The following is a 115,343-nucleotide window of genomic DNA, read 5'->3' on the forward strand; positions in this document are numbered from 1 at the left end:
GGGGTCCGCTACGACTTCACCGGAGACCCCGGCGACCCCGCGGCGTTCCGCCGCGTCCTGCCGGAGAGGGCGGAGGGCACCGCTCAGGAATGAGCGGGACCGCCCCGGTGGTTGTCATGGACGCCCCCGTATCCACCGCCCCGGGGTGATCGGGGTGGTCCGTCTGCTGGATAGGCTCGCTACATGAGATCGTGGTCTGCGCCGAAGGTTCCTCGGCTCCCTGGTGCTGGTGCTCCGTTGCGGCTGTTCGACACCGCCGCAGGAGAGGTCGTCCCCACACAGCCGGGACCCACCGCGCGGATGTACGTCTGCGGGATCACGCCCTACGACGCCACCCACCTGGGCCATGCCAACACCTACCTCGCCTTCGACCTGGTCAACCGCGCCTGGCGGGACGCCGGTCACGAGGTGCACTTCACCCAGAACACCACCGACGTCGACGATCCGCTCCTGGAGCGCGCCGCGCAGACCGGGCAGGACTGGCGGGAGCTCGCCGAGCGCGAGATCGAGCTGTTCCGGACCGACATGGAGGCGCTGCGCATCCTCCCGCCCCGCGAGTACGTCGGCGTCACCGAGTCGATCGACCTGGTCGCCGAGCTGATCGCGGGCCTGCGCGACAAGGGCGCCACCTACGAGCTCGACGGGGACGTCTACTTCGACGTGGCCGCCGCCCCCAAGTTCGGCGCGGTCTCCGGCTACTCCGAGGAGCGGATGCTGGAGCTGTCGGGCGAGCGCGGCGGCGACCCGGGGCGGGCCGGGAAGAAGCACCCGCTCGACTGGCTGCTGTGGCGCGCCGAGCGGCCGGGCGAGCCGTCCTGGCCCTCGCCGTTCGGCCCGGGGCGCCCCGGCTGGCACATCGAGTGCACCGCGATCGCGCTGGCCAACCTCGGCAGCGGCTTCGACGTCGCGGGCGGCGGCTCCGACCTGATCTTCCCGCACCACGAGTGCGGCGCGCACGAGGGCCACGTGGCCACCGGCGAGTGGCCCTTCGCCAGGGCGTACGTGCACGCAGGCATGATCGCCCTCGATGGCGAGAAGATGTCGAAGTCCCGCGGCAACCTGGTCTTCGTCTCCCGGCTCCGCCGGGAGAGCGACCCCATGGCCATCCGGCTGGCCCTGCTCGCGCACCACTACCGCACCGACTGGGAGTGGACCGCCGACCAGCTGGCCTCCGCCGAGGTACGGCTGGCCCGCTGGCGCTCGGCGGCCGGCATGGAGGCGGGGCCCGAGGCCGGCCGGGTGCTCGACGGGGTCCGCGCCCGGATCTCCGACGACCTGGACGCGCCCGGGGCGCTGGCCGTCATCGACGCCTGGGCCGAGCAGGCGCTGTCCGAGGGCGGCACCGACCCGCAGGCGCCCGCGCTCGTCAGGGACGTCGCGGACGCGCTGCTCGGCGTCACGCTCTGACGGTTCCGGGTTCGCAAGGCGCAGGCGCGCCGCGGCACGGTGCGCCTGCGCGCGAAGGGCGCGCGGGCCGGGCCCGGGAAAGCATGGAGAAGAGCCGGGCCCGGGAAGGTCTGGAAAAGGGCCGGGCCCGGGAAAGCATGGAAAAGGGCCGGGCCCGCACCGCCTGAGGCGGTGCGGGCCCGGAAGGCTCTGAACGCGTCAGAGAGGCTGGACCTGGTCGGCCTGCGGGCCCTTCTGGCCCTGGGTGGTGACGAAGCTGACCCGCTGGTTCTCCTCCAGGCTGCGGTAGCCGCTGGAGTTGATCGCCGAGAAGTGCACGAACACGTCGGCGCTGCCGTCATCCGGAGCGATGAATCCGAAGCCCTTTTCGGCGTTGAACCACTTGACGGTGCCTTCAGACAAGACTGTTTTCTCCTTGTTGGGAGCCTCACCGGACCGCCGGGTCGGCGGTGCGGGGCTGCACTGCGGACACTGCCATGCATCCGCGGAGACCATCCGGAGAAAGCTGGAACGCCCGCTGTCGACGGACTTCCGAGCACTTGAGATGACAAGCTCACTGAAAACTGCGACGGCAACTTCTTCAAGTTACTTGAAATCCAGATGGATGGCAAGAGCCCTGGTGGACCCGCCCCGCCGGTCCACCGGTCAGGACGGGACGCGCCGCAGGAAGCGCTCCCGCTCCGCCTCGGTGAGGCGGTCGGGCAGCAGCACGCCGTCGAGGTGGTCGGCCTCGTGCTGCAGGACGCGGGCGAGCGTGCCGAGCGCGCGGACGGTGACGGGCTTGCCGAACATGTCGCGCCCCCGGGCGGTCACCATGTAGGAGCGCTCCAGCGGCCACCACAGGCCGGGCGCCGACAGGCAGGCCTCCTCGGCGGTGACCTTCCGCTCGGACGGCTCCAGCCGCGGGTTGACGAGATGGCCGGCCCGCCCGTCGGCCGCGTAGACGAGCACCCGGAGCGGGACGCCGATCTGCGGGGCGGCCAGTCCGGCGCGGTCCGCGCCCGCGCGCAGGGTGGCCTGGAGGGACTTGACCAGACCGCGCAGCTCGCGGTCGAAGGTCGTCACCGGCTCGGCCACGGTGCGTAGCACGGGATCGCTGAACGGTCGGATCGGCTGGACGGCCACGCGCACTCCCCGAAGCGGCGGATCTGACAGGCGTAACGATTCCCCGCGCCGTCGAATCCCAACCCCGGCTGGGAATCCGGTCATGTTTCCACCGCGTTGCGGACGTGCGGCGTGTGCATCGCGTATTTCAGCGGTTAGACACACGTAACGGTGCACCATCACAGAACGTGAATGTGCGTAACGCCCTCCTCCTAGGTTTCCGTACCGAATCCCCCCGGAAACCGCAGCAGGAGGAAGAATGACGGCCACGCGCTGGATCACCGAATGGCGGCCCGACGACCCCGCCTTCTGGGAGAGCCGGGGGAGGAAGGTCGCCCGGCGCAACCTGGTCTTCTCCATCTTCGCCGAGCACCTCGGCTTCACGCTCTGGACGGTGTGGAGCATCGTGGCCGTCAAGCTCGGCGACTACCGGTTCTCGACCGACCAGCTCTTCTGGATCGTCTCCGTGCCGAACCTGGTCGGCTCGGCGCTGCGCATCCCCTACACCTTCGGGCCGGCGAAGTTCGGCGGCCGGAACTTCACGGTGGTCAGCGCCCTGCTCCTGCTCGTCCCCGCCGTGTCGCTGGCCGTGGCGGTGAGCGATCCCGCCACGCCGTACTGGGTCTTCCTGGTGATCGCGGCCACCGCGGGCCTGGGCGGCGGGAACTTCGCCTCCAGCATGGCCAACATCACCTACTTCTACCCGCAGAGCAAGCAGGGCTCGGCGCTCGGCCTCAACGCCGCGGGCGGCAACATCGGCGTCAGCTCCGTCCAGCTCGTCATGCCGCTGATCATCGGCGCGTTCGGGCTGGCCGCCGCCGGGCTGTTCTGGGTCCCCTTCATCCTGGCCGCCGCGCTCGGCGCCTTCTTCTTCATGGACAACCTGACCACGGCCAAGGCCGAGCCGAAGGAGCAGCTGAAGATCGCCGGGAGGGCGCAGACCTGGATCATGTCGGTGCTCTACATCGGCACCTTCGGCTCGTTCATCGGCTACTCCACCGCCTTCCCGCTCCTGATCAACAGCCAGTTCCCCGAGGCGGCCTCCCTGGTCTCGCTGGCCTTCCTCGGCCCGCTGGTGGGCTCGCTGGTCCGCCCGGCCGGCGGCTGGCTCGCGGACAGGATCGGCGGGGCCCGGGTGACGCTCGTCAACTTCGGTGCGATGGCCGGCGCGGTGGCGCTGGTCTGGCAGGGGCTGGCCCAGCACTCCTTCGCGCTGTTCTTCGGCGCCTACATGCTCCTGATCGCCACCACCGGGGTCGGCAACGGCTCGACCTACCGGATGATCCCGGCGATCTTCCGGGCCAAGGCCACCGCCGGGGTGCCGGCCGGGACCCCGGCCTACGAGGCCGCGCTCGCCGCCGGCAAGCGCGACGCCTCGGCAGCGGTCGGCATCATCTCCGCCGTCGGCGCCTTCGGCGGCTTCTTCATCAACCGCGGGTTCGGCAGCTCCATCGCCGCGACGGGCGGCGCGGGGGCCGCGCTGGCCGCCTTCGCCGGGTTCTACGCGATCTGCGCGGCCGTGACGTGGGCGTGCTACCTGCGGACCGCGGGCTCGGTCCCGAGCCTGGCGGCCGCCCGCGTCTGAGCGGCCCTCCGCCCGTGCCCGGAACCTCACGGCCGGGTCGAGGCGGGCGTGAACGCGGTTAGCGGCTTGTAGCACAGCGGTAACAGGAGGGACCCAGCGGTGAAACCGCCCGAAAGCACCATCGGACCCATGCCGATCTCACTTCCCACCCTGGATCCTGTGAAGGCGCCGGTGGCGACCCACTGCCCGTACTGCGCCCTGCAGTGCGGCATGAACGTCGCCGGGGGAGCCGCGGGAGCCGGCGGAGCCGGTGGGACCGGCACGGTGGAGATCACCCCGCGGACGGACATCCCGGCCAACTCCGGGGGGCTCTGCCAGAAGGGCTGGACCGCCGGAGAGCTCCTGGCCGGCGGTGCGCGGCTCACCACCCCGCTCCTGCACGGCGAGCCGGTCGGCTGGGACGAGGCGCTGGACTTCGTCGCGGACCGGATCCGCGCGCTGCAGGCGGAACACGGCCCCGACGGCGTGGCCGTGTTCGGCGGGGGCGGCCTCACCAACGAGAAGGCCTACCTGCTGGGCAAGTTCGCCCGGGTGGTGCTGCGGACCAGCCAGATCGACTACAACGGCCGGTTCTGCATGTCGTCGGCGGCCGCGGCGTCGAACCGCGCCTTCGGCATGGACCGCGGGCTGCCCTTCCCGATCACCGACCTGGCCGGGGCCGGCGCGGTGCTGCTGGCGGGCGGCAACATGGCCGAGACCATGCCGCCGTTCGTCCGCCACCTGGCCGCGATGCGGGAGCGGGGCGGCCGCCTGGTCGTCGCCGACCCCCGCCGCACCGCCACCGCCCGCCTGGCCGACCTCCACCTGCAGCCGGCCCCCGGCACGGACCTGGCGCTCGCACTCGGCCTGCTCCACCTGGCGATCACCGAGGGCCACGTGGACGGCGCGTACGTGGCCGAGCGGACCAACGGCTTCGAGGCGGTCGCCACCTCGGTGGCGGCCTGGTGGCCCGAGCGGGTCGAGCGCGTCACCGGGGTGCCGGTCGCGCAGCTGCGCCTGGCCGTGGAGATCCTCGGCACGGTGGACCGCGCGGTGATCCTCACCGGGCGCGGCGCCGAGCAGCACGCCAAGGGCACCGACACCGTGACCGCCTTCATCAACCTGGCCCTCGCCCTGGGGCTGCCCGGCCGGCCGGGCTCCGGCTACGGCTGCGTGACCGGCCAGGGCAACGGGCAGGGCGGCCGCGAGCACGGGCAGAAGGCCGACCAGCTCCCCGGCTACCGGAGGATCGACGACCCGGCCGCGCGCGAGCACGTGGCGGAGGTCTGGGGGATCGACCCCGCCGAGATCCCGGGCCCCGGACGCTCGGCCTACGAGCTGCTCGACGCCCTCGGCACGCCGGCCGGGCCGCGCGCGCTGCTGCTGTTCGGCTCCAACCCGGTGATCTCCGCCCCGCGCGCGGGGCACGTCGCCGACCGGCTGAGGTCCCTGGACCTGCTGGTGGTCTCCGACCTCGTGCTGTCGGAGACCGCCGCCCTGGCCGACGTCGTGCTCCCCACCGCCCAGTGGGCCGAGGAGGAGGGCACCATGACCAACCTGGAGGGCCGGGTCCTGCTCCGCCGCAGGGCGCTGGACCCGCCGCCGGGGGTCCGCACCGACCTGGAGATCATCCAGGGCCTGGCCGTACGGCTGGGCGGGCCCGCCGACGGGCCGAGGGGGGCCGCGGGCTTCCCCGCGGACCCGCGCGCGGTCTTCGACGAGCTCCGCCGCGCCAGCGCCGGCGGGATCGCCGACTACTCCGGCATCACCTACGAGCGGGTCGCCGCCGAGACCGGCGTCTTCTGGCCCTGCCCGGGCACCGGCCACCCCGGCACGCCCCGCCCCTTCCTGGACCGCTTCGCCACCCCCGACGGGCGCGCCCGCTTCGTGCCGGTCGAGCACCGTCCCCCGGGTGAGGACGTCGACGCCGACTACCCGCTGTACCTGACGACCGGCCGGGTGCTGGCCCACTACCAGAGCGGCGCCCAGACCCGCCGGATCGCCGCCCTCAACGCGGTCGTCTCCGGGACGTTCGTGGAGATCCACCCCGACCTGGCCGAGCGCCTCGGCGTCTCGGCGGGCCAGAGGCTGAGAGTGGTCAGCCGCAGAGGGGAGACCGAGGGCGTGGCCCGGGTGAACCCGGCGATCCGGTCCGACACGGTGTTCATGCCGTTCCACTGGGCCGGAGCCAACCTGCTGACCAATCCCGCACTCGATCCGGTGTCCCGGATGCCGGAGTTCAAGCTGTGCGCCGTGAGACTGGAGCGTGTCGGATGACCCGGCTTGTCGTCGTGGGCAACGGGATGGCGGGCGCCCGCCTGGTGAGCGAGGTCCGCGCCCGTGACAAGGACATCAGGGTGACCGTCTTCGGCGCCGAGGACCGGCAGCCGTACAACCGGGTGCTGCTGTCGAACGTGGTGGCCGGGACCATGCTGCCGGACCAGATCCGGCTGCTGGACCCCGCCTGGTACGCCGACCACGCGGTGACGGCGGTGCCGGGCGCCCGTGTCACCGCGATCGACCGGGAGACGCAGGCCGTGGTCACCGCCGACGGCGCGCGGGAGCCGTACGACGTGCTGGTGCTGGCGACCGGGAGCGAGGCCGTGGTGCCGCCGGTGCCCGGCGCGGAGCGGGCCGTCGCGTTCCGGACCCTGGACGACTGCCAGGCGATCCTCGCCGCGGCGCGGACGGCGCGCGGCGCGGTGGTCGTCGGCGGCGGGCTGCTCGGCGTCGAGGCGGCGCGCGGGCTGGCCGGGCGCGGCCTGCCGGTGACGCTGCTCCATCTGGCCGGGCACCTGATGGAGCGCCAGCTCGACCCCGAGGCGGGGCTGGTGCTGGAGGAGACCCTGACGGAGCTGGGCGTGCGCACCCGCACCGGCGTCGTGGTCGAGGAGATCGGCGAGCACGGCGTACGGCTGGCCGGCGGCGAGGAGGTCGGCGGCGACCTGGTGGTGCTCGCCTGCGGGGTCCGCCCGGTGACCGGCCTGGCCGCGGCGGCGGGCCTGGAGGTGGAGCGCGGGATCGTCGTGGACGACGAGTTGCGCACCGACGACCCGTCGATCTTCGCGATCGGAGAGTGCGCCCAGCACCGGGGCACGGTCTACGGGCTGGTCGCCCCGGCCTGGGAGCAGGCGGCCGTGGTCGCGGACCTGGTCACCGGCGCCGACAAGACCGCGCGTTACCGCGGGTCGCGGCTGGTGACCCGGCTGAAGGCCAGGAGCGTCGAGCTGGCCGCGATGGGGGAGACCCATCTGACGGAGGAGGACGCCGAGGTGGTCCGGTTCAGCCACCGGGCCCGCGGCACCTACCGCAAGCTCGTCATCCGCGACGGACGCCTGGTCGGGGCGATCCTGCTCGGCGAGACGGCGGCGGTGGGCACCGTCACCCAGCTGTTCGACCGGGGCGCGCCGGTGCCCGGCGACCGGGCGGGCCTGCTCTTCCCCGGCCTGGCCGGGGCGGCGGTGGCCGACAGCCCGGTCCGGATGCCGGACGCGGCGAAGGTGTGCCAGTGCAACAACGTGACGAAGGGCCAGATCAGGGCGTGCTGGGAGTCCGGCGCCCGCGACGTGGAGGCCGTGGCCGCCGCCACGCGCGCCATGACCGGTTGCGGCGGCTGCCGCGACGCGGTCGAGGGCATCGTCGGCTGGTTGTGCGAGCAGGAGGGGGTCTCCGCGTGAGCGAGCGAGCCGGGAAGCGCGGCGGGGCCGGCGGAGGAGGCCGCGGCCGCGGGCGGACCGGAACGGACGGGGAGAACGGGATCGTGGAGGCGGAGGCGACCATGCGAAGGCTTGTCGTGGTGGGGTACGGGCCGACGGCGTACCGGCTGGTCGAGACGCTGACCGGGCGCGGGTTCGACGGGCGGATCACGGTGCTGGGGGAGGAGCCCCGGCCCGCCTACGACCGGGTGGCGCTCACCTCCTATCTGGCGGGCAGGAGCGCCGAGGACCTCACCTACCCGGTGCCCGAGGGCGTGGTGCTCCGGCTCGGCTCCGCGGTCACCGCGATCGACCGGCAGGGCCGGACGGTGACGACGGCCGACGGGCACGCCGAGCCGTACGACGTGCTCGTGCTCGCCACCGGCTCCAGCCCGTTCGTGCCGCCGGTGCCGGGCAGGGACCTGGACGGCTGCTTCGTCTACCGGACCATCGACGACCTGGACGCGATCCGCGGGGCCTCGCGGGGCGCCACGGCCGGCGTGGTGATCGGCGGCGGGCTGCTCGGCCTGGAGGCCGCCGACGCGCTGCGCGGGCTGGGCCTGGACACGCACGTGGTGGAGATGGGCGGCTGGCTCATGCCCCGCCAGGTCGACTCCGGCGGCGGCGCGGTGCTGCGCGGCCACGTCGAGGCGCTGGGCCTGCGCGTGCACACCGGAGCCGGGGTCGCCGAGATCGTCGCCGGGCCGGACGGCCGTGTCGCGGGCCTGGTCAAGCCGGACGGCGAGACGGTCGAGGCGCAGGTCGTGGTCTTCTCCGCAGGCGTGCGGCCCCGCGACGAGCTGGCCCGCGCCGGCGGCCTGGCGGTCGGCGAGCGCGGCGGCATCGCGGTCGACGACGGCATGCGCACCAGCGACCCGGCGATCTACGCGATCGGCGAGTGCGCCCTGCACGACGGCGTGGTCCACGGCCTCGTCGGGCCGTGCTTCACCATGGCAGAGGTCGCCGCCGACCGCATCATGGGCGGCGGGGCGGTCTTCACCCGCGCCGACCCGTCCACCAAGCTCAAGCTGCTCGGCGTGGAGGTCGCCCAGTTCGGCGCGATGGACGGCGCGCTCGACGTGACCTTCATGGACCCGGTCACCGGCGTCTACCAGAAGCTGTTCGTCAGCGACGACGCCCGCACCCTGCTGGGCGGCATCTGCGTCGGCGACGCCACGCCGTACACCACGCTCAAGCCCTTCGTCGGCCGCGAGCTGCCGGGCACGCCGGGCGAGCTGCTGTTCACCGGCGGCCCCGCGGACACGGACCTGCCCGACGACGCGCAGGTCTGCTCCTGTAACAACGTCACGCACGGCGAGATCTGCCGCGCCATCGCGGAGCAGGGCCTGACCGACGTCGCGGAGATCAAGGCGTGCACCCGCGCGGGCACCACCTGCGGCAGCTGCGTGCCGATGCTCAAGCAGATCCTCGTGAAGTCGGGCGTCGAGGTCTCCAAGGCCCTGTGCGAGCACTTCGCCCACAGCCGGGCCGAGCTGTTCGACATCGTCCGGGTCCGCGGCATCACGACGTTCTCCCAGCTGATCGCCGAGCACGGCACCGGGCGCGGCTGCGACATCTGCAAGCCCGTCGTCGCCTCCATCCTCGCCTCGCTCGGCACCGGCCACATCCTCGACGGCGAGCAGGCCGCGCTGCAGGACACCAACGACCGCTTCCTGGCCAACATCCAGCGCAACGGCACCTACTCGGTGGTCCCGCGCATCCCCGGCGGGGAGATCACCCCCGACAAGCTCATCGTGATCGGCGAGGTCGCCCGCGACTTCGGCCTCTACACGAAGATCACCGGTGGGCAGCGGATCGACCTGTTCGGCGCGCGGGTGGAGCAGCTCCCGCTGATCTGGAAGCGCCTGGTCGACGCCGGCTTCGAGTCCGGCCACGCGTACGGCAAGGCGCTGCGCACGGTCAAGTCCTGCGTGGGCTCCACCTGGTGCCGGTACGGCGTGCAGGACTCGGTGGGCCTGGCCATCGCGCTGGAGCTGCGCTACCGGGGGCTGCGCTCGCCGCACAAGCTGAAGTCGGCCGTCTCCGGCTGCGCCCGCGAGTGCGCCGAGGCCCGCGGCAAGGACTTCGGCGTCATCGCCACCGAGCAGGGCTGGAACCTCTACGTCGGCGGCAACGGCGGCTTCACGCCCCGGCACGCCGACCTGTTCGCCTCCGACCTGTCCACCGACGAGCTGATCCGCGTCATCGACCGGTTCCTGATGTTCTACATCCGCACCGCCGACCGGCTCCAGCGCACCTCGGCCTGGCTGGAGAACCAGGGGCTCGACTACGTCAAGCAGGTCGTCCTGGAGGACTCGCTGGGCATCTGCGCCGAGCTGGAGGCGCAGATGGAGCGGCACGTCGCCGGCTACGCCGACGAGTGGCGCGCCGTCCTGGAGGACCCCGACCGGCTGCGGCGCTTCGTCTCCTTCGTCAACGCGCCCGGCACCCCGGACCCGTCGATCGCCTTCGAGACCGAGCGTGAACAGGTCAAGCCGGTGCTGATCCCGCTGGAGGCGGTCCGCTCCTGAACGGCCCGTCCGCCCGACCCCACCACCGCAAAGAGGAGGGATTTCCCGATGACCGTCCTGCGCGAGAACCCGGCCGCGGGCACGCGGACCGGCGGCTGGACCCCGGTCTGCGCCTACCACGACCTGATGCCCGAGGAGGGCGTCTGCGTCCTGGTGGACGGACACCAGGTCGCGGTGTTCCGCACCTTCGACGGGGCCCTGTACGCGATCGGCAACCGCGACCCGTTCAGCGGGGCGTACGTCCTGTCGCGGGGCATCGTCGGCAGCCGCGGCCCGGAGCCGACCGTGGCCTCGCCCATGCACAAGCAGGTCTTCTCGCTGGTGACCGGGGTGTGCCTGGACGATCCGGCGGTGGCCGTACCGGTCTATCCGGTCCGCCGGAGCGGCGGCGCGGTGGAAGTGAGACTCCCGTGAACGCTCCGGCACCCCCGGCCGCGGCCTCCCCGGAGACCGAGCCCGACGCGCTGGCCGGCTTCACCATCGGGGTCACCGCGACCCGGCGGCGCGAGGAGTTCTGCGCGCTGCTGGAGCGGCGGGGCGCCCGGGTGGTGCAGGCCCCGGCGATCCGGCTGGTGCCGCTGGCCGAGGACGCGGACCTGCTGGCCGCGACCCGGACGGCACTGGCGGGCCCGGTCCACGACGTGGTGATCACCACGGGGGTCGGCTTCCGCGGGTGGATGGCCGCCGCGGAGGGGTGGGGCCTGTCGGCGGAGCTGGCGGCGCACCTGGCCTCGGCCCGGCTGCTCACCCGGGGGCCCAAGGCGCGCGGCGCGGTGCGCGCGGCGGGGCTGAACGACCACTGGACGCCCGCCACCGAGTCGTGCGAGGAGGTCAAGCAGTACCTGCTCGCCCAGGACCTGCGCGGGCGCCGGATCGCCGTGCAGCTGCACGGGGAGCCGCTGACCGGCTTCGTCGGCGCGCTGCGCGGGGCGGGGGCCGAGGTCATCGAGGTGCCGGTCTACCGGTGGCTGCCCTACCGCGACCCCTCGCCGCTGCGTCGGCTGATCAGCCAGACGGTCTCGGGAGCGGTGGACGCGGTGGCCTTCACCAGCGCCCCGGCGGTGCTGGCGATGCTGTCCGCGGCCCGTGCCGACGGGCTGGAGGAGGCGCTGCTGGCGGCCTTCGCCGGGCCGGTCGTGGCCGCCTGCGTGGGGCCGGTCACCGCCGCGCCGCTGCAGGAGCGCGGGGTGCCGGTGGTGCAGCCGGAGCGTTCCCGCCTCGGCGCGCTGGCCCGCACCCTCGCCCGGCACCTGCCCGCCCACGGCGTCACCCGCCTGGTCGCGGGCGGGCACGGGCTGGAGATCCGCGGCCACGCCGTCGTCGTGGACGGCGAGCTCAAGCCGCTGCCGCCCGCCCCGATGGCGGTGCTCAAGCGGCTGGCGGACAAGCCCGGCCACGTGGTGGCCCGTTCGGAGCTGCGGACCGTCCTGCCCGGCGGCCCCTCCCGCGACTCGGCCGAGCACGCCGTCGAGATGGCGATCACCCGCCTGCGCCGGGCCCTGGGCCCCCCGGGGATCGTCGAGACGGTCGTCAAGCGCGGCTACCGGCTGGCGTGCGAGCGCGGCGGGGCGGTGTGACGGGGTGACGACGCTCGTCCTGGCCGCGCACGGCACGCGCAGCGCCGCGGGGGAGGAGACGCTCGCCGGGCTGCGGGACGCGGTGCGGCGGGCCCGTCCCGGGCGGCGGGTGGAGCTGGCCCACCTGGAGATCAGCCCGCCCCTGCTGGCCGACGTGCTGCCCGCCGTGCCCGGCCCCGTGGTGGTGGTCCCCCTGCTGCTGGCCGGCGGGTACCACGTCCACATCGACCTGCCGGCGGTGGTCGCCGCCGCGCGGCCGGACGTGGCGGTGGCGCCCCCGCTGGGGCCGCACCCGCTGCTGACCGCGGTGCTGGCCAGGAGGCTGGCCGCCGCGGGACTGCGGCACACCGACGCGGTGGTCCTGGGCGCGGCGGGCTCGTCCGACCCCGCCGCGCTGGCCGACGTGCGCGCGGCGGCGCGCCTGCTGGCGGCTCGGCTGTCCCGCCCGGTGACGGCCGCGTTCGCCTCGGCGGGCAGCCCGCCGCTGGGGGAGGCCCTGCGGGCGTTGCGGGAGGCTCCGGCTCCCCGGATCGCGCTGGCCTCCTATCTGCTGGCCCCCGGCTTCTTCCAGGGGCGGCTGGAGGGCGCGGGCGCCGACCTGGTCAGCGCCCCCCTGGGCGCGGACCCCGCCCTGGCCGAGCTGGTCTGGCGGCGTTTCGATCAGGCGGCGTGGGGCTCCAGCCTCAGCTCCCGGATGATCTCCTCGGCGCTGTCGTCGCGCGAGGGCACGAAGCCGGTGCCGACGAAGAGCTCGTAGTAGGCGTGCCGGAAGCACCCGGCGAGCAGGAGCCGGGCGCTGGCCGAGGGGTCCACGCCGGCGGCGACGCGGCCCCGGCGCTGCTCGGCCTCCAGGTACGCCGCCAGCGGGACGACCTCCGACACGGGGTCCAGCCGGGTGTCCTTCATGGCCTCGCGGAACCTGACGGTGACCGAGGGCGAGGTGAAGGCGGGCAGCGCCGCCGACTGGACCTCCGCGTAGTAGTCGATGCCGGCCCGGGCGATGGGCAGCAGGTTGTCGGTGACGGTGCCCTTGCCGACCAGGTGCATCAGGTCGTCGAGGATCTTCAGCCAGACGGGGAGCCGGTCCTGGAGCAGGGCGAGGAAGAGGTCGACCGCGGGCCCGGAGGCGGCGGGACCCCGCAGGCCCGGCGGGAACCCGTCGTCGTGGCCGTCCTGGCGTTTCATGAAAACGGACATCTCGAGGACGCGGCGGCGCGCGTCCTGTGCCTTCCGGTACGGGTCGAGCTGGTCCGGGTCGAGCTGGGGAGTCGCCATGGTTGCCCTAACGTGCGCAGTCACATGGACAAGATTTCGACATGGGGATGGCGCCATCGGCGGGTGTTTACCGAGCCGTGTTTCTCCTGGTGGTGGAATCGTTGCCGGTCCGCGACCCCGGCCGGGTGCGTTCCGGCCGGAATCCGGTGAGCACCGATTATCACCCGGGAGTGGCAAAAAATAGGGTAAATACCGATAACGGTGTGCCGTGTGTTCTCCGGCTCTCCCCTCGGCGGCGATGCCGGCGTTCGTCCTCCCGCGCGCCACGAGCCGGGCGATCTCCGGTTCCCGGTCGGTCAGCGGCTCGGCGGGCGGTCGTCCAGGCTCGCCGGGAACCTCCAGGCGGCGCCGGCGTTCCAGCGGCGTACCCGGGGCGCCTGCGGAAGCTGCGGCCGTCCCGCGCCCTGGCGGCCGGGACTCCGGAGGAACGGCTCAGCCGTCCCCGTCGCGGTCGCGCCGGCGCAGATAGCGCTCGAACTCCGCGGCGATGGCGTCGCCGCTGGCCTCGGGCAGCTCGGTGGCGTCCTTGCGCTCCTCCAGCTCGCGGACGTACTCGGCCACCTCGCTGTCCTGGGCGGCCAGCTCGTCCACCCCGTGCTCCCAGGCCCTGGCCTCCTCGGCCAGGGTGCCCAGCGGCATCGGGACGTCGAGCAGGTCCTCCATCCGGCTCAGCAGGGCCAGGGTCGCTTTGGGGTTGGGCGGCTGGGCGACGTAGTGGGGGACCGAGGCCCACAGCGAGATCGCGGGCAGGCCCGCGGTGCCGAAGGCGTGCTGCAGCACGCCGACGATGCCGGTGGGCCCCTCGTAGCGGCTCAGCTCCAGGTTGATCGCCCGGGCCAGGCCCTCGTCGGTCGCCGATCCGACGATCGGCACCGGGCGGGTGTGCGGGGAGTCGTTGAGCAGCGCGCCGAGCAGCACCGCCAGCTCCACGCCCAGCTCGCGGCAGACGCCGATGATCTCCTCGCAGAACGAGCGCCAGCGCATGTTGGGCTCGATGCCGCGCAGCAGGACCACGTCGCGGGAGGCGCCCGGCGGCCGGGCCACGGAGATCTTCGTGCTGGGCCAGGTGATCGACCGCGTCAGGCCCTCGCCCATCTCGACGATCGGCCGGGTGACCTGGAAGTCGTAGTAGTCCTCCGAGTCGAGGGAGAGCAGCTCGGTGGCCTTCCACTCGGTCTCGAGGTGCGCGATCGCTCCGCTCGAGGCCTCGCCCGCGTCGTTCCACCCCTCGAACGCGGCGATCAGCACCGGATCGACGAGCTCGGGCAGACCCTCGAATTCGATCACGCGCCGCCCCTCCTTCTCACGCCTGGCGTGCCTTCCGGCTAAGCCTATGCGGTGCGGGCGGCTCCGCGTCACCTCCCGGAGGTGGTGCGGACGATCAGCACGTCGCAGCCCGCCCGCTGCGAGACGCTCGACGGGACCGAGCCGAGCAGCCGCCCGGCGAGGCTGTTGAGCCCCCGGTTGCCGACGACCAGCAGGTCGGCGCGGACGCGCGCGGCCAGGGAGACCAGCACGTCGACCGGGTCGCCCTCCTCGGCGACCAGTTCGATCTCCGTGGCGCCCGCGGCGACCGCGTGCTCGCGGGCGGCCCGCAGCGCGTCGTCGGCGGGGGTGGAGCCGCTCACCTTGTACGACAGCTCCCCGAGCGCGTCGGCGGCCGCGCTGCGCTCGCGCCCGCGCATGGGGAGGTAGGCGCAGGCCAGCACCAGCGCGGCGCCGGTGGCGCCGGCGAGGGAGCCCGCGGCGGCGACCGCGCGGAAGGAGGAGGCGGAGCCGTCGGTGCCGACGACGACGGTGCGGTAGGCCATGGGGCACCTCGCAGGGGTTAATTGGACCCAAAGTGCAATTGGCACCATGAACGATAGCGGCCGGGAGGTTCCCAGTAAGCTTTCGCCTATGACAAACGCACCGTCTTTCCGTGACGTCCTGGCCGAGCGTGTGATGGTCGCCGACGGGGCCATGGGGACGATGCTGCAGTCCCACGACGTCACGCTCGACGACTTCGAGGGGCATGAGGGCTGCAACGAGGTCCTCAACGTCACCCGCCCCGACATCGTCCGGGCCGTGCACGACGCCTACTTCGCCGTCGGCGTCGACTGCGTGGAGACCAACACCTTCGGCGCCAACCTCGCCGCGCTGGGCGAATACGACATCGCCGACCGGGTCTTCGCCTACTCCGAGGCCGGGGCCCGCGTCGCCCGCGAGGCCGCCGACCACTGGTCCACCCCGGACCACCCCCGCTTCGTGCTCGGCTCCATCGGCCCGGGCACCAAGCTGCCCACCCTCGGGCACAAGCCGTACGGCGAGCTGCGCGACGCCTACTACGACAACGCGGCCGGGCTGATCGCCGGGGGCGCCGACGCGCTGATCATCGAGACGGCCCAGGACCTCCTCCAGGTCAAGGCCGCCGTGATCGGCGCGAAGCGGGCCATCGCCGACGCCGGCCGGGACGTGCCGATCATCGCCCAGGTCACCATCGAGACCAACGGCGCGATGCTGCTCGGCTCGGAGATCGGCGCGGCGCTCACCGCGATCGAGCCGCTCGGCGTCGACGTCATCGGCCTCAACTGCGCCACCGGCCCCGCCGAGATGAGCGAGCACCTGCGCTACCTCGCCCGCCACGCGCGGGTCCGCCTGTCGTGCATGCCCAACGCCGGGCTGCCCGTGCTGACCTCCGACGGCGCCTACTACCCGCTCGGCCCGGACGAGCTGGCCGACGCGCACGACACCTTCACCCGCTCCTACGGCCTGTCGATCGTCGGCGGCTGCTGCGGCACCACGCCCGAGCACCTGCGCAAGGTCGTCGAGCGGGTCCGCGGCCGCGAGACCGCCGCGCGCCGCCCGCACCCCGAGGCCGGGGCCTCCTCGCTCTACCAGCACGTGCCCTTCCGGCAGGACACCTCCTACCTGGCGATCGGCGAGCGGACCAACGCCAACGGCTCCAAGGCGTTCCGCGAGGCGATGCTCGCCGGCAACTGGGAGGAGTGCGTCGAGATCGCCCGGGCGCAGGCCCGCGACGGCGCGCACATGCTCGACCTGTGCGTCGACTACGTCGGCCGGGACGGCCGGCAGGACATGCGGGAGCTGGCGTTCCGCTTCGCCACCGCCTCCACGCTCCCCATCATGATCGACTCCACCGAGCCCGCCGTGATCGAGGCCGGCCTGGAGGCGCTCGGCGGGCGCGCGATCGTCAACTCGGTCAACTACGAGGACGGCGACGGCCCCGGCTCCCGGTTCACCCGGATCATGGAGCTGGTGCGCGAGCACGGCGCCGCCGTGGTCGCCCTGACCATCGACGAGGAGGGCCAGGCCCGCACCGCCGAGCACAAGGTGCGCATCGCCACCCGCCTCATCGAGGACCTGACGCGCAACTGGGGCATGCGGGTCGAGGACATCATCGTCGACTGCCTGACCTTCCCGATCGCCACCGGCCAGGAGGAGACCCGGCGCGACGGGCTGGAGACCATCGAGGCCATCCGGGAGATCAAGCGGCGCTACCCGGCCGTGCAGACCACCTTGGGGCTGTCCAACATCTCCTTCGGCCTCAGCCCCGCCGCCCGCGTGGTGCTCAACTCGGTCTTCCTCAACGAGTGCGTCAACGCCGGGCTGGACTCGGCGATCGCGCACGCCTCCAAGATCCTGCCGATGGCGCGCATCCCCGACGAGCAGCGCCAGGTGGCGCTGGACATGGTCTACGACCGGCGGCGCGAGGGATACGACCCGCTGCAGCGCTTCATGGAGCTGTTCGAGGGCGTCGACAGCTCCGCCACCGCCTCGTCCCGGGCCGAGGAGCTGGCCGCGCTCCCGCTGTGGGAGCGGCTCAAGCGGCGCATCATCGACGGCGAGAAGAAGGGCCTGGAGGCCGACCTGGACGAGGCCCTCACCCGGCGTCCGGCCCTGGAGATCGTCAACGACGTGCTGCTGGACGGCATGAAGGTCGTCGGCGACCTGTTCGGCTCGGGGCAGATGCAGCTGCCGTTCGTGCTCCAGTCGGCCGAGGTGATGAAGAGCGCCGTGGCCTACCTGGAGCCGCACATGGAGCGGGTCGAGGGCGAGACCAAGGGCCGCATCGTGCTGGCGACCGTCAAGGGCGACGTGCACGACATCGGCAAGAACCTGGTGGACATCATCCTGTCCAACAACGGCTACGAGGTCGTCAACCTCGGCATCAAGCAGCCGGTCTCGGCGATCCTGGAGGCCGCCGAGGACAGCAGGGCCGACGTCATCGGCATGTCGGGGCTGCTGGTGAAGTCCACGGTGGTGATGAAGGAGAACCTCGAGGAGATGAACTCCCGGGGCATCGCGGGCAAATACCCCGTGCTCCTCGGCGGCGCCGCCCTCACCCGCGCCTACGTCGAGCAGGACCTCGCCGAGCTGTTCGAGGGCGAGGTGCGCTACGCCCGCGACGCCTTCGAGGGCCTGCGCCTGATGGACGCCTTCATGGCGGTCAAGCGCGGCGAGGAGGGCGCGAGCCTGCCGCCGCTGCGCGAGCGCCGGGTCAAGACCGGCGCGACGCTGAGCCGCACCCCGGTCGAGGAGCTGCCCGCCCGCTCCGACGTGGCCGCCGACAACCCCGTCCCGGCCGCACCGTTCCTCGGCGACCGCATCGTCAAGGGCGTTCCGCTCGCCGACTACGCGGCGTTCGTCGACGAGCGGGCCCTGTTCCTGGGCCAGTGGGGGCTCAAGCCCACCCGGGGCGGGGACGGCCCGTCCTACGAGGAACTGGTCGAGACCGAGGGCCGGCCCCGGCTGCGGATGTGGCTGGAGCGGCTGCAGACCGAGAACCTCCTGGAGGCGGCCGTCGCCTACGGCTACTTCCCGTGCGTCAGCGACGGCGACTCGCTGATCATCCTGGACGGGTCCGGCGGCGAGCGCACCCGGTTCACCTTCCCGCGCCAGCGCCGCGACCGGCACCTGTGCCTGTCCGACTTCTTCCGCTCGAAGGAGTCCGGCGAGACCGACGTGGTCGCCCTCCAGGTCGTCACCATGGGCAACCGGATCTCCGAGGCCACCGCGGAGATGTTCGCCAAGGACGCCTACCGCGACTACCTGGAGCTGCACGGCCTGTCGGTGCAGCTGACCGAGGCGCTCGCCGAGTACTGGCACGCCCGGGTCCGCGCGGAGCTGGGGATCGGCGGCGACGAGTCGCTGGAGGACATGCTCAAGGTCAACGTCACCGGCTGCCGCTACTCCTTCGGCTACCCGGCCTGCCCCAACCTGGAGGACCAGGTCCAGCTGATGGAGCTGCTCGACCCGGAGCGGATCGGGGTGAAGCTCTCGGAGGAGTTCCAGCTCCACCCCGAGCAGTCGACGTCGGCGCTGGTCGTCCACCACCCCGAGGCCAAGTACTTCAACGTCTGACGCGGAAGGGGCGCCCGGGGCGTGGACGCGGTGCTGTTCGACATGGACGGGCTTCTCGTGGACAGCGAGAAGATCTGGTTCCAGGTCGAGACCGAGGTGATGGAGCGGCTGGGCGGCCACTGGACCCCCGCGGACCAGGAGCACCTGGTGGGCGGCTCCATGCCGTCCACCGTCGCCTACATGCTCGAGGTCTCCGGCGCGCAGGCCGACCCGGCCGACGTCGCGGCCTGGATGCTGGAGGGCATGACCCGCCGGCTCGCCGCCGGCGTGGAGATGATGCCGGGCGCCGCCGAGCTGCTGGCGGCCGTACGGCGGGCGGACCTGCCCACGGCCCTGGTGACCTCCTCGTCGCGGCCGATCGCCGAGGCCTGCCTGAAGAGCATCGGTCGGTGCAACTTCGACCACGTGGTCACCGGCGACGACGTGGCGCGGCCCAAGCCGGACCCGGAGCCGTACCTCACCGCGGCCCGGCTGCTCGGCGCCGACCCGGCCCGCTGCGTCGCGCTGGAGGACTCCCCGAACGGGGTGACGGCGGCCACCGCGGCGGGCTGCCGGGTGGTGGCGGTGCCGAGCGTGCTGCCGATCCCGCACGCCCCCGGCAGGCTCGTCGTGGCGTCGCTGCGCGAGGTCGACCTTGCGGCGCTGCGGGCGCTGGCCGCCGCCGGGGAGTAGCGCCGGGCCCGCGGGACCGCGGCCCCACGGGGCGCCGGCCGGTGCCGCCGGGGGAGCAGGCCCGGCGGGTCCCTGAGACCCCGGCCCCGTGACCCCTAGGGGATGATCCCTCCCCCAGAAGGAGGAGCGTCCCCCGTTTCGAGTGCCAGGATGGATAGCGGGTACACGAGACGCGAGGGGGCGATCCGCCATGACGTACGAGCAGATCCCGTGGCTGGCCGTCTGCGCCGGGCTGACCGGTGTGGGGCTGGTGCTGAGCTTCCTGCTGCTGCGCCGCAGGGGTGCCGCGGCGGGACTGCGGGCGCTGGCCTGGTCCCTGCTGCCGGTCGCGGCCTACCTGACCGGGGCGCTGCCGACGCTGTGGCGGATCGGCACGGCCGTCACCGGGTTCGTCACGGGCCTGGTGCTCAACCCCACGGTCTGGGCCGGGGTCGCGGTGGCGGGGGTGTCGGCCCTGCTGTTCGTGGTCTCGGGCTTCATGAGGGGACGGCGGCTGTCCGCCGCCCGCGCCGGCCGTACGGCGGCGCCCGAGGCCTCCCCGGCGGCCGGCGCGGTCACCGGCGGGCGGACTCCGCAGGTGCAGGCGGGCGCGCCCACCCAGCCGCTGCCCACGCGCGCCCCGGGGGAGGGCCGGCCGGGCGGGAAGCCGGCCGCGCAGCCCGCCGACGACGACTTCTCGGACATCGAGGCGATCCTCAAGCGCCGCGGGATCGGGTGAGGCGGCTCTGTCCGAGTAATGTCACAAAATCAGGACACAAGCGGTACACACCTCATACATTGAGTTCAAGATCAAAACGAATGAATTTCACGTGAATCACAGTTAAGCCACATAGCCCCCCCAAGGACTAGTCACCGCAGATCAGCCCATAGATTCTGCGGGACGGGCACACGAGAACGGCCCGTAGACTTCAGGGCGCGACACCCCGGACCGGGGGCACGCGCCCGTTGGACAACGTCGTCTGGGACCCAGGGGGCCACTGTATGACCGCACCGCTCGATGTCTCCGGACAGGCCATGGAGGCCCAGCCGGAGGCCGTGGTCCAGGGAGCGGGAGGAAAGGCCATCGAGGGCCGTTCACTCGGTCAGATCGCCTGGACACGCCTGAAGCGCGACAAGGCCGCCATCGCCGGCGCCGTCGTCGTCGTCCTCCTCACGCTGATCGCGATCTTCGCCGAGCGGCCGTTCGGCGGCTTGATCGCCCTGTTCGGCGACTCGCCGAACACGCCGAACAACGACCTCCTCGACCCGCTGACCAGCGTCCCGCTCGCCGACTGGGGCGGCATCAGCCTGGAGCACCCGCTCGGCGTGGAGCCGGTCAACGGCCGCGACATCCTCGCCCGGATCCTGTCCGGCGCGCAGATCTCGCTGCTGGTGGCCTTCCTGGCCACCCTGGTCTCCGTGGCGATCGGATCGCTGCTCGGCGTCGTGGCGGGCTTCTTCGGCGGCTGGGTCGACATGCTCATCAGCCGCCTGATGGACATCTTCCTGGCCTTCCCGCTGCTGCTGTTCGCGATCGCCATCGTCGGCGCCGTCCCCGACCAGGCGCTCGGGCTCAAGGGCAACGCCCTGCGCATCGCGGTGATCGTGTTCATCATCGGGTTCTTCAACTGGCCCTACATCGCGCGCATCGTCAGAGGCCAGACCCTCTCGCTGCGCGAGCGCGAGTTCGTGGACGCGGCCCGCTCGCTGGGAGCGAGCCGGAGGCACATCATCTTCCGGGAGATGTTCCCCAACCTCGTGGCGCCGATCCTGGTCTACTCCACGCTGCTCATCCCCACGAACATCCTCTTCGAGGCGGCCCTGTCGTTCCTCGGCGTGGGCGTGGCCGAGCCGCAGGCGTCCTGGGGCGGCATGCTCACCCGCGCGGTCGACTACTACCAGCTGGCCCCGCACTTCATGCTCGTCCCGGGCCTCGCGATCTTCATCACCGTGATGGCCTTCAACCTGCTGGGCGATGGGCTTCGGGACGCCCTCGACCCCCGCGCCCGGTAGCGCGATCACACGCTGCCGTTCCGCTAGATCACCGTCACTCATGACAAGAGGTGGACAACCACGATGAGGAAGACCAATGCCCTGGCGCTGGCGGCGCTGGGTACCGCGCTGACCATGGGTCTGGCCGCCTGCGGCGGCACGGCCGGCGGCGGCAACACCGGTTCGGGCGGCGGCACGGGCGCCGCTTCGGGGGCCAAGCACAACGACGCCTACACCAAGGTCGTCAACCCCTCCGACGCCAAGGGCGGCACCCTCAAGTTCGCCCTCAGCGACGAGCCGGACTCGATGGACCCGGGCAACACGTACTACGCGTGGAACTGGAACTTCTCCCGCCTGTACGCCCGCCCGCTGATGACCTACGCCGCCCAGCCGGGCGAGGCCGGCCTGAAGCTGGTCCCGGACCTGGCCGAGGGCCCCGGTGTCGCGAGCGAGGACGGTCTGACCTGGACCTACAAGCTCAAGAAGGGCATCAAGTACGACGACGGCACGGAGGTCAAGGCCGCGGACGTCAAGTACGCCATCGCCCGCAGCAACTTCACCGACGAGCTCACCGACGGTCCGAAGTACTTCGCGCAGTACCTCGACGCCGAGGGCTACAAGGGTCCGTACAAGGACAAGAACCTCGACAACTTCAAGGCCGTCGAGACCCCGGACGACTACACGGTCGTCTTCAAGCTCAAGGAGCCGTTCGCCGAGTTCGACTTCCTGGTCGCCAACCCGCAGTCGGCGCCGGTGCCGCAGGCCAAGGACACCGGTCTCGACTACGAGAAGACCGTCGCCTCGACCGGTCCCTACAAGATCGAGACCCACGAGGTCGGCAAGCAGTTCGTCCTCGTGAAGAACGAGAACTGGGACCCGTCCACCGACACCACCCGCAAGCAGCTGCCGGACCGCATCGAGGTGCAGTTCAAGCAGAACGCCGAGGACATCGACAAGCGCCTGATGGCGGGCCAGATCCACGTCGACCTCGCCGGCACCGGTGTGCAGACGGCCGCCCGCGGGCAGATCGTCGGCAACCCGCAGCTGAAGGACTCCACGGACAACCCGTACACCCCCTTCAACCGCTACGCGATGCTGTCGACCAAGGTCGCGCCGTTCGACAACATCGACTGCCGCAAGGCCGTGCAGTACGCCGTCGACAAGGTCGCCACCCAGCTGCCGTGGGGCGGCCCGCTCGGCGGTGACATCGCCACCACCGCGATGACCCCGACCACGGTCGGCTACAAGCAGTTCGACCTGTACCCGAACGGCGCCGACAAGAAGGGCGACCTGGCCAAGGCCAAGGAGCACCTGGCGGCCTGCGGCCAGCCGAACGGCTTCGAGACCAACATCGCGGTCCGCGGTGACCGGACCAAGGAGGTCCAGGTCGCCGAGGCCCTGCAGGCATCGCTGGACCGGGTCGGCATCAAGGCGTCGATCAAGAAGTACCCGTCGGGTGACTGGAGCTCGCAGTACGCCGGCAAGCCGGACTTCGTGCACCAGAACAAGCTCGGCATCATGATCGCCGGCTGGGGCTCCGACTGGCCCTCGGGCTTCGGCTTCCTGTCGCAGATCGTCGACGGCCGCTTCATCAAGGCCTCCGGCAACTACAACATGATGGAGCTCGACGACAAGACCATCAACGAGCTGCTCGACAAGGGCATCCAGACCACCGACCCCGCGGCCCGCAACGAGATCTGGGCCCAGGTCGACCAGAAGGTCATGGAGTCCGCGGCGTTCCTGCCGTTCGTGTACGAGAAGACCCTGATCTTCCGTCCGGCCAGCCTCACCAACGTGTACGTGCACCCGGCCTACGGCATGTACGACTACACGTGGCTCGGCGTCAAGCAGTAGTCCTCTCCAGCTAGCCAAAGGCAGGTGAAGGCCTGACGGGTGCCCGGGAGCGATCCTCCCGGGCACCCCGGCCGAACGATCGTGTTCGCTTTCATCGTCCGCCGCGTGATCGCCGCCGTGCTGATGCTCGTCATCGTCAGCGTGGCCACGTTCGCGATCTTCTTCCTCATCCCGCGCGCCCTGGGGCAGACCCCCGAGGGCATGGCCGCGCGCTACGTCGGCCGGGACGCCACACCCGAGGCGATCCAGGGCGCCGTCAGGCGGCTGCACCTCGACGATCCGCTCATCGTGCAGTACGGGCGGTTCGCGCAGGGCATCGTCATGGGCCAGGACTACTCCCTCGGCCCGCGCAAGGCCGAGTGCCCGGCACCCTGCTTTGGCTTCTCGTTCAACAACAACCAGCCGGTCTGGCCGACCCTGCTCGACCGGCTCCCCGCGACCGTCTCGCTCGCCATCGGCGCCTCGGTCATCTGGGTCGTCGGCGGCGTGAGCATCGGCGTCATATCCGCGCTGAGACGCGGAACGGCGCTCGACCGGGCGGCCATGACGGTGGCGCTCGCCGGCGTCTCGCTCCCGATCTACTTCACCGGACTGGTGTCGCTGGCGCTGTTCGCCTACACGCTCGGCATCTTCCCCGGCGGCGGCAGCTACACGCCCTTCACCGAGAACCCGGTGATGTGGTTCCAGTCGCTGGTGCTGCCCTGGATCACGCTGGCGTTCCTGTACGCCGCGACCTACGCCCGCCTCACCCGGGCGGGCATGCTGGAGACCATGGGCGAGGACTACATCCGCACCGCCCGCGCCAAGGGCCTCAAGGAGCGCACGGTGGTCACCAAGCACGCCCTGCGCGCCACGCTGACCCCCATCCTCACCATCTTCGGCCTCGACCTCGGCCTGCTGCTGGGCGGCGCGGTGCTCACCGAGAGCACCTTCTCCATCCCCGGCATCGGCAAGCTGGTCATCGACGCGATCCGGGGCAACGACCTGCCCGTCGTGCTGGGCGTGACCATGTTCGCGGCGTTCTTCATCGTCCTGGCCAACTTCATCGTGGACGTTCTGTACGCGGTGGTCGACCCGAGGGTGAGGCTGTCATGACGGCTCCGCACACGTCCGGCGCGTCCGGTTCCTTCCTGGAGCTGCGGGACCTGCGCATCCACTTCCCGACCGAGGACGGCCTGGTCAAGTCCGTCGACGGCCTGTCGTTCAAGCTGGAGCGGGGCAAGACCCTGGGCATCGTCGGCGAGTCCGGCTCCGGCAAGAGCGTGACCAGCCTCGGCATCCTGGGCCTGCACAAGGGCGGCCGGGCGAAGATCTCCGGTGAGATCTGGCTCGACGGCGAGGAGCTCGTCAGCGCCAGCGCCGACCACGTGCGCACGCTGCGCGGCAAGAAGATGGCGATGATCTTCCAGGATCCGCTCTCCTCGATGCACCCGTTCTACACGGTCGGCGACCAGATCATCGAGGCCTACCGGATCCACAACGACGTCAGCAAGAAGGTCGCGCGCAAGCACGCGATCGACATGCTGGGCAGGGTGGGCATCCCGCAGCCCGACCGGCGCGTGGACAGCTACCCGCACGAGTTCTCCGGCGGCATGCGCCAGCGCGCCATGATCGCCATGGCGCTCTCGTGCGACCCCGAGCTGCTGATCGCCGACGAGCCGACCACGGCCCTCGACGTGACGGTCCAGGCCCAGATCCTCGACCTCATGCTGGACCTGCAGCGCGAGTTCAACTCCGCGCTGATCGTCATCACCCACGACCTCGGCGTGGTCGCCGAGCTGTCGGACGACATCCTGGTGATGTACGGCGGCAGGTGCATCGAGTACGGCACGGCCGAGGACATCTTCTACCGTCCCGAGCACCCCTACACCTGGGGTCTACTGGGATCGATGCCGCGGCTGGACCGCGAGCCCACCGAGCGGCTCATGCCGATCAAGGGCACCCCGCCCTCGCTGATCAACGTGCCGTCCGGGTGCGCCTTCAACCCCCGGTGCCCGTACTCCGACCGCACCGCGGGCAAGGCGACCACGGTGGTCCCGGAGCTCGTGGAGTCCGACGGCGGGCATCTGGTCCGCTGCCACATGCCGGTGGCCGAGCGGCGGGCCATCTGGGAGAACGAGATCAAGCCGATGATGGAGAGCGCGTGACTGTCGACGACAAGGGCACGGTGGTGACCGATCGCGAGGCGCTGCTGTCCGTCCAGGGGCTGAAGAAGCACTTCCCGGTGACCAAGGGCCTGCTCAAGCGGCAGGTCGGCGCGGTCCGGGCGGTCGACGGCATCAGCTTCGACGTGCGCAAGGGCGAGACGCTCGGCCTGGTGGGCGAGTCCGGGTGCGGCAAGAGCACCACCGGCCGCCTGATCACCCGGCTGATGGACCCGACCGAGGGCCGGATCGTCTTCGAGGGCAACGACATCACCCACATGTCGCAGGCGAGGATCCGGCCGCTCCGCCGCGACCTCCAGATGATCTTCCAGGACCCGTACTCCTCGCTGAACCCGCGCCACACGGTCGGCTCCATCGTCGGCGCGCCCTTCCGCATCCAGGGCGTGCAGACCGAGCAGGGCACGAAGAAGGCGGTCCAGGAGCTCCTGGAGCTGGTCGGGCTCAACCCCGAGCACTACAACCGCTACCCGCACGAGTTCTCCGGCGGCCAGCGCCAGCGCATCGGCATCGCCCGCACGCTCGCGCTCAAGCCCAAGCTGATCATCGCCGACGAGCCGGTCTCCGCGCTGGACGTTTCCATCCAGGCACAGGTGGTCAACCTCCTGGAGGACCTGCAGAGCGAGCTCGACCTGACCTACGTCATCGTCGCGCACGACCTGTCGGTCATCCGGCACATCAGCGACCGCGTCGCCGTCATGTACCTCGGCAAGATCGTCGAGCTGGCGGACCGCAAGGGCCTGTACGAGTCGCCCATGCACCCGTACACCAACGCGCTGATGTCGGCGGTGCCGATCCCGGACCCGGCCCGGCGCAAGGACCGCGAGCGCATCCGCCTGCAGGGCGACGTGCCCAGCCCGCTCAACCCGCCGCCCGCCTGCCGCTTCCACACCCGGTGCTGGAAGGCGCAGGTGATCTGCAAGACCGAGGAGCCGCCGCTGGTGGAGCTGGCCCCCGGCCACCAGGTGGCCTGCCACTTCCCGGAGAACGCCGACAAGGTGACCGGCCCGGCGGCCGCGAAGATCGCGCAGAACACGCAGGACGGGGGCGGCCTGCTGCACCCGAAGGGCACGGTCGGCGGCACGACCGGCTGACGACGCGACCCGGCGGACGTTCCCCTTTCCCGGCCGGTTCCGGTCCGGCCGGGGCTCCCGCGTCCGGAAGCCGCCCAGGCGGAGCCCGCCTGCCGGACCTCGCAGCGGAGAGCTCCGACGGGCCGGAACCCGGACGAAGCGGAGGGTTCCCGCGCCGGGAACCGGGATGAAACGTCCCGCCGGCCACGTGACCGCCGACTGTCACATTTCTGCCACAGCCTCTTGCCCGGGGGTGGTCAGCCGCCCCGTTCCCGTGGATTCTGCGATCACTGGGAAGTCCGCCGTACGGCCGCGACCCGGCCGCGCGACGGCGACGAGGCGGCGATGAGGTGCAGCATGCGACGAGGCGGTACGCCCCTGCGCAGGACGGCGGCGGTGATCGCGGGCTCCGCCCTGGTCATGTCGGCCGCGGCCTGCGGCGGAGACGACTCGGGGCCGGAGGGCGGCGGGACGGGGACGGCGAAGGGCTCGACCCTCATCTTCGCCTCCTCGGCGGACCCCGCCATCCTCGACCCGGCCTTCCACAGCGACGGCGAGTCCTCCCGGGTGACCAACCAGATCTTCGAGACGCTCGTGGCCACCGAGCCGGGCGGCACCGGGGTCGCGCCCGGCCTCGCGGAGAGCTGGAAGGTCAGCGAGGACGCCAGGACCTACACCTTCACGCTCCGCACGGGCGTGAGGTTCCACGACGGCGAGCCGCTGAACGCCGCGGCCGTCTGCGCCAACTTCGACCGCTGGCACAACTTCACCGGCCTGGCGCAGTCGGACTCCGTCTCCTACTACTGGGTGACGGTCTTCCGCGGGTTCGCGAAGAACGAGTCCGACACCCTCGGCGAGAGCCTGTACGGCGGGTGCGAGGCGGACGGCGAGAGCACGGTCGTGCTCAAGCTCACCGAGCCGTCCGCCGCCGTGCTCTCGGCGCTGACGCTGTCGTCGTTCGGCATCGCCAGCCCCAAGGCGCTGAAGGACTTCAAGGCCGACGAGGTGAGCGGGACCGCCGAGTCGCCGCAGTTCACCGGGACCTTCGGCACCCAGCACCCGATCGGCACCGGGCCGTTCAAGTTCGCGAGCTGGACCCGCGGCGACAAGCTGGAGCTGGTCCGCAACGACGACTACTGGGGCGAGAAGGCCAAGCTCGAAAAGATCATCTTCCGGCCCATCGAGAAGGCCGCGGACCGGGCGCAGGCACTGCGCGCCGGCTCGGTGCACGCCTTCGACTACGCCGACCCGGCCGACCTGGAGTCGCTGCGGAGCTCCGGGGCGCAGGTGCTGGAGCGCGCGCCGTTCAACATGGGCTACCTCGGCTTCAGCCAGAAGACCGAGATCATGAAGAACCAGAAGATCCGCCAGGCGATCGCGCACGCGATCAACCGCGAGAACGTGGTGAAGACCAAGTACGGCGCCGGCGCCAAGGTCGCCCACGCGTTCATGCCGGACAGCCTGTGGAGCTACAGCGCGGACTTCGCGAAGTACGACCACAACCCCGCCAAGGCCAAGCAGCTCATCGCCGAGTCCGGCGTGGCGGACCCGACCCTGGAGTTCTGCTACCCCAGCGGCGTCAGCCGCGCCTACATGGTCGACCCGGCCGGCAACTTCCAGCTGATGAAGGCCGACCTCGAGGCCGCCGGCTTCAAGGTGGTGCCGAAGAACTCGCCCTGGAGCCCCGACTACCTCAACACCACCCAGGCCGGTGACTGCCCGCTCTACCTGCTCGGCTGGAACGGCGACTTCGGCGACCCCGACAACTTCCTCGGCACGTTCTTCCAGTCCTACTCCAGCCAGTGGTCGTTCCGGAACGAGGCGATCTTCAGAACGCTGAGCGACGCCGAGAAGGAACCCGACCAGGCCGAGCGGGAGCAGCTGTACACGAAGGCGAACGGCCTGATCGCCGACTTCGTGCCCGGCGTGCCGTACGCGCAGAGCCCCTCGTTCTCGGCCGCGGCCGCGAACGTGACCGGTTGGGTGCCGAGCCCGGTGCTCAACGACAGCTTCGCCACGATCGAGCTGAAGTAGAGCGGTGGCGGCGTTCGTCGCCAGGAGGCTGGTCCTGCTCGTCCCGATCCTGCTGGGCCTGTCCGTCCTGCTGTTCCTGTGGGTGCGGGCCCTGCCGGGCGGGCCCGTGGAGGCCCTGCTGGGCGAGCGGGCCACGCCCGAGGCCGTGGCCCGCGTCCGCGGGCTCTACGGTCTGGACCGGCCCTGGTACGAGCAGTACCTCGACTGGATCGGCGGCGTGCTCGGCGGCGACCTGGGCGTCTCCAGCAGGACCCAGCGCCCGGTCGCCGAGGAGCTGGCCAGGACCTTCCCCGCCACGGTGGAGCTCGCCCTGACCGCGCTGGTCTTCGCGGTCGGGGCGGGCGTCCCGCTCGGCTACCTCGCCGCCCGCCGCCACGGCACCTGGCTCGACCACCTCACCGTCACCGGCTCGCTGTTCGGCATCACCGTCCCGGTCTTCTTCCTCGGCTACATGCTCAAGTTCGCCTTCGCCGAGAAGCTGGGCCTGCTCCCCACCGACGGGCGGCAGGACCCGCTGATCGACGCCGAGCACCCGACCGGGTTCTACGTGCTGGACGGCCTGCTCACGCAGAACATGGAGGCGTTCGGGGACGCGCTGGCCCACCTGGTCCTGCCCGGGATCGCACTCGGCACCATCCCGCTGGCGATCGTGGTGCGCATCACCCGCGCCTCGGTGCTGGACGTGCTCCACGAGGACTACGTGCGCACCGCCGAGGCCAAGGGGCTGGCGCCCGCGACGATCCGCGGCCGGCACGTCCTGCGCAACGCCCTGCTCCCCGTCGTCACGGTCGTGGGCCTGCAGGCCGGGCTGCTGCTCGGCGGCGCGGTGCTGACCGAGACCGTCTTCGCCTTCCCCGGCTTCGGCAAGTTCGTGGCCGACTCGATCACCGCCAGGGACTACGCCGTGCTGCAGGGCTTCATCCTGTTCACCGCCGTGGTCTTCGTCCTGGTCAACCTGCTGGTGGACGTCGCCTACGGGCTCATCGACCCGCGGGTGAGGGCCGCGTGAGCCGCCCGCGCGGGCCCCGCGGGCCGCACGGGGAAAGGAGCACCCGATGAGCCTGGCCCAGGCGGAGGGCGCCGCGGTGCAGGAGGCGCCCGGCGGCCTCGGCAGGGACGCCTGGCGGCGGCTGCGCCGCGACCCCGTCGCCATCGCGGGCGCCGCGCTGGTCGTCGCGTTCGTCGCGGTCGCCCTGCTCGCCCCCTGGCTGGCGCCGTACCCGCCGGACAAGCCGGTCGGGCAGGTGACGCCCACCTCCATCCCCGGCCCGTCCGCCGAGCACTGGTTCGGCCTGGACGACCTGGGCCGCGACGAGTTCAGCCGGGTGCTGTGGGGGGCCCGCTGGTCCCTGGTCATCGGGGTGGTCTCGCTCCTGCTCGGCCTGGCCGGCGGGACGCTGCTCGGCCTGCTCGCCGGCGCCTTCGGCGGCTGGGTGGACGGCGCCGTGATGCGCCTGGTCGACATGATGCTCTCCATCCCCGGCCTGCTGTTCGCCATCGGCGTGGCCGCCATGCTCGGCGCGGGCCTGGACGCGGTGATGATCGCCATCGCGGCGGTGAACGTGCCGGTCTTCGCCCGGCTGCTCCGCGGCCAGATGCTGGCCCAGAGCCGCTCCGACTACGTGCTGGCGGCCACGGCGGTGGGGGTGCCGCGCCGGTGGATCGTGCTCGGCCACGTGCTGCCCAACTCGCTGACCCCGGTCATCGTGCAGGGCACCCTCACCCTGGCCACCGCCATCGTCGAGGCGGCCGGCCTGGCCTTCCTCGGCCTGTCCGGCAACGACCCGAGCATCCCGGAGTGGGGCCGGATGCTCGCCGACACCCAGCGCTACCTGGCCAGCGCGCCGCTGCTGGCGGTCTTCCCCGGCCTGGCCATCGTCTTCGCGGCGCTCGGGTTCACCCTGCTGGGCGAGTCGCTGCGCGAGGCGCTCGACCCCAAGTACCGGAGGTGAGGCGTTGAGCCTGCTCGAGGTCGAGGACCTGACCGTGGTCTTCCGGCAGCGCGGCCGCCCCGACGTGCGCGCCGTGGACGGCGTCGGCTTCACCGTCGCCTCCGGCGAGACCGTCGGCCTGGTGGGCGAGTCCGGGTGCGGAAAGTCCGCCACGGCGATGGCCGTCATGGGGCTGCTGCCCCGGCGCGGGGTCCGGGTCACGGGCAGCGTCGCCTTCGACGGCGTCCGGCTGCTCGCCCTGCCGCCCGACAGGATGCGCGCCCTGCGCGGCCGGGACCTGGCCGTCGTCTTCCAGGACCCGATGACCTCGCTCAACCCCGTGGTGCCCGTCGGCGTCCAGGTGGCCGAGGTGCTGGTGCGCCACCGCGGCCTGAGCCGGGGCGAGGCGCGGAAGGAGGCGGCCGACCTGCTGCGCCGGGTCGGCATCCCGGACCCGGCCCGGCGGCTGCGGGAGTACCCCCACCAGCTGTCCGGCGGCATGCGCCAGCGCGCGCTCATCGCCGCCGCGCTGGCCTGCCGCCCCCGGCTGCTCATCGCCGACGAGCCCACCACCGCCCTGGACGTCACCATCCAGGCGCAGATCCTGGAGCTGCTGCGGACGCTGGTCGCCGAGTCCGGCACCGCCCTCATCCTCATCACCCACGACCTGGGGGTGGTCGCCGGGATGTGCGACACCGTCCACGTCATGTACGCCGGCCGCATCGTGGAGCGGGCGCACCGGTACGACCTGTTCGCCCGCCCCCGCCACCCGTACACCGGCGGGCTGCTCGCCTCGGTGCCCCGGCTCGACCGGCCCCGCGGCACCCGCCTGCGGCCCGTCCAGGGCTCGCCCCGCGACACCGTGCCCTGGGCGGAGGGCTGCGCGTTCGCCCCCCGGTGCCCGAACCGGACCGGCGCGTGCACCGAGCGGACCCCCGAGCTGCTGGGCGCACCGCGCGCGCTGCGCTGTTTCAACCCGCTGGAGGCGGAGGTGGTCCCGCGATGAGTCCCGCTCTCCCGGCGGACGGTCCCCCCGCGCAGGACCCGGCGGGGACGGACGCTCCTCCCGGACGGGCCGCGGGGGATCCGGGCACCGGCGCCGCGGACGCCCGGCCGCTGCTGGCCGTGCGGGGTCTGGAGGTGCACTTCCCGATCCGCTCCGGCGTGCTCCGGCAGCGGGCCGCCGGCCGGGTGCGCGCCGTCGACGGCGTCGACCTGACGGTCCGGCACGGCATGACCTACGGGCTGGTGGGGGAGTCCGGCTGCGGCAAGAGCACCCTCGGCAAGGCCGTGCTGCGCCTGGTGGAGCCCACGGCCGGCACCGTGGCGTTCGACGGCGTCGACGTCGGCGCGCTGGAGCGCGAACCGCTGCGCCGGCTCCGGCGGCGCATGCAGATGGTCTTCCAGGACCCGCTGGCCAGCCTCGACCCCCGGCAGAGCGTGGAGTCGGTGCTCGCCGAGCCGCTGCGCGTGCACGGGTTCACCGGCGACCGGTCCGCGCGGGTACGCGAGCTGCTCGACCTGGTCGGCCTGCCGGCGGGGGCCGCGGGCCGCTACCCGCACGAGTTCTCCGGCGGTCAGCGCCAGCGCGTCGGCATCGCCCGGGCGATCGCCCTGAACCCCGACCTGATCATCGCCGACGAGCCGGTCTCCGCGCTGGACGTGTCCATCCAGGCGCAGATCGTCAACCTGCTGCAGGACCTGCAGGCGCAGCTCGGCCTCACCTACGTCGTCATCGCGCACGACCTGGCCGTCGTCCGCCACGTCAGCGACGTCATCGGGGTGATGTACCTCGGCGCGCTGGTGGAGGAGGCGCCCTCGGACGAGCTGTACGCCGAGCCGCTGCACCCCTACACGGTCGCGCTGATGTCGGCCATCCCGATCCCCGACCCCGCGGTGGAGGAGCGCCGCCGGCGGATCCTGCTCGCCGGGGACCTGCCGTCCCCGGTGGACGTCCCGCCGGGCTGCCGCTTCCACACCCGCTGCCCGTTCCGCCGGCCGACCCGGTGTGCCGACGAGACACCCGAGCTGCGCCAGGTGCGCCCCGGCCGCCGGGTCGCCTGCCATTGGGCGGAGGAGATCGCGCTCAGCCCAGGGCGGACATGACCGGCGCGAAGAACCGGCTCCGGTCGCCCGGGAGCGGCCCGCCGCCGAGGACCATGTCCGAGGTCCGCATCCCGGCCGGCACCCCGCACGCCGTCAGCCACGCCGCCAGCTCCGGGCGGTCGTCGGCGACCTCCAGCCGGACCGGCCCGTCCGTGCGCGAGGCGAGGTCGGCGATCAGCGCCCGGGCGGCGGAGGGGTCCGGGGCGATCACCGGCCCGATCACCGTGTTGGTCGCGTTGCGCCACCTGCCCGCGTAGCCGGTGATCCCGCGCTCGTCGCCGAGCACCCGGATCTCCTCGGCGAAGTCCAGGTACCGGCCCAGCAGGGCGGAACGGTCGGCGCCCACGACCTCCGCGTCCAGGTCCGCGATCGCCTTCAGGTCCTCGCGCGCGGCCGGGCGGGAGGCACCGGACGGCGGGCCGGAGAAGACGCCCACGTGCATGGCCGCCCCGTTCGCCGTGCGGAAGCCGAGCCGCTCGTACACCGGGCGGCCCATCGCGGTCGCGTTCAGGAACACCGTCGCGTCCCCCGCCCGCTCCACCACGTGCCCGACCAGGCGGCCGCCCAGCCCGCGGCGTCCGACCCGCTCGGCCACCAGCACCATGCTGACCGCCGCGGTCCGCCCGCCGTACCGGGTCAGGATCGCCGTCGCGACCAGCCGGCCGTCCGGATCGGTGATCCCGTGGCCCTCCCCGCACTCCAGCAGGAAGCGCCACTTGCGCTCCTCGCGGCCCCATCCCCGGCTCTCGGCCAGCTCCAGGCACGCGTCCAGATCGTCCGTGGTCAGTTCTCGGATCATCACACGACGATCATCCATCCCGGTGCCCCGCCACGTCCGATCGTTTCCGCCTATGCCGATAGGCGATGGCTATCGTTGCAGGAATGAGCATCACCCTGCCCGCCGTACGAGCGTTCGTGGAGGTCGCCAGGACCGGTTCCTTCCGCCAGGCGGCCACCGCCCTCGGCGTCAGCCAGCCCACCGTCAGCGCCGCCGTCAAGCGTCTGGAGGAGGCGGCGGGGGAGCGGCTGCTGGTGCGCGACCGCGACGGCGTGCACCCGACCGGGCAGGGCGTGCGGGTGCTGGCCTGCGCGGCGAGCCTGGTCAGCGCCGCGGACGAGCTGGAGGCGGAGCTGGCCGGGTGCCCGCGCGGGCTGACCGTGGGTTTCATGGGCGAGGCGGCGGGCGCGCTCACGGCCGGGCTGCTCGACGAGGTGCGCCGCGTCTCCGGCCGCGAGGTGCGGCTGCGCCGCTTCGACTTCGACGACCCGTCCTGCGGGCTGCTGACCGGGGTCAGCGACCTGGCCGTGGTGTGGCCGCCGCTGACCACCGGCGACGCGCTGGAGGTCCGGCCGCTCGGCACCGACCGGCGGGCCGTCGCGGTGCCGGTCGGCGACCCGCTGGCCCGGCGGGACGAGGTGGGCCCGGCCGACCTGGCGGGGCGCGTCTGGGTGGTGCCGCGCAGCCCCGACGAGGTCTGGCGCGCCTTCCGCCACCCGGCCTCCATCGGGGTCGCCGACGTCGCGGGCGAGGTGGACTCCGGCGCGATCGAGGAGACGCTGGAACTCGTCGCGGCGGGCCGGGGGATCGCCCTGCTCTCGGAGAGCACCGACGAGCACTACGCCCGGGCCGGAGTGGTCTTCGTCCCGCTCCCCACCGACCAGCGGTGCGCCACCGCCGTCGCCTGGCGGCGCGGCGACACCCGCCCGGTGCTGGCACGCCTGGTGGCGGAGCTGTGAGCCGGCCTTCCGGGAGAGGCGGGCCGGTCCTCCGGCAGAGGCGGGCGGGCCTTCTGGGAGAGGCGGGCGGTGAGCCGAGCCTCTAGGGGAGGGCGCCCGGGGTGATCAGTCCCGTCTCGTAGGCGAGCACCACGGCCTGGACGCGGTCGCGCAGGCCCAGCTTGGTGAGCACGTTGCCGACGTGGGTCTTGACCGTCGTCTCGCTCACCACCAGCTCGGCGGCGATCTCCGCGTTGGACATGCCGCGCGCGATCAGCCGCAGCACCTCCAGCTCGCGCTCGGTGAGCCGGTCCAGGCGCGCCGGGGCGGACTGCGGCCGGGCCGAGGGCAGGCGGGAGCCGAACCTGTCCAGCAGCCGCCGGGTGACGCTCGGCGCGACGATGGCGTCGCCCGCGGCGACCACCCGGATGGCCTGCACGAGGTCGTCCGGCGGGACGTCCTTCAGCAGGAAGCCGCTGGCCCCGGCGCGGAGCGCCTCCACGATGTACTCGTCCAGGTCGAAGGTGGTCAGCACCAGCACCCGCGGCACGTGCGCGCCGCCGGGCGACTCGCGCACGATCCTGCGGGTCGCCTCGATGCCGTCCACGCCCGGCATCCGGATGTCCATCAGCACCACGTCGGGCAGCAGCGCCCTCGCCTGGTCCTGGGCCACCTTGCCGTCGCCCGCCTCGCCGACCACGGTGATGTCCGGCTCGGCCTCCAGGATGAGGCGGAAACCGGTGCGCAGCAGCGGCTGGTCGTCCACCAGCAGCACCCTGATCGTCATCACGTGTCCTTGAGGGGGAATCGGGCCTTCACCTCGAATCCGCCCTCCGAACGCGGGCCGATCCGCAGAATTCCACCATAGAGGGCGACGCGCTCGCGAATGCCCACCAGGCCGTGACCGGCCCCGTCCTGTCCGGCGCCGGCCGCGGGACCCCGCCCGTCGTCCTCGACCTGGACGGTCAGCTCGCCGGGGCCGCGCCGTACGGTCACCCACGCGCGGGCCCCCGCGCCGGCGTGCCGCAGGCAGTTGGTGAGCGCCTCCTGGACCAGCCGGTAGGCGGCCAGGTCCACCCCCGGCGGGAGCGGCGGGGAGGCCGGCGTCCCGTCCGCCCCGGTGGCCGTGCTCCCGGTGCTCCCGGTGCTCCCGGTGCTTCCGGCGCTCCCGGGGCCCGCGCACTCCCCGCCGCCGTCCGTCCCGCCGTCGCCCTCGACGCCCTCGACGCCCTCGATCCGCAGCCGCGTGCTCAGCCCCGCCTCGCGCATCTGCGCGACGAGGGAGGGGATCGACCGCAGCCCCGGCCGGGGCTCCCACTCGACCGGGGTCGCCTCGGTCCGCAGCGCGCCCACGATGCCGCGCATCTCGGCCATCGCGGTCCGGCCCGTCTCCTCGATCGCCGACAGCGCCTCCCGGACCCCGTCGGGGTCGTCGGCCAGCACCCGCCGGGCCGCCGCGGCCTGGACGGTCATCACGCTCACGTGGTGGGCGACCACGTCGTGCAGTTCCCGGGCGATGCGGGAGCGCTCCTCGGCCCGGGCGGCCCGGGCGTCGGCCTCCCGCGCGCGCTCCGCCCGGGCCGCGCGGTCACGCAGCTCGGCCAGGTAGGCGCGGCGCAGCCGCAGGCTCCGTCCCGCCAGCCAGCACGTCAGCGTGAGGACGACCGCCAGCAGGTGGGCGGGCCAGTCGCCGGCCTCCCCCCGCACCGCCCCGGAGACGAGGCGGCCGGCCACACCCGCCGCCAGCGCGCACAGGCTGACCGCCAGCCCGCGCCGGGCGGCGATGGTGCAGACCAGCCAGAGCACGGCGAGCCAGAGCGGGGAGCCGCCCCGGGTGAGCAGGGCCGAGGCCAGGTCGGCGGCGGTGACCAGGCAGAGCGCCAGGAGCGGGCGGGAGCGGCGCAGCGCCGTCGCCAGGCAGCCGAGCACGACCAGGGCGGGGCCCGCCGCGTCCGCCCCGCCGACCGCGGGCGGGCCGGAGACGGGAAGGAGGCACAGGAGCGCCGCGACGGCCAGCAGCACCGCGACGACCGTGTCCGCGAGCAGCGGACGCTCGCCGAACCAGGACCGCGGGCCGCCCGGGGTGTTGCGCACACAACCAATCTAGGGGCCCAGCCCCGCGGGCCACCCTGCTGGAGACGGAGATCCTCCTCATCCCTGCGGAGGACGCCTCAGCGGCTCCCCGCGCAGGACGCCTGCGGGCGGCTTCCCGCGCGGGACGCCTCCGGGACGGGCCGCGGGCTAGATCTCGTCGGTGGCGGCGCGCACCGTGCGGCGGGTGCTGCGCACGGTGTCGCCGGGCTGCCGCGCGGGCAGCGGCGGGGGCGTGCCGCCGAACTCGGGGCACAGTTCCTTGTAGTTGCACCAGCCGCACAGCCGGCTGGGCCGGGCGACCCACTCGCCGCTGTCCAGCGCCCGCTCGATGGCCGCCCACAGGGCCTGCACCTTGCGCTCGGTGGCCCGCAGGTCCGCCTCGTCGGGGGCGTAGCGGAGGATCTCGCCGCCGCCTCCGAGGTACATCAGCTGGAGCAGGCGGGGCACCGAGCCGTGCAGCCGCCACAGCACCAGCGCGTAGAACTTCATCTGGAACAGCGCCCTGCCCTCGAAGGCGGGCCCCGGGGCGCTGCCGGTCTTGTAGTCGACCACGCGGACCTCGCCGGTGGGCGCGACGTCCAGCCGGTCGATGTAGCCCCGCAGGACCAGGCCGCTGTCGAGCACCGCCTCGACGTACAGCTCCCGTTCGGCGGGCTCCAGGCGGCGGGGGTCCTCCAGGGTGAAGTAGCGCTCCAGCAGGGCGCGGGCCTCGTCCAGCCAGCGGGCCTGCTCCCGCTCGTCGGCGAACATGCCCGCGTAGGCGGGCTCCTGCTCCAGCAGCCGCCGCCACTGGGGCTCCAGCAGCTCCAGCGCCGCGGCGGCGGTGCGCGCCGGGGCGGGCAGGTCGTACAGGCGCTCCAGCACCGCGTGGACCACCGTGCCGCGCACGGCGGCGGGCGACGGCGGCTCGGGCAGCTGGTCGATCACCCGGAACCGGTAGAGCAGCGGGCACGTCATGAAGTCACCGGCGCGGGACGGCGACAGCGCTCCGATGATCGTGGGCTCGGTCAGTGACATGTCCGCACTGTAGGTCACCCCGGCGACAGTTCGCGCTCGGTCCGCAGCCGCGGGCGGGGCCGCGGGACCGCCGGACCCGCCGCCGACGCGTAGCATCGAAGGCCGAAGGGGCCTGCGAAGAGGAGTGGTGAGCCAGCGGTGAGCAGCGACAGCCCGCGCCGGGACAGCCCGGGCCTGAGGATGGGGCGCCCGTTCGGCATCCCGGTCTACGTCTCGCCGACCTGGTTCATCGTCGCGGGCCTGATCACCTACAGCTTCCAGGACTTCTTCCTGTCCTGGCTGCCCTGGCTGAGCGGCGGCGAGGGCTACCTGGTGGCGTTCGCCTTCGCGGTGCTGCTCTACCTGTCGGTGCTCCTGCACGAGCTGGCCCACTGCGTGGTGGCCAAGGCGTACGGCCTGCCGGTGCGGCGCATCACGCTCTACCTGCTCGGCGGGGTCTCGGAGATCGAGCGCGAGGCGCAGACCCCCGGACGGGAGTTCGCGATCGCCTTCGCCGGGCCGCTGCTCTCGCTCGGCCTCGGCGGCGGGGGCTTCCTCCTCCACCAGGTCCTGGACCCGGCCACCGTGGCGGGCGTGCTCGTCTGGCAGCTGTGGGTCTCCAACGTGGTCGTCGGCGTCTTCAACCTGCTGCCCGGCCTGCCGCTGGACGGCGGGCGCATGCTCCGGGCCGGCGTGTGGAGGTTCACCCGCAGCCCCGTGTCGGGCACCGTCGCGGCCGCCTGGACGGGCCGCGCGCTGGCCGTCGGCCTGGTCGTCTGGGCCGTCGGCCTGTCGCTGGTGAGCGGGCAGGAGCCGAGCACGGTGACGCTCGTGTGGTCGGTGCTGCTGGCCTCCTTCATCTGGTTCGGCGCCACCCAGGCGCTGCAGAGCGCCCGGCTGCGGGCCCGCATCCCGCACCTCAGCGCCCGTGCCCTGGCCCGGCGGGCCGTCCCGGTGACCGCCGACGTGCCGCTGGCCGAGGCGCTGCGCCGGGCGGCGGAGGCGCAGGCGGGCGCGCTGGTCGTGGTGGACCACGAGGGCCGTCCGACCGGGATCGTCAGCGAGGTCGCGGTCGAGTCGACCCCGGAGAACCGCCGGCCCTGGGTGTCGGCCGGCTCGCTAGCGCGCAGCCTGGAGCCGTCCCTGGTGCTGGCCGCCGACCTGACGGGCGAGGCCCTGATCGACGCCATGCGCGACACCCCGGCCGGGGAGTACCTCCTGGTCGAGCGGGGCGGGGAGATCTACGGCGTGCTGGCCACCGCGGACGTGAACCGGGCGTTCACCGGCGTCTGAGCGCGGCCCGGGGATCCGGTCCGGCGGCTCCGCGCCCCGGGATCCCGACCCCGCCGGCCCGCGGGGGGCGGCCGGGCCGCGGAGCCGGCCGGGACGCGGTGCGAACTCCGGGCGGGCCCGGGGCGTCTCAACGGATGCGCACCGGTGACGGGACGGGGACGGCGGGGCCGTCCGGGCGGAGAGACATCGCTCCGCCCCTCTCGTCTTCGGCGCGCACCGGGACTAGTGTTTGGCCATCCGAACCGGTTGGCCACGTACGTTAGGGACGCATCACCTTGGCACCCCCCCACACGCCGGCCCCGGCCGGTGATCTCACGCCCGAGCTGCTCGGCGCATCCGAATGGACCGACCAGCTGGTCGCGTCGGCCGGGATCCCCGTGTACGACATCCCCTTCCTCACCGTCGGCGGGGGCATCGGATCCTTCGTGACGCTCGACTACCTGCGGATCTACGGGGTCCCCACCTCGCAGATGCGGGTCGTCTCCAACATCGACCACCCCTGGCAGACCTACGAGTTCCTCACCCGGTGCTCGCAGATCCCCCGGCCGGAGCGGATCCGGTCCGACTCCTCCTCCCGGCCGGACAACATCTGGGGCTTCCCCTCCTACGCGCTGGAGGAGGCGTGGAAGGAGAAGAACCCCGCCTACCTGTGGCAGGTCCTCACCGAGCCGCTGATCAACGACTACTGGACCCCGCGCGCCGGGACCGTCTTCACCAACCTGGAGCGCGAGGCCAAGCGCATCGGCTACTGGGACATGCTGGTCAAGGGCCAGGTGCGGATGGTGCGGCGCAGGGCGGGCGGCGGCTACTTCACCGTGGTGACCCCGCCGCAGGGCGCCGCGCCCACCAAGCGCGTCGTCTTCCGCTCCCGGTTCGTGCACGTCGCGGTCGGCTACCCGGGGCTGAAGTTCCTGCCCGACCTGCAGGAGTTCCGCACCAAGTACGGCGACTACCAGCACGTGGTGAACGCCTACGAGCCGCACGAGCACGTCTACGAGTTCCTCAAGACGCGGCCCGGCACGGTGGTGATCCGGGGCGGCGGCGTCGTGGCCTCCCGGGTGCTCCAGCGGATCTTCGACGACCGGGAGAGGCACGGGCTGCGGACCCAGGTCGTCCACATCTTCCGGACGTTCGTCGCCGGCTCGCACGGCCCGCACGCCTGGGCGCGGCGCAAGGGCGGCCACGGCTGGGCCTACCAGGGGTTCAACTACCCCAAGTCGGTGTGGGGCGGCCAGCTCAAGGCGCAGATGCGCAAGCTGGAGGGCGCCGACCGGGCCAGGAAGTACAAGGAGATGGGCGGGACCAACACCCCCTACCGGCGGCGCTGGCAGGAGCAGCTGCGGGCCGGGCGCGAGGGCGGCTACTACCACGCCGTGCAGGGCACGGTGGACCGCGTGGAGCGTTCCCCCGACGGCCGCCTGGTCAGCCACGTGCGCGGTGCCGACGGGACCGTCCGCGAGCCGGTGGCCGACTACATCATCGACTGCACCGGCCTGGAGGCGGACATCGCCGAGCACCGCATCTTCGCCGACCTGCTCGAGCACGGCGGGGCCTCCCGCAACCCGCTCGGCCGCCTGGAGGTGGAGCGCCACTTCGAGGTGCGGGGCACCGCCAGCGGCGACGGCGCGCTCTACGCCTCGGGCTCGGCCACCCTCGGCGGTTACTTCCCGGGGGTCGACACCTTCCTCGGCCTGCAGATCGCGGCCCAGGAGATCGCCGACGACCTGGCCCGGCGCGGATTCGTCAAGAAGATGGGACCGCTGCGCTCGACCGCGCAGTGGTTCAAATGGGCCCTCAACTCGCCGGTGTAAGGAGTCGACCCCGTGGTTCCGACGTTGATGGGACGCATCCAGACCCGCCTGTTCCTGCTCGCCACCGTGGGCGTGGTCGTCACCCTGCTGCTGACGCCCCTGCTGCCGGGCATGGGGGCCTCGCTCGGCGAGCGCTACGGCACCGGGCTGCTCGTGCTGGTGGCGGTGGGGGTGCTGGGGATCGGCTGGGAGCTGGTCTACCACTTCCTCATGCAGTTCCGCTGGGAGAAGGACTGGCCTACCCTGTTCGGGCTGCTCACCCTCATCCCCGAAGGCCTGGTGCTGTTCTTTTTGCTACGGTCTGGTGCGATTGATGTAATCGGGCCGATCCCATCGGGCACCTTCTGGACGCACTTCACCGTCGTCTGGGTATGCATGTGGCTGGTGGCGAACGGGCCGATGCGCGTGCCGTTCATCCGGTGGCGCTTCCGGGGAGGGAGAGTTCTGTGACCGACCAGGGCTTCGGAGCGGTGCGTCCGCTGCCGGGCAACGGGCTGGTCGCCCATGTGGGCGGTCTGCTGCTGGTGTGCGACGCGGCCGAGGCCGTCATGGAGGACCTGCTGGGGGCGGTGCGGGAGACCGCCGCCTCGGGAGGCGACGGGCGGGCGCTGGCCCGCAGGGTCGCCCAGGTGCTGGCCGCCATGATGGGCGAGCCCGTGGCGTGCGCCGTCGCCGGGCCCGTGCCCGAGGGGGTGGCCGTGCTGGTCAGCGGTCCGGCGTCGGCGGAGGTCACCGGTTCCGGGGGCGAGGTCCGCCTCGCCGGGCGCGACGCGCTCACCTGGTCCGACCGGCTGGTGCCCGGCCCCGTCACGCGGATCGAGCTCCGCCTGCCCGACGCGGGGGAGGCGAGCCGGCTCACCCGGCTGGACGGCGGCGTGGTCGTCGGCGGCGGCGTGCGGTGCGACCCGTCCGAGGCGGGCGAGGCCCTGCCGCAGCCGGCCGCGCAGTCCCAGTCCTCCCCGGCCGTCCGGCCTCCCGCCCCGGTGCCCCCGGCTCCGATGCCCCCCGCCGAGCCGCCCGTCCCCGCCTACGCGGCCGAGCCGCCCGCGCCCGCCGCTCCGCAGCCCTCCGCCCCGGCGCAGTCCGGCGACTGGGCGCCCCCGCCGGTCGAGCTCCCCGGTCCCGCCGACTGGTCCGCCCCGCAGGCGGAGGCGGCGCCTCCCGCGCCGCCGTACCCGATGGGGGCGATGAGCCCGCCGGCCATGCCGGACCAGTACGTGCCGCCGCCGGCTCCGCCGCTGGAGCCGCAGGCCCCCGCCGCCCCGGCGTGGGACTCCGGGCCCATGGCGGCGGTCCCGCCGCCCTCGGCGCCCGGTTTCGGCTCGCAGGACGACCTGGCGCCCGCCCGGTCGAACGGGACCGGCGACCACCCCGCGGACCTGCGCAACGAGTCGTTCGAGTACGAGCTGCTGACCCCCGGCGGGGGCCCGCAGACCGCGCCGGACCTCCTGCCGTCCGCGCCGCCCGAGTCCGAGCCGGAGTCCCGGCCGCTGGTCCACGGCGTGGACTGCAAGAACAACCACTTCAACGACCCGCGGGTGCCGTACTGCGCGGTCTGCGGCATCGCGCTGGTGCAGCGCACCCTCGTGCCCTACAAGGGGCCGCGCCCGCCGCTGGGCGTGCTCCTGCTGGACGACGGCATGACGCTCCGCCTCGACGCCGACTACCTGCTCGGCCGCGACCCCGAGCGGGCCCCGGAGGTCGTCGACGGCTCGGCCCGCCCGGCCAAGGTCACCAGCCCCGACGGCTCGGTCTCCCGCCGCCACCTGCGGGTGGCGCTGGACGGCTGGGACGTCAACCTGATCGACCTGGGGTCGGTCAACGGCACCCAGATCCAGCCGCCCGGCGACCCGAACTTCTACGACATCCCGCCGAACGAGCCGGTCACGATCATGCCCGGCACGACCGTGCGGATCGGGGTCTCGCGCACCATGCGCTACGAGTCGCACCGCAACCACTAGGGCGGGCGCTCCGCCGGAGGGGCGGGGTACGGCGGGCGCCGTGCCCCGCCCCCGTGCGTTCCGGCCCCCGTGCGTTCCGGCCCCCGGCGGGCGCGGGGCGCGGCGGGCGCCCCGCGTTCCGGGGCCTGCCGGACCAGGGGCGCGGGCCAGGGGGCCGTCAGGCGGGCACGCCCAGGGCCGCGACCGCGGCGGCCCAGTCGACCGGGTCCGGGTCTTGCTCGGCGCGGACCAGCAGATGGGCGCCGTCCGGGACGGCGGCCGCGTCGGGCGCCACGACCAGCGCGCCGGGAGGGACCTCGCCGGCCGAGGCCGCCACCCCCAGCTTCGCCAGCCGCCGGGCGAGCGCGGCGGCCCGGCCGCCTCCGGCGACGACCAGCGGCCGGCCCCGCGACACGGCGAGGGCGAGCGCCACGAGCGCGGCGGCGTCGGCGGCGCCCCCGGATCCGCCGGACCCGTAGTGGACCGCGACCGGCCCCGTCCCGTCGGCCTGCGGCCCGCCGGGGGACGCCACGGTCAGCACGCGGCACGCGGCGGCGGCGCGCACCTCGGCGTACCCGGGCACGCCCGCGGGCAGCACCACCAGGTCCGGCCTGGCCCCGGTCACCACCTCGGGCAGCTCGGCCGCCACGTCGGCGGCGAACCGGCTGACCACCCGCGCCTGCGCGCCCCGGTCGCGGGCCGCCGCGGCGAGCGTCTCCAGGTCGTGGAGCGTCTCGGCCATCTCGGCGAGCTCGGACGACAGACCGGTGCCGACCTCCAGCCGCTGCCGCGGGTAGGGGCGCAGGTGGACCAGGGCGACCTCGCAGGGGGAGGCGGCGCGGGCGAGCGCGGCGGACAGCTCCACCAGCGGGCCCTGCTCGCCGGGCGGCGCGGGCACCACGGCCAGCACCCGGTGCGCGGCCGTCTCCCCGAGGGCGGCGCGCTCGGCCTCGGCGATGTCGCGGGCCACGCGCCGGTCGGGGTAGACCCTCCGCAGCAGCGGCCCGGTCATCCCGGTGGTGACCAGCGCCATCACCACCATCAGCGAGTACAGCTCGTTGTCGAGCACGCCCTTCTCCAGGCCGACGGTGAGGATGACGATCTCGGTCAGCCCCCGGGTGTTGAGCAGGGTGGCCAGCGCCCAGGACTGGCGCGCGGGCACCTTCTGCATCCGGGCCGCCGCGTACGAGCCGAGCAGCTTGCCGCCGACCGCCACCGCGAGGATCGCGGCCAGGGTGCCGAGGCTGGACAGGTCGAGCGCGCGCAGGTTCACGTTGAGCCCGGCCACCACGAAGAACATCGGCAGCAGGAGCAGGACGGCGAGCTGCTCCAGCCGCTCCAGGATCTCGTGGGTGAGCCGCTCGGCGCCCTCGCGGGGCATCACCGCGCCGAACAGGAACGCCCCGAAGATGAAGTGCACGTGCATCCACTCGGTCGCCCAGGCCGAGGCGATCAGGCCCAGCAGCACCAGCGAGAGCAGGCCCGGCGTCAGCCGCCCCGCCCGCCCGTGGGCGGGCACCAGCCGGGCCAGCAGCGGCCGGACCACGGTGAACATGACCACCGCGTACGGCAGCGCCAGCAGGACCTTCCACTGTCCCTCGGCGTCCCCGGCGCCCGCGACGGCCACGACCACGGCGAGCACGGTCCAGGCGAGCACGTCGATCACCGCGGCGGCGGCCAGCGAGAGCCCGCCCACGGTGATGCGCTGCATGCCGCGGTCGGTGAGGATGCGGGCCAGCACCGGGAACGCGGTGGCGGCCATCGCGGCCCCCATGAACAGCACGAACGGCAGGGTCTCGGCGTCGCCGGCGTGCTCGCCCGCGATGGCCAGCGCCAGCGCGCAGCCCAGGGCGAACGGCACGGCCGTGGAGCCGAGCGCGACGGTCGCCGCGATCCGGCCCTTGCCGCGGACCAGCTTCTGGTCCAGCTCCAGGCCGACGACGAACATGAACAGCACCAGGCCGACGTTGGCCAGGGCCTGCAGCGGAGGCTTCATCTCCGGGCCGAACAGGGTGTCGCCCAGCAGCGGGCCGAGCAGGGTGGGACCGAGCAGGATGCCCGCCAGGATCTCACCGACGACCGGAGGCTGGCCGATCCGCCTGGCCGCGGCGCCCAGCAGCCGGGCGGCCGCGAGGACGATCACCAGATCGAGCAGGAGGAGGTCCATGTGGAGCAATGCGGCACGCTTCCCGTAGGTAATGAAAAGCCCCGACAATGACCAGGGCGACGTTACCGTGTGCGGGGATGCCGCCGCGAGGGTCGCGTGGGCGGGGAGGGGAGACAGCGGTGGAAGGCATCGCCGACTACGAGTTCGTCCGGTCGCTGGGTTCGGGCAACCACGGCGAGTTCTATCTCGCCAGGAGGCCGCCGCGGCTGCCGGTGGAGGCCGAGTTCGTCGCGGTGAAGGTGCTCGGCGGGACCGGGGCCGACGCCTTCCGGCGGGCCACCCGGGAGCTGAAGGCGTTCGCCGCGGTGCGCTCGCCGTACCTGGTGACGCTCTACGACGCGGGCCAGCAGGGCGGGGTGTTCTACTACTCGATGGAGTACCTGCCGGGCGGCTCGCTGAGCCGCCCGGCCGCGCCCGCGCCCCGGGAGCGGGCGCTGCGGGCGGTGGCCTGCGTCGCGTACGCCGCGCAGGCGCTGCACGAGGAGGGGATCGTGCACCGGGACATCACCCCCGGCAACGTGCTCCTCACCGACCTCGGAGGCAAGCTGTCCGACCTGGGCCTGTCGCAGGTGCTGGCGCCGGGCGCGACGGTGACCGGGATGGGCGGGATCGGCTCGGTGGAGTTCACCGACCCGGCGCTGCTGCGCGGCGAGGCGCCCACGCCGGCCGGGGACGTCTGGTCGCTCGGCGCGACGCTGCACTGGGCGGCGACCCGCGCCGGGCTCTACGGCGAGCTGCCCGTCCACGACCCGCTGCTCACCCTGCGGAAGGTCAACAGCACGCCGCCCGCGATCCGGGGGGACCTGGAGCCGGAGCTGGCCGAGCTGGTGGCCGCCTGCATCGGGGACCCGGACCGGCGGCCCACGGCCCGGGAGCTGGCCGACCGCCTGGCCGCCCTGCTCTCCTGAGCCCGCGCCCCTCCCGGGCGCCCGCCTCCGCCGCCCGCCCGCGCCCGGCCCTCCGGGCGCCTTCCGGGGGCGGCGGCCATCGGGGCGGACGGTGCGTTGACAGGGCCTCCGGGGGCGCGCCATCATCCGCTGAGGCGCGAAAATATGAGGAGGGCTCACATGACCGTCGTCACCCTCGGGGTGCACATCGTGGACGTGCTCGCCCGGCCGGTGGAGTCCATCCCGCAGGGCCAGGACACCGCGCTGCTGGAGCAGATCCGCATCACCGCGGCGGGCGCGGCGGCCGGGACCGCCGTCGACCTGGCCGCGCTGGGCGTGCCGGTCGCCTCCGTCGGGGCGGTCGGGGACGACGAACTGGGCGACTTCCTGCTGATGGTCATGGGCCGGCACGGGGTGGACGTGACCGGGATCGTCCGCAAGCCCGGGGAGCGGACCGCGGCCTCGATCCTGCCGATCCGCCCGGACGGCGGCCGCCCGTCCTTCCACGTGCCCGGCGCCAACCTGAGCCTGTCCCCGGCCGACGTGGACCCCGGCAGGCTGCGCACGGCCGGCGTGCTGCACCTGGGCGGCATGGACGTCACCTGGGGCCTGCACGACCCCGCCTTCCTCACCCTGCTGGACGAGGTGCGGGCGGCGGGCGCGGTCGTCACGATGGACCTGCTGTCCAACATGCCCGACCTGGTGCGCGCCGCCCGGGTCTTCCTGCCGCACGTCGACTACGTCCTGCCCAACGAGGAGCAGGCGCTCATGATGAGCGGCGAGGCCGCCGCCGAGAAGGCCGCCGCCGCGCTGCTGGCCGAGGGGCCGCGCGGGGTGCTGGTCACGCTGGGCGGCGAGGGCAGCCTGGTCGCCACCGCCTCCGGGACCGTCCGCCTGCCCGCCCACGACGTCGAGGTGGTCGACACCACCGGCTGCGGCGACGCCTACTGCGCCGGGTTCATCGCCGGCCTGGCCGACGGCCGCGAGGTGCTCGACGCCGCCCGGCTCGGCACCGCGGTCGCCGCCCGCGTCGCCGGAGGGCTCGGCTCCGACGCCGGGCTCGCCGGCCTCGACCTGTCCCGCCTGTAGCACCCGCCCCGGGCTCCGGGCCGCGGCCCGGTACGGCCCGCAGCCCCGCCGCGGTCGCGCGGCGGTGCGGAACCACGAAGGGATGTCCCGGTAGATGTCGATTGATGCGAACCTCCGCGAACGGGCCGCCAGGGTCGTCCCCGGCGGCATGTACGGGCACCTCAACGCGGCCCTGCACGGTCCCGGCTACCCGCAGTTCTTCGTGCGCGGCGAGGGCTGCCGCCAGTTCGACGCCGACGGCCGCGAGTACGTGGACCTCATGTGCTCCTGGGGCCCGATCATCCTGGGCCACCGCCACCCGGCCGTGGAGTCCGCCGTGTCGGCGGTGCTCGCCGAGGGCGACTGCCTCAACGGCCCCGGCCCCGTGTACGTGGAGCTCGCCGAGCTGCTGGTGGAGACCGTCCCGCAGGCCGACTGGGCGATGTTCTCCAAGAACGGCACCGACGCCACCACCCAGGCCCTGATGATCGCCCGCGCGGCCACCGGCAGGGCCAAGGTCCTCGTCGCGCACGGCTCCTACCACGGCGCCGACCCGTGGTGCACACCGGGCACGGCCGGGACCACCCCTAGCGACCGGGCCGACCTGGTCGAGTTCACCTACAACGACCTGGCGAGCGCCGAGGCCGCCGCGGCGCGGGCCGAGGGCCCGTCCGGCTCCGACGTCGCCGCGATCATCGTCACGCCGTTCAAGCACGACTCGTTCGAGGACCAGGAGCTCGCCGCGCCGGAGTTCGCCCGCGGGCTGCGGGCGCTGGCCGACCGGCTCGGCGCCGCCCTGGTGATCGACGACGTGCGCGGCGGCTGGCGCCTGGACCTCGGCGGCTCCTGGGAGCCCCTCGGCGTCCGGCCCGACCTGTACGCCTTCAGCAAGGCCATGGGCAACGGCCACCCGATCGCGGCCGTCACCGGCGTGGACGCCCTGCGCGACGCGGCCCAGACGATCTACTCCACCGGCTCGTTCTGGTTCAACGCCGCCCCGATGGCCGCCGCGAAGGCGACCATCGAGACCCTGCACGCGATCGACGGCGTCGCCCTGATGGAGCGCGCCGGCACCCGCCTGCGGGACGGGCTGGCCGCGCAGGCCGCCGCGCACGGCTTCACCGTCAACCAGACCGGCCCCGTCCAGATCCCGTGGCTCTCCTTCGCCGGGGACGCGACCCTGGAGAAGGGCGTGTTCTGGGCCTCGGCCTGCCTGGAGGAGGGCGTCTACCTCCACCCCTGGCACAACTGGTTCCTGTCGGCCGCGCACACCGACGCCGACATCGACCGCGCCCTGCAGGGCACCGACGCCGCCTTCGCCAGGCTCAGGGCGAAGTTCGGCGCCGACTGAGCCGGGCGGCCGCGGGCACGCCCCGGAGCGCGGCGGATCGCCGGACCCGGCCGCCGCGGGGGCGCGCCCGGCGCGCCGTCAGCCGCCGCCGCCCGCCGGAGCCTGCCGGGCCGGGTGGTCCCGGCCGCAGGAGAGCCGGGCGAAGGCGTGCACCGCGCGGAGCATCCGGACGGCGGCCTCGAACCCGTGGGCCGCCTCCATCGCCCGCCCGGCGGCGGTCGCGAAGCGCACCAGCAGGTCCTCGTCCCGGTGGTCGAAGCGCCGCCCGGCCACCCACAGGTACGCCTGCCCCCGGGCGGCCAGCGGCACCGGGACGGCCAGGAAGCCGGGCGACTCCTCCATCGGCAGCAGCAGCGGATCGGACCGGGCCGCCAGGGTGGCCAGCACCGCGCTGTCGCGCAGCCACCGCCGCAGCGCCAGCGGGTCGCCGGGCGGGGTGTGCACGTGGACCGGGTGGACGTTCTCCGCCACCGGATCGACCTCGACCAGTCCGGCGTAGCCGGTCGTGCACACCGTGGCGGCCGCGGCCACGACCTGTTCGACGAGACGGTCGGCGCCGGGGCCGGCGAAGGACTCGATCAGGGTCCGCAGGCGGTCTCCGGGCTCGCCGTGGCGGGGCCCGCCGTACGTGAGGACGGCGCCGGGCGCCGCTCCGATCTGCCGGGTGGTGCTCATCCCTTTTCCCCTCTCTTCGTGGAGCCGGGTGCCCGCGCGAGGCGGCGGGCGGGGTAGCGATTCGGAGTATCACCCCCGAAAAGACCCGTTGACCAGCCCTTCGATGTCTCATATGGGGTTAATGGGACAGGCGAATCTCCCGGGCCGCCGGGGAGGGGTGCGCCGCCGGCGGCCGTCAGGGGCGCAGCCGGTACCACTGCAGGTCGTCGAGGCGGGTGCCGTCCGGTCCGGGCAGCAGCCCGCGGACGAGCGCCTCGCGGACGAAGCCCGCCTTCTCCAGGACCCGGTGCGAGGCGGTGTCGCCGGGGGAGGAGCCCGCCACGACCCGCCCCAGCGGCGTGTGCGTGAAGGCCCAGTCCACCAGCAGCCCCACCGCGCGGGTGGCGAACCCCCGGCCGCGGAACTCCGGGAGCATGCTGTGGCCGAGCACGGCCTGGCCCAGCGGCGGGACGACGCCGGTGAGCCGGACGTGCCCGGCGAACGCGCCGCTTTCCGCCTCGCGGATCGCCGCCTCCACCCGGGTGCCCGCCAGCCAGTGCATGCCCGCCTCGCGGCAGAACCGCTCGCTCTCCTCGGGGTCGGGCGCCTGCGGCGGGAGGCTGTGCGCCACGGTCTCGGGCAGGCCCTGCAGCGCGTGGTAGTCGTCGGCGTCCTCGACCGTCAGCGGTGTCAGCCGTACCGTGCCGTCGGTCAGCGACCCGCCGGGGAAGAAGGGCAGGTACGGCCGGACCCGCTCGCCGGAGTCGGTGCGCAGGCGGGCGAAGGCGGCCAGGTCGCCCCGGGTGCCGTCGCGCCGCGGCTCGGCCTCGCGCTGCACGCCCTCGTGCCGGAAGCCGGCCGCGAGCGCCACCCGCTGGCTGGCGAGGTTGTCCACCTCGGCCAGCAGCTCCATGCGGTGCACCCCCCGGGCGAAGGCCCACTCGGTCAGCGCCCTGGTGGCGGCCGTGGCCACCCCGCGCCCCCGCGCCCAGGGCGCGATCAGGTAGCCGATCTCGCCGTTGCCGCGCGGGTCGGGCGCCTTGAGCCCGATGTTGCCCAGCCACTCGCCGGTGGCGGGGTCGGCGACGGCGAAGGACGCCCCGCCCGCGGCCCAGAGGCGCTCGGCGATCTCCAGGTAGTGGAGCGCGTCGTCCCTGCCGTACGGCACGGGCACGGTGGGGATGAAGCGCACGATCTCGGGGTCGGCGCAGGCGCGGGCCATCGGCTCCGCGTCCGCCTCGGTGAGCCCGCGCAGCAGGACGGGGCCGGCGGGGATGGTGTCTCGGGTGAACACCCTCCAGTGCTATCAGGTGCCGGCGCGGGCGGGCCAACCGGTTCCCGGGCCCTGCCCTCCCGGCCCCTCCCGGGCGGAAAGATCCGGAACCGGCCACGGGCCGCGCGCCGATACCCTTGCGCACATGGGTTTTCGCAGGCATGGCCCGTTCCGGGCCGGGGATCAGGTACAGCTCACCGACCCCAAGAACAAGCGCCACACCGTGACGCTGAAGGAGGACGGTGTCTTCCACACGCACAAGGGGTTCATCCCGCACAGCGACCTGATCGGCAAGCCCGAGGGATCGGTGGTCCGCTCCTCCGGCGGTACGCAGTACCTCGCGTTCCGCCATCTGCTGCCGGACTACACGCTGTCCATGCCGCGCGGCGCGGCGGTCATCTACCCCAAGGACTCCGCGCAGATCGTCGCCATGGCCGACGTCTTCCCGGGCGCGCGCGTCGTCGAGGCCGGCGTCGGCTCCGGCGCGCTCACCTGCTTCCTGCTGCGCGCGGTCGGCCCGGAGGGGAAGGTCACCTCCTACGAGCGCCGTGAGGACTTCGCCGAGGTCGCCCGTAAGAACGTCGAGAAGTTCTACGGCGGGCCGATGGAGCAGTGGCGCCTGGTCGTCGGCGACTTCGTGGGCGCGCTCGACGAGAGCGACGTCGACCGGATCATCCTGGACATGCTGGCGCCGTGGGAGTGCGTGGACGCGGCGGCCAAGGCCCTCACGCCGGGCGGTGTCATCTGCTGCTACGTGGCGACGACGACCCAGCTCTCCCGCACGGTCGAAACTTTGCGCGAACATGGAAGTTTCACCGAGCCCCATGCGTGGGAGACCCTGGTTCGCGACTGGCACGTCGAAGGGCTCGCCGTACGGCCGGACCACAGGATGGTCGGCCACACGGGGTTCCTCGTCACCGCCCGTCGCATGGCGGACGGGGTGACACCTCCGCCGCGGCGTAGGCGTCCGGCGAAGGGGGCATATGGCGAGGAATCCACGGCGTCACCGTGATCTCCGCCACATGACGATTCGGCCACGACGGATGTCAGGTATTACATGGGAACAGAAGCCCGTGTTCTTATGCTGACAGCACTAAACGCAACATAAGGGATTAATCGCCGAACACTTGATGTAGCCATACGAATACCGCCCGGCCAGGTAACGGACAGCCCCCAGATGGGTAGGGTCTTGAGTAGTCGGTCTCGACTGGGAAGGAGGTGACGGCGTGGCAGCTCGCGACGACGCTGAGGCTCGAGCCGCGCAGCGCGAACGGGAGGTCGCTGATCTCACAACACAGGTCTCCTTCCTGCAGGAGGAGATCACCGCGCTGCGTCGGAAGTTGGCGGAGTCTCCCCGGCAGGCCAGGATCCTCGAGGAGCATCTCCACGAGACACAGGCGAAACTAGCGGCCGTCACCGGCCAGAACGAGCGTCTGGTCGCGACCATCAAGGAAGCCAGGGACCAGATCGTCGCGCTGAAGGAGGAGGTCGACCGGCTGGCGCAGCCGCCGTCCGGGTTCGGCGTCTTCCTGGAGGCCAGGGACGACGGCACGGTGGAGGTGTTCACCGGCGGACGCAAGCTCCGCGTGAACGTCAGCCCGGCGGTCGACGTCGAGCAGCTCAAGCGCGGCCAGGAGGTCATGCTCAACGAGGCGCTCAACGTCGTCGAGGCCCTGGGCTTCGAGGAGCTCGGCGAGATCGTCATGCTCAAGGAGCTCCTCGAGGACGGCGAGCGCGCGCTGGTCATCTCGCACGCCGACGAGGAGCGCGTGGTCAAGCTCGCCGAGTCGCTCGTCGGCCAGCCGATCCGCGCCGGCGACTCCCTGCTGCTGGAGCCGCGCTCGGGCTACGTCTACGAGCGCATCCCCAAGTCCGAGGTGGAGGAGCTCGTCCTGGAGGAGGTGCCCGACATCTCCTACGAGGAGATCGGCGGGCTCATGCGGCAGATCGAGCAGATCAGGGACGCGATCGAGCTTCCCTACCTGCACTCCGACCTGTTCCGGGAGCACAGGCTCCGCCCGCCCAAGGGCGTGCTGCTGTACGGCCCGCCCGGCTGCGGCAAGACGCTCATCGCCAAGGCCGTCGCCAACTCCCTGGCCAAGCAGGTCGCGGAGAAGACCGGCCAGTCCGGCAAGAGCTTCTTCCTCAACATCAAGGGCCCGGAGCTGCTGAACAAGTACGTCGGCGAGACCGAGCGGCACATCCGCCTGGTCTTCCAGCGGGCCAGGGAGAAGGCCTCCGAGGGCACCCCGGTGATCGTGTTCTTCGACGAGATGGACTCGATCTTCCGGACCCGCGGCTCGGGCGTCTCCTCCGACGTCGAGAACACGATCGTCCCCCAGCTCCTGTCCGAGATCGACGGCGTCGAGGGCCTGGAGAACGTCATCGTGATCGGCGCCTCCAACCGCGAGGACATGATCGACCCGGCGATCCTGCGGCCCGGCCGCCTGGACGTCAAGATCAAGATTGAGCGGCCGGACGCCGAGGCGGCCAAGGACATCTTCTCCAAGTACCTCACGGCCGAGCTCCCGCTCCACCCCGAGGACCTCGCCGAGCACGGCGGCAGCCGCGAGGGCACCATCGCGGCCATGATCCAGCGCGTGGTCGAGCGGATGTACGCCGAGAGCGAGGAGAACCGCTTCCTGGAGGTCACCTACGCCAACGGTGACAAGGAGGTCCTGTACTTCAAGGACTTCAACTCCGGCGCGATGATCCAGAACATCGTCGACCGCGCCAAGAAGATGGCGATCAAGCAGTTCCTCGAGACCGGGCAGAAGGGTCTGCGGATCAACCATCTGCTGGCCGCCTGCGTGGACGAGTTCTCCGAGAACGAGGACCTGCCCAACACCACCAACCCCGACGACTGGGCCCGCATCTCCGGAAAGAAGGGCGAGCGGATCGTCTACATCCGCACCCTCGTCTCCGGCAAGCAGGGCACCGAGGCCGGCCGGTCCATCGACACGGTGGCCAACACCGGCCAGTACCTGTAGGACCCGGCGCACCACGGCGGCGCGGCCCCCTCCCGGGGCCGCGCCGTCGCCGTTGCCGCCTCCCCGGCCGATCACGGGATCGCGGCGCCGCGCGGTGGTCCCACCGTGGTCTATCGTGGCGACCGGTCCCCTCCCGACATGATTGGCCTACCGTGCGATCGTCCTTCTCCACCCGGCTCGCCGAGATCGACCTGCTGCGGTTCGCGGCCGCCGCGTCCGTCCTGGCCTTCCACTTCGTCGAGATGAAGGCGTGGGGGGACGTCAGGTTCGAGGGGTTGAGGAAGATCAGCACCTTCGGGGTCTACGGCGTGCACCTGTTCTTCATGATCAGCGGATTCGTGATCCTCATGAGCGTGTGGGGACGCACCGCCGGGGAGTTCGCCGTCTCCCGGATCGCCCGGCTCTACCCGGCGTACTGGCTGAGCGTCGGCGTCCTCGGGGCGCTCTCCCTGACCGGCCTGTACGGCCCGGCCCTCGCCCCGTGGGAGATCCTCGCCAACCTGACGATGGTGCAGCAGGGACTCGGGATCCGCGACCTGGGAGCGGTCTACTGGACGCTCTGGGCGGAGCTGCGCTTCTACCTCCTCATCGGCGTGCTGGCCCTGGTGGGCGTCACCTACCGGCGCTGCGTGATCTTCATGGCCGGCTGGCTCGTCCTCGCGCTGACCGCGACGGCGGCCAAGAGCCCGCTGCTGGAGTTCCTGTTCATGCCCTGGTGCGCCCCCTACTTCATCGCGGGCATGGCGCTCCACCTCATCCACCGCGCGGGCTCGTCGGCCGTCCCGTGGGCGTTCGTCGGCGTGTCGTGGATCCTCGCCGTGGTCGAGGCGGTCACCGAGGGGGGCGCCCGGGTGCGGGAGTACCACGGCGCGGCCGCCGGGCCGTACCTCATCGCCGGCGTGCTGACGCTGGTATTCGTGGTCATGGCGCTGGCCGCCACCGGCCGGTTGTCCCGGCTGCGGCGCCTGCCCTCGCTCGTCACGCTCGGCGCGCTCACCTACCCCCTCTACCTGCTCCACCTGCCGGTCGGCGCCCTCGTCATCGGCGCCGCCGCCCCCCATCTGCCGAAGTGGGCGGCGCTGGCCGCGGCGACCCTCGCCGCGCTGCTCGTCGCCCACCTCGTCAGCAGCCGGCTCGAACCGCCGGCCATGCGCGCCCTGCGCTCGGCGCTGACGTCCTCGATGGTCACGATCCGCCAACAGGACGCCGCCGCCCGCGAAGTCGCAGGAACCCAACCGCTCGGGACGCCGTCAAAGGTGCGTGCGTGAATGTCGATGTATATGTGAATATCGAGGCATCTGTGACCGTTGTGACGCGGTCACCCGGTGACCGGCACGCGGTCCCGCGGGGCGGCTGAGGGCGGCCGCCTCGCCGAGCTGGACCTCCTGCGGTTCGTGGCCGCCCTGGCCGTCCTCGCCTTCCACTACTTCATCGCCTTCCGCTCGGTCTGGGGCGAGGCGCCCGCGGAGCTCTTCCCGGCGATCTCCACCGTCTCCGGGCTCGGCATCCTGGGCGTCGAGCTGTTCTTCATGATCAGCGGCTTCGTCATCCTCATGAGCGTCTGGGGGCGCGGCCTGGGCGGGTTCGCCCTCTCCCGCGTCGTGCGGCTCTATCCCGCCTACTGGGTCAGCGTCGGCGTCACCGCCGCCCTGTACGGCCTGACGGAGGCCAGAGCGCTGGACCCCAAGCTGAGCGCGGGGGAGTACCTGGCGAACCTGACCATGCTCCAGCGCCTGTTCGAGGTCACCGACGCCACCGGCGTCTACTGGTCGCTCTGGGCCGAGCTCCGCTTCTACCTGCTGATCTCCGTGCTGGTGGTCGTCGGCCCGACGCTCGGCCGCTGCCTGGCCTTCATGGGCCTCTGGCTGGCCGCCGCGGCCTTCTTCTCCGGCACCGAGAACCACTGGGTGGACCTGCTCGTGATGCCCAAGTACGCGGCCTACTTCGTCGGCGGCATGTCCTTCTACCTGATGACCCGCTACGGCCCCCGCCTCGTGCTATGGTGCACGGCCGGCATCAGCGGCGGGATGGCCGTCAGCGCCGCGCTGGACCGCGTGCACAGCCGCATCGACCTGGTCGGCTACGAGGCCATGCCCGTGCCCGACTGGGCCGTCATCGCCACCGTGGTGGCCTTCTACGTGCTGATGGCCATGGTCGCCCTCGGCTGGCTCGGGTGGCTGCGCTGGCGCGGCCTGGTCGTCCTGGGCGCGCTCACCTACCCGCTCTACCTGTTCCACACCGCCGGGGCCGTGCTGATCGTCCCCGCCCTCCGGGACGCGCTGCCGCCCTGGGCGACCGCCGCCGTGACGGTCCTGGCCGTCGCGGCCCTGTCCTACGCGGTCCACCGCGTCGTCGAGCGGCCGGTCCAGGAATTCGTCAAGGCGCGCCGGCGCCGCCGGGCCGCCGCCGCGCCCGCGCCCGCGGCGCCCGCCGCCCTGGGCGAAAAGGCCTCGGTGCCATAACTGTCTGACCACTGGGCATAGTGAAGGGTCTAGGCTCGGGGATATATACGGCGGACGAACAGCCCCGGACGAACAGAGGGTGCGCATGACGGTACGGCGGGTGATGGGCATCGAGACCGAGTACGGCATCTCCGTGCCCGGACAGCCGGGGGCCAACGCGATGGTGACCTCGTCCCAGGTCGTCAACGCCTATCTGGCCGCCTCGGCGGCGCGAGCGCGGCGGGCGCGGTGGGACTTCGAGGAGGAGAACCCGCTGCGCGACGCGCGCGGCTTCGACCTCGCCCGGGAGGTCGCCGACGCCAGCCAGCTCACCGACGAGGACCTCGGCCTGGCCAACGTGATCCTCACCAACGGCGCGCGGCTGTACGTCGACCACGCCCACCCCGAGTACTCCACGCCCGAGTGCACCAACCCCCGGGCCGCGGTGATCTGGGACAAGGCGGGTGAGCGGGTCATGCACGACGCCGCGCTGCGCGCCTCGGCGATCCCCGGCAACGCGCCGATCCAGCTCTACAAGAACAACACCGACAACAAGGGCGCCTCCTACGGCTGCCACGAGAACTACCTGATGCGGCGGGCCACCCCGTTCGCCGACATCGTCCGCCACCTCACCCCGTTCTTCGTCTCCCGGCAGGTCGTCACCGGCGCCGGGCGCGTCGGCATCGGGCAGGACTCCCGGGGCGAGGGCTTCCAGATCAGCCAGCGCGCCGACTTCTTCGAGGTCGAGGTCGGCCTGGAGACCACGCTCAAGCGGCCGATCATCAACACCCGCGACGAGCCGCACGCCGACCCGGAGAAGTACCGCCGGCTGCACGTCATCATCGGCGACGCGAACATGTCGGAGATCTCCACCTACCTGAAGCTGGGCTCCACCGCGCTGGTCCTCGCCATGATCGAGGACGGCTACTTCACCCGCGACCTGGCCGTGGAGAACCCCGTGCAGGCGCTGCGCGCGGTCTCCCACGACCCCACGCTGAAGTACGAGATCCCGATGCGCGACGGGCGCAGGCTCACCGCCGTCCAGCTCCAGATGGAATACCTCGAACTGGCCAGGAAGTACGCCGAGACCCGCAGCGGCACCGGCATGGACGAGATCACCAAGGACGTCCTGGACCGCTGGGAGTCCGTCCTGACCCGCCTGGCCGAGGACCCCATGCAGCTGGCCGGGGAGCTCGACTGGGTCGCCAAGCTGGAGATCCTCGAGGGCTACCGGAGCCGCGACGGGCTGCCCTGGTCGCACCCGCGCCTGCAGCTGGTCGACCTGCAGTACTCCGACATCCGCCCCGACCGGGGCCTGTACAACCGCCTGGTCGCCCGCGGCCGGATGCAGCGCCTGGTCACCGAGGAGGAGGTGCAGCGCGCGGTCGAGGTGCCGCCCAGCGACACCCGCGCCTACTTCCGCGGGCGCTGCCTGAGCCAGTACAGCGAGGCCGTCGCCGCCGCCTCCTGGGACTCGGTCATCTTCGACATCCCCGGCCGGGAGTCCCTGCAGCGCGTCCCCACCCTGGAGCCGCTGCGCGGCACCAAGGCGCACGTGGGCGAGCTGTTCGACCGCTGCCACACCGCCGCCGAACTGGTCACCGCCCTCACCGGCGACAAGTGAGCGCCCGGCCGTACCGGACCCCGCGGGGAGGCCCGGTACGGCCCTGCGCCGCGCGCCGGGAAGGAACCGCCGCGGGGCGGTCCCCGGCTACCGCATGAGGGCGTCCGGGGGGATCCGCGCGGAGGGGAGCCGGGGCGCGTCCACCGCCACCCCCTCCGTCCGCAGGATCTCCGAGAGCAGGCGCGCCGCGTGGTCGGCGGTGATCCGCTCCGCGGGAGGGCGCCGCAGCAGCCCCCGCAGCACCGCGCCGAGCGGGCCCGCCCTCAGCGGCGGGTCCGGATCGCGGCTCATCGCCCGGCCCAGCACCTGCAGGGCGTCCGAGCCCGGATACGGCGGCCGCCCCTCCACCGCGAAGTACAGGCTCGCCCCGAACGACCACAGGTCCGCCGACGGGTTCGCCGGCCTGCCGCGCAGCCGCTCGGGCGCGACGTAGGCCGGAGCGCAGTGCACCGGCACCGTCGTCGAGGTGCTCGGGTCGCCGTTCAGCGCCGCGATGCCGAAGTCCGACAGCACCACCCGCTCGCCCGTCAGCAGGATGTTTCCGGGATTGATGTCGCGGTGCAGCACCCCCGCCCCGTGCGCGTGCCGCAGCCCGCCCAGCAGCTGGAACCCGATCCACGCCGTCCAGTGGACCGGCAGGTGGCCCAGGTGCCCGACCGTCTCCTCCAGCGTCAGCGCCTCCAGCAGCTCCATCACGATCCAGAGCCGCCCGTCCTCCTCCAGCAGGTCGTGCACCGCGATCACCGCCGGATGGCTCAGCCGCCCCGCCGAGCGCGCCTCGCGCATCGCCCGCCGCCGCGCCTCCTTCAGGTCGGCGCCGTCCGCGCGGAACCGCGGCCGGATCTCCTTGATCGCGACATCGCGGCGGAGCCTCAGATCGTGCGCCCGCCAGACGATCCCCTGCCCGTCGCGCCCTTTCGGTGAGAGCAGCCGATAACGATCCCCGAGCAGCCTCGGCCTTCCCGTTCCCGTTTCCATGAACCCACCTGTTGCACGTAGAAACCGGGCCCCTCCGGGATTCATGTTTTCAGGTGGAACGGTTCACGGCGTGGCGACCGCTTATATCACGCATAACGATTCAGCCGCGCCCGGGCCGGAATATCATTTCAGCCGCCTTTATGCGCCGGGATCGAGCGGAAGACATATGCCGGGGCCGGGCGGAAGGCTTTTTCCGGTGCCGTTCCGCCGCGGTCACGCGGCACTGTGCCGCCGCAGGTTCACGAGCATCGCGTACGTCTGCCCGGAGGTCAGGCGGGCCGCCGGGTCCTTGCGGAGCAGGCCGCGCAGGATCGGCTCCAGCGCCCCCGCCCGCCGCGGCGCGCGCGGCGGGCCCTGCAGGACCGCCGCCAGCTCGGCCATCGAGTCCACCGTGCGGAAGGGCGTCCTGCCCTCCACCGCCATGTAGAGCGTCGCCCCGAACGACCACATGTCGGCCTCGCGGGTGCCGCCCCGGCCCTGCAGGGTCTCCGGCGCGATGAACGCCGGGGTGCCGCGCAGCGAGGTGGTCGCCGTGCTCTCGAAGCCCGCGAAGCCGAAGTCGGCCAGCACCACCCGGTCGCCGGTCAGCATGATGTTGGCGGGTTTGATGTCCCGGTGGACCACCCCGCCGTCATGGGCGTGCCGCAGTGCCTCCAGCAGGCGGCGGCCCATCTTCGCGACCAGGTCGGCCGGGAGCGGGCCCGCCTGCGCCACGGTCTCGTGCAGCGTCAGGGCCTCGAGGTACTCCATGACGATCCAGAGGCGCTCGGCCTCCTCGGCCAGGTTGTGCACCGTCACGATGCCCCGGTGGCTCAGGCGCGCGGCCATCCGGGCCTCCTTGACCACCCGGCGGCGCCGCTCGTCCGCCCCGGGACCCGGTGGCAGGGCGATCTCCTTGAGTGCCACGTCTCGCTCGAGTAGCAGGTCGTAGGCCCGCCACACGACACCTGTCGCACCCTGTCCCACGGGGGCGACGAGCTGGTACCGGCCGGCGACGATGGTGCTCACGGGGCAATGATCCCAGGAAACGGGGCCGAAGGCCTACTTGGAGCGGTCCGGAGGGCGCCGATCGCTCCGGAAAAGCGTGAATCTACGATGTAAAGGGCCTCTGACCGGTGTCGACATGGAGACCGGATGCGAGCGGCGAGGATCAGACCAGGCCGAGGCCCAGCAGGAGGGTCCCCGCTCCCAGGGAGACCCCGCCGAGCGGCACCAGCCAGATCAGCTTGTTCGGCCTGGTGTCGGAGGGTCGCGCCACCGACAGGAAGAAGCCGAGCGGCATCAGGACGGGCGCGGCCGCGATCAGCGTCCGGGTCGGCGCCCGGAGGCCGGCGGGCAGATCCGCGTGGTCGAGGTAGAGCAGCGCGACGAGCGCGAAGAGGACCAGGACCCCCGCGTGGGCGTGGCCCGCCCGCCACAGGCCGCGCCGGACCGGGTTGTCCAGGTAGCCGGGGAGGTCGCGCATGATGTGCGCGAGCAGCGAGACCCCGCCGAAGGCGACGGCGGGCACGGTGATCAGCAGCACTCCGGCGGTGCTGAGGGACGACGGCGACATGGGTGCTCCTCGTTGGATAGTTTCGCTTTCCAATAATTGGATAGTAATAGTATCTAGTCAAGGGGCGGGAATTTGCCCGGGAAGGGGTGGGGGAGGTTGTCTGGCGGGTACGACCCGGGCTGCCGGCAAAGATCGCGGAGCGATCTGCGCGCAATGTCGGCCGGTTCGGGGAAGATATGAACCACAGACGTCCCCCATGCGGAGGTGCCACAGATGGTCAGCAAGGACACCGGCGGCCAGAAGCAGACCGGCCGGACCGACCGTGAGGTGGAGGAGGTCGAGACCGCTCCGGCCTCCGACGTCCAGGAGCGCCACGAGAAGCTCTCGGACGATGTCGACTCGATCCTGGACGAGATCGACGAGGTCCTCGAGGAGAACGCGGAGGAGTTCGTGCGGTCGTACGTCCAGAAGGGCGGCCAGTGACAGCAGGCGCCCGGATCCGGAGCCGGGAGTGAGGACGGGTTCCTCGGCGGGTCCGAAGACCTGTCCCGGCTGCGGACCGGCCGGACCGGCGGCGGTTCAGCGGGCCAGGTGGAGGGTGGCGATCTCGTAGGGGCGTAGCGGGAGCCGTACGGCGCCGCCGGCGACCTCCAGCGGCTCGCCCGCCGCGCCGAGCAGGCCGGCGCGGCGGGCGGCCCGGAAGGAGCCGCGGAGCACGGCCTCGGTGGCGGCGGGGTGCTCGGCCACCAGGCGGACCTCCAGCGCGCCGTCGCGTTCGCGCAGCGCGGTCAGGAGCACGCCCGCGCCCTCGACGGACAGCGGCCCGCGCCCGGGGAGCCCGTCCCCCGCCCCGGACAGCGGCCCGCGCCCCGGGGATCCTCCGGCGGCGGGGAGCGGCCCGGCGGGGGCCGGTGCGGCCGGGGGGACGTCCTGGGCGTCGGGGCCCCCGCCCGAGCCCGGTACGGCCAGCAGCTCGTGGCGGTACTCCTCGGCCAGGCGCGGCAGCCCCGCCTCGTCCCAGGTGCCGGCGTGCGGCAGGACGGCGAAGCGCATCGCAGTGGGGCCCGGGCACTGGGCGTCCGGGGTGGGCAGCGCGGGCCCGGCGGGCTCGGGGCGGTGGGCGTTGCCGTCCCGGGACAGGTGGCCGACGGAGCGGAGCAGGGTGAGGGCGAGCTCGCCGCCGGTCAGTTCGTACTCGGTGACCTGGTCCAGCAGGACGGCCAGGCCGCCCGCGGAGACGAAGCCCTCGGCGGGGAAGGTCGGCAGCGGGTGCTCGCCGCAGCCGCCCTCGACGGTCAGGCCGCGCCGGACGACGGCGAACTGCCCTTCGGCGAAGGACTCGGCGGCGGGGCGGGGGAGCGGGGCGTGCCAGCGGACGCGGTGGTCGCGGGCGCGGTTGTCGAAGGAGGTCTCCAGCCGCAGGTACGGCTCGCCGGCGCGGAGTTCGGCGCGGGTGGTGACGGTGACGGCCTCGGTCTGTTCGGAGCGGCCGTCCGGGGAGGACCAGGCGGGCCAGCGGTAGGCGCGGCGGATCTCGAGCACGGACACCAGCGGCCCGGCGCAGAGGGTCTCGACCTCCACGGACACGGGGGTGTCGACGAGGAGGTCGTGGCGGGGCGGCGCGTGGTCGTAGGTGTCACCGGCGTCGCCGCCGTCGACGATGCGGCCGACACCGCGGACCTCGGCACCGCGGGCGCCGGCGCCGGCGGACCCTGCGAGGGACAGGGTGCCGTCGGGGGCGACGGTGACGCGGAGCAGGCCGTTGTCGAGCCCGGCTCCGCCGGGGCCGACCCGCACGGGCGCCGCGGTCGCGGGGGCGGCCGGGCCGGAGGCGTCCCCGCGGGGGCGGGCCGGGAGGAGGCCCGTGGCGGGCCCTGCGGCCGGGCCCGCGCCGGACTCCGCGGCGGGCGCTGCCGCGGAGTCCACGACGGGTTCCGTGGTGGGCGCGGTGGTCAGGACCGTGCGGCCGAGCGGCGGGACGGAGACGCGGGCGGCGACGGTGACGACGGGTTCGGCGAGGGTCCGCACGCGCCACGGCCCGGGACGGGCGGCCGCGCCGTCGAGGACGGCACGGCGCAGGGCGGAGTAGTCGTAGCCGGTGGTGGCGTGGCGGCCGACCACGAGGGTGAACAGGCCGCCGGCGGCGTCCGCCTCCCAGGAGACGATCCGCTGGCCGGACAGCTCGCGGTCGTGGAGGCGGCCGAGCAGCCGGGCGAGGCCGTCCACGGTGGTCTCGCCGAGCAGGGTGGGTGCCAGTTCGAGCCGCTGCAGCGGGACGGGGCCGCCGCCGGGGGCGAGCAGCCGGGCGCGGGACTCCGGCAGGTCGGCGAGGACCAGCGCGGTGCGGGCGAAGGGCGAGGGGTTGACGACCACGAGCCGGTCGCGGGCGACCCGCTCGGCGAGTGAGGCGCTGACCAGATCGACGACGGCCTGGCCGGTCTGTTCGGCCTCGGCGATGCGGGCGGCGACCTGCTGGGCGGTCTCGTCGGCGCCGCAGCCGGTGATGGAGTCGTGGCCGGCGCAGGTGATCAGGCGGCGCCAGGCCGACTCCAGCAGGCGCGCGGCGGCGGGGTCGCCCGGCAGCCACAGGGCGGCCAGGGGCTCGGCGTAACGGGCGATGACGCGCTCGGCGCGGGCCATGGCCCGCTTGGCGGGGACGCGGGCGGAGACGACGCCGGGCAGGAGGCCGGCGCGGGCGGCCGAGCGCAGCTCGCCCGTCACGGCGGGCAGGCCCGCGACGGACGGGCCGCGCCCGGCGAGGTAGTCGCCGAGGGTGGCCAGGCGCACGCCGCAGGAGGCGATGTCCGGGGCGGGGGTGCTGTGGTCGGCGCCGTACATGGCGAGCAGAGGGCCGTCGGGGTTCCAGGGGCGCATGGTCTCGGCGAAGGCGGCCAGCCGGTCGGGCGCCGCCTCGGCGGGCCCGCTGAACAGGGCGACGGCACCCGCGTACCCGCCGGGCAGGTACTGGGTCCGGATGGTGCTGCCGTCCGCTCCGGTCCAGGCGAACGCGTCGCGGTCGACGCGGGCGGGGACGCCGCGCCAGAGGCAGGCGTGCTCGAACCCGGCCAGCCGGAGGATCTGCGGCAGCTGGGCGCAGTGGCCGAACTGGTCGGGCAGGTAGCCGACGCGCATCACGCCGCCGAGCGCCTCGGCGCCGCGCACGCCGTACTCGAGGTTGCGGACCAGGGTCTCGCCGGAGCAGAGGAAGGAGTCGGCGAGGACGAGCCACGGCCCCGCGGCGAGGCGGCCCTCGGTGACGAGGGCCCGCACGAGCGGGAGCCGTTCGGGCCGGACCTCCAGGTAGTCCTCCAGGGCGGCGAGCTGGCCGTCCATGGTGAAGCGGTAGCCGGGGTCGGCGGCCATGATGCCGAGGACCTCGTCGAGCGTGCGGACGAGCCCGGCGCGGAAGCGCTGGAAGGGCAGGTACCACTCGCGGTCCCAGTGGGTGTGCGGGACGACGACGATCTCGGCGGTCTCGGCGGTCTCGGACGGCATGCGCCCTCCCCTGGTGGAGTCTGGTGCGGGTGCTCTCCGGCGCGGTCACGATATAGGCGAGAGGCCGTATGACGGGTGTGACGGACGGTGTTTCGGGGACGTGGGCGGCAGCGGTTCGCGTTGAGCTGATCGAGAGGAGTGCATGGGGCGCGGCGGGGTGAGTAGGGTCAGGCGTTAGACGAGCCCGTGTTCACCGCGGCGCGCAGCGTCGCAGACGAGCCCGCGAGGGGGGTGCGGTGCCTGGAGTGAGGAGCGAGGCGGGGCCCGCGGCCCCACGGGCGGCGGCGGGCGGCGCCGCGGCGCCGCGGCCGAGCCGTGGACACGGACATGTACGGAAGTTTTGGAGGGAGTCGCGTGGCATCGCACAGGGACCTGCCCGCCGGCATGGTGAACCACCTTTTCACGAACACCGGGAGCTCTTCGTTCACCGAGTTCGTCGGGTCCTACGCGCCGGAGCTGCTGCCCGGCCGTGACGACCGTCTGGCGACGCCGGTCGGCGACCAGATCCCGCACGCGACCACGATCGTCGCGGCGACCTGCGCCGGGGGCGTGGTGATGGCCGGTGACCGCCGGGCGACCTCCGGCAACATCATCGCCCAGCGGGAGATCGAGAAGGTGTTCCGCACCGACGACCACTCGTGCATGGGCATCGCCGGCGCGGCGAGCACCGGCATCGAGATGGCCCGCCTGTACCGGGTGGAGCTGGAGCACTACGAGAAGATGGAGGGCCGCACCCTCTCGGTGGCCGGCAAGGCGAACCGGCTGGCCACGATGATCCGCGGCAACCTCGCGATGGCGATGCAGGGCCTGGTGGTGGTGCCGCTGTTCGCGGCCTACGACCCCGAGATCGACGGCGGCCGGATCTTCAGCTACGACGTGGGCGGCGGGCCGTACGAGCAGTTCCACCACCACGCGATCGGCTCCGGCTCGATCTTCGCCCGGGGGGCGCTGAAGAAGCTCTACCGGGAGGGCGCCTCGCCCGAGGACACCGTGCTCACGCTGATCCAGGCGCTCTACGACGCGGCCGACGACGACTCGGCGACCGGCGGGCCCGACGTGACCCGCAGGATCTGGCCGGTGGTCGCCGTGGTCACCGCCGACGGCTTCCGCCGCCTGTCCGACGACGAGGTCGCCGGATACGTCCAGGCGGTCGTGGACGCCCGCATGACCAACCCCGACGGCCCCGTCGCCCCGCTGCGCTGACCCGGCCCCCGCTGAGACGAGAGGAAGACCACCACGGTGTCCATGCCTTTTGGATATGCGTCCCCTGAGCAGATCATGCGGGACAAGGCGGACTACGCGCGCAAGGGCATCGCGCGGGGCCGCAGCGTGGTCGTGCTCCAGTACGAGCACGGCATCCTGTTCGTGGCGCCCAACCCGTCCCGGGCGCTGCACAAGATCAGTGAGATCTACGACCGGATCGGCTTCGCCGCGGTCGGCCGCTACAACGAGTTCGAGGCGCTGCGGCTGGGCGGCATCCGCTACGCCGACATCAACGGCTACACCTACGACCGCTCGGACGTCACCGCGCGCGGCCTGGCCAACCTGTACGCGCAGAACCTCGGGCAGATCTTCACCGAGTCCATCAAGTCGTTCGAGGTGGAGGTGGTCGTCGCCGAGGTCGGCGACACCGCCGAGACCGACGCGATCTACCGGCTGACCTTCGACGGCTCGGTCTTCGACGAGCACGGCATGACCGTGATGGGCGGTCAGGCGGAGGCCGTCGCGGGCCGTCTCAAGGAGCGCTACCGGGAGGGCATGACGCTGGCTCAGGCGCTGGAGGCGGCGCTGGCCGCGCTGACCGAGCCGGGCGGCGAGCGCCCGGCGGTGGGTCAGCTGGAGGTGGCGGTGCTCGACCGCAACCGCCCGCACCGCAAGTTCCAGCGGCTCGCCGGTCCCCGGCTGGAGGCCCTGGTGGCCGAGGCCGCGGCGACCGCCCAGGCGGCTCCCGCCGCCGAGCCCGGGGAGGCGTCCGCGGAGCCTCCGGGGGCCGCTCCGGGGTCGCCCGACGCTCCGGCGACCGGTCCCGAGGGCGACATCGACACCGGCTCCGGCGCCTGACGGGCGCCCGGCGGGGTACGGCGGGCCGCGCCGTACCCCGCCGGGCGGTCCCGCGTGTCCTGCGCCGGGGCGGTGCCGGGCGGCGACGTGACGGGGATCACGCGATCTCCGGCGAACCGATCTCCCCCGGAGGCGGTCTCAACGGGCATGAAGCGCTCCCTCATGGCGGCGGCCGCCGCGTTCTCCGTGACCCTGGCCGCCGCGACCGCGACCGCGTCCGCCGCACAGGCCGCGGACGTCCCCGACTTCCCCGCCCCGAAGGTCTTCGGCACCTCGTTCCAGCGCGACCCCGGCCACGACTTCACCAAGCGCGTCCACTCCCGCAAGGACGGCGTCCTGCGCGGCTGGATCACCCACGTGAGCGGGAGCACCGCGGAGTACGAGCCGATCAAGTGGAAGAGGGCCGAGTACGCCGAGGGCTACTTCGTCGGGCCGCCGGAGGGCGACGTCACCGCCTACGCCTCGCCGGTCGCCCGGAACGTCGTCTACCTCAGCGCCCACGGCTGCGGCAGGGCCCGGACGGACACGACGGTCAGCCCGAGGACCGGCCTGGGCACCGAGCGCTGCTCCCGGGCGGCGCTGCTGCGCAACGCCGGGAAGCACCGGACACCCGCGCTGATCACGGTCTACAAGGGCAAGATCGTCAAGTTCCAGGAAATCTACACGCCCTGAGCCCGCTTACGCGGCCGGGTCGGGGGGCATAAGCCCCCCGACCGGAAACCCCCGACGGAGCCTTCCCGCTCGAGGCGCCTGGCGAATAGTGTGAGGCAGTGACCCCGCCGCTCCTCGCCGGAGCGGCTTACCGCTCTCCTCGACCGAGGTAGGCGACGGCCAAGCCCCGACCGTTTCGAACACAAGGACCACGACAGGGAAGTGACCCCTCTGCCGGGTGAATCCGACAGTCCCCTCGCTAGGAGAACGATGGACCGCCGCATTTTCGGGCTTGAGAACGAATACGGTGTCACCTGCACGTTCCGGGGGCAGCGGCGGCTGTCCCCGGACGAGGTCGCCCGCTACCTGTTCCGCAGGGTCGTCTCGTGGGGCCGTTCGAGCAACGTCTTCCTCCGCAACGGCGCGCGCCTGTACCTCGACGTCGGCAGCCACCCGGAGTACGCCACGCCGGAGTGCGACAACGTCATCGAGCTGGTGACGCACGACAAGGCGGGCGAGCGCATCCTGGAGGGCCTGCTGCTGGACGCCGAGAAGCGCCTGCGCGAGGAGGGCATCGCCGGCGACATCTACCTGTTCAAGAACAACACCGACTCGGCCGGCAACTCCTACGGCTGCCACGAGAACTACCTGGTCGGCCGGCACGGCGAGTTCGGCCGCCTGGCGGACGTGCTGATCCCCTTCCTGGTCACCCGGCAGATCATCTGCGGCGCGGGCAAGGTGCTGCAGACGCCGCGCGGCGCGGTCTACTGCGTCTCCCAGCGGGCCGAGCACATCTGGGAGGGCGTGTCGTCGGCGACGACCCGCTCCCGGCCGATCATCAACACCCGCGACGAGCCGCACGCCGACGCCGAGCGGTTCCGCCGGCTGCACGTCATCGTCGGCGACTCGAACATGAGCGAGACGACGACGCTGCTCAAGGTCGGCGCGACCGACCTGGTGCTGCGGATGATCGAGGCGGGCACGGTGATGCGCGACCTGTCGCTGGAGAACCCCATCCGGGCCATCCGCGAGGTCTCCCACGACATGACGGGGCGGCGCCGGGTGCGCCTGGCCAACGGCCGGGAGGCGTCCTCGCTGGAGATCCAGCAGGAATACCTCGCCAAGGCCCGCGACTTCGTGGACCGGCGCGGCGGCGACGAGATCAGCAACCGGGTGCTGGAGCTGTGGGAGCGGACGCTGACCGCCGTGGACACCGGCAACCTCGACCTGGTCGCCCGGGAGATCGACTGGGTGACGAAGTACCAGCTGATCGAGCGCTACCGCGCCAAGTACGACCTGCCGCTGTCCAGCCCGCGGGTGGCCCAGCTCGACCTGGCCTACCACGACGTGCACCGCAGGCGCGGGCTGTTCTACCTGCTGCAGAAGCGCGGCGCGGTGGAGCGGGTGGCCTCCGACCTGAAGATCTTCGAGGCGAAGTCGGTGCCGCCGCAGACCACCCGGGCGAAGCTGCGCGGCGAGTTCATCCGGCGGGCCCAGGAGAAGCGGCGCGACTTCACCGTCGACTGGGTGCACCTGAAGCTCAACGACCAGGCGCAGCGCACCGTGCTGTGCAAGGACCCGTTCCGCAGCGTGGACGAGAGGGTGGACAAGCTGATCGCGGGCATGTGACGGGGGGCCGGGCGGCGGGACGGGCGGTGAACGTTTCACCGCTTATCCCGGCCGTACGCCGGGTTCGGATAGTGTGGCGCGAACTGACGTCTGCTTGAGGGATATCGAATGCGTCGCCGTCGCCTGGCCGTCCTGGCCGCAGTGCCCCTGTTGTTCGCCGCCGCCTGTGGCACCGACCAGGGCGGTACCTCCGCCACCGGGAGCACCGCGAGCAGCGGCTTGAAGGTCACCGGCGAGGTCGGCGCGAAGCCGACGGTGACGTTCCCGCAGGGCACGCCGCCGGCCAAGTCGTCCGAGGAGACCGTGAAGGAGGGCTCCGGCACGGAGTTCAAGGTCGGTGACAACGTCATCGTCAACTACACGGTCTACACCTGGGACGGCAAGAACAACCCCACGGTCGGGTCCACCTACGACACGGGGTCCTCGGAGACCATCCAGGTCACCGACCAGCTGCCGTCGGTGCTGAAGGAGGCGTTCGTGGGCGCCAAGCCCGGCGGCCGCCACGTGGCCGTCGTGGCCCCCGACAGCCTGACGGCGGAGCAGCGGGAGCAGGCCAAGCAGTCGGGCCAGGAGAACGTGACCCAGGTGCTCGTGATGGACATGGTGGGCCTGAAGCCGGAGCCGGTCACGGTGACCGGCGAGGCCGCCGACCCGGGCCTCAAGGGCGTCGAGGTGAAGAACCCCGAGGCGGGCAAGGCGCCCACGCTGACCACGAAGACCAAGGAGAAGGCCCCCGCGGAGCTGGTCACCAAGGTCATCGTCAAGGGCACCGGCCCGCAGGTGAAGTCGGGCCAGAACCTCATGGCGCACTACATCGGCAAGATCTGGGGTTCGGACAAGCAGTTCGACAGCAGCTGGGAGCGGGGCCAGCCGGCGACCTTCCAGATCGGCACCGGCCAGGTCATCAAGGGCTGGGACCAGACGCTGGTCGGCCAGACCGTCGGCAGCCGCGTGCTGGTGAGCATCCCGCCGGCGCTCGGGTACGGCGAGCAGGGCAACGAGCAGGCGGGCATCAAGGGCACCGACACTCTGGTCTTCCTGGTGGACATCGTCGGCGCCTACTGAGTCCTCCGGGCCCGCCGCATGCTACTGACATCTCGCCCAATAGAGGGTTAGGGTAGGCGCATCCACCGATCACCAGGGGAGCCGGATGCGCACGCGGGCCCTGTTCGTCGCGCTCTCGCTCGTGCTGGCCTGCGGCTGCGCCGCCGACGGCCGGCCGGGCCCGGACGTCACGGTCGGCGGCGACTTCGGCGCCCGGCCGAGGATCGGCTTCCCCGGCGGCGGGCCGCCCGGGGAGCTGCGGGTCTACGAGCAGATGGCCGGGACCGGTGACGTGGTCGACCCGAGCGACCTGGTCGTCGCCCACTACACCGCGCACGTGTGGGACGGCGGGGACAACCGCCTGGTGGCCTCCAGCTTCGAGCGGGGGGCGCCCGCGGCCTTCCCGCTGAACCGGTCGGCCGGCGGGGTGAGCAAGGCGCTGCAGGGGCACCGGGTCGGCAGCCGGGTGGTCGCTGCGGTCCCCCCGCAGGAGGGGTACGGGCCCAACCCGCCCGGTGGTCTGGCCGCCGACGACACCCTGCTCTACGTGATCGACGTGCTCGGGGCCTTCCCGCCCGGCGCGGCCGCCCGGGGCGGTGGGGGCGCGGGCGGCGTCGCCGGGGTGGAGGTCTCCGGCGGCCCCGGCGAGCGGCCGGCCGTCGCCCTGCCGGACGGTGATCCCCCGGCGGCCCTGCGGGCGGAGACCCTCATCCGGGGCAGGGGGGCCGAGACCCGCCAGGGGCAGCTGCTCGTCGTGCAGTACGAGAGCAGGATCTGGGGGACGGGCGCGGCCCTGGAGTCCACCTGGCAGGCGGGCCGGCCCAAGGCGTTCCAGCTCGGCCGGGGCGCCGTCATCGAGGCGTGGGACCGGGCGCTGGCCGGGGTGCCGGTCGGCAGCCGGGTGGCCATGGTCGTCCCGCCGGAGCTCGGCTACCCGGACGGCCTGCCGCCGCTGGTGAAGTCCACCGACACCCTCGTCTTCGTCGTCGACGTCCTCGCCGCCTACTGAGCCCGCCGGCCCCGGCGGTCCGGGCGGGGCCGGCGGGCGCGGACGGGGCGCCCCGCGGCGGGCCTAGACTCCCGGCTGTGAGCAGCGACGACCTTCCCGTGGTGGCGGCCCTGAACGATCCCGTACGGCGGGCGGTCTACGAGTACGTGGTCGCCCAGGGGCGCCAGGTCGGGCGGAACGAGGCCGCCGAGGCGGTGGGCGTGCAGCGCACGCTCGCCGCGTTCCACCTCGACAAGCTCGTCGAGGCGGGCCTGCTGGAGACCGGGTTCAAGCGGCTGGGGGAGCGGACGGGGCCGGGCAGCGGCCGGCCCGCGAAGGTCTACCGGCGGGCGGCGGGGGAGTGGCAGGTGAGCGTCCCGCCCCGGGACTACCGCACGCTCGCCCTGGTGCTGGCCGAGGTGGTGGACGTGCCCGGCGGCGACGCGCTGGCCGAGGAGGCCGCGCCGCGGGCCGGCCGCAGGCTCGCGGCCGAGCCGCAGCGGCGGGTGGCCCCGCCGGCGCGGGCCGAGGGGGAGGGGCCGCGGGACGGGCGGCGCGGCGCGGACGGCGGCCCCGGACCCGGCGGGCCGCAGGAGGCGGACGGGCCGCAGGGCGGGCCGGAGGGCCTCGCCGGGGCGCTGCGGCGGCGCGGTTACGAGCCGTACGCGGAGGGCGGCCGCCTGCGGCTGCGCAACTGCCCGTTCCACGTGCTGGCCGAGGAGCACCCGCTGCTGGTCTGCTCGATGAACCTGGAGCTCTGCCGGGGCCTGCTGGAGGGGCTGGGCGGGGATCCGGGGCGGGCGGAGTCCGATCCCCGGCCGGGGGAGTGCTGCGTCAGCTTCTCTATAAACAATAATGATTGACATAGAAGGTGCCGGGATGGTCTGCTGAGGTCATGCATCTGGCACAGCTGAACGTCGCCCGTCTCCGGGCGCCCCTGGACTCGCCCGAACTCGCCGGCTTCGTCGCGCTCCTCGAGCCCGTCAACGCCGTCTCCGACGCGGCGCCCGGCTTCGTCTGGCGGCTCAAGGGCAGCGAGACCGACCCCGAGGCCACGGTCCAGCACGACTACGGCGACGACCTGGTGATCAACTTCTCGGTCTGGGAGTCGCGCGAGACCCTATGGAACTTCGTCTACCGCAGCGTCCACCTGCCCGCGCTGCAGCGGCGCAGGGAGTGGTTCCTGCACATCGCCGAGCCGTACTCGGTGATGTGGTGGATCCCCGAGGGCCACATCCCCTCACTGGCGGAGGGCATGGAGCGCCTGGAGCTGCTCCGCGCGCACGGCCCCGGCCCCCGCGCCTTCACCTTCAAGGACTTCTACGACAGCGACGAGGCCGGCGCCGGCCGTGACGGCGGCGGGGCCGCCGCTCAGGGCAGCAGCGAGGCCGCCAGCCTGCCCGCGGCGGCCGAGGCGAGGAAGTAGGCCGGGTCCTCCTCCAGCCCCCGTCCCATGGTGGACAGCCGCACCGGCGAGTCCTTCAGCGCGTCGTGCAGGCCGTCCACGGGCACGGGGACCAGCTCGTGCCGCTCGGCCAGGGGCCGCGCCTGCTCGGCCACCCGGGCGCCGAAGTCGCCGGGCAGCTCGGGCAGCGCGATCCGGGCGGGCGCCAGCGCGACCCGCCCGTAGGCGGTCAGCGAGTGGTGGGACAGCCCCAGGTGCCGCTCGCGCCGGTCGCCCTCGCTGACCCGCAGCGCCGCGACCGGGCGGCCCGACAGGACCGCGGCGGCGTTGACCGCCTCCCCGGCCGAGACGCCGGAGAAGCCCCACCTCGTGCCGGTGCCCAGGTTGCCCGGCCCCTGGGTGACGACCGCGACGTCGGCCGCCAGGACGTGCCGGGCCGCCAGCAGGCCGGTGTGCGTCGTCACCGCCTCCACGTCGCCGCCGAAGGACTGGCCCGTGGTCACCGTCCCGCACAGCCAGCCGATCTCCCGCAGCCGCGCGCACGACATGGAGAACCAGGCGGGCAGCGCGCCGCCGTCGAGCATCACGTAGGCGACCCTGGCGTGCGGGCGCGAGGCGTACAGGCCGCACAGGACCGCCGGGAGCGCCGAGTGCAGGTCGGCGACGACCACCGGCATGCCGTCCAGGGAGTCGGCCTCGCGCAGGACCCCGTGGTGCGGGGAGTCCTGCTCGTCCGCGCCGAGCACGGTGGCCTGCAGCGGGGTGTAGCGTGCCTTCACCAGATGCCCGGGTCCGTGTGGATCTTCCGGCAAACGGTCGGGAAGCGCCACCACCATGGCGTAACCTCCCGTACCGAGACCCATCGCGAGCGCGGTCGTGTTCAGCAGGACCGCGTCGCCGGGCTCGGGGCGTCCCACGAGGGCGGGATAGGCGAGCGCGCGCGCCTGGCCCTCCCCGGTGGTGACGTCCAGCTCCACCGCCCCCGGCCACTCGCGCCGGATCCGTACGACCTCGCCCCTGCGCCATCTGATCACGCGGGGAAGGGTAGCGTCATTTGAGAGGGAGGGAGGCCGGATGTCGCGCCGGAAGACCGAGCGGCTGCTGAACCTCGTGATCTGCCTGCTGGCCACGCGCCGGCCGCTCAGCGCCGAGCAGATCCGCCAGGCCGTGCCCGGCTACGACTCGGCCAACGACGAGGCCTTCCAGCGGATGTTCGAGCGCGACAAGAACGAGCTGCGCGAGATCGGCATCCCGATCGAGGTCCACAAGGACCCGTGGGAGGAGGACCCCGGCTACCGGATCGTCCGCCAGGCCTACGAGCTGCCCGAGATCACCCTGGAGCCCGACGAGGCCGCCGTGGTGGGCCTGGCCGCGCGGGTGTGGCAGCGGGCCAGCCTGGCGGAGGCGGCCAGCGGCGCGCTGCTGAAGCTGCGCGCCGGGGGCGTGGACGCCGACGAGACCGGCGGGCTGCTCGGCGGCGCGCTGGAGCTGCGGGTCGACACCCAGGACCCGGCCTTCCCGGCGCTGTGGGAGGCCGTGCGCGACCGGCGCCCGGTCCGCTTCCCCTACCGCGTCGCGGCCGGGGAGAGCGTGCTGACCCGCACGGTCGAGCCGTGGGGCGTGGTCAGCCGGCGCGGCCGGTGGTACGTCGTCGGCCACGACCGCGACCGCGACGCGCCCCGGGTGTTCCGGCTCAGCCGCATCACCGGGCCGGTCGTGGCGGCGGGCCGCCCCGGCACCGTGACGGTGCCCGAGGGCGTCGACATCCGGGCGATGGCGGCCCCGCGCGAGGACGGCCCGCTGACCGAGCGCACCGCCGCCGTCCGGGTCCGCGAGGGCACCTGCCAGGGGCTGCGCCAGGCGGCGAAGGCCGTACGGCCCGCCGGCGGCGGCTGGGACGAGCTGGAGATCGCCTTCACCGATCCCGAGCGGCTCGCAGGGTGGGTGGCCGGGTTCGCCGCCGACGCCGAGGTGCTCGGCCCGCCCGACGCCCGCGAGGCCGTCATCTGCCGGCTGAAGGGGGTCCTCGCGTGGGACGCCGACGGGGCGCGGGAGGACGGCGGGACGGCAGGGGAGGCGGTCCGCGGGGCGGCCCCCGCGGACGGACGAGGAGCGGTGAACGACCGATGAGCAGTACGGCCGACCGGCTGCCGAGGCTGCTGGCCCTGGTGCCCTACCTGATGTCCCACCCGGGGGCGGAGGTGTCCGAGGTCGCGAGGATCTTCGGGCTGAGCGAGAAGCAGCTCATCGACGACCTGCAGCTGGTGTGGATGTGCGGGCTGCCCGGCCACACCCCCGGCGACCTGATCGACGTCTCCTGGGACGGCGGCGAGATCGTCATCGACAACGCCGACACCATCGCCCGCCCGCTCCGGCTGGGCGTCGACGAGGCCAGCGCGCTGCTGGTGGCGCTGCGCATGCTCGCCGAGATGCCGGAGTTCGGCGAGCGCGACGCGCTGGCCCGGGTCATCGCCAAGTTCGAGCAGGCCGCCGGGGAGGCGGCCGCGGCGGTCAGCAGCCAGGTCGCGGTCGAGGTGGACGCCACCCCCGACGCGCTGCCCGCGGTCAACGAGGCGCTGCGCGCCCGCAGGCGGCTCTCGCTCCGCTACTACGTGCCGGGCCGCGACGAGATCACCCCCCGCGAGGTCGACCCGATGCGGCTGGTCGTGGTGGACGGCCGCAGCTACCTGTCGGGCTGGTGCTACCGGGCCGAGGCGGTGCGCCTGTTCCGGCTGGACCGCATGCTCGACGTGGACGTGCTGGACGTGCCCGCGGACCCGCCGGCCGGCGCGGTGCCCGACGAGGTGACGCCCGGGGTGTTCCGCCCCTCGCCCACCGACGAGCTGGTGGAGCTGGAGCTGACCCCCGCGGGCCGCTGGGTCGCCGAGTACTACCCGTGCGAGAGCGTCGAGGAGCTCGGCGAGGGACGGCTGCGGGTGGCCCTGCGCGCCCGCGACCAGAGCTGGCTGCTCCGGCTGGCGATGCGCCTGGGCGGCACCGGCCGGGTCGTCTCCCCCGCCTCGCTGGCCGAGCGCGTCCGCCGGGCCGCTCAGGAGGCGCTGGACCGCTACGAGTCGGTGGTCGCCTGACCGCCCGCAGGACCCCGCGCGGGGCCGATTCCGGCGACGCCCGCCCGCCCCCGCACGGGACCGCCCGCCGGGCCTGCCCGGGACCGGCCGCCGGTTCCGCGGCGGGGCCGCCTCCCTGAACCTCCGGCGGACATCGGGTTAGGATCCGGTGACATGAGCTGGATCCTCGCCGCCGCCGCGCTGGCCCTCGCGGGCGTGGCGGTCCTCGGCCTGATGGGCGCCCGGGTGCTGCTGGCCACCCGCGAGCTGGGCAGACAGGTCGAGCGCACGCGGCGCCGGCTGGAGGCCGTCCGGGGCGCGCCCGATCGGCGCCGGGAGACGGATCCGGGCCCGCAGGGATGAGACTGCGCCCCGGGCAGCGTACGATCGGCACAGAAGACCGCACGTCGCTCGGCGTAAGGATGTGTCATGCCCAACCTGGGACCCACTGAGCTGATCATCATCGGGCTGATCCTGGTGCTGCTGTTCGGCGCCAAGAAGCTGCCCGAGGCCGCGCGCGGGCTCGGCCGGTCGCTCCGCATCTTCAAGGCGGAGACCTCCAAGCTCCGTGAGGACGACGAGCAGGCCACGGCGACCGCCACGGTCGTGCCGCCGCAGCAGGCCCCCGTCGCCCCGGCCCCGCAGCAGCTCCCCGCTCCGGCCGCCGAGCCGTCCGCCGAGGAGCAGGCCCGCGCCCTGGAGGAGCAGGCCGCCCGGCTGCGCGCCCAGGCGGGCACGCCCAAGCAGCAGTAGACGCACGGCGGCCCGCCGGGCCGTGCGGCACCCCCGGCCCGCCGGCCGGCCCCCGCCCCTCTGACCACCTCACTCCTCGGACCGGGATCCACGAATATGGCACTGCTGAAATGGCCCAAGCCGGGCCGTAACAGGTCCATGTCGTCTGAGGACGCGGAGGGGCGCATGCCGCTCATGGAGCACCTCCGCGAGCTGCGCAACCGGCTGGTCGTCGCGCTGCTGGGCGTGCTCGGCGGCATCGTCCTCGGGTTCGTCTTCTTCGACCCGGTCTGGGACTTCGTCTCCGCGCCCTACTGCAGCCTGCAGCAGTCGCAGGAGCTGCGCGGCGAGTGCACGTTCCTCATCCTGGGCGTCTTCGAGTCCTTCTTCGTCAACCTCAAGGTCGCCGCGCTGTTCGGCGTGGTCGTCGCCTCCCCGGTCTGGCTCCACCAGATCTGGGCGTTCGTCACGCCGGGCCTGTACCGCAACGAGAAGCGCTACTCGCTGACGTTCCTGGCGCTGGCGATCCCGCTCTTCCTGGCCGGCGCCGCGCTGGCCTACTTCGTGATGGACACGGGCCTGGCCATCCTGCTCGGGTTCGCCCCGGAGAACTCGGTCACGAGCATCACGCTCGACGAGTACCTCGGCTACGTGCTGGTGCTGCTCATCGTCTTCGGCGTCTCCTTCGAGCTGCCGCTGCTGATGGTCTTCCTCAACATCATCGGCGTGCTGCCGCGCGCCACGGTGGCCAAGCACCGCCGCATGGTGATCTTCCTGATGTTCGTCTTCGGGGCGGTCGCCACCCCGGGCGGCGACCCGTTCACGATGATCGCGCTGGCCCTGCCGATGGTGGTGCTGTTCGCCCTCGCCGAGGGCTTCATGTACCTGCGGGAGCGCCGGAGCCCGTCCGGGGAGGACTTCTCCCACCTGTCCGACGACGAGGCCTCCCCGCTCGCCGCCGACGACTCCCCGCTCCCGGACACCGATTCTCTCGATCCGGACACGAAGGGTACTGATCCCGTCAAATAGGCGGTACGTTCCGGTCCGTGCCCGGAGAGATCGCCGTACTCGTCAACCCCGCGGCCCGGGGCGGCCGCTCCCGCGCCCTGCTCGCCCCCGTCCTGGACCGGCTGCGGAGCCGCGGCGCCGAGGTCTCGGTGATCGTCGGCGACTCCGCCGAGGACGCCCTGGAGCGCGCCTGCACGGCCGTCGCCGAGGTCCCGGACGCCCTGGTGGCCTTCGGCGGGGACGGCCTGGTCCACCTCGCCGTCCAGGCGCTGGCCGGGACCGACGTGCCGCTCGGCATCATCCCGGCCGGCACCGGCAACGACATCGCCGACGCCCTCGGCCTGCCGAGGAAGGACCCGCTGGCCGCGGCCGGCGTCGTGCTGGCGGGCCGGACCCGCGCGGTCGACGCCGCCCGGATCGGCGAGGACGCCTGGTTCGCCAGCGTCCTGTGCTGCGGGTTCGACTCCCGCGTCAACGAGCGGGCCAACCGGCGCAGCTGGCCGCCCGGCATGGCCAAGTACCTCGTCGCGCTGGCGGAGGAGCTGCGGAACTTCGCCCCCATCCCCTTCCGGATCGACCTCGACGGCGAGGTCGTGGAACGGGAGGCCGTGCTGGTCGCGCTCGCCAACACCCGCTCCTACGGCGCCGGGATGCGGGTCTGCCCGGACGCGCGCCCCGACGACGGCCTGCTCGACGTGATGATCCTCGGCGCGGTGCCCAGGGGCCGCTTCCTGCGGACCTTCCCCCGGGTCTACCGCGGCACCCACGTCACCCACCCCGCCGTCACGATCCGGCGGGCCCGCCGGGTGGCGCTGGAGGCGGCGGACGTGGTCGCCTACGCCGACGGTGAACGCATCGGTCCCGCCCCGCTGACCTGCGAGGCCGTACCCGGCGCGCTGCGGGTGCTGGTGCCCTAGGGCCGCGGGCGGCCGTGCGGGGACGGACCGGAATTCCGTTATCGGTAGGCTGAAGATTATGACGACGCCAGCGGAACGCTACGCCGCCTTCCGTCGGAGCCAGGCCGAGAGCGGTCCTGCCCTGACCTCGTTCCGCGGTCTGTACGACTTCGAGCTGGACGAGTTCCAGCTGGACGCGTGCCGTGCGCTGGAGGCGGGCGACGGGGTCCTCGTGGCCGCCCCCACCGGATCGGGCAAGACGGTCGTGGGGGAGTTCGCGGTCCACCTCGCCCTGGCCGAGGGCCGCAAGTGCTTCTACACCACCCCCATCAAGGCGCTGTCCAACCAGAAGTACAACGACCTGGTCAGGCGGTACGGCGCCGCCAAGGTCGGCCTGCTCACCGGCGACAACAGCGTCAACGGCGAGGCCCCGATCGTCGTCATGACGACCGAGGTGCTGCGCAACATGCTGTACGCCGGGTCCGGCACCCTGGCCGGGCTCGGCTTCGTCGTCATGGACGAGGTGCACTACCTGGCCGACCGCTTCCGCGGCGCCGTCTGGGAAGAGGTGATCATCCACCTGCCCGAGTCGGTCCGGCTGGTCGCCCTGTCGGCCACGGTCAGCAACGCCGAGGAGTTCGGCGAGTGGCTCGGCACCGTGCGCGGCGACACCTCCGTCATCGTCGACGAGCACCGGCCGGTCCCGCTCTGGCAGCACATGCTCGTCGGCCACCGCATCTACGACCTGTTCGTCACCGACGAGAACGGCGAGCGGCCGCTGGTCAACCCCGACCTGGTCCGGCTCTCCCGCGACGAGGAGCGCCAGGCGTACGGCAGGGGCCGCCGGGGCTACTCGCGCCCGCGCCGGCCGGGCCCGCCCAACCGGGCCGAGGCCATCGAGCGGCTCGACGCCGAGGGCCTGCTGCCCGCGATCACCTTCATCTTCTCCCGGGCCGGCTGCGACGCCGCCGTCCAGCAGTGCGTGTTCGCCGGGCTCCGGCTCACCACCGAGGCCGAGCGGCACGAGATCCGGCAGATCGTCGACGAGCGCACCGCGCACCTGCCCGACGAGGACCTGGCCGTGCTCGGCTACCTGGAGTGGCGCGACAGCCTGGAGCGCGGCCTGGCCGCCCACCACGCGGGCATGCTCCCCACCTTCAAGGAGGTCGTGGAGGAGCTGTTCACCAAGGGCCTGGTCAAGGCCGTCTTCGCCACCGAGACCCTCGCGCTGGGCATCAACATGCCCGCCCGCTCCGTGGTGATCGAGAAGCTCGACAAGTGGAACGGCGAGACCCACGCCGACCTCACCCCCGGGGAGTACACCCAGCTGACCGGGCGGGCCGGGCGGCGCGGCATCGACGTGGAGGGCCACGCGGTGGTCCACTGGCAGCCCGGCACGGACCCGATCCACGTCGCGGGCCTGGCCAGCACCCGCACCTACCCGCTGCGCTCCAGCTTCCGGCCCTCCTACAACATGGCCGTCAACCTCGTCGGCCAGGTCGGCAGGGAGCGGGCCCGGGCGCTGCTGGAGTCGTCCTTCGCCCAGTTCCAGGCCGACCGGGCCGTCGTCGGCATCGCCAAGCAGCTGCGCCGCCACGAGGAGGCCCTGGCGGGCTACCGGGAGGCGATGACCTGCCACCTGGGCGACTTCACCGAGTACGCCGCGATGCGCCGGGCCCTGTCCGACCGCGAGGCCGAGCTGTCGCGCCGGCGCGGCGCGGCCCGCCGGCTGCAGGCGCTGCGCTCGCTGGAGGCGCTGCGCCCCGGCGACATCATCCGCGTGCCCGGCGGGCGCCGCGCGGGCCTGGCCGTCGTCCTGGACCCGGGCCTGAACTCCCGGGGCGAGGGCCCGTCCCCGCTGGTGCTGACCATCGGCAAGCAGGTCAAGAAGCTCTCCGCGGCGGACTTCCCGGTCCCGGTGGAGCCGGTCGAGCGCCTGCGCATCCCGAAGAACTTCAACGCCCGCTCCCCGAAGGAGCGCGCCAACCTCGTCTCCTCCATGCACGCCAAGATCGGCGACCGCGACCTGGGCAAGCCCGACCGGGCCCGCGACCACGCGGTCGAGGACGAGGAGGTGCTGCGCCTGCGCCGGGAGCTGCGCCGGCACCCCTGCCACGGCTGCGACGAGCGGGAGGACCACGCCCGCTGGGCCGAGCGCTACCACAAGCTGCTGCGCGAGACCGAGGGCCTGCGCCGCCGGGTCGAGGGCCGCTCGCACGTCATCGCCCGCACCTTCGACCGGGTCTGCGGGGTGCTCGACCGCCTCGGCTACCTCGACGGCGACGACGTCACCGCGCAGGGGCGCCGCCTGGCCCAGCTCTACACCGAGCTGGACCTGCTGACCGCCGAGTGCCTGCGCGCCGGGCTCTGGGACGGCCTCGACCCGGCCGAGCTGGCCGCCTGCGTCTCGTCGCTGGTGTTCGAGTCCCGGCAGGGCGAGGAGGCCCGCCAGCCGCGCATCCCCGCGGGGGCCGCGCAGCAGGCGATGGCGGAGATGATCCGGCTCTGGGGGGACCTGGAGGCCGTCGAGAGCGACCACGGCCTGTCGTTCATCCGCGAGCCCGACTTCGGCTTCGCGTGGGCGGCCTTCCGCTGGGCCAAGGGGCACACCCTGGACGCCGTGCTCGCCGACGGGGTGGGCGGCTCGGAGCTGGCCGCGGGCGACTTCGTGCGCTGGACCAAGCAGCTGCTCGACCTGCTCGGGCAGATCTCCGACGCGGCGCCCCGGGACGGCGCGCTCAGGAAGACCGCGGGCAAGGCGATGGACGCGCTCCGGCGCGGGGTGGTGGCCTACTCCTCGGTCGGCTGACCGGCGGCGCCTCCGGTCCCGCCGGGCCGGCGCTCGCGCCGGCGGGCGCCGGGCCGCGGTCCCGCCGGAGGCGTCACCGCACCGGCCGGCGGGTTCCTCCGCTCCGCGCGGTTGGCTGACCGCCCGGTCAATACCTTGTGACGGCCGGTGCGCGGAACGTAACCCCGGCGGCTGTTTCCGGGGCGTTTCGGCTGGAAATCCCCATCTCACAACCTGTCGGCCCGCCCCCAGGGAGGTAGGGATGTTCGCCCTCGCCGCCGCGCTGCTGTTCGTGCTCGCCCTGATCTTCGAGATCGCCGGCGTGGCCGTCGGCAGTGTCGTCACCGTCACCACGCTCGGCATCGCCGGGCTCCTCTGCGTCGCGCTGCACCTGATGGGCGTCGGCGCCGGCTGGAGCCTGAAGAGGTAGCCGCCCCGAGCGTCCCCCGCGGAACGCACCCCTCGGCAAGCCCCCGGGCCGAGAGACAGACCCCCGACCCCGGATCCCGAGGAGGTCCCGCGCAGCCCCCGGCGCGGATCTCCTCCCGCCGGAGGGAGCCCGTACGACGGGCGCCTCCGGCGGCCGCAGGCGCCGCTCCCGCGGCCCGAGGCCGCGCCCCCGCCCCAGGGTGCGGCCTCCCTCGCGGCCGGGCGGGCGGACGGCGGCCGAAAGATCTACCCGGCATCCCGGCCTATCCGGATATCTCCCCTTAAAGGATCGCTTACCTTCTGTAGGCATTCGTGTACGGACTCGCAATCCGCCGGTCCGGACGTCCCCCTCAGGGAAGAGGGGGTTCACGGGGGAGTACAACCATGAGGCGATGGATCGCCGCCGTCACCACCACGGCCGCCGCGGCCGTGCTCGCGTCCGCCCTGCCGGTGCCCGCGCACGCGGCCGCACCCAAAAGCCAGGTGAGCGCGCTCAAGCGCCAGTTCACCGCCGGGCACGGGGTCAGGGTCAAGGAGACGACCACCGTCAGGTGGACCAGCCCGCAGGCGGGGTCGGACACGATGCGGTTCCACACCAGGGGCGCCTACCAGTTCGGCGCCTCCGGCGTGGTCGCCTCCGACCTGACCCATCGGTCCGACTTCGGCGGCGCGCCGGCGGAGGTGGAGGAACCCACCCGGACGATCACGTTGCGCAACGCGTCGTACGTGGCCGAGAACTCCAGCTACGACCTCCCCGAGGGCAAGACCTGGCTGAGGTTCCCCGAGACGGGCGGCCCCGCGGTCACCCAGATGATCAACGTTCTGGAGCCCGCCACCCTCAGGGGCCTGCTGCGCACGACCGAGACGACCCGCCGCGGCGTCAAGCTCGACGGGATCTCCACGACGGTGCGCAAAGGCACCGTCACCGTCGCCCGGCTGTACGCGCTCTCCCCGTCGTTCCGCACGATGTACGGCGACAGGCCCCGCGGGGCCAGCGCCAAGCTGACCATCGACTGGAAGCTGTGGCAGGACGCCGAGAAGCGCACCCGCAAGCTCGTCAGCTCCTACACCGAGACGGACACGGGCCTGCACGTCAGCGCGCGCACCACCGTCACCAGCAGGGTCGTCTTCAGCGGCTGGGGCGCCAGGACCGCGATCACCGCGCCGCCGGCCGCCTCCGTCCTCGACGTGGACGCCTGGAACCCGGTCGAGGACGAGGAGCCGCCGGCGCTGTCGGGCCTGAGCGTCCCCCTGCCCGGCCGCGAGCAGTGAGAGGAACCTCCACCCGCCGGTCGGCCGCCCGTGACCGCTGACGAGCCTGCGGGCCCGCTCGCCCCGGACGCTCAGGCCAGGGCGAAACGGACCTGGCGGGTGGCGGGGTCGGCGCGGGTCAACCGTACCCGCACCGCCTCGCCCAGCGGGAGGTGCTCGCCGTCGCAGCGGGCCACCACCGGCGGGTCGGTGAGCTGCACCTCGCCGCCCGAACCGTCCTCGTCGGTGTCGATCACCACGGCGTCGAACGTCCGCCCCACCCGCTCGCGCAGCACGAACGCCTCCACCAGGTCCACGCACGCCCTGCGGGCCGTGCCCGCGCGCCGCCCGGAGGCCCGCATGAGATCCGGCAGCTCCGGCAGGACCCGCAGGACCTCCTCGGGCACCGGCTCGCCCGCCGCGACCGCCAGGCAGACCTCGGTGGCGTAGCGGTCGGCCAGGCGGCGCAGGGGCGCGGTCACGTGCGCGTACGGCGCGCCCACCGCCGCGTGCTCCGCCAGGGCCGGGGGCGCGCCGTTGAAGGCCGTGTACCCCGCCCCGCGCAGCAGCGCGGTCGACTCCGCCAGGAACGCGGCGTGCCGGGGGACCCGGGGGTCGAGGGAGCGGACGACGTCGCCGTAGGAGGCATCCTCGGGCCAGGGCACGTCCAGCGCGGCGGCCGTCCGCCGGACGCGGCCGACCACGGCGTCCGGGGCCGGCGGCAGCACCCGGAGCAGCCCGATCTCCGCGTCCAGCATCATCGCGGCGGCGGCCATGCCGACCAGCAGGGAGATCTGCGCGTTCCACTCCTCGGCGGCCAGCGGGGTGCGCAGCTCCACCCGGTAGCCGCCCTCGCCGTCGGCGACCACCTCCTGCTCGGGGACGGGCAGCGTGACGCCGCCCCGGGACCGCTCCAGCGCCAGACGGAGGGCCCCGATCTCGGCCAGCAGCCGGAGCGGGCCCTCGGCGGTGCCGGTCTCCACCGCGGCCTGTACGTAGTCGTAGTCGAGGCGCTCGCGGCTGCGCACCCGCGCCCGCACCACGTCGGCGCCCACGACCAGGCCGTCGGCGTCCAGGTCGACGCACCAGAGCGCGGCCGGGCGGACCACTCCGGGCAGCAGGCTCGCCGCGCCCTCCGACAGCACCGGCGGGTGGAGCGGGACCCGCCCGTCCGGCAGGTAGACGGTCTCCCCCCGGAGCCGGGCCTCGGCGTCCATCCTGCCGCCGGGCCGTACGAAGGCGCCCACGTCGGCGATGGCGTACCAGACGCGGTAGCCGCCGGGCCGCTCCACCAGGTGCAGGGCCTGGTCCAGGTCCATCGAGCCCGGCGGGTCGATGGTGACGAGCGGCAGGTCGGTCCGGTCCAGCACGGGCATCCGGGGCACCCGCGCCACCCACTCGGCCTCCTCGGCCACGGCGCGCGGGAACTTCTCCGGCAGGTCCAGCTCCCGCCGGATCCGCGCGAGACCGTCCTCGACGCGGGGCTGGCACCCGCCGGGCACCCGGATGCTCGTGTACGGCACGGCGCTCAACCTACCCTCCCGCCTCCCGCCGGCGGGACCGGACACCCGGGGCGGTGCGGTGACCGTCCGCTCATCGGCCCCGGTAGGCGATCCAGGGTCACCGCCGTGATTGATGTTGATGGATCCCGTCATGTCGACACACCCTGCGCTCAGCTGGTGGGGTACTACGTCTTCCCCGATGCGGCCGGGAGAATCGCGGAGGTTCTACGCGACCGCCTCGCCCGCCGGCGGCCCGGCGGCCGTCCGCGGGCGCCGGAGCGCCCCGTGTGCGGAGAAGGGCGGAGCCGGGGTCGGGGCTCACCGTTCGGAGTCCGGGGGCGCCGCCTGCGCGAGGCGGGCGGCGAGCGCCCGGACGTGCGCGACCAGCTCGGGAGGTTCGTGCACCTCGAACCTCATCCCCAGCAGCCCCACCCACAGGGCCAGCTCGTCGAGCGAGTCCGAACCGCAGGTCAGCACGGACGCCTCCGGTCCGGCCGGCTCGACCGTCCCCACGGTCGGCGGGATGCGCCCGGCGACGGCCGCCGCGGGCGCGTGCACGGTGAAGCGCCCCCGGTAGCGGTAGGGGGCGCTGGAGACGCCGCGCGAGGTGAACTCCGCCAGATCGGCGTGGGGCGGCTCACGGGGCGTGAACCGCGGGCCGTTGGGCGTGCGCAGGGCGATCCGGTCGGCGCGGAAGGTCCGCCAGTCCGCGCGGCCGGTGTCGTAGGCGACCAGGTACCAGCGGCGCCCGGTGGCCACGAGCCGGTACGGCTCCACCAGGCGCACGCTCTCGCCGCCGTCGTGGGACCGGTAGCCGAACCGGAGGCTCTCCCGGTCGCGGCAGGCCGCCGCGATCGCGGCCAGCGTGTCCGGGTCGACCGCCGGCCCGCCGCCCGCCATCGGGACCGTCATCGACCGCAGCGTGCGGACGCGGTGCCGCAGGCGGGACGGGAGCACCTGCTCCAGCTTGGCCAGCGCCCGCACCGAGCTCTCCTCGATCCCGGCCACGCCGCCGCCCGCGGCGGTGCGCAGCCCCACGGCCACCGCCACCGCCTCCTCGTCGTCCAGCAGCAGGGGAGGCAGGTCGGACCCGGCGCCGAGCCGGTATCCGGCCGATCCCGCGACGGCGTGCACGGTGTAGCCCAGCTCGCGCAGCCGCTCCACGTCGCGGCGGACGGTGCGCGGGGTCACGCCCAGCCGCTCGGCCAGCTCCGTGCCCGACCACCGTCGGTGGACCTGCAGCAGGGAGAGCAGCTTCAGCAGGCGGGCCGAGGGTTTCATCATGATCTCTACTCTGCCGCACGGTTAGGACCGGATCTGTCCTAACCGGTCCGTAGTTTCCCTTCCATGACGAACGACTCCATGATCCGCCCGTTCCGCATCGAGATCCCCCAGGCGCAGCTGGACGACCTGCGCGAGCGGCTCGGCCGTACCCGCTGGCCCGCCGAGACCGGCGTCGAGGACTGGAGCCGCGGCGTCCCGGCCGGCTACCTCAGGGAGCTGGCCGCCTACTGGGCCGACGGCTACGACTGGCGGGCCTGGGAGGCGAGGCTGAACGCCCACCCGCAGTTCACCACCGAGATCGACGGGCAGAACGTCCACTTCATCCACGTCCGCTCCGCCGACCCCGGCGCCCTGCCGCTGATCCTCACCCACGGCTGGCCCGGATCCGTCGTGGAGTTCCTCGACCTGATCGAACCGCTCTCGCGGGACTTCCACCTGGTCATCCCCTCGATCCCCGGCTTCGGCTTCTCCGGCCCGACCACCGGTCCCGGCTGGACGAGCCGGCGCGTCGCCGCGGCGTGGGCCGAGCTCATGCGCAGGCTCGGCTACGACAGGTACGGCGCGCAGGGCGGCGACTTCGGCGCGGGCATCTCCCGCGCGCTCGGCCTCACCGCCCCGGAGAACGTCGTCGCCGTGCACGTCAACGGGGGCACCACCTATCCCAGCGCGGCGGAGGACGACCCCACGCTCACCGAGCGGGAGCGGGCCCGGGTCCGGCGCATGAACGAGTTCATGACCGAGGCGGGCGGCTACATCGCGATCCAGTCCACCCGGCCGCAGACCCTCGCCTACGGGCTGACCGACTCGCCCGCCGGCCAGCTCGCCTGGATCGTCGACAAGATCAGGGACATGACCGACCTGGCCAAGGAGCTCCCGCACGAGGCGATCGACCGCGACCTGCTCCTGACCGACGTCACGATCTACTGGCTGACCGGTACGGCGGGCTCCTCGGCCGCGCTCTACTACGAGGACGGGCGCGCCTGGGGCGGGCGGGAGCGCTCGCCCGTGCCGACGGGCGTGGCGCTGTTCACGGTCCAGGACATCGCGCTGCGCCGGGACGAGGAGAAGGCCGCCGAGGTGGTGCACTGGTCCGACTTCGACCGCGGCGGCCACTTCGCCGCGATGGAGGCGCCCGACCTGCTGCTCGGCGACATGCGCGCGTTCTTCTCCGCCTACCGGTGACCGCCGGGGCGGCCCCGGTCCCGGCTCCGGCCCCGGTGGCTCCGGTCCTGGCCGCGGCCCCGGCCCTCCCCGGCGCGGGCGGGCCGGCGGGTCAGGCCGGCCACTCCAGGGCGGCGGCCAGGCGCTTGAGCGGGCCGGTCAGGCCGTACCGGGCGCCGAGGTCCGCGAGGGCCTGCGGGTCGCGGGGCGCGGCGGGCAGGCGCAGGTCCGCCTCGGGGACCGGCGCGTCCCGGGCCACCCGGACCACCGCGGGGGCGACGTCCAGGTAGTCGAGGGCGGCGGCCAGCCGGGCGCGCTGGGCCTTGGTGAGGGGCGCGGTGGGGGACCCGGTGGGGGGCGCGGTGGGGGGCGCGGCCGGGCCGTCGCCGGTCCCGGCGCCGGGACCGCCGTCGAGGGCGTCGAGCAGCGCGGCGAGCGAGCCGAACCGGGTGACCAGCGCCGCCGCGGTCTTGTCGCCGACGCCGGGCACGCCGGGCAGGCCGTCGCTGGGGTCGCCGCGCAGCACGGCGAAGTCGGCGTAGGCCCGGCCGGGGATGCCGTACCGCGCCGTGACGGCGGCCTCGTCGACCGGTTCGATGTTCTTGATCCCCCGCACCGTGTACAGGACGCGGACCGGGCGTGCGTCGTCCACCAGCTGGAACAGGTCACGGTCGCCGGTGACGACGTCCACCGGGCCGGCGGCGCGGGCCGCGAGCGTGCCGATGACGTCGTCGGCCTCGTAGCCCTCCGCGCCGAGCCGGGCGATGCCGGCCGCGTCGAGCACCCGGTCGATCACGGGAAGTTGCGGGACGAGCGCCTCGGGGGTCTCCTCGCCTCCGCCGGGGGCCAGCCGGTGGGCCTTGTAGGACGGGATGGCCGCCACCCGGAAGGCGGGCCGCCAGTCGGCGTCCATGCAGGCGGCCAGGGCGGCGGGGGAGTGCTCCCGCACCAGCGTGGCGATCATGTCGAGGAGGCCGCGGACCGCGTTGACGGGCATGCCGTCCGGGGCGGTGACCGACTCCGGGACCCCGTAGAAGGCGCGGTAGTACAGAGACGGCGTGTCGAGGAGCATCAGGCCGGGCATGGCCCCCATCCAACCATCTGCCCGGCCGGCCGTGGGCCCCGCGGGCGCCGGCCGGTGGGCGCCGCCGGGGCCCTCCGGCGGGTCCGCGTCCGATGGAGCGTTCCGCCGGGGCCCTCCGGCGGGCGCGGGCGTGCGGCCGGGGAGGTCCGGCCGTGGGCACGGACCGGCGCGGCCCGTAGATTGGGCGCTGTGACAAAGGAGTCCTACGACCTTTCCGACCTGTACCCCGTCTCCCGCCTGGCCGCCGCCCAGGGGGCGACCGCCGCCGCCGGGCTGGACGCGCTGCTGCTCACCCCCGGCCCGGACCTGCGCTACGTGACCGGCTACCAGGCGCTGCCGCTGGAGCGGCTCACCTGCCTGGTGCTGCCCGCCGAGGGCGAGGCCTTCCTGATGGTGCCGCGCCTGGAGCTGCCCGCCGCCGAGCACTCCCCGGCCTCGCGGCTCGGCATCGAGTTCGTGCCCTGGGACGAGACCGACGACCCCTACGCGGCCGTCGCCGCCCGGCTGGGCCGGGTGTCCCGGGTCGGCCTGGCCGACCGCATGTGGGCGATGCAGTCGCTGCGCTTCCGCGACGCCCTGCCCGGAGCCGAGCAGGTGCTCGCCGGGAGCGTGCTGCGGGGCCTGCGCATGCGCAAGAACCCGGCCGAGGCGGCGGCGCTGCGCGAGGCCGGGGCCGCGATCGACGCGGTCCACGCGCAGGTGCCCGGCTTCCTGAAGCCGGGCCGGACCGAGCGCGAGGTGGGCCGGGACATCGCCGAGGCGATCATCGCGGCCGGGCACGAGACCGTCGACTTCGTCATCGTCGGCTCCGGGCCCAACGGCGCCAGCCCGCACCACGAGCTGTCCGACCGGGTCATCCAGGCCGGCGAGCCGGTCGTGGTGGACATCGGGGGGCAGATGCCCAGCGGCTACTGCTCCGACTCCACCCGCGTCTACTCGGTGGGCCGGCCGCCGGAGGACTTCCTGCGCTACTACGACGTGCTGCAGCGCGCCCAGGAGGCCGCCTGCGCCGCCGTACGGCCCGGCGTGCGGTGCGAGGAGGTGGACGCCGCCGCCCGCGAGGTGATCGCCGCCGAGGGCTACGGCGAGTATTTCATCCACCGCACCGGCCACGGCATCGGCCTGGAGACCCACGAGGAGCCCTACATCGTCGCGGGCAACGCCGAGCCGCTCGCCCCGGGCTTCGCCTTCTCCGTCGAGCCGGGCATCTACCTGCCCGGCGCGCACGGCGCCCGGATCGAGGACATCGTGATCTGCACCCCGGACGGCGGGGTGCGGGTCAACCACAGCCCCCGCGAGCTGGCGATCGTGTAGGCGGCCGGCGCGGGGCCGCCGTCCGTGCCCGGCGCGGGGCCGCCGCAGGCCCGGGTCCGGGCACGGTTCGGGCAGGGTCCGGGCCCGGCCCGGCCCGTGCCCGGTCAGGGGCCGGACCGCGGCGGCGGGCCTCGCGCGCCTCCGGCTCCCGCCCGGTCCCCGCCCGGCCGCGCCTCGGGAGGGAGCGCGCCGTGGCGGATGCCACAATCGGGGTGGCCGGTCACCCCGGCCTCCTCTTTGCCGTTTCACGCCCACGATCTGGAGTGTGTGGAGATGCCCGTCGAGCGCGCCCTTCCCAGCCCCGAGGCCCGCGACCTGCTGGACCTCGTCCGCGACCTGACCGGCAAGGAGGTCGCGCCCCGGGCCGCGGCCGACGAGTCCGCCGGGCGCTTCCCCCGCGAGGTGTTCACCACCCTCGGCCGCGCGGGGCTGCTCGGCCTGCCCTATCCGGAGGAGTACGGCGGGGCGGCGCAGCCGTACGAGGTGTACCTCCAGGTGATCGAGGAGCTGGCCGCGGGCTGGCTGGCGGTCGGGCTGGGCCTGTCGGTGCACACGCTCTCGTGCTTCCCGGTCGCCGCCTACGGCACCGCGGAGCAGCGGGAGCGGCTGCTGCCGGACATGCTCGGCGGCGAGCTGCTGGGCGCCTACTGCCTGTCGGAGCCGCACTCCGGCTCGGACGCCGCGGCCCTGACGACCAGGGCGGTGGCCGACGGCGGCGGCTACGCCGTGGACGGGGTGAAGGCCTGGATCACCCACGGCGGGGCCGCGGACTTCTACACCCTCATGGCCCGCACGTCCGACGACGGGGCCCGGGGCATCTCCTGCTTCCACGTGCCCGCCTCCACGCCCGGCCTGTCGTTCGGCGCGCCGGAGAAGAAGATGGGCATGCGCTCCTCGCCGACCGCGCAGGTCCGCTTCGACGGCGCCCGGCTCGCGCCGGAGGCGCTGGTCGGCGCCGAGGGGGAGGGCTTCCGCATCGCCATGGCCGCGCTGGACGGCGGCCGGCTCGGCATCGCCGCCTGCGCCGTCGGCGTGGCGCAGGCGGCCTTCGACGCCGCGAGCTCCTACGCCAGGGAGCGCCGCCAGTTCGGCGCGCGCATCGTCGACTTCCAGGGACTGTCCTTCATACTGGCCGACATGGCCACCCAGATCGCCGCGGCCCGCGCCCTCTACCTCGACGCGGCCCGGGCGCGCGACGCCGGCCGGCCGTACGGCACGCAGGCGGCGATGGCCAAGCTGTTCGCCACCGACGTGTGCATGAAGGTCACCATCGACGCGGTGCAGGTCCTCGGCGGCTACGGCTACGTGGAGGACTTCCCGGTCGAGCGGTACATGCGCGAGGCCAAGGTCCTGCAGATCGTCGAGGGCACCAACCAGGTCCAGCGCCTGGTGATCGGCCGCGCGGTCGCCCGGGGGTGAGGGGCCGCCCCGGATCCCGGGGTGCGGCCGGGGCGTCGGGCCGGGGCGCACGCCGCCCGCGTGTCCCACATGATGGACGGTGCGTCCGGATCGTGACCAGAGGTTGGTCACGATCCGGGTGGGATCGCGCTACCTTGGGCGGGTGGAGGAGATCGACCGCCGGATCGTGACGTTGCTGGCCGGGGACGGCCGGATGAGCTTCACCGACCTCGCCCGCGAGACGGGCCTGTCGGTGTCGGCGGTGCACCAGCGGGTGCGTCGGCTGGAGAAGCGCGGGGTGCTGCGCGGCTACACGGCGCTGCTGGACCACGACGCGATCGGCCTGCCGCTGACCGCCTTCGTCTCCATCAAGCCGATCGACCCGGCCGCCGCCGACGACGCCCCCGACCGGCTGGCGCACCTGAGCGCCATCGAGGCCTGCCACAGCGTCGCGGGCGACGAGAGCTACATCCTCAAGGTGCGGGTGGCCTCCCCCCTCGCGCTGGAGGAGCTGCTCAACCAGATCCGCACCGCGGCCAACGTCTCCACCCGGACCACCGTCGTGCTCAGCACGCCGTACGAGCACCGCGCCCCCGACCTGACCGGCGGGCCCGCCGGGGAGCCCGCCCCCTGACGCCTGTCCGTGGGTCCCGGCGGGCAGCCCGCCCCGGCCGCCGGGCGATCGGGGGCGGTCCCCGCCGGCCCGGCCGCCGGGGCGGCGCTCAGCGCGGGACCGCCCGGTCCGGCGTCCAGGTCCCGGCGGGCCGTCTCAGCGCTTGACGGGGATCCGGCCGGTGCCCCCGCACGCCCGGCAGGGCACCGCCAGCGCGGTGACGACGGTGCCGCCCCCGCCGGTCCTGCTCTCCCTGCGCTCGTCGAGGCCGCCCGCGCCGCCGCACCGGATGCACGCCCGCGTCCTGCCCGCCTGCCGTACCGGCCGGGTGCGGGCCGCGGCGGCGAGGTCCGCGAACGAGGCCCTGACCCCGGCGGCCTGCTCCTCGGTCAGGAACGGGAGCACCACCTTGCCGCCGCCGGCCGTGGGGATCCCCAGGACGTGACTGCCTCGCTCGGACACGGTCCGCCTCTCTTCCTGTCGTCTTCCGTCGTCGGACGCGTCCTACGGTAGGGCCCGCCCCGCACGGGCGGCGACGGCGGCCCCGGGTTCAGGCCCGGGCGCGGAAGTGCCCGCGGAGCCGGGCCCCGGCCCGCCCGCCCGCGCCGAGGGCGTCCAGGCCGAGCAGGGCGGCCCCCGCGACGGGCGGGAGCTCGGCGACGACCAGCTCGGCCTCCGGCGCCTGCTCGGCGAAGCGCCGCCGGATCATGCCGTCCAGCACCGGGTCGCGGGCGGTCAGGACGCCGCCGCCCAGCACCACCTCCACGGGGGCGCCGAGCATGCCGAGGCGGCGCAGGGCGACCACCGCGAGCACGGCGACCTCGTCGGCCATGCGCGCCAGGACGGAGCGCGCCACCGCGTCGCCCGCGCCGGCGACCGCCATCAGCACGGGGACCAGCTCGTGCAGCCGGGCGTGCGGCAGGTCGCCGAAGTGGAGGGCGAGGGTGACCTCCTCGACGGTGCGGGTGCCGAAGTGCCCGCACACGGCGCGCGCCAGCGCGGTGGCGGGGCCGCGCCCGTCCTCGGCGCGCACCGCGTGCCAGAGCGCCTCCTCGCCGAGGACGAGGCCGCCGCCCCAGTCGCCGCTGATCCGGCCGAGCGCGGGGAAGCGGGCGACCTCGCCGGTGGGGGAGACGCCGACCGCGTTGACGCCCGCCCCGCAGACCACGGCCACGCCCGACGGTCCGGAGGCCCCGGCCCGCAGCAGGGCGAAGGTGTCGTTGCCGACCTCCGCGTCCTTGCCGTACCCGCGGGCCAGCACCGCCTCGCGCAGGGCCTCCTCCTCCACCGGCAGGTCCGCGCCTGCGACGTAGGCGGCGACGTGGTCGGCGAACGGCGGCGCGGCGTCCGCGCCGAGCGCCCGCCGCACCGCGTCGTGCAGCACGTCGAGCGCGGCGCCCACGCCGTCGCTCTGCGGCCGGAAACCCGCGCCGCGGCCGGTGGCCAGGACGGTGCCGTCCTCGGCGACCAGCGCGACGTCGGTCTTGCTGTTGCCGCCGTCGACGGCCAGGACGGTCCTCACGCGCCGGCCGCCCACGGCAGGTGCCGCCGGTTGGCCTCGACCAGGCGCCGGGCCAGGTCGCCGGCGAGGGACGCCTGGCCGACGAGCGGGTGGGCGAGCAGGGCGTCGGCGACGCGCTCCTCGCCGCCGTGCAGCGCCGCCTCCAGGGCGAGCGTCTCGTAGGCGGTCACGTGGGCGATGAGGCCCGCGTAGAGCGGCTCCACCGGCTCGACCGGCAGGGCCCGCGGCCCGGCGGAGGTGATCGCCGCCGGGACCTCGACGACCGCCTCGTCGGGCAGGAACGGCAGGGCGCCGTCGTTGCGCAGGTTGACCACCTGGGTGTCGCCGCGGTCGCCGAGCAGCGAGGCGATCAGCGCCACGGCGGCCTCGGAGTAGAAGGCGCCGCCGCGCTTGCCCAGCAGCTCGGGCTTGGCGTCCACCGACGGGTCGGCGTACATCTCCAGCAGCCGGGACTCCATCTCGGCGACCTCGGCCGCGCGCGACGGCTTGGCCCGCTGCTCGGCCACGACGCGGTCGTGCTCGTAGTAGTAGCGCAGGTAGTAGGAGGGGACCGCGCCGAGGCGGCGCAGGAGCGCGACGTCCAGGCCGACGCTGTCGGCGATCTCCTCCCCGTGCCCGTCCAGCAGCTCGGGGAGGACCTCCGCGCCGTCGAGGCGGACCGAGCGCACCCAGGTCAGGTGGTTCAGCCCGACGTGGCCCAGCGAGACGCGCCCGGGCGCGACGCCGAGGGCGGCGGCGAAGCGGCGCTGCAGGCCGATCGCCACGTTGCACAGGCCGATGGCGCGGTGCCCGGCCGACAGCAGCGCCCGGGTGACGATGCCGACCGGGTTGGTGAAGTCGACGATCCACGCGCCGGGCGCGTGCCGCCGCACCTGCTCGGCGATGTCCAGCACCACCGGGACGGTGCGCAGCGCCTTGGCCAGGCCGCCCGCGCCGGTCGTCTCCTGGCCCACGCAGCCGCACTCCAGGGGGAGCGTCTCGTCGACGTCGCGCGCGGCCTGGCCGCCGACGCGCAGCTGCAGCAGCACGGCCTGCGCCCCGGCCACCCCCTCGGCGACCGAGGCGGTCGCGGTGACCCCGGCCGGGTGCCCGGCGCGGGCCAGCATCCGGCGGGCCATGCCCGCGACCGGGCCGAGCCGCGCGGGATCCGGGTCGACCAGGGCGAGCTCGGTGAGGGGGAGCTCGTCCCGGAGCCGTGCGAACCCGTCGACCAGTTCCGGAGTGTACGTCGAACCGCCCCCGACAACGGCCAGCTTCAACCTTTGACTCCCGTCAGAGTGACGCCCTCGATGAAGACCTTCTGGGCGAGGAAGAACACGATTATCACAGGTGCCATGACGAGCAACGTGGCCGCCATGGTGAGGTTCCACTGCACGCTGTGCAGGGCCTTGAAGGACGCCAGCCCGATGGACAGCGTCCAGTTCTCCACCTCGGTGGAGGCGTACAGCAGCGGCCCGTAGTAGTCGTTCCAGCAGTAGAAGAACTGGAACAGCGCCACCGCGGCGATCGCGGGCCGGGCCATGGGCAGGATGATCCGCAGCAGCGTGGCCAGGTCCGAGCAGCCGTCGACCCGCGCCGCCTCGGTGTACTCCCGGGGGATCGTCAGCAGGAACTGGCGGAGCAGGAAGATCGAGAAGGCGTCGCCGAGCAGCATGGGCAGGACCAGCGGCCAGAGCGTGCCGGTCAGGTCGGCGCGGGCCCAGACCAGGTAGACCGGTACGGCGACCACCTGCGGCGGCAGCATCATCGTCGTGATGACCGCCAGGAAGGCGGTCCGGCGCCCAGGGAAGCGGAAACGGGCCAGCGCGTAGGCCACCGGCACCGACGACAGCAGCATGAACGCGGTGCCCAGGCCCGCGTACAGCATGGTGTTGCCGATCCACCGCAGCAGGTCGGAGCGGGCGAACACCTCGGCGAAGTTGCCCCAGTTCCACGAGCGCGGCCACAGGTCGCTGGTCAGCGCCTGCTGGTCGGTCATGAGCGCGGTGAGCGCGATGAAGACCAGCGGGGCGAGGAACATGACCGCGATCGCCAGGGCCAGGGCGTGGGTGGCGACCCAGTACAGGGCCCGCCGCCCGCGCACGCCCCGGGGGCCCGGGCGGCGGACCGGGGCCGCCGGGGTGCCGGGCGCGGCGGGGGCGCCCTGTCCGGCGGTGAGGGCGGTGCTCATACGGCCTCCTCCAGGGCGCGGAACCGGCGCAGCAGGATCAGGGTGAAGACCATCGACGCGGCGAACAGCAGCAGCGCCAGCACGCACGCGTATCCCATGGAGAAGTCGCGGAAGCCCATCTGGAACAGCCACTGGGGCAGGGTCAGCGTGGACATCTCCGGGTAGCCGGGCACGAAGCTGCTGCCCGGGGAGTCGGTGGAGCCGGAGGCGACCCGGGCGGCGATCATCGCCTGGGTGAAGTACTGCAGGGCGTAGATGACGCCGGTGACCGCGGAGAACAGCAGCACCGGGGAGATCGTCGGCAGCGTCACGCTGCGGAACTGGCGCCAGGCGCCCGCCCCGTCGAGCGCGGCCGCCTCGTACAGGTGCTTCGGCACGTCGAGCAGGGCCGCCAGGAAGATCACCATGGTGTTGCCCGCGCCCCACATGCCCAGCAGGGTCAGGCTCGGCTTGGCCCAGTCCTCGTCTCCGAACCAGTCGGGGCCGGTGATCCCGAACAGTTCCAGGAACTGGTTCATCGGACCGGTCGCCGGGTTCAGCAGGAAGACGAACGCCACCGTGCCCGCCACCGTCGGGATCAGCGAGGGCAGGTAGAAGGCGGTCCGCACCAGGCCCGCGCCCGCCTTCAGCCGGGTGACCAGCCAGGCCAGGCCGAGGGCGAACAGCACCTGGGCGGGGACCATGAAGGCGACCAGCCACAGGGTGTTGCCGATGGCCACCAGCGCCCGCTCGTCCGCCAGCAGGTAGCGGTAGTTGTCGAGGCCGACGAACTCCAGCGTGAACAGGTCGTAGCGGTGGAAGGAGAAGTAGACGGTCGCGGCGAGCGGGTACAGGAAGAAGGCCGCGAACCCGGTCAGCCAGGGCGACAGCCAGAGCAGGGCCCGCAGGCCCTCGCGGCGCCGCGGTGCGCGCGGCGCCGCCGGGACGGTGCTCATCGCGGATCAGCCCCCGGAGAGCTTCAGCTTGTCGTCGATGCGCCGGTCGACCTCGGCCAGCCCCGCGGCGAGGTCGGTGACCGAGCCCTTCTCCCACTCGACGACGAACGTCGTGAAGGCCTCCTGGTTGAAGACGCTGTTGACGTTCGGCGGCAGCGTGCTCGTCCTGGGGTGGTTGAAGATGTCGAGGAACGTCTGGAAGTTCGCGTCCTTCTTCAGGTCGGGGGACTCCATCGCGGCCTTGGTCGTCGGCACGTTGCGCAGCGCGTTGGAGAGCGTGACCAGGCTGCCGGTGTCGGTGGTCAGGTGCTTGACCAGCTCCCAGGCGTGCTGCGGGTGCGCGGCGCCCCTGGGCACGCCGATCACGGTGCCGGCGGTGAAGCCGCTGCCGTACAGGTCGGGCCGGTCGTCGGCGACGGGCATCGGCGCGGTGCCGTAGTCGAGGTCCGCCGCGTCATTGGCGATCATGGCGTTCCGCCACTCGCCGTCGATCACCATGGCGACCTTGCCCTTGTGGAAGGGGTGCTCGGCGCTCCACTCGTCGCCCAGGCTCTTGCGGAACCTGTCGAGCTTGTCGTAGCCGTACCAGTCGATGAGCTCCTTCTGCCAGGTCAGGAGCTTCTTCCAGGCGGGGTCGGAGCCGATGGCCGAGGTGCCGTCCTCGTTGTACCACTTCGCCCCGACCATCGGGCCCAGGTGGGAGGGGGAGTTCTCGTAGTACTGGACGCTGGGGATGAAGCCGGCGACCTCGATGTTCCCGTCGGCGTCGCGGACGGTGAGCTTCTTGGCCAGCTCGGCCAGCTCCGACATGGTCTTCGGCGGCTGCTCGCCCTTCATCAGGGCCTTGTTGTAGTAGAGGCCGTAGGCGTCGGCCAGCATCGGCATCGTGCAGCGCCTGCCCTCGAACTCGGTGTAGGAGCGCGCGGCCGCGGGCAGCACCGACAGGTCGACGCCGTCCTGCCGGATCACCGGCGTGAGGTCCTGGAAGACCCCGCTGCGGCACCACTGCGCCACGTTGTCGGTGGTGAAGGAGGCGGCCACGTCGGGCGGGTTGCCGCCCCGCACGGCCTGGGTGATCTGGTCGTCCTGGACGCCCTTGGTGAGCTTGACGGTGATCTGCGGGAACTTCTCGCGGAACCCGGCGACGGCGTCCTCGAACGCCTTGACCTCGCTGGGCGCGCTGAAGCCGTGCCAGAGCTCGATGGTCGCCGGGGGCAGGGCCGCGCCGCCGGAGGGCTCCGGCCGGGAGCCGAGGGCGGGTGCGCCCTGGTCGCCCGCGGTGCAGGCGGTCAGGGCCGCGGCCGAGACGGCGGCCGCGGTGAGGGCGAGAAACCGTCGGTTCACGACAGTGGCCTCCTCGAATTTGGGGGGTGGATGACCGGATGATCGAATGAACGGATGACCGGATGAATCGGATGGGCCGGGGTGCCCCGGGCGGGGAGGTCGGGACGGGGTGCTGAGGGGACGGCGCGGAGCGGCGCCGGTCCGGCGGCGGGAAGGCCCGAGGGAGGGCGGGGAGGTCGGAGGGGAGCGGGGGCGGACGGTCAGGCGGGCAGGGGGGAGCCGAAGACCTCGTCGCGGGCGGCGGCCAGGGCGAGGTCGAGGGCGCCGGCGAGGACCGGGTTGCCCTCGACGGCCGACAGCAGCAGCGGCGGGCGGGGGATGGTCAGGGCGTGCAGCTCCTCCTCGACGATCCCGCGCAGCAGCTCGCCGCCGGCCAGGAGGGTGCCGCCGGTCAGCACGACGATCTCGGGGTCGACGACCGCGGTGATCGACGCCAGGCCGACGGCCAGCCGCGCGGCGATCTCGCGCAGCCCGGCGAGGGCGGCCGCGGCCCGCCCGCCGCCGGATCCGGCCGCCCGCACGGCCTCGGCCACGGCCTCGGCGGGGCCGTCGCCGTGCAGGCCGTACGGGCGCAGGACCGACAGCACGGCGGGGCCGCCGCCGAGCGCCTGGTAGCCGTGGTCGCCGTAGCGCCCGGTCTCGCGGGCGGTGGGGGCGCCGGGGGCCGGCATGTAGCCGATCTCGCCCGCGCCGCCGGTGGCGCCGCGGTGCAGTCGGCCGCCGAGCACCAGCGCCGCGCCGAGGCCCTCGTCGGCCCAGAGCAGCACGAAGTCCCGGTGCCCGCGGGCCGCGCCGTGCGCCTGCTCGGCCTGGGCGACCAGGTTGACGTTGTTCTCCACGGAGACGGGGACGCCGAGACCCTCGCCGAGGACGGCGGCGAGGTCCGGGCCGAGCCAGCCGGGCAGGTCCTCGGCGGTGGCGTAGCCGAGCCTGCCGGTGCCGGGGTCGGGCGCGCCCTGCACGCCGACGACCACGCGCCGCAGGCCGGCGGGGGCGTGCGCGCCCTCCAGGGCGGCGCGCGCGCCCCGGACCGGATCGCCGGAACCGGCGGGCACGGGCTGCCGGTGCTCGCCGACCACCGCGCCGGTGATGTCGGCCACCCTGGCGTCGATGTGGGTGCGGGTGACGTCGAGGGCGGCGACGTAGGCGGCGGCCGGGTTGAGCCGGTAGACCTCCGCGGTACGGCCGGGCAGCCCCTCGCGGACCCCGCCCGGCACGACCAGCCCCGCCTCCTGCAGCCGCAGGAGCAGCTGCGAGGCGGTGGGCTTGGACAGACCGGTGATCGCGCCGATCTCGGGGCGGGTGAGCGGCCCGCGCTCCAGCAGGGCCCGGAGCGCGGCGCGGTCGTTGATCGCCCGCAGCAGGCTCGGCGTACCCGGTGTCGGCTGAGGCACGGCCCCTCCACGTCTCCTCGGGGTTAGGAAAGTTTCCTAACTTGAGGAGAATCTAAGGAGGCGGCGCCGGGGCGTCAAGGGGCCGCGGGCGGTCGCGGCCGGGCCGCGATCGACACGTGACGGCGCGGCGGCGGAGGCGGCCCGGTGCGCGCGGGCGAGGGGAATGGGAACGGCTCGACGGACCTGGTATGGTGATGGTTTGTCACAACAACCAGCACAAAGCGTCATAAAGCCCGGAGCATCCTATTAGCGCCAAAGATAGTGGAGCAGCGGCAACCCGTCAAATCGAGCTCGCCAAGGAGCAGGGATACGTCTCCGCCCTGTACGCACGGCTCGACCTCCTGCGCGAGCGCACCCAGCGGCAACTCGACGGCGTGCTGGCCCAGGGAGGCGGCGGCACCCACCAGAACCGCTCGGAGCGCGACACCTTCGCCGGGATGTACGCCGAGCGGCTGGCCCGCCTGTGGGCGGTGGAGAACGGCCTGTGCTTCGGGCGGCTCGACAACGCCGACCACACCTCCCTCTACATCGGCCGCATCGGACTGGCCGACGACGACCAGCGCCGCCTGCTGATCGACTGGCGGGCCCCGGTGGCGCAGCCCTTCTACCGGGCCACCCCCACCGCCCCGATGGGCGTCACCCGCCGCCGCCACCTGCAGACCAGGGGGCGCACGGTGATCGGCGTCGACGACGACCTGCTCGACCTCGACGCCCTCACCGAGGAGGACGAGGCCACGCTCAACGGCGAGGCCGCCCTGCTGGCCTCGCTCGGCGCCCGCCGCACCGGGCGCATGCGCGACATCGTGGCCACCATCCAGGCCGAGCAGGACCGCATCATCCGATCCGACCTGGCCGGCGTGCTCGTCGTGCAGGGCGGGCCCGGCACCGGCAAGACCGTCGTCGCCCTGCACCGGGCGGCCTACCTGCTCTACACCCACCGGGAGAAGCTGGCCCGCAAGGGCGTGCTCATCCTCGGCCCCAACCTCACCTTCCTGCGCTACATCGAGCAGGTCCTGCCCTCCCTGGGCGAGACCGACGTGCTGCTGTCCACGGTCGCCGAGCTGTACCCCGGGATCACCGCCACCGCGCCGGAGCACCCCGGGACGGCCGCGGTCAAGGGCGACGAGCGCATGGCGCAGGTGCTGGCGCGCGCCGTACGGGACCGGCAGCGGGTGCCCCGCAAGCCCATCGAGATCAAGCTGGACCGCTACACGCTCCGCCTCGACGGCCGAACCCTGGAGGCCGCGCGCAACCGGGCCGCCCGCTCGCGCCGCCCGCACAACGAGGCCCGCGCCGTCTTCGTCCGCCACCTGCTCAACGCCCTCGCCCGGCAGGCGGCCCGGGAGCTCGGCAAGGGCGCCGTCGACGACGACGAGCTGGCCGACCTGCGCGAGGAGCTCCGCACCGAGCAGCCGGTGAAGGCCGCGCTGAACCGGCTGTGGCCCTACACCACCCCGCAGCAGCTCCTGCTCGGGCTGTTCACCTCCCGCGAACGGCTCGAGTACGCCGCGGCCGACCTGAGCCCGGCCGAGCGCGGGCTGCTGCTGCGCGAGCCGCCCCGCAAGGGGGAGACCTGGTGGACCCCCGCCGACGTGGCGCTGCTGGACGAGGCCGCCGAGCTGCTCGGCGACATCGACCCCGCCGTGCTGCGGGCCGGGGCGTGGATGGCCGAGGAGGAGCAGGCCGCCGCCCGCGCCGCCGAGCAGGAGGAGGCCGGCATGCGCCTCGCCTACGCCAAGGAGGTGCTGGAGCTGACCGGCCTGTCCGAGATCATGGACGCGGAGAGGTTCGCCGCCCGGCACCTGGACGACGACATCTACCGGACCACCGCCGAGCGGGCCGCCGGCGACCGCACCTGGGCCTTCGGCCACGTCATCGTGGACGAGGCGCAGGAGCTGTCGCCGATGGACTGGCGCATGGTCATGCGCCGGTGCCCCAGCCGGTCGATGACGATCGTCGGCGACCTGGCGCAGACCGCCTCGGCGGCCGGGGCCCGCTCCTGGGACCGGGTGCTCGACCCGTACGCGGCCGGGCGCTGGCGGATCGAGACCCTCAGTGTGAACTACCGCACCCCCACCGAGCTGATGGAGGTGGCCGCCGCCGTGCTCCCGCTGGTCGGCCCCGGCCTGGCCGCGCCCGCCTCGGTGCGGCAGACCGGCGAGCGCCCCTGGGCCGCCTCCCCGCTGGAGTCCCTCCCCGAGCTGGTCAAGGCCGAGCTCGTCGAGGGCGGCCGCCTGGCGGTGCTCGTCCCCGCCTCCCTCGCCGCCGAGCTGGGCGAGGCCGTGACCCGCTCCGTCGACGGCGCGGTCGCCGGGCCCGGCACGGCGGCCCTGGACGCCCCGGTGGCGGTCCTGGGCGTCGCCGAGGCCAAGGGGCTGGAGTTCGACGCCGTCATCGTGGCCGAGCCCGCCCTGATCCTGGCGGAGTCGCCCCGGGGCGCGAGCGACCTGTACGTCGCCCTGACCCGGGCCACGCGGCGGCTCGGCGTGGTCCACAGCCGGCCGCTGCCCGGGCCGCTCGCCGGGCTGGAGCGGCACCGGACCGCCTGAGACGGGCCGGCCGGGGCGGGGACGCCGGCGCGGACCAGACCGCCCGCGCCGGAGCCGGGCGCGCCCTAGCTGCGGAAACAGGACGTTTCCGCAGTTGGCGACGAGGTTGACATCTGCGCTGAGGTCGGTAGTTTTGCTCCCCAGTCCAGCACGGGACTGGCCGGTTGGCCGTCCCTGACATCACCGGTTCCTCGCCCGCGGCGGAGCGTCACTCCGCCCGCACAGCCAGGCGCAGGACCGGTGATCCGTCGGGTCGGGGCACCCCAGCCGGGTGGGGGAATGGACCCGGGGGATGCCTGGGCACCCAGTAGACAACGGCAATCCGCGCCCGCCGCCGACGGGACGGAACCGGTCCGAAGGGTTCGTCCGGGCACTCTTCCCGCTCCCGTGCCGGTCACGCGAATGTCGGGGTGATCCCCAGGGCATCCGTCCGCCCTGGAGGTCACCCCGCTGTCGTGCTGCGGGTACCGTTCGGCTAGCACGTGCTGCAGGTCCGGACGTCCGAGGAGAGCCCCGTGGTGCAGGAGAAGACGGCCCCGCCGGTCGGGGGCCCCCCGGAGTCCTCCCGCGCGCAGGCCCCGGGCGTCTCCCCGCGCCGTCGGGCGGCGGCCCGCGCGGCCGCCGCGGCCGCGGGCGGGCTCCTGCTCTACCTCGCCTTCCCTCCGATCGGCCTGTGGTACCTCGCCCCTCTCGGCGCCGCGCTCATGATCCTGGCGGTGCACGGCACCCGCCCCCGCCGGGCCGCCTGGCTCGGCCTCGCCGGAGGGCTCGCCTTCCTCGCCCCCGGGCTGCACTGGGTCAGCCCCATCGGCACGGACGCCTGGCTGGGCCTGACGGCCATCGAGAGCCTCTTCTACGCCGCCTGGGGGGCCGGCACCGCCCTGGTCGCCCGGCTGCCCCTGTGGCCCCTGTGGAGCTCCGCGCTCTGGGTCGCCATGGAGTGGGCCCGCGGCGCCGTCCCCTTCGGGGGCTTCCCCTGGATGCGGATCGCCTTCAGCCAGGGCGAGTCGGTCCTGACCCCGTACGCGGCCCTGGGCGGGGCGCCGCTGGTCAGCTTCGCGGCGGTGCTCTGCGGGGCGCTGCTCGCCCTGGCCGCGCTGCGGGCCCGGCACGCGCCGCGGCCGCGGGGCCGGGCGTTCGCCCGCTCCGCCGTGCCGCCGCTCGCCCTGGCCCTGGCGGTCCCCGCCGGGGCCTTCGCCGTACCCCGGTACGGAGACGAGGGAAGGACCGTCACCGTCGGCGTCATCCAGGGCAACGTGCCCGGCCGGGGCATGACCCCGCTGGGCGACGAGCCGGCCGTGGTGCTGCGCAACCACACCCGCAAGCTCCACGAGATGGCGCAGGCCGTACGGGACGGCCGGATGCCCCGGCCGGACATCGTGGTGCTGCCGGAGAACTCCACCGACATCGACCCCTACCGCAGCGCCACGGCCCGCGCCGAGATCGACGCCGCGGTGAAGGACATCGGCGTGCCCGTCCTGGTCGGGGCCGTGGTCGGGATCGGGGAGAGCAACCGGGCCACCCGCAGCCTGGTGTGGGACCCGGTGACCGGGCCCGGCGCCTACTACGACAAGCAGAAGCTCGTGCCCTTCGGCGAGTTCACCCCGATGAAGGACCTCGTGCTCGCCCTGTTCGAGCGGGCCTCCCTGGTCGGCAAGCAGTCGGTGGCCGGCACCCGCGACGGCGACCTGAGGCTCGGGCCGGTGACCGTCGGAGCGGTCAACTGCTACGAGGTCGCCTTCGACGACGTCGTCCGCGGCACCGCCCGGACCGGTGCCAGCCCCCTGGTGGTGCAGACCAACAACGCCACCTACGCGCGGACCGGCCTGCCGCCCCAGCAGCTGGCCATGTCGCAGCTGCGCGCCGTGGAGCACAACCGCGCCGTGGTCACCTCCGCGATCACCGGGATCTCCGCCGCGGTGACCCCGGAGGGCGAGGTGGTCTGGCGCACGGACGAGCTGGTCCCCGACATGGCCGTGCTGACCGTCTCGGTCCGCACGGAGCGGACCGTGGCCACCGGGGTTGGCGCGTTGCCCGAGTGGGCCCTGATACTGGTGGGTACGGCCGCGCTGGCCGTGGTCCCGGCGGTCCCGGCGGTCCCGGCGGTCCCGGTGCTCCGGCGGCGCGCGCCGGCGGACCGGAAGGCACAGCAGGACGAGCGGCAGGTGGAAGGCGCATGATGGAGCGGATGGTCGGCAGGGTGCTCGTCATCGTCCCTACGTACAACGAGCGGGAGAACCTGCCGATGATCGTCCGGCGGGTGCGCGAGGCGGTGCCCGAGGCGCACCTGCTGGTCGCCGACGACGCCAGCCCCGACGGCACCGGCGAGGTCGCCGACGGGCTGGCCGCCGCCGACGACCACGTCCACGTGCTGCACCGGCCGGGCAAGCAGGGCCTGGGCGCCGCCTACATCGCGGGGTTCCGCTGGGGCATGGCCGAGGGCTACGACGTGCTCGTGGAGATGGACGCCGACGGCTCCCACCAGCCCGAGGAGCTGCCCAAGCTGCTCCGGGCGCTGGCCGCCGGCGCCGACCTGGCCATCGGCTCGCGCTGGGTGCCCGGCGGCAAGGTGGTCAACTGGCCCGCCTCCCGGGAGTTCCTGTCCCGCGGCGCGAACCTCTACAGCCGGATGATGCTCGGCTTCCCCGTCCGCGACGCCACCGCGGGCTTCCGCGCCTACCGCGCCTCGACCCTGGAGAAGATCGGCCTGGACGACGTGGCGTCGCAGGGCTACTGCTTCCAGGTCGACCTGACGCTGCGCACGGTCCGGCACGGCCTGCGCGTCACCGAGGTGCCGATCACCTTCGTGGAGCGCACCGTCGGCGCCAGCAAGATGAGCCGGGACATCATGGCCGAGGCGCTGTGGCGGATCACCCTGTGGGGGGTGACCGGCCTGCCCCGCAGGCTGCGGCGGCAGCGCTGACGCCCCGGCCCCGGTGCCGCGCGGGCACCGCCCGGCCTCCCGCGCCGCGTCCCGCCCGGTGCCCCGGACCGTGCCCGCGGGGCGCCGACCGGTGCCCGGCACCCGTGGTCGCGTAACGTTGCGGGTAGACCCAGGTGCGGGGTGGAGAACCCCCTCGGGGAGGTGGGATCGTGTCGGCGACGGATCGCATCCGCGACGCCCGGAGACTGCGGACGCTGCACGCCACCGGCCTGCTGGAGGCGGCCGAGGTCCCCCGGCTGGACCGGGTGACCCGCCTGGCGGTGCGATGGCTGGGGGTGTCGGCGGCGATGGTGTCGCTGGTCGACGCCGAGCGCCAGATAGTCGTCAGCGCGGCCGGGTCCGCCGCTCCCGGGCGCGACCGGCGGATCCCCCTGTCGCAGTCGCTGTGCCGGCACATCGTGGCGAACGACGCGCCGCTGACCGTGCCCGACGTGCGCGCCGACACGCGCTGGCGCGAGGTCGGGGCCGCCCGCGTCGGGCCGCTGGGCTCCTACGCCGGGATGCCGCTGCGGGCGGGACGCGGCCAGGTGCTGGGCACGCTGTGCGTGGTCGACGCCGAGCCCCGGCAGTGGAGCGGCGAGCAACTGGAGACGCTGGAGGACCTGGCCGCGCTGGCGGAGGCCGAGATCGAGGCGCGGCTGGCCCGGACCGGGCCCCGGCGGCCGGAGGACGAGAGCAGGTTCCTGCGGGCGCTGCTCGACAGCCTGGACGTCGGGGTCGACGCCTGCGACGCCGAGGGGCAGGTGATCTTCACCAACCTGCCGCTGCGGGAGATCCGTACCTGGGGACCCCACGCCCACGCCCTGGACGCGGGGGACGCCTTCCAGGTCTTCGCCGCCGACGGGCGCACCCCGCTGCGCGGCGACCGGGTGCCGCTGGCGCGGGTCCTGGCCGGCGAGCGGATCGACGGCGAGGAGGTCGTCGCCCGCCCTCCGGGCGTCGAACCGCGCCGGTTCGCCGTCACCGGCCGGCCGATCGAGGCCGACGACGGACGCACCCTGGGCGCGGTGGTGACCCTGCACGACATCACCGCCGCCCGCCGGGCCGAGACGCTGCGCTCGGCCCAGCACGCGGTGGTGGAGGTCCTGGCCGACGCCGCCTCCACCCAGGAGGCCGCCGTCGGCGTGGCCGCCGCGGTCACCGAGGCGCTCGGCTGGACCTACGGCGAGTACTGGCAGGTCGACCCCGGCGGGGAGTCCATCACCTCCATCGCTTTCTGGAGCAGGCCCGGACGGGACCTGACGGCCTTCACCGCCGGCCAGCCGACCTCGTTCGCCCGGGGGCAGGACCTGCCCGGACTGGCCTGGGAGCGCGGGGAGCCGGTCTGGATCGGCGACATGGCGGCCGAACCGCGTGACTTCTCCCGGCTGCAGGGCGCGCTGCGGGCCGGTCTGCGCTCGGCGATGGCCCTGCCGGTGCGCAGCGGCGACCAGGTGCTGGGCGTGCTGATCTTCGGCGCGGACCACCCCCAGCAGCCCGACCGCGATCTGGTCGACCTGCTGGACGGCGTCTGCGCCCACATCGGCCGGTACATGGAGCGCCGCCGCGCCGAGGAGCTCAGCGTGGCCCTGGCCGAGAGCCGCCGCCAGTTCGACCAGATCGTCAACCAGCTCACCGACAAGATCTGGACCGTCGAGATCCGCCCCGACGGCACGGCCCGCCCGATCTACGTCAACACCGAGCACACCACCGTGTTCGGCGGACGGCTGCGCCTCGGCCCCGACGACGACTTCATCGCCGTCATGCTCCGGCTCGTCCACCCCGACGACCACGACGCCTTCCACGCCTACTGCGCCGAGCTCGTCTCCGGCCGCCGGGCGCAGCTGGAGTACCGGCTCATCGGCCTGGACGGCGTCACCCGCTGGATCTGGACCCGGGGCGTGCCCCGCCGCGAGGGGGAGCGGCTGCTGGTCGACGGCATCTCCACGGACGTCACCGGGCACCACGAGATCGCCGAGGAGCGGGAGCGCCTGCTCGCCCAGCGCCAGCAGCAGGTCGACCGGCTGCGGGAGCTGGACGCGATGAAGGACGACCTGATGGCGATGGCCAGCCACGAGCTGCGCAGCCCCATCAGCGTCATCCGCAGCTACGCCGAGATGCTGCGCGAGGCCCCCGAGCTGCCCGAGGACTACCGGACCTTCATCGAGGTCATCGACCGCAAGAGCGACCACCTGCAGCACCTGGTGGACGACCTGCTGGACCTGGCCCGCCTGGAGTCCGGCCGGGTGAGCATCGACGCGCGCACGGTGTGGCTGACCCGCCTGGTCCGCCAGGCCGTCGACGAGCACCGGGCGGCCGCCCGGGCCAGGCGGATCGACCTGACCGCCGACCTCCCCCACCACCTGCACGTGCACGCCGACCCGGTGCGGCTGCGCCAGGTGATGGACAACCTGCTGTCGAACGCGGTCAAGTACACGCCCGACGGCGGCACCGTCACCGTCACCGGCGAGCACCGGCGCGGCGGTGACGGGCGCGGGGGCACGGTCGCGGTGACCGTCGCCGACAGCGGCATCGGCATCCCGGCCGACCAGTACGATCAGCTGTTCACCCGGTTCTTCCGGGCCTCCACCGCCCGCCGGGCCGGGATCAAGGGCACCGGGCTGGGACTGGCCGTCACCAAGGCGATCGTGGAGGCCCACGGCGGCACCGTCACCGCCGCACCGCGCGAGGGCGGGGGCACCGCCTTCACGGTGTGCCTGCCGGCCGACCCCTCGGCGCCGGGCTGAACCCGGCTCGGTCTCCGCGCCGGTCGGGGATCCCGTTCCGGACGTTTCCGGCGCGCCGCTTCGAGGAACGTACAGGAGCGACCTCGCAGGTCATGTACCGGCAGCCGGAGGGCCCGTCCCTCCGCTGACACCATGGAGAGCGTCCCCCCGACTCTTGAGAGAAGGGGCCATGACGGAAACCGCTCAGACGACCCGGCGATCACGTGAGCGTGCGCAGTCCAGATCCGGTACGGCCGCCGGGCGCAAGCCCGCCGCGGCGAAGCCCGTGCAGTCCGTGGACCCCGTGGAGCTCGCGGGGAACGGGCACGCCGACCGGCCGCTCACCCTGACGCTTCCCATGATCACCTTGCAGTTCCGGCCTCCGCAGGTCACCGGGCGGGAGATCGGCCAGGTCCTCGGCATCGCCCGCTCCTTCCTCCCGCCGCGCGAGCGCCTGGCCTACTACGGCGGGCTCGGCGCGCTGGCGGCGTTCGGGCTCCTGGAGTGGCCGGTGGCCGCCGCGATCGGCGTCGGGACGGTAATCGCCCAGCGCTCCCGCGGAGGAGGCGGGGAGGAGTCCCGGGCGCGGGCGGACGGCGGGGGACGCGCCTCCGCCTGACCGCCTCCGCCCGGCCCGGACCCCGGTCCGCCCGGCCGTTCCCGCCGCCGGTCCGCCCGGCCGTTCCCGCCGCCGGTCCGCCCGGCCGTTCCCGCCGCTCGATCCAGGCCCGCTGGAGAGGTGAATGTTGCTGTCACGGTTGCTCGTGATCTCCACCGACGTGCTCCGGGACGTCCTGCCGGACTGCCTCGCGGGCACGCTGCCGCGTACCCGCAGGGTGCGGCCCTGCCCCGGAGGGATCCGGATCGACCTGCACGCGATCGGCCGCCCGGGCACGGAGCGGGCGGCGCGTCGGCTCGAGGCGCGGCTGCGCGCGCTGGACGGGGTGGAGCGGGCGGAGGTCAACGGCGCCCTCGGCTGCGTCTTCGTCTCCGGACGCGAGGACCCGGCCGGTCACGGCGAACTGCTGGCGGTCGTCGCCGAGTTCGACGCCGGGCCCGGCACGGAGACCGGCACGGCCGGTACGGGGCCGGGGACGGCGCCCGGCCGGGAGCGCGGCCCGGAGGCCGGCGAGGCGGAGGCGGGCGGTCCCGGCGCGGCGGACGGCGCGGTGTCCGGGGCGGCGGACGCGGCGGCCGCCTCCGGCCCGGGCGGGGAGGCGGACGGCGGGAGCGGTGGGGACCGGGCCCCGCACCACCCGCCGCACCACCCGCCGGTCCGCCTGGCGGAGCGGCACGCGCGCGCCGCGCTCCGGCTCTGCGCGGACGCGGCCGGGATCGGGCTGGCGCTGGCCGGGAAGGCGGCGCGGCTGCCGAGGCTCTCCCCGGTGGTGCCGGCCCTGCTGCACCTGGCGGACTCCACTCCGGCCCTGCGCCAGGAGCTGAACCGCCGGATCGGCCGCTCCGCCGCCGACACGCTGTTCACCGCCGGGCACGTCGTCGGCCAGACGCTCGCGCTGAGCCCTTCCGCGCTGCTCGTCCACGCGGCGGGGTCGCTCGTCCACTACGCCGAGGCGCGCGCCGTGCGGGCGGCCTGGCGGCGCCTGGAGCAGGAGCTGGCCCGCACCCGGGGCGCCTACCGCCACATCAGCAAGCCGGTCCGGCCGCGCCCCGTCCCGCTGCCCGGCGGCCCGATCGAGCGGTACGCGGACGTCGCGAGCCCGGCGACGGTGGGGGCCTACGCGCTGACCAGGTCCTTCAGCCGCAGCGCCCGCCGCGGCCACGCCATGATGGTCGCGGCCACGCCCAAGCAGGCGAAGCTGGGCCGGCGGGCGTTCGCGGGCGCGGTCGGGCGCGCCCTGGCGCGGCGCGGCTCGGTGGTGCTCGACCCGCACGCCCTGCGCCGCCTCGACCGCGTCGACACGGTCGTCCTCGACGCCGAGGTCCTGCTCACGGGCGCCTGGACGGTCGACCGCGTCCTGCGCCCCGCCGACGGCGCCGCGGGCGCGGGCGGGACGGGCGGCGCGGACGGGGCGGGCGAGGTGGACGCCGACACGCTGTACGCGCGGCTGCACGCCCTCATCGACCCCGCCGACCCCACCGCGCACCGGCGGGACGGGGAGTGGGCCGTCGGGCCGCTGACCCGGCTGCCCGGTCCGCAGGCGGCCGAGGGGCACGCCTGGCGCGCCCAGGGGCTGCGGGCCGTGGGACTGACCCGGCGCGGCGAGCTGGTCGCCGTGGCCGCCCTGGCCCGGGAGACGGACCCGCTGGCCGAGGCGGTCGTCGCGGCGGCCAAGGCCGCCGGCACCGTGCTGCTCTCGGGCGGGGACCGGGGCCTGGCCGCGCGGTTCGGCGTCGGCCGGACCGCCTCCGGCGGCGCCCGGCTCGCCGCCGCGGTCCACGCGCTCCAGGCCGAGGGCCGCGCCGTCGCCGTGGTCTCGCGGGGCCTGGCCAGGGCGCTGGCCCAGGCGGACCTGGGCGTCGGGGTGACGGACGGATCCGGCCGGGTGCCGTGGGAGGCGGACGTGGTCGGCGACCTCGCCGGCGCCCACCTGCTGTTGAGCTGCCTGCCCCGGGCGCGGAGGGCGAGCCGGCGCAGCGTGCGGCTGGGCGCCGCCGGGGCGGGCATCGGCGCGCTCGTGGCGGTCGCCGGGCCGGAGGCGGCGGCACCGGCCCGGGCGCACCTGGTGAGCAACTGCGTCTCGCTGGCCGCGCTCGCCCTGGGCGAGCTGTCGGGCCGCGCCGCCGGACGCGCGCCGTCCCCGGTCCGCGCCGACGGCACCCCCTGGTACGCGATGACGGCCGACGACGTCCTGGCCCGGCTGGACTCCTCGCCCGACGGGATCGCCGAGACGGACGCCGCCGGGCGGCGGGCCGGGACGGGGACGGAGGAGGCCGGGACGCCGCGCCGGTCCCTGGTCCGCGCCTCCGCCGAGGAGCTGGCCAACCCGCTGACCCCCGTGCTGGCGGCGGGGGCGGGCATGTCCGCGCTGATCGGCTCGGTGCTGGACGCGGTCCTGATCGGCGGGGTGACGGTCGTCAGCGCGCTCGTGGGCGGCGCGCAGCGGCTCCGGGCGGAGGGGGCGCTGCGCAGCCTGACCGAGGCATCCTCGATCCGGGTGCGGCTCCGCCGGCCCGGCGGGGACACACAGACCACCGCCACGGAGCTGGTCCCGGGGGACGTGGTCGAACTGCACGCCGGCGACGCCGTACCGGCCGACTGCCGCGTGCTGGAGGCGGTGGGCCTCGAACTCGACGAGTCGCCGCTCACCGGCGAGTCGCAGCCGGTACTGAAGACCGCGGCGCCCACGATGGCCTCGGCCGTCGCGGAGCGCAGCTGCATGCTCTACCAGGGCACGACCGTGGCCGCGGGGAGCGGGCGCGCCGTGGTCGTCGCGACGGGCGAGGCGACCGAGGCGGGCCGGGGGGCCCGGCTGGCCGCCGGGCCGCGCCCGCCGACCGGGGTGGAGCTGCGGCTGCGCGCGCTGGGCCGGCGGATCCTGCCGCTGTCGATCGGCTCCGGCCTCGCCCTGCTGGCCGTGGACCTGCTCCGCGGCCGCTCGCTGGCGGCGGGACTCGTGCCCGCGGTGAGCCTGGCCGTGGCGGCCGTGCCCGAGGGGCTGCCCTTCATCGCCACGGTCGCGGAGCTGGCCGCCGCGCGGCGGCTGTCCAAGCGGGCCGCGCTGGTGCGCAACCCCTCCACCATCGAGGCCCTGGGCCGGGTGAACGTGCTGTGCTTCGACAAGACCGGGACGCTCACCGAGGGGCGCATCAGCCTGGGCCGCGTCTCGGACGGGCGCGGCGCGCACCCCGCGGGGGCGCTCCCGCCCGGGCTGCGGCCGGTCGTCGCCGCGGCGCTGCGCGCCGGCCCCGGATCCGGTGCCGGCCTGGCCCACGCCACGGACCGCGCCATCGTGGAGGGCGCCCGCCTGCTCGGCGTGACCGCCCGGGAGGGGGCGGACGGCTGGTGGCGGATCGCCGAGCTGCCGTTCGAGCCGGGACGGGGCTACCACGCCGTGCTCGGCGCGAGCGGCCCGGACCGCCTGCTGAGCGTCAAGGGCGCCCCGGAGACCGTGCTCGCCCGCTGCACGGCGGTGCGCCGCGGCGAGCGGACGGAACCCCTGGACGAGGAGGCCAGGCTGGGACTGGAGCGGGAGATGGACGCCCTCGCCCGGCAGGGGTACCGGGTGCTCGCGGTGGCGCAGCGGCCCGCCTCCGGGCGGGGCGATCTCGACGAGAGCCGCATCGGCGGGCTCTGCTTCCTCGGCTTCCTCGGCCTGGCCGATCCCGTACGGCCCACCGCCGCGCGCAGCGTGGCCCGCCTGACGAGGTCCGGCGTCCGGGTCGTCATGGTCACCGGCGACCACCCGAGCACCGCCGAGGCGATCGCCGCCGAGCTCGGCGTGCTGGACGGCCGGCGGGTCATGACGGGTCCCGAGCTCGATGACATCGACGACGACGTCCTGGCCAAGGTGCTGCCCGAGGTCGCGGTGTTCGCGCGGGCCACCCCGGCGCACAAGACGCGGATCGTCTCCTGCCTGCGCGGGGCGGGGGAGACCGTGGCGGTCACCGGTGACGGCGCCAACGACGCCCCGGCGATCCGCGCCGCGGACGTCGGCATCGCCCTGGGCTCCCGCGCCACGCCCGCCGCCCGGGCGGCCGCGGACGTCGTGGTGACCGACGACCGCATCGAGACGATCGTCGACGCGATCGTCGAGGGCAGGTCCATGTGGAGCTCGGTCCGCGACTCCCTGGGCATCCTGCTGGGCGGCAACATCGGCGAGATCGCCTTCACCGTCGGGTCCAACCTGCTCACCGGGCGCAGCGCGCTGAACGCCCGGCAGCTGCTCCTGGTCAACCTGCTGACCGACATGGTGCCCGCCATGGCGGTGGCGGTCCGGCCGCCCGCCGCGGCCAGCCCGGAGAAGCTGCTCGCCGAGGGGCCGGAGAACTCGCTCGGCGCCTCCCTGACCCGGGACATCTACCTGCGCGCCGCAACCACGACGGCGGCGGCCTCGGCCGCCTGGCTCGCGGGGCGGCTGACCGGCACCCGGGGGAGGGCGGACACGATCGGGCTGGTCGCCCTGGTCTCGGCGCAGCTGATGCAGACCCTCGCCAAGGGCGGGCGGGACCCGGTGGTCGCGCTCGCGGTCCTGGCCTCGCTCGCGGCCCTGGCCTGCATCGTCTCGCTCCCCGGCGTCAGCCGGTTTTTCGGGTCCCGTCCCCTGGGCCCCGTGGGATGGTCCATCGGCCTCGGCAGCGCCACGGCCGCCACGCTCCTGGGCATGGCGGCGGAGCCGCTGCTGCGGCGCTCCCCGCTCCCGGCGCTCCGGGAGGACCCGCGGTCTCCGGCTCACCGCCGCCAGGACTCCCCGTCCCCGGCCCGTCAGGAGGGATGAGAGCAGAGAGCTTCACCGGACCTACTCAGAGAACCCAGCCTCAAGCGGCTTATATCCCTTTGGGGTCGTCATGGACAATTTCTTCACATCCTTTCTCAGCAAAGCCGCCGTCATCGTGCTCGAAGTGCTCACCATGCGGCTGGTCGAGGCCCTCATCGCCGCGGTGATGCGCCGCCTCGGCTCGCACCCCGCCTGACTCCTCGCGGCGCTTCCGCCCCTCCGCGGAACGCGGAGGGCCCCGCGGACGTTGTCACTGTCGTACGGCGTCCGTGCGAGTGAGGAAACGATGCGCCTTCTACTCTTCCTGGCCTTCCTGGTCGTCCCGGTTCTGGAGATCTGGGTCCTGATCCAGGTCGGCGAGGTCATCGGCGGCCCGCTCACGGTCGCCCTGCTGATCGCCGGCGGCCTCCTCGGCTCCTGGCTCGTCCGCCGCGAGGGCCGCAGGGCCTGGCGGGACCTGCAGGCCGCGCTGCAGGGCGGCAGGATGCCCGACCGCGAGCTCGCCGACGGCGCCATGATCGTCGCGGGCGGCACCCTGCTGCTCACCCCGGGCTTCATCAGCGACATCGCCGGATTCCTGCTCGTGCTGCCCGTCACCCGGCCGCTGATGCGCAGGCTCGGCGCCTGGTTCTTCGCCCGCCGCCTCCGCGCCCTCGCCGCTCGGGCCGCCGCCGACCCCGGTCTCGGCGCGGCGTTCGGCCCGATGGGGGCGGGCTCCCCGTTCGACCCCTTCGAGGCGGCGGCGCGCGGCCGTACCGGCGGCCGCGGTCCCGTCATCCACGGCGAGGTCGTCCGCGACGAGCCGGCGGGCCCGGCCGCCCGCGACTCCGGGCGCGACCTCCCCGCCGGCTGACCCGCGCCGGCGGCCGCAGTCCGCTTCCGTCCGCCGCCGGAGCCTCCGGGGAGGCCAGCGGTGCCCGCTCCGGTGCCGGGAAGGCGGAGCGCGGCTGCGCCCCGGACCACCGCACCCCGATCGCGAACGCCGCCGCGGCCTCCAGACAGAACGCGCGGGACAGCCCGCCGCAGGGCACGGGCGTGCAGCCTGTCGAGGTGATCAGCGCGGCGGCCCGGCCGAGGCTCCCTGGCGCGTCCGCCGGCGAGGACGTCGTGGCCCGCGCGGACCCACGCGCCGCCCGGTGCCGCGGTCATCGCGCCCGTGCCGAGGATGCCGATGCGCATGGTGCACTCCTGCCTCCGGACCTCCGACTGCCTGGCGCGTGTCGCGTTCGAGGTGCCGGCCAGCCGATGGGGCGGCGTCGTGGACTACGCGCTGACGCCGGGCGCTGCTCGGCCCCATGCGGGCGATGGGCGCGTGGGCCGTGCGCCACCTGGACGACGTGCTCGACGCGCAGGAGCGGTTCACGGAGCGCCGGAGGGCGCGCCCCACCGGGGTTCCCGACCCCCGCCCGGCGGCCGTCCTCACCGGGCGCTGAGCGCCGCCAGGCGGCGCAGGGAGAGCCGGAGCAGGGCCGCGGCCGCCGGGCGGAGCAGCGCCCAGCCGAGCCGGCCGGCGGGACCGAACGGCAGGTCCAGCTCCTCCTCCCAGACGATCGTGCTGCCCGCGCCCGCGCGGGGGAGCACGCGGAAGGCGCCGGTGCCGCGCACCAACCGCCCGGTGTGCCGCACCGCGACCGTCGCCGGCGGGTCCCACAGGGTGATCTCCATCGTGTCCTGGAAGCCGAGCGGGCCGATCCCGGTGAAGGCGGCCAGCCCGCTCCCGGCGCCGCGGCCGTCACCGGCCGTGACACGCGCGCGGGTCAGCACCATCCACTCGTGGTGCCGGGGCCAGTCGGTCAGCACGGCGAAGACCCGCTCGGGAGGGGCCGGCGCGTCCACGGCGACGCTGAGGCGGACCGGTGCGGGTGTCGGTGTCGAGGTCATCCCGGGGTCCTTCCCCCGGAAGCGGTCCCGCACCGCGGCCGGCCCCGCCCGCTCCGGTCCCGCTCTCCCGGCCCCGTCCCGCTCCACGGCCCCGCCGGCGCCCGGAGGCCCTGCGGCCGGTCTCCGCCCTCGCGGCCGGTCGCCTCGCCTGGGCGCCTCGCCGCCGGTGCGAGGGCGGAGCCGGGGCCCGGCGCGGGGCGCCGGGCCGCCTGTGCGGGCCGTACGGCCCGGCGGTCACCGCGTGGCGGCCGCCGGGAGGTCGACGTAGATCTCACCGAACTCGACCTCCGGGGCGGTGAAGCCCGCGAAGTTCCGGTCGACGGCGGCCCGCTCCGCGCTGCTCGGGTAGGGGTTGGTGCAGCCGGTGCCCGCGCTCGACCCCGACATCAGGTCGGTGCACCGGCCGGTGCGCCGGTCGGGCAGGCCGAGGATGTGGCCGAGCTCGTGGGTGGCGATGCGCAGCGGGTCGTAGCCCTGGTCGGTGGCCTGCCGTCCCATCCACACGGTGCCCCGGCCCAGTCCGAGGGGCTGGGCGCGGGGCCAGCCGTTGTCGGCCAGGACGACGAGGTCGGCGGGGGTGCCGGGGACGAGGCGGACGTTGCCCACGCTGCCGTTCCAGATCTGCGCCGCGCGGTCCACGGCCGAGCGGAACTCGGCGGCCCTGCTCGCGTCGTAGCGGAGCGTGCGGACGGCGGTCCGGACGGTGGCCTGGGCGGTGGCCGCCTGGACGGACGCGCCCCGGTCGGGGGCGGCCTGGGCGGGGGTGACGGTCGCGACGAACGCGAGCCCCAGGACGAACGCCAGGGCGTAACGGATGATCCTTGACATCTCTGTCGGGCCTCCTCGGCCGATGGGGGGTGATCAGGCGAGGTGCCGTCACGATATTGGCCGAGGAGTTTGCCGTGAATGTGGCAAATGGTCCCTATCGCAGTGTTATGGGGTACTGCGTGTGATCAGAGGATGACAGGGACCGCCGTGAAGCCGGCAGGCCGCGAGGGACGCGGGGGCCGTGCCCGCCGGACGGAGCGGCGGGCACGACCGGCGTCGGGCCGCCGGTGGCGGGCTCGACGGTACAGGACCGGGCGGTGGCGGGGTCGACGGCGCAGGGCCGGGTGGCGCCAGGGCCGGGCGGTGGCGGGCCGGAAACGGCACGGGACCCCGGCGCCCGAAGGCGCCGGGGTCCCGTCAAGTGCCGGATCCGCCGGGTCGGATGGCCTCCGCCGGAGGTCAGGCGCTCTTGCGGCGCTGCGCGCGCAGGATCGCCAGCCGCTCGTTGAGGACCTCCTCCAGGTCCTCGATGGAGCGCCGCTCCAGCAGCATGTCCCAATGCGTCCGCGGGGGCTTGGACTTCTTGGCCTCCGGCAGCTCACCGTCCACCCGGATGGCGTTCAGGCCGCACATGCGGCACTCCCACATGGCCGGGATCTCGGCCTCGGCCGCCAGCGGGACGTCGAACCGATGGCCCTTCGGGCAGGTGTAGGACACCTCCTGACGCGGGGCCAGATCGGTGTTGCGGTCGTTCTCGTAGCTGGTCGCCCCGAGTCGGGTACCGCGCAGCGCACGCTCGCCCATGTTTCAATGCCTCCTGAGGGCCCCGTCGTGAGGGGTTGATCTCCCACGGCGTACAACGCTTGATACCGTGTGTGGATTCCCACACACGGCGTGATCCAACCGCGCTTTTCGCCGCCGCCCGCCGCGGATTCCCCGCGAGGGCCGGGAGACCGCCGCGCGCCGGTGCCCGGGCCGCGGGCGGCCCGGGCGATCACCGGCGGGTCCGGGGCGGGGGCCGGGCACCGCCCGATGGCCGCTCAGAGGCGTTCCGGGACCGGGTTGCCCGCCGCCCGGATGGCCCTGGGCAGGTTGATCGCGGCCAGGCCGGCCAGGCCGGCCACGAAGAAGACCAGCAGCGACAGGATCCCCAGCCGGTAGCTGTCGGTGAGCTGGAGCGCCAGGCCGAGGGTGAAGGAGCCGAGGAACGTCGAGCCCTTGTCGCTGATCTCGTACAGGCTGTAGTACTCCGCCTCCCTGCCCCGGGGGATCACGTGGGAGAACAGCGAGCGCGACAGGGCCTGGGTGCCGCCCATCACGATCGCGATGGCGAAGCCCAGCGCGAAGAAGGCCGGGGCCGACCCCTTGGGCAGGAAGTACGCCACGGCGACGACGGCGGTCCAGGCCACCAGTGCGTACATCACGACCCGCTTGGCGCCGTAGGAGACGGCGAGCCTGCCCAGCAGCAGCGCGCCGCCGAAGGCCACGAACTGCACCATCAGGATCGCCCCGATCCGGACGGTCTGACTCAGCCCGAGCTCCTGGTCGGCGTAGGTGGCCGAGAAGGAGATGACCGTCTGCACGCCGTCGTTGTAGATCAGGTAGGTGACCAGGAAGGCCAGCGTCAGCGGGTAGCGGCGCAGGTCCCTGATCGTGCGGCCGAGCTGCCGGAAGCTGCCGGCCACGGCCTGCCCGGCGTTCTCGGCGCCGCGGGCCGGCGCGCGCCGGTTGCGCAGCCGCAGCAGCGGGATGACCGTGAACCCGCCCCACCACAGGCCCGCCGAGGCCAGCGCGATGCGGACCGCGTCGCCCTCGGAGACGCCGAAGCCCTCGTGGCCGAGGAAGAGCCCCAGGTGGACCGCGAGCAGCAGGCCGCCGCCGAGGTAGCCGAAGCCCCAGCCCCGGGCGGAGACCGTGTCGCGCTCGTCGGCCGTGGCGATCTCCGGCAGGAACGAGTTGTAGACGACGAACGCCGCGGCGAAGCCGACGCTGGCGAGGATGTACAGCACGCCGCCCAGCAGGTAGCGCCCGTCGGCCAGGAACCAGAAGCAGACCGTCGCGCCCGCGCCGAGGTAGGCGGAGGCCCCCATGATCTGCTTCTTGCGGCCGGTGTGGTCGGCCAGGGCGCCCACCACGGGCATCAGGACGATCTGCAGCACGGCGGCGACGCCCACCACGAACGAGTAGTAGGCGCTGGGCCGTACGTCGAACCAGAGCACGGGGACGTACGGCGCCCCGGCGGCGGCGGTCTCGGCGATCGTCGTGAGGTACGGCCCCAGGAAGACGGTCAGGACCGTGGTGGGGAAGGCCGAGTTGGCCCAGTCGTACCAGTACCAGCCCCGCTGCTCGCGGCGGCGGGCCTGCGGGGTCTCTTCGAGGGCCGGTTCGGTGGCCATGGGCGTCCTCGGTTCGGTGGGGGGACGGGGGAGGGGGGACGCGGAGCGGGGTCAGGCGGCCAGCCGGCCGGGGTGCCACTGGCCGCGCGCCTCCAGGACTCCGCGCAGCCCGGAGATGTTGTCGGTCATGACCCCGTCCACGCCCAGGTCGAGCAGGCGCTCCATCTCCCCGGGGTTGTTGACGGTCCACACGTGCAGCTGCATGCCCAGGGCGTGCGCCGTACGGACCAGGGAGGGGGTGACGACCCGCAGCCCGCGGAAGCCCACCGGCACCTGCGCGCACGGCACCCCCGCCCGGGCCAGGCGGGCCAGCAGGCGGCCGTAGGCGGCGGTGCTGGCCGCGGCGCGCAGCGTGGCCACGCCGCGCGGACCGAGGGAGAAGCACACGTCGCGGCCGATCGCGGCGCGGGCGCGGGCCAGCCGCTCCTCGGAGAAGGAGG

Annotated in this window: 98 protein-coding genes (2 of these 98 running past the window's edge); 66 read left to right on the forward strand and 32 right to left on the reverse strand. The window is 74.0% G+C overall.

What is annotated here, in order from left to right:
* Window positions 1-93 carry the 3' portion of an NRDE family protein gene (locus ABD823_RS00275; RefSeq protein WP_344854529.1) on the forward strand. 648 nt of this gene lie to the left of the window's left edge, so the window shows 93 of its 741 coding nt (coding positions 649-741); its start codon lies off the left edge, out of view; the stop codon is at window positions 91-93.
* Window positions 94-183: 90 nt separating this feature from the next.
* Window positions 184-1,407 carry a cysteine--1-D-myo-inosityl 2-amino-2-deoxy-alpha-D-glucopyranoside ligase gene (mshC, locus tag ABD823_RS00280; RefSeq protein WP_344854531.1) on the forward strand — a complete coding sequence of 408 codons (1,224 nt, stop codon included), beginning with the start codon at window positions 184-186 and terminating at the stop codon, window positions 1,405-1,407.
* 198 nt (window positions 1,408-1,605) lie between these two features.
* On the opposite strand, the gene ABD823_RS00285 is transcribed toward mshC, so the two are convergent.
* Both ABD823_RS00285 and ABD823_RS00290 read right to left on the reverse strand, forming a co-directional pair.
* The gene (locus ABD823_RS00285; protein ID WP_344854533.1) at window positions 1,606-1,809 is read right to left on the reverse strand and encodes a cold-shock protein; all 204 of its coding nucleotides are present in this window, start codon (window positions 1,807-1,809) and stop codon (window positions 1,606-1,608) included.
* A 243-nt stretch (window positions 1,810-2,052) separates the two neighbouring features.
* A complete protein-coding gene (locus ABD823_RS00290) occupies window positions 2,053-2,532 on the reverse strand; it encodes a peptide deformylase (RefSeq protein WP_344854535.1) in 480 nt (159 codons plus the stop codon).
* A 238-nt stretch (window positions 2,533-2,770) separates the two neighbouring features.
* On the opposite strand from ABD823_RS00290, the gene ABD823_RS00295 reads away from it, so the two are divergent.
* From ABD823_RS00295 to ABD823_RS00325, 7 genes are all read left to right on the forward strand, one after another.
* Window positions 2,771-4,096, forward strand: coding sequence for an MFS transporter (locus tag ABD823_RS00295; RefSeq protein ID WP_344854537.1), 1,326 nt, complete (start codon window positions 2,771-2,773; stop codon window positions 4,094-4,096).
* 129 nt (window positions 4,097-4,225) lie between these two features.
* A complete protein-coding gene (locus ABD823_RS00300) occupies window positions 4,226-6,352 on the forward strand; it encodes a molybdopterin oxidoreductase family protein (RefSeq protein ID WP_344854539.1) in 2,127 nt (708 codons plus the stop codon).
* On the forward strand, window positions 6,349-7,752 hold the full coding sequence (locus ABD823_RS00305) for an FAD-dependent oxidoreductase (RefSeq protein ID WP_344854540.1): 1,404 nt from the start codon (window positions 6,349-6,351) through the stop codon (window positions 7,750-7,752). Before ABD823_RS00300 ends, ABD823_RS00305 begins: the two co-directional genes overlap by 4 nt.
* A 101-nt stretch (window positions 7,753-7,853) precedes the next feature.
* Window positions 7,854-10,301, forward strand: coding sequence for a nitrite reductase large subunit NirB (nirB, locus tag ABD823_RS00310; RefSeq protein WP_344854541.1), 2,448 nt, complete (start codon window positions 7,854-7,856; stop codon window positions 10,299-10,301).
* A 48-nt stretch (window positions 10,302-10,349) separates the two neighbouring features.
* On the forward strand, window positions 10,350-10,715 hold the full coding sequence (nirD, locus tag ABD823_RS00315) for a nitrite reductase small subunit NirD (RefSeq protein ID WP_344854542.1): 366 nt from the start codon (window positions 10,350-10,352) through the stop codon (window positions 10,713-10,715).
* Window positions 10,712-11,878, forward strand: a complete 1,167-nt coding sequence (locus ABD823_RS00320) for a uroporphyrinogen-III synthase (protein WP_344854544.1) — start codon at window positions 10,712-10,714, stop codon at window positions 11,876-11,878. Before nirD ends, ABD823_RS00320 begins: the two co-directional genes overlap by 4 nt.
* A 4-nt stretch (window positions 11,879-11,882) precedes the next feature.
* Window positions 11,883-12,635, forward strand: a complete 753-nt coding sequence (locus ABD823_RS00325; RefSeq protein WP_344854546.1) for a sirohydrochlorin chelatase — start codon at window positions 11,883-11,885, stop codon at window positions 12,633-12,635.
* Here the strand turns inward: ABD823_RS00325 and ABD823_RS00330 are convergent.
* From ABD823_RS00330 to ABD823_RS00340, 3 genes are all read right to left on the reverse strand, one after another.
* Window positions 12,539-13,153 carry a hypothetical protein gene (locus ABD823_RS00330; protein ID WP_344854548.1) on the reverse strand — a complete coding sequence of 205 codons (615 nt, stop codon included), beginning with the start codon at window positions 13,151-13,153 and terminating at the stop codon, window positions 12,539-12,541. The genes ABD823_RS00325 and ABD823_RS00330 overlap by 97 nt on opposite strands.
* A 432-nt stretch (window positions 13,154-13,585) precedes the next feature.
* On the reverse strand, window positions 13,586-14,440 hold the full coding sequence (locus ABD823_RS00335; protein ID WP_344854550.1) for a PAC2 family protein: 855 nt from the start codon (window positions 14,438-14,440) through the stop codon (window positions 13,586-13,588).
* A gap of 68 nt (window positions 14,441-14,508) precedes the next feature.
* Window positions 14,509-14,964 carry a universal stress protein gene (locus ABD823_RS00340; RefSeq protein ID WP_344854552.1) on the reverse strand — a complete coding sequence of 152 codons (456 nt, stop codon included), beginning with the start codon at window positions 14,962-14,964 and terminating at the stop codon, window positions 14,509-14,511.
* A gap of 88 nt (window positions 14,965-15,052) precedes the next feature.
* Between ABD823_RS00340 and metH the strand changes: the two genes are divergently transcribed.
* From metH to ABD823_RS00405, 13 genes are all read left to right on the forward strand, one after another.
* Window positions 15,053-18,517, forward strand: coding sequence for a methionine synthase (gene metH, locus ABD823_RS00345; protein ID WP_344854554.1), 3,465 nt, complete (start codon window positions 15,053-15,055; stop codon window positions 18,515-18,517).
* Window positions 18,518-18,538: 21 nt separating this feature from the next.
* Window positions 18,539-19,189, forward strand: a complete 651-nt coding sequence (locus ABD823_RS00350) for an HAD family hydrolase (RefSeq protein WP_344854556.1) — start codon at window positions 18,539-18,541, stop codon at window positions 19,187-19,189.
* Window positions 19,190-19,379: 190 nt separating this feature from the next.
* Window positions 19,380-19,907, forward strand: a complete 528-nt coding sequence (locus ABD823_RS00355) for a cellulose synthase (protein WP_344854558.1) — start codon at window positions 19,380-19,382, stop codon at window positions 19,905-19,907.
* Between the two features lie 263 nt (window positions 19,908-20,170).
* A complete protein-coding gene (locus tag ABD823_RS00360) occupies window positions 20,171-21,181 on the forward strand; it encodes an ABC transporter permease (protein WP_344854560.1) in 1,011 nt (336 codons plus the stop codon).
* Window positions 21,182-21,244: 63 nt separating this feature from the next.
* Window positions 21,245-23,014: an ABC transporter substrate-binding protein gene (locus tag ABD823_RS00365; RefSeq protein ID WP_344854562.1), complete on the forward strand. Its 1,770-nt coding sequence runs from the start codon at window positions 21,245-21,247 to the stop codon at window positions 23,012-23,014.
* A gap of 81 nt (window positions 23,015-23,095) precedes the next feature.
* Window positions 23,096-24,109: an ABC transporter permease gene (locus ABD823_RS00370; RefSeq protein WP_344854564.1), complete on the forward strand. Its 1,014-nt coding sequence runs from the start codon at window positions 23,096-23,098 to the stop codon at window positions 24,107-24,109.
* Window positions 24,106-25,161, forward strand: a complete 1,056-nt coding sequence (locus ABD823_RS00375; RefSeq protein WP_344854566.1) for an ABC transporter ATP-binding protein — start codon at window positions 24,106-24,108, stop codon at window positions 25,159-25,161. Before ABD823_RS00370 ends, ABD823_RS00375 begins: the two co-directional genes overlap by 4 nt.
* The gene (locus ABD823_RS00380) at window positions 25,158-26,270 is read left to right on the forward strand and encodes an ABC transporter ATP-binding protein (protein WP_344854568.1); all 1,113 of its coding nucleotides are present in this window, start codon (window positions 25,158-25,160) and stop codon (window positions 26,268-26,270) included. The genes ABD823_RS00375 and ABD823_RS00380 overlap by 4 nt, the downstream gene beginning before the upstream one ends.
* 336 nt (window positions 26,271-26,606) lie before the next feature.
* Entirely contained in the window at window positions 26,607-28,283 is a 1,677-nt protein-coding gene (locus ABD823_RS00385) for an ABC transporter substrate-binding protein (RefSeq protein WP_344854570.1), read from the forward strand.
* A gap of 4 nt (window positions 28,284-28,287) precedes the next feature.
* Window positions 28,288-29,292 (forward strand): ABC transporter permease, encoded by a 1,005-nt coding sequence (locus ABD823_RS00390; protein WP_344854572.1) that lies wholly within the window; start codon window positions 28,288-28,290, stop codon window positions 29,290-29,292.
* A gap of 46 nt (window positions 29,293-29,338) precedes the next feature.
* Window positions 29,339-30,235 (forward strand): ABC transporter permease, encoded by an 897-nt coding sequence (locus ABD823_RS00395; RefSeq protein WP_344854574.1) that lies wholly within the window; start codon window positions 29,339-29,341, stop codon window positions 30,233-30,235.
* 4 nt (window positions 30,236-30,239) lie between these two features.
* On the forward strand, window positions 30,240-31,220 hold the full coding sequence (locus ABD823_RS00400; RefSeq protein ID WP_344854576.1) for an ABC transporter ATP-binding protein: 981 nt from the start codon (window positions 30,240-30,242) through the stop codon (window positions 31,218-31,220).
* The gene (locus ABD823_RS00405; protein WP_344854578.1) at window positions 31,217-32,320 is read left to right on the forward strand and encodes an ABC transporter ATP-binding protein; all 1,104 of its coding nucleotides are present in this window, start codon (window positions 31,217-31,219) and stop codon (window positions 32,318-32,320) included. Before ABD823_RS00400 ends, ABD823_RS00405 begins: the two co-directional genes overlap by 4 nt.
* On the opposite strand, the gene ABD823_RS00410 is transcribed toward ABD823_RS00405, so the two are convergent.
* A complete protein-coding gene (locus ABD823_RS00410; protein ID WP_344854580.1) occupies window positions 32,301-33,119 on the reverse strand; it encodes a GNAT family N-acetyltransferase in 819 nt (272 codons plus the stop codon). The genes ABD823_RS00405 and ABD823_RS00410 overlap by 20 nt on opposite strands.
* A gap of 83 nt (window positions 33,120-33,202) precedes the next feature.
* Between ABD823_RS00410 and ABD823_RS00415 the strand changes: the two genes are divergently transcribed.
* A complete protein-coding gene (locus ABD823_RS00415; RefSeq protein WP_344854582.1) occupies window positions 33,203-34,057 on the forward strand; it encodes a LysR family transcriptional regulator in 855 nt (284 codons plus the stop codon).
* 82 nt (window positions 34,058-34,139) lie between these two features.
* On the opposite strand, the gene ABD823_RS00420 is transcribed toward ABD823_RS00415, so the two are convergent.
* The 3 genes from ABD823_RS00420 to ABD823_RS00430 all read right to left on the reverse strand — a co-directional run bounded on the left by ABD823_RS00420 (window position 34,140) and on the right by ABD823_RS00430 (window position 37,147).
* Window positions 34,140-34,823 carry a response regulator gene (locus tag ABD823_RS00420; RefSeq protein ID WP_344854584.1) on the reverse strand — a complete coding sequence of 228 codons (684 nt, stop codon included), beginning with the start codon at window positions 34,821-34,823 and terminating at the stop codon, window positions 34,140-34,142.
* A complete protein-coding gene (locus tag ABD823_RS00425) occupies window positions 34,823-36,130 on the reverse strand; it encodes a sensor histidine kinase (RefSeq protein WP_344854586.1) in 1,308 nt (435 codons plus the stop codon). Before ABD823_RS00425 ends, ABD823_RS00420 begins: the two co-directional genes overlap by 1 nt.
* 147 nt (window positions 36,131-36,277) lie before the next feature.
* Window positions 36,278-37,147, reverse strand: a complete 870-nt coding sequence (locus tag ABD823_RS00430; protein ID WP_344854588.1) for a RecB family exonuclease — start codon at window positions 37,145-37,147, stop codon at window positions 36,278-36,280.
* Window positions 37,148-37,327: 180 nt separating this feature from the next.
* Between ABD823_RS00430 and ABD823_RS00435 the strand changes: the two genes are divergently transcribed.
* From ABD823_RS00435 to ABD823_RS00450, 4 genes are all read left to right on the forward strand, one after another.
* Window positions 37,328-38,419, forward strand: coding sequence for a site-2 protease family protein (locus ABD823_RS00435; protein ID WP_425566550.1), 1,092 nt, complete (start codon window positions 37,328-37,330; stop codon window positions 38,417-38,419).
* 275 nt (window positions 38,420-38,694) lie between these two features.
* Entirely contained in the window at window positions 38,695-40,230 is a 1,536-nt protein-coding gene (locus ABD823_RS00440; protein ID WP_344854592.1) for a hypothetical protein, read from the forward strand.
* 12 nt (window positions 40,231-40,242) lie between these two features.
* On the forward strand, window positions 40,243-40,680 hold the full coding sequence (locus tag ABD823_RS00445; RefSeq protein WP_344854594.1) for a hypothetical protein: 438 nt from the start codon (window positions 40,243-40,245) through the stop codon (window positions 40,678-40,680).
* A complete protein-coding gene (locus ABD823_RS00450; protein ID WP_344854596.1) occupies window positions 40,677-42,191 on the forward strand; it encodes an FHA domain-containing protein in 1,515 nt (504 codons plus the stop codon). The genes ABD823_RS00445 and ABD823_RS00450 overlap by 4 nt, the downstream gene beginning before the upstream one ends.
* A 157-nt stretch (window positions 42,192-42,348) precedes the next feature.
* On the opposite strand, the gene ABD823_RS00455 is transcribed toward ABD823_RS00450, so the two are convergent.
* Window positions 42,349-44,337, reverse strand: a complete 1,989-nt coding sequence (locus tag ABD823_RS00455; RefSeq protein WP_344854598.1) for a cation:proton antiporter — start codon at window positions 44,335-44,337, stop codon at window positions 42,349-42,351.
* A 119-nt stretch (window positions 44,338-44,456) separates the two neighbouring features.
* Between ABD823_RS00455 and ABD823_RS00460 the strand changes: the two genes are divergently transcribed.
* The 3 genes from ABD823_RS00460 (at window position 44,457) to ABD823_RS00470 (ending at window position 47,643) form a co-directional block, all read left to right on the forward strand.
* Complete coding sequence (locus tag ABD823_RS00460) at window positions 44,457-45,245, forward strand: serine/threonine-protein kinase (RefSeq protein WP_344854601.1); 789 nt, start codon at window positions 44,457-44,459, stop codon at window positions 45,243-45,245.
* A 159-nt stretch (window positions 45,246-45,404) separates the two neighbouring features.
* Window positions 45,405-46,313 carry a carbohydrate kinase family protein gene (locus ABD823_RS00465; protein WP_344854603.1) on the forward strand — a complete coding sequence of 303 codons (909 nt, stop codon included), beginning with the start codon at window positions 45,405-45,407 and terminating at the stop codon, window positions 46,311-46,313.
* A gap of 94 nt (window positions 46,314-46,407) precedes the next feature.
* Complete coding sequence (locus tag ABD823_RS00470; RefSeq protein WP_344854606.1) at window positions 46,408-47,643, forward strand: aminotransferase class III-fold pyridoxal phosphate-dependent enzyme; 1,236 nt, start codon at window positions 46,408-46,410, stop codon at window positions 47,641-47,643.
* Between the two features lie 78 nt (window positions 47,644-47,721).
* Here the strand turns inward: ABD823_RS00470 and ABD823_RS00475 are convergent, their stop codons facing one another.
* Window positions 47,722-48,318, reverse strand: coding sequence for a hypothetical protein (locus ABD823_RS00475; RefSeq protein WP_344854609.1), 597 nt, complete (start codon window positions 48,316-48,318; stop codon window positions 47,722-47,724).
* A gap of 175 nt (window positions 48,319-48,493) precedes the next feature.
* Window positions 48,494-49,591 (reverse strand): GNAT family N-acetyltransferase, encoded by a 1,098-nt coding sequence (locus tag ABD823_RS00480; RefSeq protein ID WP_344854611.1) that lies wholly within the window; start codon window positions 49,589-49,591, stop codon window positions 48,494-48,496.
* A gap of 124 nt (window positions 49,592-49,715) precedes the next feature.
* Between ABD823_RS00480 and ABD823_RS00485 the strand changes: the two genes are divergently transcribed.
* The 5 genes from ABD823_RS00485 (at window position 49,716) to dop (ending at window position 56,625) form a co-directional block, all read left to right on the forward strand.
* The gene (locus ABD823_RS00485; RefSeq protein WP_344854612.1) at window positions 49,716-50,582 is read left to right on the forward strand and encodes a tRNA (adenine-N1)-methyltransferase; all 867 of its coding nucleotides are present in this window, start codon (window positions 49,716-49,718) and stop codon (window positions 50,580-50,582) included.
* Between the two features lie 214 nt (window positions 50,583-50,796).
* Entirely contained in the window at window positions 50,797-52,560 is a 1,764-nt protein-coding gene (gene arc, locus ABD823_RS00490; RefSeq protein WP_344854614.1) for a proteasome ATPase, read from the forward strand.
* Window positions 52,561-52,712: 152 nt separating this feature from the next.
* Complete coding sequence (locus ABD823_RS00495; protein WP_344854615.1) at window positions 52,713-53,828, forward strand: acyltransferase family protein; 1,116 nt, start codon at window positions 52,713-52,715, stop codon at window positions 53,826-53,828.
* A gap of 57 nt (window positions 53,829-53,885) precedes the next feature.
* Window positions 53,886-55,022 carry an acyltransferase family protein gene (locus ABD823_RS00500; RefSeq protein WP_344854617.1) on the forward strand — a complete coding sequence of 379 codons (1,137 nt, stop codon included), beginning with the start codon at window positions 53,886-53,888 and terminating at the stop codon, window positions 55,020-55,022.
* Between the two features lie 85 nt (window positions 55,023-55,107).
* Window positions 55,108-56,625 carry a depupylase/deamidase Dop gene (gene dop, locus ABD823_RS00505; protein ID WP_344854619.1) on the forward strand — a complete coding sequence of 506 codons (1,518 nt, stop codon included), beginning with the start codon at window positions 55,108-55,110 and terminating at the stop codon, window positions 56,623-56,625.
* 87 nt (window positions 56,626-56,712) lie between these two features.
* Here dop and ABD823_RS00510 read toward each other — a convergent pair whose 3' ends face one another.
* From ABD823_RS00510 to ABD823_RS00520, 3 genes are all read right to left on the reverse strand, one after another.
* Complete coding sequence (locus ABD823_RS00510) at window positions 56,713-57,603, reverse strand: serine/threonine-protein kinase (protein ID WP_344854620.1); 891 nt, start codon at window positions 57,601-57,603, stop codon at window positions 56,713-56,715.
* Between the two features lie 213 nt (window positions 57,604-57,816).
* Window positions 57,817-58,611, reverse strand: coding sequence for a serine/threonine-protein kinase (locus ABD823_RS00515; protein ID WP_344854622.1), 795 nt, complete (start codon window positions 58,609-58,611; stop codon window positions 57,817-57,819).
* Between the two features lie 142 nt (window positions 58,612-58,753).
* The gene (locus tag ABD823_RS00520; RefSeq protein ID WP_344854623.1) at window positions 58,754-59,158 is read right to left on the reverse strand and encodes a hypothetical protein; all 405 of its coding nucleotides are present in this window, start codon (window positions 59,156-59,158) and stop codon (window positions 58,754-58,756) included.
* Between the two features lie 213 nt (window positions 59,159-59,371).
* Between ABD823_RS00520 and ABD823_RS00525 the strand changes: the two genes are divergently transcribed.
* A complete protein-coding gene (locus tag ABD823_RS00525) occupies window positions 59,372-59,581 on the forward strand; it encodes a ubiquitin-like protein Pup (protein ID WP_344854625.1) in 210 nt (69 codons plus the stop codon).
* Between the two features lie 96 nt (window positions 59,582-59,677).
* On the opposite strand, the gene ABD823_RS00530 is transcribed toward ABD823_RS00525, so the two are convergent.
* On the reverse strand, window positions 59,678-62,593 hold the full coding sequence (locus ABD823_RS00530) for a glycoside hydrolase family 38 N-terminal domain-containing protein (protein WP_344854627.1): 2,916 nt from the start codon (window positions 62,591-62,593) through the stop codon (window positions 59,678-59,680).
* 327 nt (window positions 62,594-62,920) lie between these two features.
* Between ABD823_RS00530 and prcB the strand changes: the two genes are divergently transcribed.
* The 8 genes from prcB (at window position 62,921) to ABD823_RS00570 (ending at window position 70,392) form a co-directional block, all read left to right on the forward strand.
* The gene (prcB, locus tag ABD823_RS00535) at window positions 62,921-63,796 is read left to right on the forward strand and encodes a proteasome subunit beta (protein ID WP_425566545.1); all 876 of its coding nucleotides are present in this window, start codon (window positions 62,921-62,923) and stop codon (window positions 63,794-63,796) included.
* A gap of 42 nt (window positions 63,797-63,838) precedes the next feature.
* On the forward strand, window positions 63,839-64,654 hold the full coding sequence (gene prcA, locus ABD823_RS00540) for a proteasome subunit alpha (RefSeq protein WP_344854628.1): 816 nt from the start codon (window positions 63,839-63,841) through the stop codon (window positions 64,652-64,654).
* 147 nt (window positions 64,655-64,801) lie between these two features.
* Window positions 64,802-65,326, forward strand: a complete 525-nt coding sequence (locus tag ABD823_RS00545) for a hypothetical protein (RefSeq protein WP_344854630.1) — start codon at window positions 64,802-64,804, stop codon at window positions 65,324-65,326.
* Between the two features lie 249 nt (window positions 65,327-65,575).
* Complete coding sequence (pafA, locus tag ABD823_RS00550) at window positions 65,576-66,934, forward strand: Pup--protein ligase (protein WP_344854632.1); 1,359 nt, start codon at window positions 65,576-65,578, stop codon at window positions 66,932-66,934.
* A gap of 108 nt (window positions 66,935-67,042) precedes the next feature.
* Window positions 67,043-67,999: an FKBP-type peptidyl-prolyl cis-trans isomerase gene (locus ABD823_RS00555; RefSeq protein ID WP_344854633.1), complete on the forward strand. Its 957-nt coding sequence runs from the start codon at window positions 67,043-67,045 to the stop codon at window positions 67,997-67,999.
* An 85-nt stretch (window positions 68,000-68,084) separates the two neighbouring features.
* Window positions 68,085-68,987 (forward strand): FKBP-type peptidyl-prolyl cis-trans isomerase, encoded by a 903-nt coding sequence (locus tag ABD823_RS00560; RefSeq protein ID WP_344854635.1) that lies wholly within the window; start codon window positions 68,085-68,087, stop codon window positions 68,985-68,987.
* A gap of 77 nt (window positions 68,988-69,064) precedes the next feature.
* Window positions 69,065-69,829 (forward strand): helix-turn-helix transcriptional regulator, encoded by a 765-nt coding sequence (locus ABD823_RS00565; RefSeq protein WP_344854636.1) that lies wholly within the window; start codon window positions 69,065-69,067, stop codon window positions 69,827-69,829.
* 32 nt (window positions 69,830-69,861) lie between these two features.
* Window positions 69,862-70,392 carry a DUF3291 domain-containing protein gene (locus ABD823_RS00570; protein WP_344854638.1) on the forward strand — a complete coding sequence of 177 codons (531 nt, stop codon included), beginning with the start codon at window positions 69,862-69,864 and terminating at the stop codon, window positions 70,390-70,392.
* Here the strand turns inward: ABD823_RS00570 and ABD823_RS00575 are convergent.
* Window positions 70,338-71,405, reverse strand: coding sequence for a DUF3866 family protein (locus ABD823_RS00575; protein WP_344854639.1), 1,068 nt, complete (start codon window positions 71,403-71,405; stop codon window positions 70,338-70,340). The two genes, ABD823_RS00570 and ABD823_RS00575, sit on opposite strands and share 55 nt — an antisense overlap.
* 40 nt (window positions 71,406-71,445) lie before the next feature.
* On the opposite strand from ABD823_RS00575, the gene ABD823_RS00580 reads away from it, so the two are divergent.
* The 9 genes from ABD823_RS00580 to ABD823_RS00620 all read left to right on the forward strand — a co-directional run bounded on the left by ABD823_RS00580 (window position 71,446) and on the right by ABD823_RS00620 (window position 80,564).
* Window positions 71,446-72,501: a helix-turn-helix transcriptional regulator gene (locus ABD823_RS00580; protein WP_344854640.1), complete on the forward strand. Its 1,056-nt coding sequence runs from the start codon at window positions 71,446-71,448 to the stop codon at window positions 72,499-72,501.
* A complete protein-coding gene (locus ABD823_RS00585) occupies window positions 72,498-73,460 on the forward strand; it encodes a helix-turn-helix transcriptional regulator (RefSeq protein ID WP_344854642.1) in 963 nt (320 codons plus the stop codon). The genes ABD823_RS00580 and ABD823_RS00585 overlap by 4 nt, the downstream gene beginning before the upstream one ends.
* 153 nt (window positions 73,461-73,613) lie before the next feature.
* Window positions 73,614-73,802, forward strand: coding sequence for a hypothetical protein (locus tag ABD823_RS00590; protein ID WP_344854643.1), 189 nt, complete (start codon window positions 73,614-73,616; stop codon window positions 73,800-73,802).
* A 66-nt stretch (window positions 73,803-73,868) separates the two neighbouring features.
* On the forward strand, window positions 73,869-74,192 hold the full coding sequence (gene tatA / locus ABD823_RS00595) for a Sec-independent protein translocase subunit TatA (protein WP_344854645.1): 324 nt from the start codon (window positions 73,869-73,871) through the stop codon (window positions 74,190-74,192).
* A gap of 96 nt (window positions 74,193-74,288) precedes the next feature.
* The gene (gene tatC, locus ABD823_RS00600) at window positions 74,289-75,200 is read left to right on the forward strand and encodes a twin-arginine translocase subunit TatC (protein ID WP_344854647.1); all 912 of its coding nucleotides are present in this window, start codon (window positions 74,289-74,291) and stop codon (window positions 75,198-75,200) included.
* Window positions 75,201-75,217: 17 nt separating this feature from the next.
* A complete protein-coding gene (locus ABD823_RS00605; protein ID WP_344854648.1) occupies window positions 75,218-76,096 on the forward strand; it encodes a diacylglycerol kinase in 879 nt (292 codons plus the stop codon).
* Between the two features lie 58 nt (window positions 76,097-76,154).
* Entirely contained in the window at window positions 76,155-78,884 is a 2,730-nt protein-coding gene (locus tag ABD823_RS00610; protein WP_344854650.1) for a DEAD/DEAH box helicase, read from the forward strand.
* Window positions 78,885-79,125: 241 nt separating this feature from the next.
* Entirely contained in the window at window positions 79,126-79,293 is a 168-nt protein-coding gene (locus tag ABD823_RS00615) for a hypothetical protein (RefSeq protein WP_344854652.1), read from the forward strand.
* 383 nt (window positions 79,294-79,676) lie between these two features.
* Window positions 79,677-80,564 (forward strand): hypothetical protein, encoded by an 888-nt coding sequence (locus ABD823_RS00620; RefSeq protein WP_344854654.1) that lies wholly within the window; start codon window positions 79,677-79,679, stop codon window positions 80,562-80,564.
* Window positions 80,565-80,635: 71 nt separating this feature from the next.
* On the opposite strand, the gene ABD823_RS00625 is transcribed toward ABD823_RS00620, so the two are convergent.
* Both ABD823_RS00625 and ABD823_RS00630 read right to left on the reverse strand, forming a co-directional pair.
* Window positions 80,636-82,066, reverse strand: a complete 1,431-nt coding sequence (locus ABD823_RS00625; protein ID WP_344854656.1) for an RNB domain-containing ribonuclease — start codon at window positions 82,064-82,066, stop codon at window positions 80,636-80,638.
* Window positions 82,067-82,363: 297 nt separating this feature from the next.
* Window positions 82,364-83,329: a helix-turn-helix transcriptional regulator gene (locus ABD823_RS00630; protein WP_344854658.1), complete on the reverse strand. Its 966-nt coding sequence runs from the start codon at window positions 83,327-83,329 to the stop codon at window positions 82,364-82,366.
* A 63-nt stretch (window positions 83,330-83,392) separates the two neighbouring features.
* Between ABD823_RS00630 and ABD823_RS00635 the strand changes: the two genes are divergently transcribed.
* On the forward strand, window positions 83,393-84,511 hold the full coding sequence (locus ABD823_RS00635) for an epoxide hydrolase family protein (RefSeq protein ID WP_344854660.1): 1,119 nt from the start codon (window positions 83,393-83,395) through the stop codon (window positions 84,509-84,511).
* A 91-nt stretch (window positions 84,512-84,602) separates the two neighbouring features.
* Here the strand turns inward: ABD823_RS00635 and ABD823_RS00640 are convergent, their stop codons facing one another.
* Complete coding sequence (locus ABD823_RS00640; RefSeq protein ID WP_344854662.1) at window positions 84,603-85,574, reverse strand: 5'-3' exonuclease; 972 nt, start codon at window positions 85,572-85,574, stop codon at window positions 84,603-84,605.
* Window positions 85,575-85,763: 189 nt separating this feature from the next.
* Here ABD823_RS00640 and ABD823_RS00645 point away from each other — a divergent pair, with 189 nt between their 5' ends.
* The 3 genes from ABD823_RS00645 to ABD823_RS00655 all read left to right on the forward strand — a co-directional run bounded on the left by ABD823_RS00645 (window position 85,764) and on the right by ABD823_RS00655 (window position 88,920).
* Window positions 85,764-86,888, forward strand: a complete 1,125-nt coding sequence (locus tag ABD823_RS00645) for a M24 family metallopeptidase (protein ID WP_344854664.1) — start codon at window positions 85,764-85,766, stop codon at window positions 86,886-86,888.
* A gap of 273 nt (window positions 86,889-87,161) precedes the next feature.
* Window positions 87,162-88,307, forward strand: coding sequence for an acyl-CoA dehydrogenase family protein (locus ABD823_RS00650; protein ID WP_344854666.1), 1,146 nt, complete (start codon window positions 87,162-87,164; stop codon window positions 88,305-88,307).
* A gap of 142 nt (window positions 88,308-88,449) precedes the next feature.
* Complete coding sequence (locus ABD823_RS00655; protein WP_344854668.1) at window positions 88,450-88,920, forward strand: Lrp/AsnC family transcriptional regulator; 471 nt, start codon at window positions 88,450-88,452, stop codon at window positions 88,918-88,920.
* A 135-nt stretch (window positions 88,921-89,055) separates the two neighbouring features.
* Here ABD823_RS00655 and ABD823_RS00660 read toward each other — a convergent pair whose 3' ends face one another.
* From ABD823_RS00660 to ABD823_RS00690, 7 genes are all read right to left on the reverse strand, one after another.
* Window positions 89,056-89,361 (reverse strand): hypothetical protein, encoded by a 306-nt coding sequence (locus ABD823_RS00660; RefSeq protein ID WP_344854670.1) that lies wholly within the window; start codon window positions 89,359-89,361, stop codon window positions 89,056-89,058.
* A gap of 88 nt (window positions 89,362-89,449) precedes the next feature.
* A complete protein-coding gene (locus ABD823_RS00665; protein ID WP_344854672.1) occupies window positions 89,450-90,421 on the reverse strand; it encodes an N-acetylglucosamine kinase in 972 nt (323 codons plus the stop codon).
* On the reverse strand, window positions 90,418-91,680 hold the full coding sequence (locus ABD823_RS00670; RefSeq protein WP_344854675.1) for a 6-phospho-beta-glucosidase: 1,263 nt from the start codon (window positions 91,678-91,680) through the stop codon (window positions 90,418-90,420). Before ABD823_RS00670 ends, ABD823_RS00665 begins: the two co-directional genes overlap by 4 nt.
* Window positions 91,677-92,591: a carbohydrate ABC transporter permease gene (locus ABD823_RS00675; protein WP_344854677.1), complete on the reverse strand. Its 915-nt coding sequence runs from the start codon at window positions 92,589-92,591 to the stop codon at window positions 91,677-91,679. Before ABD823_RS00675 ends, ABD823_RS00670 begins: the two co-directional genes overlap by 4 nt.
* Window positions 92,588-93,526, reverse strand: coding sequence for a carbohydrate ABC transporter permease (locus tag ABD823_RS00680; protein WP_344854679.1), 939 nt, complete (start codon window positions 93,524-93,526; stop codon window positions 92,588-92,590). Before ABD823_RS00680 ends, ABD823_RS00675 begins: the two co-directional genes overlap by 4 nt.
* Window positions 93,527-93,532: 6 nt before the next feature.
* Entirely contained in the window at window positions 93,533-94,870 is a 1,338-nt protein-coding gene (locus ABD823_RS00685) for an ABC transporter substrate-binding protein (RefSeq protein WP_344854681.1), read from the reverse strand.
* 200 nt (window positions 94,871-95,070) lie between these two features.
* Entirely contained in the window at window positions 95,071-96,264 is a 1,194-nt protein-coding gene (locus ABD823_RS00690) for an ROK family transcriptional regulator (protein WP_344854683.1), read from the reverse strand.
* 374 nt (window positions 96,265-96,638) lie between these two features.
* On the opposite strand from ABD823_RS00690, the gene ABD823_RS00695 reads away from it, so the two are divergent.
* The 9 genes from ABD823_RS00695 to ABD823_RS00735 all read left to right on the forward strand — a co-directional run bounded on the left by ABD823_RS00695 (window position 96,639) and on the right by ABD823_RS00735 (window position 111,291).
* Complete coding sequence (locus tag ABD823_RS00695) at window positions 96,639-98,813, forward strand: HelD family protein (RefSeq protein WP_344854685.1); 2,175 nt, start codon at window positions 96,639-96,641, stop codon at window positions 98,811-98,813.
* Between the two features lie 515 nt (window positions 98,814-99,328).
* Window positions 99,329-100,993 carry an apolipoprotein N-acyltransferase gene (lnt, locus tag ABD823_RS00700; protein WP_344854687.1) on the forward strand — a complete coding sequence of 555 codons (1,665 nt, stop codon included), beginning with the start codon at window positions 99,329-99,331 and terminating at the stop codon, window positions 100,991-100,993.
* Window positions 100,993-101,736, forward strand: coding sequence for a polyprenol monophosphomannose synthase (locus ABD823_RS00705; protein ID WP_344854817.1), 744 nt, complete (start codon window positions 100,993-100,995; stop codon window positions 101,734-101,736). The genes lnt and ABD823_RS00705 overlap by 1 nt, the downstream gene beginning before the upstream one ends.
* 170 nt (window positions 101,737-101,906) lie before the next feature.
* Window positions 101,907-104,483 carry a GAF domain-containing protein gene (locus ABD823_RS00710; RefSeq protein WP_344854689.1) on the forward strand — a complete coding sequence of 859 codons (2,577 nt, stop codon included), beginning with the start codon at window positions 101,907-101,909 and terminating at the stop codon, window positions 104,481-104,483.
* A gap of 169 nt (window positions 104,484-104,652) precedes the next feature.
* On the forward strand, window positions 104,653-105,081 hold the full coding sequence (locus tag ABD823_RS00715; protein WP_344854691.1) for a hypothetical protein: 429 nt from the start codon (window positions 104,653-104,655) through the stop codon (window positions 105,079-105,081).
* 124 nt (window positions 105,082-105,205) lie between these two features.
* The gene (locus ABD823_RS00720; protein WP_344854693.1) at window positions 105,206-109,858 is read left to right on the forward strand and encodes an HAD-IC family P-type ATPase; all 4,653 of its coding nucleotides are present in this window, start codon (window positions 105,206-105,208) and stop codon (window positions 109,856-109,858) included.
* Window positions 109,859-109,928: 70 nt separating this feature from the next.
* Entirely contained in the window at window positions 109,929-110,054 is a 126-nt protein-coding gene (locus ABD823_RS00725; RefSeq protein ID WP_344854695.1) for a hypothetical protein, read from the forward strand.
* 90 nt (window positions 110,055-110,144) lie between these two features.
* Entirely contained in the window at window positions 110,145-110,711 is a 567-nt protein-coding gene (locus tag ABD823_RS00730) for an FxsA family protein (protein WP_344854697.1), read from the forward strand.
* Between the two features lie 451 nt (window positions 110,712-111,162).
* A complete protein-coding gene (locus tag ABD823_RS00735; protein ID WP_344854699.1) occupies window positions 111,163-111,291 on the forward strand; it encodes a hypothetical protein in 129 nt (42 codons plus the stop codon).
* Here the strand turns inward: ABD823_RS00735 and ABD823_RS00740 are convergent.
* From ABD823_RS00740 to ABD823_RS00760, 5 genes are all read right to left on the reverse strand, one after another.
* Window positions 111,278-111,739, reverse strand: coding sequence for an SRPBCC family protein (locus tag ABD823_RS00740; protein ID WP_344854701.1), 462 nt, complete (start codon window positions 111,737-111,739; stop codon window positions 111,278-111,280). The two genes, ABD823_RS00735 and ABD823_RS00740, sit on opposite strands and share 14 nt — an antisense overlap.
* Window positions 111,740-111,973: 234 nt before the next feature.
* Window positions 111,974-112,567, reverse strand: coding sequence for a snapalysin family zinc-dependent metalloprotease (locus ABD823_RS00745; protein WP_344854703.1), 594 nt, complete (start codon window positions 112,565-112,567; stop codon window positions 111,974-111,976).
* A gap of 399 nt (window positions 112,568-112,966) precedes the next feature.
* Window positions 112,967-113,311 carry an RNA polymerase-binding protein RbpA gene (locus ABD823_RS00750; protein WP_344854705.1) on the reverse strand — a complete coding sequence of 115 codons (345 nt, stop codon included), beginning with the start codon at window positions 113,309-113,311 and terminating at the stop codon, window positions 112,967-112,969.
* Window positions 113,312-113,547: 236 nt separating this feature from the next.
* Window positions 113,548-114,903: an MFS transporter gene (locus ABD823_RS00755; RefSeq protein ID WP_344854707.1), complete on the reverse strand. Its 1,356-nt coding sequence runs from the start codon at window positions 114,901-114,903 to the stop codon at window positions 113,548-113,550.
* Between the two features lie 51 nt (window positions 114,904-114,954).
* A protein-coding gene (locus ABD823_RS00760) for a glycerophosphodiester phosphodiesterase family protein (RefSeq protein ID WP_344854709.1) crosses the window boundary here: on the reverse strand, window positions 114,955-115,343 show its 3' portion. It continues 409 nt past the right edge of the window; only the last 389 of its 798 coding nucleotides appear in the window; the start codon falls outside the window, past its right edge — the gene reads right to left on this strand; the stop codon is at window positions 114,955-114,957.

Origin of the sequence: Planomonospora alba (assembly GCF_039534085.1) — a bacterium.
GTDB classification, from domain to species: Bacteria; Actinomycetota; Actinomycetes; order Streptosporangiales; family Streptosporangiaceae; genus Planomonospora_B; species Planomonospora_B alba.

Coding starts and splice junctions, on each gene's coding strand:
- ABD823_RS00675 (WP_344854677.1), bottom strand. CDS start 92,591: ATGAGCACCGCCCTCACCGCCGGACAGGGCGCCCCCGCCGCGCCCGGC.
- ABD823_RS00560 (WP_344854635.1), top strand. CDS start 68,085: ATGCGCACGCGGGCCCTGTTCGTCGCGCTCTCGCTCGTGCTGGCCTGC.
- ABD823_RS00735 (WP_344854699.1), top strand. CDS start 111,163: ATGGGCGCGTGGGCCGTGCGCCACCTGGACGACGTGCTCGACGCGCAG.
- ABD823_RS00570 (WP_344854638.1), top strand. CDS start 69,862: ATGCATCTGGCACAGCTGAACGTCGCCCGTCTCCGGGCGCCCCTGGAC.
- ABD823_RS00580 (WP_344854640.1), top strand. CDS start 71,446: ATGTCGCGCCGGAAGACCGAGCGGCTGCTGAACCTCGTGATCTGCCTG.
- ABD823_RS00470 (WP_344854606.1), top strand. CDS start 46,408: ATGTCGATTGATGCGAACCTCCGCGAACGGGCCGCCAGGGTCGTCCCC.
- ABD823_RS00360 (WP_344854560.1), top strand. CDS start 20,171: ATGACCGCACCGCTCGATGTCTCCGGACAGGCCATGGAGGCCCAGCCG.
- ABD823_RS00615 (WP_344854652.1), top strand. CDS start 79,126: ATGTTCGCCCTCGCCGCCGCGCTGCTGTTCGTGCTCGCCCTGATCTTC.
- ABD823_RS00410 (WP_344854580.1), bottom strand. CDS start 33,119: ATGATCCGAGAACTGACCACGGACGATCTGGACGCGTGCCTGGAGCTG.
- ABD823_RS00730 (WP_344854697.1), top strand. CDS start 110,145: ATGCGCCTTCTACTCTTCCTGGCCTTCCTGGTCGTCCCGGTTCTGGAG.
- ABD823_RS00715 (WP_344854691.1), top strand. CDS start 104,653: ATGACGGAAACCGCTCAGACGACCCGGCGATCACGTGAGCGTGCGCAG.
- ABD823_RS00720 (WP_344854693.1), top strand. CDS start 105,206: ATGTTGCTGTCACGGTTGCTCGTGATCTCCACCGACGTGCTCCGGGAC.
- ABD823_RS00640 (WP_344854662.1), bottom strand. CDS start 85,574: ATGCCCGGCCTGATGCTCCTCGACACGCCGTCTCTGTACTACCGCGCC.
- ABD823_RS00590 (WP_344854643.1), top strand. CDS start 73,614: ATGAGCTGGATCCTCGCCGCCGCCGCGCTGGCCCTCGCGGGCGTGGCG.
- ABD823_RS00365 (WP_344854562.1), top strand. CDS start 21,245: ATGAGGAAGACCAATGCCCTGGCGCTGGCGGCGCTGGGTACCGCGCTG.
- mshC (WP_344854531.1), top strand. CDS start 184: ATGAGATCGTGGTCTGCGCCGAAGGTTCCTCGGCTCCCTGGTGCTGGT.
- ABD823_RS00545 (WP_344854630.1), top strand. CDS start 64,802: ATGAAGCGCTCCCTCATGGCGGCGGCCGCCGCGTTCTCCGTGACCCTG.
- ABD823_RS00305 (WP_344854540.1), top strand. CDS start 6,349: ATGACCCGGCTTGTCGTCGTGGGCAACGGGATGGCGGGCGCCCGCCTG.
- ABD823_RS00395 (WP_344854574.1), top strand. CDS start 29,339: ATGAGCCTGGCCCAGGCGGAGGGCGCCGCGGTGCAGGAGGCGCCCGGC.
- ABD823_RS00455 (WP_344854598.1), bottom strand. CDS start 44,337: ATGGACCTCCTCCTGCTCGATCTGGTGATCGTCCTCGCGGCCGCCCGG.
- ABD823_RS00415 (WP_344854582.1), top strand. CDS start 33,203: ATGAGCATCACCCTGCCCGCCGTACGAGCGTTCGTGGAGGTCGCCAGG.
- ABD823_RS00330 (WP_344854548.1), bottom strand. CDS start 13,153: ATGGCGACTCCCCAGCTCGACCCGGACCAGCTCGACCCGTACCGGAAG.
- ABD823_RS00525 (WP_344854625.1), top strand. CDS start 59,372: ATGGTCAGCAAGGACACCGGCGGCCAGAAGCAGACCGGCCGGACCGAC.
- prcA (WP_344854628.1), top strand. CDS start 63,839: ATGCCTTTTGGATATGCGTCCCCTGAGCAGATCATGCGGGACAAGGCG.
- ABD823_RS00465 (WP_344854603.1), top strand. CDS start 45,405: ATGACCGTCGTCACCCTCGGGGTGCACATCGTGGACGTGCTCGCCCGG.
- ABD823_RS00635 (WP_344854660.1), top strand. CDS start 83,393: ATGACGAACGACTCCATGATCCGCCCGTTCCGCATCGAGATCCCCCAG.
- ABD823_RS00385 (WP_344854570.1), top strand. CDS start 26,607: ATGCGACGAGGCGGTACGCCCCTGCGCAGGACGGCGGCGGTGATCGCG.
- ABD823_RS00340 (WP_344854552.1), bottom strand. CDS start 14,964: ATGGCCTACCGCACCGTCGTCGTCGGCACCGACGGCTCCGCCTCCTCC.
- nirB (WP_344854541.1), top strand. CDS start 7,854: ATGCGAAGGCTTGTCGTGGTGGGGTACGGGCCGACGGCGTACCGGCTG.
- ABD823_RS00405 (WP_344854578.1), top strand. CDS start 31,217: ATGAGTCCCGCTCTCCCGGCGGACGGTCCCCCCGCGCAGGACCCGGCG.
- nirD (WP_344854542.1), top strand. CDS start 10,350: ATGACCGTCCTGCGCGAGAACCCGGCCGCGGGCACGCGGACCGGCGGC.
- ABD823_RS00610 (WP_344854650.1), top strand. CDS start 76,155: ATGACGACGCCAGCGGAACGCTACGCCGCCTTCCGTCGGAGCCAGGCC.
- ABD823_RS00555 (WP_344854633.1), top strand. CDS start 67,043: ATGCGTCGCCGTCGCCTGGCCGTCCTGGCCGCAGTGCCCCTGTTGTTC.
- ABD823_RS00725 (WP_344854695.1), top strand. CDS start 109,929: ATGGACAATTTCTTCACATCCTTTCTCAGCAAAGCCGCCGTCATCGTG.
- ABD823_RS00630 (WP_344854658.1), bottom strand. CDS start 83,329: ATGATGAAACCCTCGGCCCGCCTGCTGAAGCTGCTCTCCCTGCTGCAG.
- ABD823_RS00680 (WP_344854679.1), bottom strand. CDS start 93,526: ATGAGCACCGTCCCGGCGGCGCCGCGCGCACCGCGGCGCCGCGAGGGC.
- ABD823_RS00520 (WP_344854623.1), bottom strand. CDS start 59,158: ATGTCGCCGTCGTCCCTCAGCACCGCCGGAGTGCTGCTGATCACCGTG.
- ABD823_RS00585 (WP_344854642.1), top strand. CDS start 72,498: ATGAGCAGTACGGCCGACCGGCTGCCGAGGCTGCTGGCCCTGGTGCCC.
- ABD823_RS00295 (WP_344854537.1), top strand. CDS start 2,771: ATGACGGCCACGCGCTGGATCACCGAATGGCGGCCCGACGACCCCGCC.
- ABD823_RS00510 (WP_344854620.1), bottom strand. CDS start 57,603: ATGGAAACGGGAACGGGAAGGCCGAGGCTGCTCGGGGATCGTTATCGG.
- ABD823_RS00750 (WP_344854705.1), bottom strand. CDS start 113,311: ATGGGCGAGCGTGCGCTGCGCGGTACCCGACTCGGGGCGACCAGCTAC.
- ABD823_RS00355 (WP_344854558.1), top strand. CDS start 19,380: ATGACGTACGAGCAGATCCCGTGGCTGGCCGTCTGCGCCGGGCTGACC.
- ABD823_RS00530 (WP_344854627.1), bottom strand. CDS start 62,593: ATGCCGTCCGAGACCGCCGAGACCGCCGAGATCGTCGTCGTCCCGCAC.
- ABD823_RS00300 (WP_344854539.1), top strand. CDS start 4,226: ATGCCGATCTCACTTCCCACCCTGGATCCTGTGAAGGCGCCGGTGGCG.
- tatA (WP_344854645.1), top strand. CDS start 73,869: ATGCCCAACCTGGGACCCACTGAGCTGATCATCATCGGGCTGATCCTG.
- ABD823_RS00430 (WP_344854588.1), bottom strand. CDS start 37,147: ATGTCACTGACCGAGCCCACGATCATCGGAGCGCTGTCGCCGTCCCGC.
- tatC (WP_344854647.1), top strand. CDS start 74,289: ATGGCACTGCTGAAATGGCCCAAGCCGGGCCGTAACAGGTCCATGTCG.
- prcB (WP_425566545.1), top strand. CDS start 62,921: ATGTACGGAAGTTTTGGAGGGAGTCGCGTGGCATCGCACAGGGACCTG.
- dop (WP_344854619.1), top strand. CDS start 55,108: ATGACGGTACGGCGGGTGATGGGCATCGAGACCGAGTACGGCATCTCC.
- ABD823_RS00435 (WP_425566550.1), top strand. CDS start 37,328: ATGGGGCGCCCGTTCGGCATCCCGGTCTACGTCTCGCCGACCTGGTTC.
- ABD823_RS00705 (WP_344854817.1), top strand. CDS start 100,993: ATGGAGCGGATGGTCGGCAGGGTGCTCGTCATCGTCCCTACGTACAAC.
- ABD823_RS00475 (WP_344854609.1), bottom strand. CDS start 48,318: ATGAGCACCACCCGGCAGATCGGAGCGGCGCCCGGCGCCGTCCTCACG.
- ABD823_RS00755 (WP_344854707.1), bottom strand. CDS start 114,903: ATGGCCACCGAACCGGCCCTCGAAGAGACCCCGCAGGCCCGCCGCCGC.
- ABD823_RS00745 (WP_344854703.1), bottom strand. CDS start 112,567: ATGTCAAGGATCATCCGTTACGCCCTGGCGTTCGTCCTGGGGCTCGCG.
- metH (WP_344854554.1), top strand. CDS start 15,053: ATGACAAACGCACCGTCTTTCCGTGACGTCCTGGCCGAGCGTGTGATG.
- ABD823_RS00650 (WP_344854666.1), top strand. CDS start 87,162: ATGCCCGTCGAGCGCGCCCTTCCCAGCCCCGAGGCCCGCGACCTGCTG.
- pafA (WP_344854632.1), top strand. CDS start 65,576: ATGGACCGCCGCATTTTCGGGCTTGAGAACGAATACGGTGTCACCTGC.
- ABD823_RS00740 (WP_344854701.1), bottom strand. CDS start 111,739: ATGACCTCGACACCGACACCCGCACCGGTCCGCCTCAGCGTCGCCGTG.
- ABD823_RS00620 (WP_344854654.1), top strand. CDS start 79,677: ATGAGGCGATGGATCGCCGCCGTCACCACCACGGCCGCCGCGGCCGTG.
- ABD823_RS00420 (WP_344854584.1), bottom strand. CDS start 34,823: ATGACGATCAGGGTGCTGCTGGTGGACGACCAGCCGCTGCTGCGCACC.
- ABD823_RS00485 (WP_344854612.1), top strand. CDS start 49,716: ATGGGTTTTCGCAGGCATGGCCCGTTCCGGGCCGGGGATCAGGTACAG.
- ABD823_RS00375 (WP_344854566.1), top strand. CDS start 24,106: ATGACGGCTCCGCACACGTCCGGCGCGTCCGGTTCCTTCCTGGAGCTG.